We start from the raw sequence: 109,148 nt of genomic DNA, 5'->3' as shown, positions 1-109,148 counted from the left end.
GCCGCCCGCGCCCAGCGGTACTTCGCGCCGAGCACGGCCACCGGCTTCTCGGTCGTGTACGGGTACGCCACGACCCCGCGCTCGTAGAGGTACTGGCAGGCCTCCTCGACCTCGACGTCACCCGCGAGCGAGGCCACCACGGGCTTCTCGATGCCGCGTTCACGGAATTCGGCCACCACGCGCGCGGTGAGCTCCGCGAAGACCATCGGGGGAGTGACGATGGTGTGCCAGTAGCCGAGGACGAGCGCGTGGATGCGCGGGTCCTCGAGACCGAGGCGGATCGTCGCCTCGTAGGTCGACGGCGGTTCGCCTCCGGTGATGTCGACCGGGTTGCCCGCGGCCCCGAAGGGCGGGATGAACTTCCGGAAGGCCTCGTCCAGGTCCGGCGGGATCTCCATCAGGGACAGCCCGTTGTCGGTCACCGCGTCGGACAGCAGTACGCCGCTGCCGCCCGCCCCGGTGATGATCACGACGTTGTCGCCCTGAGGGGCGGGAAGCACCGGCAACGCGCGCGCGTACTCGAGCATTTCGTTCAGCCCGGGCGCCCGGATGACACCGGCCTGCCGGAGGATGTCGTCGTACACGGCGTCGTCGCCCGCGAGCGCCCCGGTGTGCGAGCCGGCGGCCTTCGCGCCCGCCGCCGTACGACCGGCCTTCAGCACCACAACAGGCTTCTTCGGTACGGTCGCCCGCGCCGCCTCCACGAAGGCGCGCCCGTCCTTGAGGTCCTCCAGGTGCATCGCGATGCACTCGGTGTGCGGGTCCTCGCCGAACCAGGTCAGCAGGTCGTCCTCGTCCAGGTCCGACTTGTTGCCGAGGCCGACGATCGCCGACACGCCCGTCTTGGTCGTCCGCGCGAAGCCCAGGATGGCCATCCCGATGCCGCCGGACTGCGAGGTCAGCGCCACCCCGCCCTTGACGTCGTACGGCGTGCAGAACGTGGCGCACAGGTCCTGCCACGTCGAGTAGTAGCCGTAGATGTTCGGTCCGAGGAGGCGGATGCCGTGCCACTCGGCGATCGCGACGATCTCCGCCTGGAGTTCGTGCTCGCCGGTCTCCGCGAAACCGGAGGGGATCAGCACGGCGTTGGGGATGTTCTTGCGTCCCACCTCCTCCAGGGCCGAGGCCACGAACTTGGCGGGGATCGCAAAGACCGCCACATCCACCTCACCGGGAACGTCGGTGACACTCTTGTACGCCTTGCGGCCCAGAATGTCATCGGCCTTGGGGTTCACCGGATGGATCTCTCCGGCGAAGCCGCCGTCGATGAGGTTGCGCATGACCGAATTGCCGATCTTGCCCGGCTCGTTGGAGGCGCCGATCACGGCGACGGAGGAGGGCTGCATCAGACGGCGCATCGAGGTGAGGATCTCCTCGCGCGTGTACGTGCGGCGCCGCGGCTGCTGCTTCTCCGCGAGGATCACGCGGATGTCGGCGGCGACCGCACCCTCCGGGGTCGCGATCACCGGGTTGAGGTCGACCTCCGCGATCTCCGGGAAGTCCGCCACGAGTTGGGACACCCGCCGGATCTGCTCGGCGATCGCCCACCGGTCCACGGCTGCGGCACCGCGCACCCCGTGCAGGATCTCCGCCGACCGGATCGAGTCCAGCATGGACAGCGCCTCGTCGGCGCTCACGGGCGCCAGCCGGAACGTGACGTCCTTGAGGACCTCGACGAGAACCCCGCCGAGCCCGAAGGCGACCACCTTCCCGAAGGTCGGGTCGGTCACCGCGCCGACGATGACCTCCTGCCCCTTCGGGAGCAGCTCCTGGACCTGCACGCCCTCGATACGCGCGGACGCGTCGTACGCGCGCGCGTTCTCGATGATTTTGTGGAACGCCGCGCGTACGTCCGTGGCACCCTCGACGCCGACGATCACCCCACCGGCGTCGGTCTTGTGCAGGATGTCCGGCGAGACGATCTTCATCACCACGGGCCCGCCGAAGCGCGCCGCGTACGAGACGGCCTCGTCGACGTCGGTCGCCAACTCCTCACCCGGTACGGCGATCCCGTACGCGTCGGCGATCACCTTGCCCTCGGGCGCGGTCAGCGCGGTCCGCCCCTCGGCCCGCACAGCGTCGAGGAGCGACCGCACCCTCAGCACCCGGTCTTCGGCCATCACGTCAGATCACTCCGTTCGACTTGAGCAGGCGCAGCTCCTCGTCGCCGAGGCCGAGCTCGCCGATGTAGACCTCTTCGTTGTGCTCGCCGAGCAGCGGTGAACTGGTCACCTCGACGGGGGAGTCGGAGAGCTTCAGCGGGCTGCCGACCGTCGTGAACTCGCCGCGCTCGGGGTGCGGGACGGTGACGACCATCTCGTTGGCGACCAGCGAGTCGTCCTCGATGATCTCCTTGGTGGACAGGATCGGCCCGCACGGGATGTTGTGGGCGTTCAGCCGCTCCAGGACCTCCCACTTGGGCAGTGTCGAGGACCACTCCTCGATCAGCTGGAACATCTTGTTGAGCTTGGGCAGCCGTGCCTGCGGCGTCGCCCACTCGGGGTCTTCGGCCAGCTCCGGCCGGCCGATGAGCTCGCTGAGCGGCTTCCAGCCGACGGGCTGCACGATGACGTACACGTAGTCGTTCGGGCCGCCCGGCGCGCACTTGACCGCCCAGCCGGGCTGACCGCCGCCGGACGCGTTTCCGGACCTGGGAACTTCGGTGCCGAAGTCCTCGTTCGGATATTCAGCGAGCGGGCCGTGGGCCAGTCGCTGCTGATCGCGCAGCTTCACCCGGCAGAGGTTGAGCACAGCGTGCTGCATGGCCACGTTCACCCGCTGACCGCGCCCGGTGTGCTCGCGCTGGAACAGCGCCGCGAGTATCCCCGCCACGGCGTGGACGCCCGTGCCCGAGTCCCCGATCTGGGCTCCCGTCGCCAGCGGCGGCCCGTCCTCGAAACCGGTGGTCGACATCGACCCGCCCATGGCCTGCGCGACGACCTCGTACGCCTTGAAGTTGGTGTACGGGCCCTCGCCGAACCCCTTGATGGAGGCATAGACGATCCGCGGATTGATCTCCTGGATGCGGTCCCAGGTGAAGCCCATGCGGTCGACCGCGCCCGGGCCGAAGTTCTCGACCATGACGTCGGAGCGCCGGATCAGCTCGGTGAGGATCTCCTTGCCGCGCTCGGTCTTGGTGTTCAGGGTGATGCTCCGCTTGTTGCAGTTGAGCATCGTGAAGTAGAGGGAGTCGACGTCCGGGAGGTCACGCAACTGCCCCCGGGTGATGTCGCCGGTCGGCGCCTCCAGCTTGACGACGTCCGCGCCGAGCCAGGCCAGCAGCTGGGTCGCGGAGGGCCCGGACTGGACGTGGGTCATGTCGAGGACGCGGATGCCCGCGAGCGCCTTGGCCGGCTGCGAGGTCGAGATGGTCTCGGTGGTCACCAGGTCACCTCACTTGTACATGGTCTGGTTCATGGTTCCGGGGGCGTACGCGTCCGGGTCTACCCAGACGTTGATGAGCGACGGCTTGCCCGACTCACGGGCGCGGCGCAGGGCGGGGCCGATGTCGGCGGGGTCGCGGACCTCCTCGCCGTAACCGCCCAGCATCTGCGCGAACTTGTCGTAGTGGACGTCGCCGAGGGTGTTGCCGATCCGCTCGCGCTCCAGGCCGTACTTCTGGGCCTGGCCGTAACGGATCTGGTTCATGGAGGAGTTGTTGCCGACGATGCCGACGAAGGGGAGGTCGTAGCGGACAAGGGTCTCGAAGTCCCAGCCGGTGAGGGAGAAGGCGCCGTCGCCGAAGAGGGCCACCACTTCCTTGTCTGGCCGCGCCTGCTTGGCCGCGAGCACGAACGGGACGCCGACGCCGAGGGTGCCGAGCGGGCCCGGGTCCATCCAGTGCCCGGGCGACTTGGGCTGGACGACCTGCCCGGAGAAGGTGACGATGTCGCCGCCGTCGCCGATGTAGATCGAGTCCTCGGTCAGGAAGTCGTTGATCTCGCTGACCAGGCGGTACGGGTGGATCGGTGAGGCGTCCGACTTCAGGCTCGGCAGCCGCTTCTCGATGGCGGTCTGCTCGGCCGCACGCAGCTCGTCGAGCCACTCCTTGCGCTTCGCCGCGCCGCCGTTGATGCGCCCGGAGGCCGCCTCGGTGACCGACTTCAACACCAAGCCCGCGTCACCGACGATCCCGAGGTCGATGTCGCGGTTCTTGCCCACCGTCCGGTAGTCGAGGTCGATCTGCACGACGGTCGCGTCCGGGGACAGCCGCTTGCCGTAGCCCATGCGGAAGTCGAAGGGCGTGCCGACGATGACGATGACGTCGGCGTTGGAGAAGGCGTACCGGCGCGACAGCTGGAAGTGGTGCGGATCGCCGGGCGGGAGGGTGCCGCGGCCGGCGCCGTTCATGTACGCCGGGATGTTGAGGGTCCGTACGAGCTCGATGGCCGCCTCGGTGCCACGGGTCGTCCACACCTGGCTGCCGAGCAGGATGGCCGGCTTCTCGGCGTGCACCAGCAGGTCGGCGAGCTTCTCGACGGCCTCGGGGTCGCCGGCGGAGCGGGTCGAGGCGCGGTAGGCGCCCTGCTTCGGCACGCGTGCCTTGCCGACCGGGACCTTGGCGTCGAGGACGTCGCGCGGGATCTCCAGGAAGGAGGGCCCGGGCGCGCCGTGGTAGCACTCGCGGAACGCCATGGACACCATGTCCGCCGCGCGGGCCGTGTCCGGCACGGCCGCCGCGAACTTGGTGATCGGCGTCATCATGTCGACGTGCGGCAGGTCCTGCAGGGACCCCATCTTGTGCTGGGTGAGGGCCCCCTGGCCGCCGATGAGCAGCATCGGGGACTCCGCGCGGAAGGCGTTGGCGACACCGGTGACGGCGTCGGTCGTGCCCGGACCTGCGGTGACGACCGCGCAGCCGGGCTTGCCGGTGAGGCGGGCGTAACCGTCGGCGGCGTGGGCGGCGACCTGTTCGTGGCGTACGTCGACGACCTCGATGCCCTCGTCGACGCAGCCGTCGTAGATGTCGATGATGTGGCCGCCGCACAACGTGTAGATGCGGTCGACCCCTTCGGCCTTCAGAGCCTTGGCGACGAGGTGACCGCCGGAAATCACGTCCTGGGTGTCGTCGGGCATGGCGAAGTCCTGTCCCTTCGTAGGGGGTTGGAACGCTCTCGCGGTACATTGCATACAGTCGACGAATACTGTATGAAGCTTGTTATCCCGCATCCGGTGGGTGGTGTCCAGGGGGCGTGCGGCACTTTTCAGTCATCGGAGTTCGGCCTCGCGATGACTTCGCAGACAGGAGCCGAGATGGACCTGTACGAACACCAGGCAAGGGAACTCTTCGAGGAACACGGCATCTTGGTGCCGAGGGCCGAGGTCACCGACTCGCCCAAGGAGGCCCGCGAGATCGCCCGCAGGCTCGGCGGCCGCGTCGTCGTCAAGGCGCAGGTGAAGACCGGCGGGCGCGGCAAGGCGGGCGGCGTGAAACTCGCCGCGGACCCGGCCGCCGCGGAGCTCACCGCACGCCAGATCCTCGGCATGGACATCAAGGGCCACACGGTCGGCAAGGTGATGCTGGCCCAACCCGTGGACATCGAGACCGAGTTCTACGTCTCCTATGTACTGGACCGCGCGGCGGGCACCTTCCTCGCGATCGCCTCCGCCGAGGGCGGCATGGAGATCGAGGAGGTCGCCGCCACCCGCCCCGAGGCCGTGGCCCGCATCCACATCGACCCGGCCGAGGGCGTCACCTCGGCGAAGGCGGGCGAGATCGCCGAAGCAGCAGGGCTTCCGCCGCAGACCGTCGACGTCCTGGTACGGCTGTGGGAGGTGCTCGTCCGCGAGGACGCACTGCTCGTCGAGGTGAACCCGCTCGTACGCACCAAGCAGGGGCAGATCCTCGCGCTCGACGGCAAGGTCACGCTCGACGACAACGCACGCTTCCGGCAGGCCCGTTGGGGAGCGGAGGGCATCGAGCACGACGACGCGCTGGAGGCGGCGGCCGCGGCCAAGGGCCTCAACTACGTGAAGCTGGACGGCGAGGTCGGCATCATCGGCAACGGCGCGGGGCTCGTCATGTCGACGCTCGACGTGGTCGCCGGCTGCGGTGCACGTCCTGCCGACTTCCTCGACATCGGCGGCGGAGCCTCGGCCCAGATCATGGCCGACGGGCTGTCCGTCATCCTCTCCGACCCGGCGGTGAAGTCGGTGTTCGTCAACGTTTTCGGCGGGATCACCGCCTGTGATGCGGTCGCCGACGGCATCGTGCAGGCGCTGGATTCCGTGCAGTTGACGAAGCCGCTGGTCGTCCGCCTCGACGGCAACAACGCCGCCCGCGGCCGAGCCGTCCTCGACGGCCGCGCCCACCCCCTGGTCCAGCAGGCCACCACCATGGACGGCGCCGCCCGCCGTGCCGCCCAACTCGCCACCGCCGGCTGAAGGAGCCCCACATGGCCATCTACCTCACCAAGGAGAGCAAGGTCCTCGTCCAGGGCATGACCGGCGGCGAGGGCATGAAGCACACCCGGCGCATGCTCGCAGCCGGCACGAACGTCGTCGGCGGCGTCAACCCGCGCAAGGCCGGCCGCACCGTCGACTTCGACGACCGCGCCGTGCCCGTCTTCGGTTCCGTCGCCGAGGGCATCCACGCGACCGGCGCCGACGTCACCGTCGTGTTCGTCCCGCCCGCCTTCGCAAAAGCAGCCGTCATCGAGGCCGCCGACGCCGGCATCGGCCTCGCGGTCGTCATCACCGAGGGCATCCCGGTCCACGACTCCGTCGCCTTCCACGCGTACGCGAAGGAGAAGGGCACCCGGATCGTCGGCCCCAACTGCCCGGGCCTGATCACCCCCGGCCAGTCCAACGCGGGCATCATCCCGTCCGACATCACCAAGCCCGGCCGCATCGGCCTGGTGTCCAAGTCGGGCACGCTCACCTACCAACTCATGTACGAGCTCCGCGACATCGGCTTCTCGACCTGTGTGGGCATCGGCGGCGACCCCGTCGTCGGCACCACGCACATCGACTGCCTCGCCGCCTTCCAGGACGACCCCGACACCGAACTGATCGTCCTCATCGGGGAGATCGGCGGTGACGCGGAGGAGCGCGCGGCTGCGTACATCCGCGAGCACGTCACCAAGCCCGTCGTCGGCTACATCGCCGGTTTTACCGCACCCGAGGGCAAGACGATGGGGCACGCGGGCGCGATCGTGTCCGGCTCCTCCGGCACCGCGCAGGCGAAGAAGGAGGCCCTGGAGGCGGTCGGGGTGAGTGTGGGAAGCACACCGACCGAGACGGCGAAACTTGTGCTCGCCCGTCTCGAAGCCGCGCCCGCCGTCACTCATAGTTGACGTGAGCCATGCAATCCCCGCCCCCGACTGTGCACCGAGAGCGGAGCAACTCGATGGCAACCACCCTCACCTCGGAGAACACCCCTACCCTCACCCTCAAATCAGGCACGTCCTGGGCTGACGCCTGGCAGCGGTGCCTCGCCGTCGCCCCGGAGGCCTTCCGGGACGACCGCGTCCTCAACCTCTGGAACTCCGCCTGGCAGGCCGACGGCCGGGCCCTGCCCGCCACCAGCCCCGTCGACGGCAGTCCCATCGCCGGCCCGCCCCGCCTGGACCGCGCCACCGCGCACCAGGCCGTCCGCGCCTCGCTCGACCAGCACCGCGCCTGGCGGTACGTCCCGCTCGAGGAGCGCCGCGCCCGCGTCGCCGCCACCCTCGACGCCCTCACCGAACACCGCGAACTCCTCGCCCTGTTGCTCGTGTGGGAGATCGGCAAGCCCTGGCGGCTCGCGCAGGCCGACGTCGACCGGGCCATCGACGGCGTGCGCTGGTACGTCGACGGCATCGACCCGATGCTCGCCGGCCGGGTCCCGCTGGACGGCCCGGTGTCCAACATCGCGAGCTGGAACTATCCGATGAGCGTGCTCGTTCACGCGATGCTGGTCCAGGCACTGGCAGGCAACGCGGTGATCGCCAAGACCCCGACCGACGGCGGCCTCGCATGTCTGACCCTGGCCTGTGCGCTCGCCGCCCGCGAGGGGATTCCCGCCACCCTCGTCAGCGGCAGCGGAGGCGAGCTGTCGGAGGCGCTGGTGCGGGCGCCCGAGATCGGCTGCGTCTCCTTCGTCGGCGGCCGCGACACCGGCGCCGCGGTGGCCACGGCCGTCGCCGACCTCGGCAAGCGCCATGTACTCGAACAGGAGGGACTCAACACCTGGGGCATCTGGAACCACTCGGACTGGGACGCGCTCACGGCGGTGATCCCCAAGCTCTTCGACTACGGCAAGCAGCGCTGCACGGCGTACCCGCGCTTCGTCGTCCAACGGCAGCTGTTCGACGAATTCCTGGCGGCGTACCTCCCGGCGGTGCGCACGCTCAGGGTCGGCCACCCGCTCGCCGTCGAGCACCCCGACGACCCCTTCCCGCAGCTCGACTTCGGGCCGGTCATCAACGCGGCCAAGGCCAAGGAGCTGCGCGACCAGGTCGCCGAGGCCATCGACCGCGGCGCCGTACCGCTGCACCGCAGCAGCGAGAGCGACGCCCGCTTCCTGCCCGGCCAGGACACCTCGGCCTATGTCCAACCGGTCACGCTCCTCAACCCGCCCCCGTCCTCCCCGCTGCACCACGCGGAGCCGTTCGGCCCGGTCGACACCATCGTCCTGGTCGACACCGAGGCGGAGCTGCTGGCCGCGATGAACGCCTCCAACGGCGCGCTGGTGGCCACCCTGTCCACGGACGACCGGGCCACCTTCGACCGGCTGGCCCCGCAGATCCGCGCGTTCAAGGTCGGGCACGGCAAGCCGCGCTCCCGCGGCGACCGCGACGAACTGTTCGGCGGCTTCGGGGCGTCCTGGCGCGGCGCGTTCGTCGGCGGCGAGCTGCTCGTGCACGCCGTGACGCAGGGTCCGGCGGCGGAGCGGTTGCCCGGGAACTTCCCGGACTATCACCTCATGCCGTGACCGGACGGCCGGGTGGCGTCCCCTGTGCCCACGTCCCTCGTGGCTACGTCCCGCGGGCGCCACCCGGCGATCACCTCGTCCACCAACCACCGCACCACCCCCTGCGGATAGGGGCGCGGCAGACTCAGTACGACATGGTTCACCCCGGCGTCGACCAGCGCGGCCACCGTCGCCCGCGTCGCCGCCGGGTCGTCGTAGGACACCAGGACCTGCACGGAACGCGTGATCTCGGCCGGGTCGCGCCCGAGTTCGGCGCAGTGCGCGTCCAGCACCCGGGCGCGCTCGGCGACGAACTCCACGCTGTTGTGCGGGGGACCGGGGACGTTCCAGATGTCGGCGTGCCCGGCGACCAGTCGCAGCAGCCGCGACCCCCAGCCGCCGATCAGCAGCGGGGGCCCGGGGCGCTGCACGGGCTTGGGCTCGTTCCGGGTGCCCGTGAGCCGGTAGTAGTGGCCCTCGAAGTCGAAGACCTCCTCCGTCCACATCCGCTTCAGGATCTCGACGGTCTCCGCCAGCCGCGCCACACCCTCGGCCGGCGGGACGAGCGTCAGCCCGTACGCCTCGTACTCCGCGATCGCCGGATTCGCGCCGGGGATCCCGCCCGCGCCCGGCGGCTGATGCGTCCCCCCGACTCCGAGCCCCATCACCAGCCGCCCGCCCGAGACCACGTCCACCGTGGTGGCCATCTTGCCCAGCAGCGCGGGGGGACGGATCCGGTTGCTGGTCACGAGCAGACCGAGCCGCATCCGCTCGGTCTGCGCGGCGAGCGCGGAGAGCAGGGTCCAGCCCTCGTGTATCTGCCCGTCCTTGGGGCCCGCGACCGGCAGCAGGTGATCCCACAGCCAGGCGTCGTCGATCTCCGGCACGGCGTCTGCCTCCCGCCATACGCGGCGGATGTCCTCGTAAGGCACATGCATGGGGGTGGTCTTGATGCCGAAGCGCACAGTCGTCATGTTCGTCATACTGAATCATCAGCGATACTGACGATCAGTCCGCATTACAGTCGGGGCATGGTGACAGACGACGAGAGACCCACCCCCCTCGAATCCCGGCTCGGCTACCTCCTCAAGCACGCGCAGGCCAGGCTGGCCCGCGCGTCCGCCGAGGCGCTGGCGCCGTACGGTGTGGACGGTCATGAGCTGGCCGTGCTGGCGGTGCTCTTCGGCGGCGAGTCGTTGTCGCAGGTCGAGGCGGCCGGGCGGCTCGGGGTCGATCGCACCACGATGGTGTCGCTCGTCGACGGTCTGGAGGACCAGGGCCTGGTCGAGCGCCGGCGCAGCCCGCAGGACCGGCGCAAGAACATCGTCGAACTGACGCCCGCCGGGAAGGAGTGCCTGCGGCAGGGCGAGAAGGCGCGGCGGGCCGCCGAGCGCCGTTTCCTCGCCCGGCTGGACGAGGAAACGGCGGCCACATTCGTGCGCGCCCTTCAGATGCTGTTGACGGACGAGCGGGTCACGGAGTGACCGTGTAGGTCTGCACGTCGAAGGTCCGCCCGAGCGAGTCGGTCGGTGCGACCGTGACGGACGTTCCGTCGACGGTCACCTTCAGGAAGTGATAGACCTGCGCGTCGTCCGTCGGCACGGCGGCGGCACCGCAGGCCGAGCCGCGGTCACGGCTGTAGGACCAGCCGATGCCGTACGCGTCGGTGGCCGAGCAACCGTCCTCGCCGACGGAGTGGACGGTCGCACCCCCGCCCCCGGTGACGTACGAGGCGATGCGGCCGGGTCCCGCGCTATTGCGCTGGTAGAGGTGCGAATGACCGTTGAACACGAGGTCCACGCCACCGTTCACCAGAGTCTGCTCGACGTTCGCGAGGAAGGTGTCACTCGGCTCGCTCGCGCTGTCGGAGCGCAGCGGGAAGTGGAAGAAGGCGAACTTGGGCACGCCGGAATGCGATGCGAGGTCGGCCTTCAGCCACTCGTACTCGGCGGATCCGTCCTGCCAGTGGGCGTGTGCGTCCTGCTCGTAGATCGCGCAGTGGGAGCCGCACGAACCACCCGTGGCGTCACCGGTGTTGGAGTTTCCCCACGCCGTGTCGAGCAGGTAGAAGCGGACGCCGCCGGTGGTGAAGGCGTAGTAACTCGTCGGGTAGGTGATGGCGTTCGAGCCCAGATACGCCGGATAGTCGACCGGCCCCCACACTCCGGCGGACGCCGCCGCCAGCGCCGACTGCCTCCATACCTGCAGATAGGTGTTCGTCATGCTGTGGTTGCCGACGGTGCCGATGAGCGGGATGCTCATGCCCGGCTGCGTCCAGTACGACGGCCCGAACCACGAACTCACGTCCGCGCCGTTCTGGTTGAGGTCGCCGTACTGGGTCTGCGAGGTCCCAGGATGTGTGTTGTCGCCCGTCTGCAGGACGAACCGCGCACCGCTCGTCGCGATCCGGCTCATCACGTTGGCCTGGTTGACGTTCACCGTGCCGTCGTTGACCCCGGCGTTCGTGGTCTCGCCGGTGTCGCCGAGGACGGCGAAGGTGAACGGCGCCGTGGAGCCGGCGGATTCGGGCGTGGTGAAGCTCGGCGTCGGCAGTGTGCCGAGCAGGTCGGTGCCTGATGCCGTGTAGACGCGGTAGCAGTAGGCCGTGCTCGCGCTCAGCCCTGTCAAGGTCACCGAGTTGGCGTACTCGCGGGTCGAGCCAACAGTGATCGGACTGCCCAGCGTCGCCGAAGTCGCGGTGTTCGCCGAGCAGTTGCCGACGGGGCCGTAGCGGACCGAGCCGCGGCTCTGAGTCGTGGTCGCCCAGCTCACCTGGACGGAGGCCGTCGTGGCGTCCGAGAGATAGGGGGCGCGTGTCAACTGGGCGTCCGCACCCGGCAGATCGGCGTGCGCCGTCGGCGCGAACGACAGCGCCGTGCCCGCCCCCAGGACGAGGGCGAACACGGCGCTGCGGGCGTTGCGGAAAGTGAGTCTGCCGTGCTGCGAGGAGAGTCTGCCGTGCGGGGAGGACAGTCTCGAGGTCATGTTCTTCCTTCCTTTCTCATCCTGATCCCGCGCAGCTTGGCCAGGGCCGTGACGGCGCCCACCAGCAGCACTGCACTGCCGGTGATCCGCAGCAGGCCCGGCCAGTAGCCGAGCGGGTCATGACGGGCGGCTCCGGAGGAGGGCGCCGACGGCGAGGCCGAGCCGGGAACGCCGCGCAACCTCCGCAGAACGTCCAGGGCTTGCGTGCCGTGCCGGACGGACGGCTCCACATGTGAGTTCTCGCTGAACTCGTTCCAGCTGATCAGCCCGAGCACGTCCGGGCCCGAGGCCATGGCGGCGGCGTACTCGGTGCGCAGCGTCCGGCCGCCGTCCCGCGGCACCGACTTGGTGCCGCCCACGAGTCGCGCGTCGAAGCCGGGCGCGAAGGGCGCCATCCAGTAGCCGTGCGCCCGGTGCGCGGTGTCGGCCATCTCGCGCAGCTTGCTCTCGTGCCGGTCATTGGTCCCCGGGTTGACCGACGACCAGTAGTAGGCGTCACCGTCGGTGACGTGCGCCAGCCTGCGGATGCCCGCCGGGTTCTTCTCGGTGCCGAGCACCAGCATCCGCCTGCGCACCGGCCCGGTGATGCGTCCGATGTCGGCGGTCGAGTACTCCCAGGTGCCGCTGAACACCGTCAGCGGCCTGCCGCCGAGCCGGAAGAAGGCCGGGTCACGCGCGTAACGGGCATACAGCAGACGGAAGTCGGCAGCCACCCGGCCCGTCGCAAGGGGACGACGATGGAAGTCGAGCCCCTGGTAGATGACCGCCACCTTGAAGTCCCGCGTCCGCGCGATGTCCAGCAGCAGCCGCAGCCGGCGGTCGTTGACGGCCGAGGACTTCCAGCTCACCACGAAGCCGTCGACGCCCGCCGACCGCGCCCAGTCGACATGCGTACGGATCACGGAGGCGTCGTCGCTCGAATAGCGGCCGAGACGCGGGTAGTCGGTCTTCGCCCGCTGCCACGACGAGGGCTCGAACCACTGGTAGTAGTACGCCAGCAACGGCACCCGGCGTCCCTCGGCCGGGCTCGCGGACGCCGGGAACAGACCCGCCAGGGCCAGCGCCAGCGCGACCAGCAGCCCCGCTCTTCTCACCCGTGCTCACCACCCCGCCGCCGGCGCATCCGCCGCCCGATCACCAGCAGTCCGGCCGCCAGCACGCCCACGGAACCCGCCGCCAGCGCCAGATCGGCCCGGCTGACCACCCGGACCCGTATGCTCTGCGCCCGCGACAGCCGGACCTGCTGCACGGCCCGCAGCCCGCGGCCGCCGGTCACCTCCACCCGGTACTGTCCGTGCGGCAGATCCCGCAGCGTCGCCGCCCCGTCCGCATCGAGCGGCACCTCGCGCACCGAACCGTCCGGCAGCGTCACCCGCACCGCCTGCCCGGCGGCCGACCCGAACACCGCGTCCCGGGCCGACACCGTCAGATCGTGGAACGGTGTGGTGAACACGATGTCCTGGTCCGACGCCGGCTCGAACCGCTGCCGTCCGGCGTCCGCCGTGTTCGTGCCGTACGCGTCGGCCGACAGCAGCGCGTACCCGACCCGCCGTGACGCCAGCACGCTCTTGCGGTAGACCGGCAACAGCCCGTCCAGCCACACCGGCCGGCCCACCGGCACCCGCTGGGTGCGCCCGGTGTCGCTGCGCACGGTCACATAGGGCACCCGCTCACGCGGTACGGCGCGACGGTCCTGGTCGACGCAGCGCACCGTCACCCGGAAGCGGGCCGTGAACGCCGCCGTGACCGTGTAGTCCCGGCGCAGTGGAAGGCCCTGCACCGTACGCCGGAACGCCTGGTCGGGATCGCGCTGCCCCGCCCACCGGGCGAAGGTGAACTTGCGTCCCTTCAGAGCCAGTTCATGGTCGACGACGGTCAGCGTGTGCCCCGCGAAGTCATGCGCGCCGATGAAGCGGGCCGTCCCGTCGGCCCCCGTGACGGCCGTCCGTCCGTCGAACGCGAAGGCCACACCGGCCAGTTGCGGAGTGGTCCGCACGGTGACGGTGATCGTCGTGACGGCCGCCGCCGGCCTCGGCGCCAGCCCCGCGAGCACCAACCCGGCCAACGTCAACCACCTCATGAGATACGCCATCTTGGTCGCACCGCCCCCCACAGCAGCCCCGCCACCAGCAGTGACGCCCCTCCGTACACCGCGTACACGGGCGCAGGCGACGGACGTCGCGCCACCGGAAGCGGCGGCTCCCGTACGCCCACGGGAATCAGCTCGGCCCGCCGGGGCGGCGCCGAGAAGTCGAAGGCACCGGCGAGGCTGCGCGCCTGTGCCACCCGGCCGCCCAGTGGTCGCAGCCCCCAGTTGTCCGTCACGAACCGCAGGGCACTGGCCGCCTCGAACGGCTCGTGCCGCACCGTCCCCCGTGCCACGTACGGGCTGACCAGCAACGCCGGCACCCGCAGTCCCCGTCCGGCCGGCGGCTTCACATGGTCGTACCAGCCCCCGGAACCGTCGTACGACCACAACAGTGCGGACGACGACCAGTACTGACTGACCATCAACTGGGAGGTGAGCTCCCGCACCAGTCGTTGTCCGGCCGGTATGGAACGAGCGGACCGCTCGCCCGAGCCCGACGACGCGACGAACGCCACCGAGGGCAACGTGCCTTGGTCCAGATCCCGGTAGTACTGGCCAAGATCGACGATGTGGGAGTTCAGCGTGCGGTCGTCGACGAAGCGCGGGATGTCGAGGAGCGGGACGCGCACGGTCTGGGTGGCCGGCGTGCCGGAAGAGCGGTAGGTCTGCTTCGGGTCGTAGTTCTGGACGTAGAACTTCCAGCTCACGCCCGCCTCTTGAAGCCGGTCGAAGACGGTGGGCCCGCTCAGGTCCGGCGTGCCCGTAACCCAGTGCGCGCGGTTCGGGCGTGTTCCGTCGAGCGAGGAGGCGAAGAAGTGGTCGAGGAGCTCGTAGCGGTCGGCGGCGTTCCAGTAGAAGGGCAGGTCGCGGCGGTCGTAATGGCCCATCGCCATGCGCCCGTCCCGGCCCTGCCGCTCGAAGGCCGACACGAAGGCGTCCATCCGTCCGCCGTCGTACTGCTGCCGCACCAGGCGTGGCCCGGCACCGGGAGACAGGGGAGGCAAGCCGTGCAGCGGATACGGCGCCACCAGGCCCGCATCGGGATGCGTCGGGTCGAGCGGCTGGCGCATGCCCTCCGTCAGCCCGTCGGCTCCCGGGTAGGTGCCGAAGTAGTGGTCAAAGGTGCGGTCGCCCTGCATGAGATAGACGAAGTGCTCAATGGGCGTACGGGGGTGAGGAGTTGACGCTGTCGCCGTCCCGCTGCCGGTCAGCAGCAGGATGAGCGTCACCAGCAGCACCCTCATGACACCCTCACCCGGTAGATCACGACCACCTTCACCCCGCTCCCGTTGCGCGCCGTGAACACCGCCGTCCCGTGGTAACTCCGCACCAATCGCTTCAACTTGACGGTGAAGAACGGCGTACGCCGAGCCGTGTACGCGTCCCACACCAGGTATTGGAAGTCGCCGTCCCTGAGCGCCCGGTCCGGATTGGGGACCGCTCGGTAGCTGGGGTTGCGGCGCGCAGGGTCGGGTGAGACGGACAGGGCGGAGACCGGACAGAGCCCGTAGTACTGCACGACGTTGGCCATCGACGGGCCGATGGCCAGCAACCGCGAGCCCTCCGGAGCGTGCTCGCGCACCCACAGCCCCGCCTCCCTTCCGCCGGGCAGCCCGCCGGTCCCGGCCAGGAACCGGGTGCTCGTCTGCGGCTGGACACGCAGCCAGGACGGCACCGCGAGCGAGGCCACGACCAGCCAGATCGCCGCGGCCGCCGCGAGGCGCCGCGGGCGTCCCCAGCGCGAGAACGAGGTGAGTGTCCGCCCGGCCAGCACCGCGAACACCGGTGCCACGGGCAGCAGATACTGGAATCCCTTGACCGGCCACACCGTGAAGAACAGCGCGGGCACCACGACCCAGCACACCAGCAGCCGCTCCCGCCACGTGTTCTCCCGCCGCAGCCACACCAGCCCCGCGACGGCCGCCACGACCACCAACGGGCCCACGGCCCACGGGACTTCGCGACCGTAGAAGAAATAGGGGTGGTTGGCGCGCCGGAACATCTGCCACAGCAGATAGTTCCCGCCCGCCCGCGCGTGCCCCGCCAGCAGCTGCGACAGCGGATGGGCCACCGCCACCACCCCGATCACACCTAGCGCCGGCAGCAGGTGCCGCCAGCGGGTGCGTACGGCCGGGGTCAGGGCGAAGAACGCGTACAGCGACCCCAGGAAGACGATCGACGTCTCCTTCGCCAGCACCGTGAACCCGAGCATGCCCCCGGCCGCCAACAGCCAGCGCGGGGACGGCGATTCGGCGTACCGCACCACGCAGTACAGCGCCCCCGTCGCGCACAGCGTCATCGGCGCGTCCAGCAGCACCTGGCGGCTGACCACGACGTGGTACGGCATCACGGCCAGCAGCAGCGCTGCGACGAGCGCGGCCCGCCGCCCGTACAGCCGCCGCCCCAGCCCGTACGTCACCGCCACCGTCGCCACCCCGAGCAGCGCCGGCACCGCACGCGCCGAGAAGTCGCTGTCGTGGACGCGCAGTGCGAGCGACACCAGCGACTGGAACAGCACCGGATGTGCCCTGAACACCGGGAACAGCGAGCCGAGTTGCCGGTCACCGGCGAGCGAGGCCGCCGTCCCGGTGTACACGGCCTCGTCGCTGTTGAAGCCGGTCGCGGTCAGGTGCCACAGCCGCAGGAAGCCCGCGAGAAGCAGGACGGCCGCCGGAGGCGCGGCAGCCCGCACCCCGGCGCCGGAGGGGGCCGGCGCCGGGGCGGTGCGGGATGCCCGCTGGGTGACGGTCATACGGCCGGACTGCGCCTGGGCTGAAGCCCCCACCGGGGCCAGGCCTCGGCAGCACTCACCGTCGCCTGCCGCTCCTCGCCGGCCAGCAGCCGGGGTATCTCGTCGGCCCACCCGAAGCAGTCCGAGGCGAGCACCCTGGTATGCACACCGGACAGGAACCCGGCGAGGATCTCCCGTTCCCGGGCCCGCAGTTCGGCGTGGTCCAGACCGTCGATGCGCAGCGCGGGTGCTAGATAGCGGTACGGCGGAAAGCCGTACGCGTCCTCGGTGTTGACCAGCATCCGCTCCAGCGCCACGTCGCCGTCGAGGTCGTACAGGTCGGGCGCACCGCGCTCGATGACGAACAGGTCGCGCACCTCGGTGCTGGACCCCAGCCGGCAGGGCACCAGCCGGTCGACGCTGTACTTCGGCGGCGGCACCAGGATCTGGGTGATCGCGTTGATGCCCATGATGGGCAGGTTGAAGCGGGACAGCATCAGGGCGATGGACCGCCCGCCCTTGGAGTGCAGCCGCGACTGGAGGTTCAGCCGCCGCCACTCCCTGCGCGTCAGGTCCTCGGCCTGCACGGCACGCAACGTGTGCGCGCTGATGGTGAGCGGTTTGGGGAAGCACACGGCCCGCCCGGTCGCGTCCACGACGGTCATGTCGTCGGACAGGAACCGCCCGCCGTGCTCGCGCAGCAGTCGCAGCACGGTCGCGGTCTTGCCGGTGTCGGTCAGCGCCGACAGCATCACCCCGCGCCCGTCGAGCTCCACGCACGCGGAGTGCAGCAGCATCCGCCCGCGCGAGATCAGCACGAAGCGCAGCAGCGCCTCGACGACGTTCGTGTACACGACGTGCGGTGAGCGGGCGAGCAGCGGACCGACCTCGACCGTGATCGGCGGGCCCAGCCGCACCCGGAAGTTCGCCCCGAACCGGCCCAGATGCTCCTCATAGCGCAGCGCCGCCGTGTCGCTGTGGTCCTCGGTCAGCGCGGCCCGCCCGCGCGGCCTGCGTCGGCCGACGTCGCCGACGCGCACTGCGATGTCGACTTCGCCGTCCGGTACCCACTGCGCGCGGAAGAACTCCAGCTCCGGCAGCCGGATCTGGGAGCCGATGGTGACGGTGCCGGCGACGTCGTACCGGTAAGGAAGGTAGACGGACCGCTTCCTGCTCACGGGAGCCGCGGGGGCGTCCGTGTCGACGAGCATCTTCACGGGGTCGCGCCGGCGCACCTTCTTCTCGCCGCCGCTGTAGATCATGCGGTCGCTGACGAGGAACCGCAGGAGGAAGAGCAGCACCAGAGTGAGCGCGTTGGCCGTCAGCACACCTGCACCGGCCAGGACGAGCCACTGCAGCAGCGGGAGACGGGCGATCAGGAGCAGGTTGTTCATCGCGAAGAAGCGGCCGGCCCGCCCGTACCAGGTGCCCTTGCGCTGCCCGTGCCGGTAGACCGCGGCATCGGTGAGGAGGAAGTTCCAGGCGGTGGAGAACTGGGTGGCGAGCGCCGCCCCGACCAGGTGGTGCATCCCGAGCACGTCGAAGAACAGCCACAGCGCGGCCGTGTTGACCGCGACACCGGACAGCCCGACCAGCCCGAAGGCGACCATCCGCATCAACTGCCGCTGTCCGCCCGCCACTCCGCGCCGCAGCCGCGCGACATGCCGTACGAAGGCCAGACCCTCCCGGACGGAAGCCTTGGACCGGCCGGCCTCGCGGGGCGCGAAGGAGTACGCCACCTCCGCGACCCGAGCGGTTGGATGCCGGACCAGGATCTCCAGCAGAATCTTGAAGCCGACCGGCCGCAGCCGCTCGGTGTCGATCGCGTCACGGCGGAACGCGAACAGCCCGCTGAGCGGATCGCTCACCGTGGCGAGCCGGCGCGGAAAGGCCGCCTTGACCAGGCGGGTCGCGGACGACGAGGTCGCCTGCCGTCCGGCGCCCGCGAGTCCCTCGGACTGCCCGGCGCCGGCGTACCGGGTACCGACGGCGATGTCGACGCCCTCCCGCATCGCGGTCCTGGCCAGCAGCGCGGCCGCCTGCGGCGGATGCTGCAGATCCGCGTCCATGACCAGCACCCAGGTGCCGCGCGCGGCCCGGATCCCGGCCACGACGGCTCCCGACAGGCCGCCCGCACGCAGGCCGGGCGGCCTGTGCAGGGCGAGGACCGGCACGGGGCACCCCGGCGCGATCGCCGCGATCTCCTCGACGGTCCCGTCGTCGCTGTCGTCCACGAAGAGGATCTCGGCCCCGAGCGGGGCGAGGGCCGGTCCGAGCCGGGCCATCAGCAGAGGAACGCTCTCCTGTTCGTCACGGGTGGGTACGAGGACCGTCAGCCGGGGCGCGGCAGCGTCGCCGCCGCCTCCGCCTCCGAGTTCCCGGACACTCGTCGGCACCCTGTCGTGGGCAGCCGAAAGGGAATCGATCGCGTGCGCCATGGAGCCCCCTGAACGCGTGCCGTCGGCCGGGCGGCGCGACGGACACCGACGACCGCCCGTGGACACGGGCGGAAGGAAACGAACGGTGACCCTCGCGGGCGTACGGTCTCGACGCGACGCGGGGAGGTGCAGGACGTGCCGAAGGTGCGCGGCGTAAAGCCAGGACGCACCGGGCTCCACGGTCAGGAGCGGATGCCAGAGGCTAGCAGCGGGCTCGGGACATTCGCCTGGAATTCAGCCTGTATCCGACGGTAATTAGCGTGTTGTTTACTTGACTTGGTCGCAGTACGGCTCAGATGTTCACTGCCGCCCCATCTGTGATGGTCAAACGTAGTCAGATGTGCGCCTTGATTACGCGTGGGTGAAAGTCACCGCATTCTTCCCAGACCCTCTGCTGAACCTGTGATTCCGCGACAAGCATGGCCTCCATGTCTCACGACGGACCCCCCGGCTCTGCTGCCCGAGAGGACCGGGACCACACCGCGACCCTGAGGGAAGCGATGCGTGCGGTCCTTGACCTGATCGACGACGTGGAGGCGCTGAGAACCGAGAACCGCCAGCTCAGGGAGGCCTTGGAAGGGCGTGCCCTGATCGAGCGGGCCAAGGGCATGCTCATGGCCCGCAGCGGCTGCGACGAGGCCACGGCCTTCGAGATGCTCGTGGACCTCTCACGCAAGCAGCAGCGCAAGGTGCGGGCGGTGGCCGCGGACTTCGCGGACAGTACAGGGGTCCAGCCGCTCACGTGATGCACCGCAGGCCGGCGTCCGGCGGGTGGGCGTATTCGTGCGATCGCCTTCGGTGACGCGTCGTGCTGCCCGGCCCGGGCCCCTCCGAACAGGTGCCTCCACGGCCCGGATATGCAGGTGAAGGGCACTCCGAAACCTTGGTATTGTTGTCCATGTCGCCGCGGGGAACACTCCCGGCCAGGCGGCAGACACCTGGTCCGGGTGGCGGAATGGCAGACGCGCTAGCTTGAGGTGCTAGTGCCCTTTATCGGGCGTGGGGGTTCAAGTCCCCCCTCGGACACCAGCAGGACCCCTGTTCATCAGGGGTCTTTCGCGTTTCAGGGGTGGATCTCGGAGCGCGTGCGGCCGGGCGGTTTCGTGCGGGAGACCCGGTGGCGGGCGCGTCAGGCGGTACGTCGGCGTCGGCCGCCGTAGAAGGTGGCCGCGGCCATGACCAGCGTGAGGCCCGCCGTGATTCCCACAGTGAGCTCGGTGGTGTTCTGCTGGTCCGGGCTGTCGGGCAGCCGCGGGTCCAGCAGGCCCAGCGGGTCCTTGCGGATCTCGACGTGGTCGCCGGTCTCGGCCTGGCCGAAGCAGTTCTCCTGCTGGGAGACCTCGTACGTGCGGTGGGCGCCGCCGACCTCCCGGACCGTGCAGTACATGTCCGGGCCGCGCCGATTGTGCCGGTCGGTCACCTGCGTCACCACGGCGTCGACCGGTTCACCCACCGTCTTCATGTAGACCTCGTACGCCGCCGGGCCCGCGAACAGCATCAGTGCGAAGCCGGCCGCCGAGGCCAGGGTGGCGGCTCCGGCGCGGTGCCAGAAGCCGCCGATCAGGCAGGCGCTGACCGCGACCGCGGCCATCATGAGGATCACGCCGACCCACGTCAGCCACTGGCCGAGCACGGCACCCACGATCACCGAGCCGGGCAACAGCACGGCCCATACGAGGGAGTTGAGCGCCTGCCCGGCGCTCGATCGCTGCGGACGCGGCTGATGTGCCGGCCCGCCGACGGTTCGGCCGGGCGCCGCGCTCGTGCCGTGTCCGCTCATGCTCCCATTGCCCCGTCATCCAGCCGTCCATGATCGACACCACCGTATCCGGTCCTCGAACGGGACCGGACGGGGCGGTAGTTGCCCGGGCGGCGCTCAGGCCATCTGCGGCTGCAGGAAGCGGGACAGCAGGTCGTCCAGAGTCACCATGCCGGTCAGCCGGCCGGTCTCGTCGCGGACGACGGCCAGCGAGGCGCGGCACCGCCGCAGCAGGTCGATCGCCTCGGAGACCGTGGTGTCCTCGCGCCCTTCGGGCACCGGGCGGGCCAGGTCGCGGCCGCTGGTGGTGCGACCCTGGGCACGGGCGACCGGGCCCGGGCGGCCCTGCGGCCTCCGCCTCACGGGCGAGGGCGAGGCGGTCGGCGGAGACGTACGCGAACTTCTGGGCGACGAAGTAGCCGGTGCCCGCGGTCAGCACGAGCACGGCGAGCAGGCCCAGCAGTGCGCTCGCGGCACTTACAGGCGCGTCGATCGGGAGAGGGCACCCCGCCGCGTGCCGCACTCAGGAACGTCCTGACGAGGTGGTCGAGGACAGGAACGGGCTGCTCCTGCTCGGTCGGTGTCAGGACAACGCCCGTGATCCGATCCGAGTTCCCTGCTCACGAAGCTCGCGTGGCTCGCGGGCCGGTTCGGGCGCGACGGGCCGGAACGCCCACCCCATTGTCGGCTCCACGACGAAGCGGAAGATCCGGCGGACGGGCGGTGTGCACAGCACCGTCACGATCGCGGCCGCGGCAAGCGTGACGGTGATCTCACCGAGCGGTTCATGGATCCAGCCGGGGGAGTACCAGCCCCAGTACTTGGATCCCTGGGCGACGAAGCCGTGCAGCAGATAGCCGTACAGAGTGCCCGTGCCGAGCGCCGTGAACCACATCCGGCGGCCCGGCACCCAGGCGAGGAAGCAGGCGACCAGGACCATCGAGCAGCCGAAGCCGGCCAGCGTCATCACGGGCCCGTACCAGGCGGGCGCGCCCAGTTCCTCGGCGCTGTCCCGGTGGAAGAACCAGGCGCCGGTCATCCGCGGCACCGCCCAGTACGAGGCGGCGAGCGCGCAGACGGACACGGGCAGGGCCAGCAGCCGCACCTTCCAGCGGCGCACCAGGCTGAAGTGCTCCGGCCGCAGGCACAGGCCGAGCACGAAGTACGGCAGGAACTGCAGGACACGCTGCAGGTCGAGGTCGTTGCCGATGGACGGGGCCACGGTGGCCAGCATCGCGAGGACGAGCGCGACCGGCAGCGGCCACCGCACGTGCTTCCACAGCGGGGTCGTCAGCCGCCAGACGAACAGGGCGATCAGGAACCACGTCAGGTACAGCGGGTCCAGGACCGTGATCGGCCGGTCCGGAACCCCGTCGGTCCAGCGGGTGAAGAGGGTGTACGCCGTCTCGAAGACGACGTACGGGACGACGACGCCGGTGACCAGGCGCCTGATCTTCTGCGGACTCGCGTCGAAACCGCGGGAGAAGTAGCCGGAGACGACGATGAACGCCGGCATGTGGAAGGCGTAGACGAAGTTGTAGAGCGCGGTGACGGTCCGGCTGCCGTCCCGCAGTGGTTCCCACGCATGACCCATCGCCACCAGCACGATCGCCAGGTACTTCGCGTTGTCGAAGTAGGCGTCGCGCGCTCTCGCCCGCCCTGCCCGCCCATCACGTGGGGAACCCGCACCTTCCGGTGCGGGTTTGTCTTCGGTGCCTTTCGATGCCGGTCTTGCTGGAGTGACGGCTGTGGTCTGGGGGTGGGACATTCCACGCGCCTCACCAGTTCCGGGCGAGGTAAACCATCGGGGTGGACCCCGATGGGGTGATCAGTGGGTCAGAGGTCGAACTCGTGGGGCGGCAGGTCCAGGGTGAAGCACGCCTCTCGTACGACGGCCTGTTCCGTCTTGTCGAAGTCGCCGTCGGCGCCGCCGATGACGATGCCGATCTGGATGACGGCACGCGCCTCGGCCGGCTTCTTCTTCGCCTTGGCGATCTCCTGCAACACGGTGACCTTGCCGAAGGCGAAGTCCGTGGTCAGCTTGTTCAGGTTCTCCTCGAAGCGGCGGCGCAGGTCGTCGGCGGGGAAGTTCTGCAGCACCTCGTTGGTGGCGATCAGCTGGGCGACGCGCTGCCGCTCGGACGGGTCGATGGTGCCGTCGGCGGCTGCGACCAGGGCGCACATGGCCATGCTGGCGTCGCGGAAGGCGCCGCTCTTGAGGTCGTTCTTCTTCGCCACGAGCTGGGTCTGCATCGTCGACGCGGATTCCTTGATGCGGTCCCACAGGGCCATGTGAACTCCAGACGTTCGGGGCGAGGGCTCGGCCCGCCCGGGTGGCGGCGCGATGCCTCATCGGTATCCACAGCAACCTGGAAACTCATGGCCCGGGGGATAAGTTCCGGACGTTCCGAGGAAGTTCACCGAGCCGACCTGCGGAGAAGCACCAAGGTGACCGGCGGAGAAAAATCCGGTGCCCCGTCCCCTCCGGATTCCCTACACTCGCCACGCATCGTGCGTCGCCGTGACGCGCGGGACGAGTGACGAGGGGAGACCGGCCGTGCAGTACCGCACCGCTGTCGTCGTTCCCCGAGCCCAGTACGAGGTGATCCTCGTGTCCTCGTCCGCCCGGTGCCCGCTGCGCGGCCGGCACCGGATGCCCGCGACGAGCATCTGAGCAAGCCAACACCTGTCGTACGCCCGTCTGTTGACGTGTCGTCAGGCCGTGTCCCTCATGCATGTCCTCGCCGGGAATCGCGCTGCCCCGTTCCGATCGTCGGAGAACCAGAAAGGCCAACGGGCCGTGCGCACCAACCTCAACACCCTCGCCGTCGTCCGCAACCTCGGCATCCTCGCCCACGTCGACGCCGGCAAGACCACCGTCACCGAGCGGATCCTGTACGCCACCGGCACCATCCACCGGCGCGGCGAGGTCCACGACGGCACCACCATCACCGACTTCGACCTGCAGGAACGCGACCGCGGTATCACCATCTTCGCCGCGGCCGTGAGCTGCGCCTGGGACGGTCACCGCATCAACCTCATCGACACCCCGGGGCATGTGGACTTCGCCGACGAGGTGGAGCGCTCTCTCCGGGTGCTCGACGGCGCGGTCGCGGTGTTCGACGCCGTCGCCGGCGTGGAGCCGCAGAGCGAGTCGGTGTGGCGGCAGGCCGACCGGCACGGCGTGCCGAGGATCGCGTTCGTCAACAAGCTGGACCGCGCGGGCGCCGACCTCGACACCGCCGTCGCCTCGATCCGGAAGCGGCTGCATCCGGCACCGCTGGTGGTGCAGCTGCCGATCGGTACCGAGGGCGGCTTCAGCGGCGTCGTCGACCTCGTCCGCATGCGCGCGCTGGTCTGGGCCGACGGCGCCGACACGGCCGTGGCAGGACCGGTGCCGGAGGAGCTGCGACAGGAGGCCGAGCGGCGTCGGCGGATGCTGGAGGAGGCGGTGGCCGAACTGCACACGGGGGCGCTGGAGGAGTTCTGCATGCAGGCGACCCTCTCGCCGCAGACCCTTGCCGCTGCCCTGCGCGACCTGACCCGCAGCGGCGACGGCGTCGTCGTGCTCTGCGGCTCGGCCTACCGCAACCGAGGCATCGAGCCGCTGCTCGACGCCGTCGTGTCCTACCTGCCCTCGCCGCTCGACGTGCTCGCCGTACGAGGTACGCACGACGGTACGGAGCAGGAGCGGGCGGCCGACCCGGCGGCACCGTTCGCTGCGCTGGCGTTCAAGGTGAACGCCACGCAGACCGGGCGGTTGACGTACCTGCGGGTGTATTCGGGAACGGTCGAGAAGGGAGACGCCGTGTGGGACACGGGCGCGCGCCGCACCGAACGCATCGGGCGGATCCTGCGGGTGCAGGCCGACCGGCACGCCCAGGTGGACCGGGCGGTCGCCGGGGACATCGTCGCCGTGGGCGGGCTGAAGTCCGCCCGCGCCGGTACGACGTTGTGCGCCCCCGACGCCCCGCTCGTGCTGGAACCGCCCGGCGTCGCCGAACCGGTGGTCTCCGTCGCGGTCGAGGCACGCAGGTCGACCGACGCCGACAAGCTCGCCTCCGCGCTCGCGCGGCTCGTCGAGGAGGACCCCTCGCTGGTCGTACGGACGGATCCGGAGACCGGCCAGACGGTGCTGTCCGGCATGGGCGAACTGCATCTCGAGGTCGCGGCGGAGAAGCTCCGGCTCGGCCACGGGCTGGAGGTCACCGTCGGTCGGCCGAGGGTGAGTTACCGCGAGACGGTCGGGCGCGGGGTGTCCGGGCTGGTCTTCCGGCACGTCAAACAGGACGGCGGGGCAGGGCAGTTCGCCCATGTCGTCCTTGATGTCGAGCCGCTGGAGGAGGGTTTCGAGTTCCGTTCGGCCGTCGTCGGCGGGCGGGTGCCGCAGGAGTACGTGCGCGCGGTCGAGGCCGGCTGCCGGGACGCGCTCGCCGAGGGCCCGCTCGTCGGTCACCCGGTGACCGGGCTGCGCGTCACCCTCACCGACGGTTCGACCCATGTGAAGGACTCCTCGGACACGGCCTTCCGCACGGCGGGCAGGCTGGGCCTGAGGGAAGCCCTGCGCGTCTGCGCGATGGTCCTCCTGGAACCGGTCGTCGAGGTCACGGTCACCGTGCCCGAGGACGCGGTCGGCGGGGTGCTCGGCGACCTCGCCGCGCGCCGCGGCCGGGTCTCGGGCTCGACCGCGCGCGGCGGCTCGGCGGTCCTGACGGCCACCGTGCCGCTGGCCGAACTCTTCGGCTACGCAACCCGGTTGCGCAGCCGGACGCAGGGCCGCGGCACGTTCACCGCCCGGCCCACCGGCTACGCACCGGCTCCGGCTGTGACGTCGGTCCGGTGACCGAAACGGCGGCCCCTCCCGTACGCGGGCGGGGCCGCCCCCGGTTCACGGATACGACACAACTGTGGACGGCACCGTCGAGGTCCCCGACGTCGGTGCACCGGTCTCGTTGATGACGTGTTCGTACTGGCCGTTGCCGCCGAGGGAGACGACCAGCAGGTCATGGAAGCGCACCCCTGGCCGGTTCGGCGCGGCGAAGCCGTTGTGCTGCACGATCGTCGGGTCGACGTTGTAGTAGCAGTAACTGCCCAGGCCCCAGCCCTCGTGCGCGGTCACGTTGTCGCCGACCTTGTAGGCGGCGTAGCCCTTCACCGGGCCGTTCTGGATCGCCGCCTGGTTCGGGGCGTCGTACGCCTTCTCGTTCTGGAAGAAGATCGTGCGGCCCCGCTGCCCGTACCACTGGACGTCGTACTTGTTGAAGTGCTCCACGAACAGGCCGGTGCACAGCACGTCGTCGCCGTTCACGACCACCCCGTAGTCGGCGCGGTTGGTGTCCCAGCCGACGCCGGTGCCGTGGTCGGCGCGCCAGACCCAGGTGTGGTCGACGATGGTGTGGCGGCTGTTGATGACCATGCCGGTGGTGGCTTTGCCGGCGCCCGCGCCGCCGATGCGGACGAACACGTCCTGGACGGTGGTGGGGTTGGCTGAGTGGTCCCGGGAGGCACCTCGGGGCCCGACCTCCAGCAGGGTGGGGGAGTTGACAGGCCCCGCGTCGATGAGGAGGCCCGCCAGCCGTACGCCGTCGACGTCGGCCACGCGCAGGGCGGTAACTCCGTTGTCCGGTACGAGAGTTGCGTAGCCCAGGCCCAGGACGACGGTGCCCGCGCGGTCCACCTGGATGGGCCGGTCGAGGTGGTAGATGCCGGGCGTCAGCAGCAGGTGAAGTCCCTGCGCGAGCGCCTGGTTGAGGGTCGCCGCAGTGACGCCCGGCTTGGCGACGTAGAACCGCGACAGGGGGAGCGAGGTACCGCGCGGGGTGCCGTTGCCCCAGGTGACGCCGCGGGCGTTCGTCCGCTTCGTCGGCAGGAAGACGCGCAGCTCGGAGGCGCCGTCGAGGTACAGGAAGGGCTTCTCGCGGGAGACCGGTGTCGTGTCGAGCGTGGTGTACGGCGGGTTCGGGAAGCTCTGCGCCGGGGCACCCTCGACGCCCGAGAACACCATGTTCCAGACGCCGTTGAGCCAGCTGCCGATCGCGCTGTCGCGGGTGTACCACTGCTGCTGGGAGTACGGGCCGACCTGGCCGTCGATGCGGCTGTCGGCGATATAGCCGCCGCTGGCCCAACCGTAGCCGGTGGGCGAGAGGTTGAGGCCGCCGCGCACGTGCATACGGCGGAAGGGGGCCGCCTGCGCGACCGCCCAGCGGTTGGTGCCGTTCGCCGGGACCAGGGCCAGGTTCTCCGCCGAACGCCAGAAGTTCTGCGTTGCGTTGCCGTTGAACCAGCCCGCGTCGACCGTGACGTCCCCGTTGATGGTCGTGTCGTCGGGGGAGAGGCCCAGGCCCGCGATGGAGGTGTAGAAGCCTAGTTGGGCGTTCAGGCCGTTGTAGGTGCCCGGCTTGAAGAGCAACGCGTAGCGGCCGGTGCCGAATTGGGCCGACTCCTGCTGTCTGAACACCTCGTCCAGTCTGGCCTGGATGCCGGGCGTGGACGGGTCGAAGACGAGGACGTTCGGGCCGAGGTCGCCGCCACCGGGGAGCGGGCGCTGCTTCTCGGGCGTTCTGGGTGCGGCGGACGCGCGGGCGGACAGGCCGAGCACCGCGGGGGCGGAGGCGGCAGCGGCGCCCAGCACGGTTCTGCGGCCCATGGCGGGTCTGACGCTGTTGCTGGCAGGCAGGGACATAGGGGCGGCTCTCCTGTTCAGGAAGTGAACGAGGTGGGGTTTGGGAGCGCTCTCTCGCCGGTGAATGCTTCAACTGCCCGAACGAGTGCGTCAAGAGGTGCGACCGGAGTTCTCCAAGCGGTGCCGCACCCCTTGACGGGCCCATCTCTTGAGGTTTAACTCACGTCCTAAATTAAGCCATGAGTGCAATCCCTGAAGGGACACCGGGAGCCATGCGCAGCATCCGAGCCGCGGCCGTAGGCGCCGTCACCGTGTCACTCGCCCTTGCCGCCTCGGCCTGTGGAGGCGGTTCGTCCAGCGGAGGCGGGTCGAACGACTCGCCCAAGACCCTCACCTACTGGGCCTCCAACCAGGGCGCGAGCATCGCCGTCGACAAGAAGGTCCTGCAGCCCGAGCTCGACAAGTTCGAGAAGCAGACGGGGATCAAGGTGAAGCTGGAGGTGGTCCCCTGGTCGGATCTGCTCAACCGGATCCTCACCGCGACCACCTCGGGCCAGGGCCCCGACGTCCTGAACATCGGCAACACCTGGAGCGCCTCGCTGCAGGCCACCGGCGCGCTGCTGCCCTGGGACGCCAAGAACTTCGCCAAGATCGACGGCAAGGAGCGCTTCGTCGACTCGGCGCTGGGTTCGACGGGCGCCGAGGGCAAGGACCCGGCCGCCGTACCGCTGTACTCGATGGCCTACGCCCTCTACTACAACAAGGAGATCTTCGCCGACGCCGGCATCACCAAGCCCCCGGCCACCTGGGACGAGTTGATCGCCGACGGCAAGAAGATCAAGGCGAAGGGCAAGTCGCCGCTGGGCGCCGAGGGTTCGAACCTGTCGGAGAACATCCACCACGTCTTCGTCTTCGCCAAGCAGCACGGCGCCGACTTCTTCACCCCGGACGGCAAGGCCGACTTCACGAGCGACGGCGTGGTCACCGCGGTCAAGCAGTACGTCGACCTGATGGCCAAGGACAAGGTCATCCCGACCGGGGACGCCGAGTACGCGCAGAACCAGTCCGTCAGCGATTTCGCCAAGGGCAAGCAGGCGATGTTGCTGTGGCAGTCGGCGTCCGCCAACCTCAAGTCACAGGGCATGAGCGAGAGTTCGTACGGCATCGCGCCGGTGCCCGTGCAGTCCGGCACCCCGGGCACCGGCACCCAGATCAACTCGATGGTCGCCGGCATCAACCTCGCCGTCTTCAAGAACACCGACAACCTCGACGGCGCCACGAAGTTCGTGAAGTTCATGACCAGCGATGCCGAGCAGAAGATCCTCAACACGGCGTACAGCTCGATCCCGCCGGTCAAGGCCGCGCAGGGTGAGGCCGCCTTCAACTCCCCCTCGAACTCCGTCCTCAAGGACACCCTCGCCAAGAGCGCCGCCGCGCTGCCGCAGGTCGCCGACGAGTCGCAGTTCGAGACGGCGGTCGGTACGGCGGTCAAGGACCTGTTCGCCGACGTGGCGGCCGGGCGCGCGGTCACCACCGAGTCGGTGAAGGCGAAGCTCGAGAAGGCCCAGCAGCAGATGCCGGCGAAGTGAGCCCGATGACGACCACCGCCCTCAAGGAGCCTTCGGTGCGGGGGAGTTCGTCCGGGGCGGCGGCGCGCGAACCGCGTCGCCGCCGCCCGGGCCGGATCCGCCGTATCGGACTCCCGTACCTGCTCCTCCTGCCCGCCCTCCTCCTCGAACTCCTCGTCCACCTGGTGCCGATGGTCATCGGCATCGTGATGAGCTTCAAGGAGCTCACGCAGTTCTACATCCGCGACTGGGGCACCGCGCCCTGGTCCGGCCTCGGCAACTACAAGGTGTCGGTGGACTTCGACGCGCCCGTCGGCGAGGCCCTGCTGCACTCCTTCTTCGTCACCGTCGGCTTCACGCTGCTCTCGGTCGGCCTGTGCTGGCTGATCGGCACGACAGCGGCGATCTACATGCAGGACACGTTCGCCGGCCGCGGTCTGCTGCGGGCGCTGTTCCTGGTGCCGTACGCACTGCCGGTCTACGCGGCCGTCATCACCTGGGTGTTCATGTTCCAGCACGACAACGGCCTGGTGAACCACGTCCTGCACGACCAGCTCCACCTCACCGACAAGCCGTCGTTCTGGCTGATCGGCGACAACAGCTTCTACGCGCTGCTGGTCGTATCGGTGTGGAAGGGCTGGCCGTTCGCCTTCCTCATCGTGATGGCCGGGCTGCAGAACATCCCGCGCGAGCTGTACGAGGCGGCGGCGCTGGACGGCGCAGGGATGTGGCAGCAGATCCGCCGCATCACCCTGCCGTCACTGCGTCCCGTCAACCAAGTCCTGGTCCTGGTGCTGTTCTTGTGGACCTTCAACGATTTCAACACGCCCTACGTCCTGTTCGGCAAGGCCGCGCCCGAGGCCGCGGACCTCATCTCGGTGCACATCTACCAGGCGTCCTTCGTGACGTGGAACTTCGGCACCGGCTCCGCGATGTCCGTGCTCCTGCTGCTGTTCCTGCTGGTGGTGACGGGCGTGTATCTGGTGCTCACCTCAAGGGGATCACGCGGACGGAGGGCTGCCGATGCCTGAGTCACCGATGGCACCGCCGAGTTCGTTCCTCTGGTCCCGGCGGGTCTTCCTCACTTTGCTCACCGGCTTCGTCCTCGTACCGGTGTACGTCATGGTCTCCAGCTCGCTGAAACCGCTGGCCGACGTGACGGGCAAGTTCCGCTGGCTGCCCAGTGGTTTGACGATCCGCCCGTACATCGACATCTGGTCGACGGTCCCACTCGCCCGCTACTTCGTGAACTCGCTGATCGTGGCGGGTGCGGCGACCGTCTGCTCGGTGGTGATCGCGGTGTTCGCGGCGTACGCCGTCAGCCGCTACAACTTCCGCGGCAAGCGGGTCTTCACGGTCACCGTCCTGTCCACGCAGATGTTTCCCGGCATCCTCTTCCTCCTCCCCCTCTTCCTCATCTACGTCAACATCGGCAACGCCACGGGTATCGCCCTGTTCGGCTCGCGCGGCGGCCTGATCCTGACGTATCTCACCTTCTCGCTGCCGTTCTCGATCTGGATGCTGATCGGCTACTTCGACTCGGTGCCGCGCGATCTGGACGAGGCGGCACTGGTGGACGGCTGCGGACCGCTCGGGGCCCTCTTCCGTGTCGTCGTCCCGGCGGCGATCCCCGGCATCGTCGCGGTCGCCGTCTACGCCTTCATGACCGCCTGGGGCGAGGTGCTCTTCGCGTCCGTCATGACCAACGACACCACCCGCACCCTGGCCGTCGGCCTCCAGGGCTACTCCACGCTCAACGACGTGTACTGGAACCAGATCATGGCCGCCTCGCTGGTCGTCAGCGTGCCCGTGGTGGCCGGTTTCCTGCTGCTGCAGCGCTATCTGGTCGCCGGACTGACGGCGGGAGCCGTCAAGTGACCCGTCCAGTGAACCGTAGGGCAACCAACTCCGCTCATTCCGAAGGGACTTACGTGTCCGACCGCATCGACCTCGCCGCCTTCCCGCACGACTTCCTGTGGGGCACGGCCACATCGGCGTACCAGATCGAGGGAGCCGTCGCGGAGGACGGCCGCACGCCGTCGATCTGGGACACCTTCTCGCACACTCCCGGCAAGGTGGCGGGCGACGACCACGGTGACGTGGCCTGCGACCACTACCACCGCTGGCGCGAGGACATCGGCCTGATGCGCCGACTGGGCACGAACGCCTACCGGTTGTCGATCGCCTGGCCGCGGGTGATGCCGGGCGGGGACGGGCCGGTGAACCCCAAGGGCCTGGCCTTCTACGACGAGTTGATCGACGGCCTGCTGGAGGCGGGCATCGCACCGTCGGTCACCCTCTACCACTGGGACCTGCCGCAGGTCCTGCAAGACCGCGGCGGGTGGCCGGAGCGGGACACGGCCCTTGCCTGCGCCGAGTACGCCTCGACGGTCGCCGCACGCCTCGGCGACCGCGTCACCCACTGGTCCACGCTCAACGAGCCCCTGTGCTCGGCCTGGATCGGCCACCTGGAAGGCAGGATGGCCCCCGGCCTGACGGACCTGACGGCCGCCGTCCGTGCCTCGTACCACCTGTTGCTGGGGCACGGCCTGGCCGCGCAAGCGATCCGCGCCGAAGCCCCCGCCGCCCAGGTCGGCATCGTCACCAACCTCTCCACGGTGCATCCGGCCACGGACCACGAGGAGGACGTACGGGCCGCCCACCGCATGGACGGCCACGTCAACCGCTGGTGGCTGGACCCGCTGCACGGCCGCGGCTTCCCGGCCGACATGCGGGAGGTGTACGGCGTCGAACTCCCCGAGCAGGAAGGTGACTTGGCGACGATCGCCGCCCCGCTCGACTGGCTCGGCCTGAACTACTACATGCCGGCCACCGTCGCCGACGACCCCACCGGCCCCGCGCCCCGGGTCCGCTCCGTGCGCCGCCCCGACGTCCAGCGCACCGGCATGGACTGGGAGGTCGACCCGAGCGGCATCGAGACCCTGCTGCTCCGCCTCACCGAGGAGTACGGCGCGCGGCGTCTGTACGTGACGGAGAACGGCTCGTCCTACCCGGACGTCGTACGCCCGGACGGCACGGTGAACGACCCGGAACGCCAGGACTACCTGGAACGCCACCTAGCCGCCTGCGCCTCGGCCGCCCGCAAGGGCGCCCCGCTGGCTGGCTACTTCGCCTGGTCGCTCCTGGACAACTTCGAGTGGGCGTACGGCTACGACAAGCGGTTCGGGCTGGTGCACGTGGACTATGGGACGCAGGTGCGGACCGTCAAGGGGAGTGGGTATCGGTACGCGGAGATCGTCCGCGCCCACCGCGGCCAGGCAAGCCGGGCCGCCTGAGTCCGGCCCGGACGCCCGGTGGGGCGAGCGGGAGCTCGCCCCACCGGCTCGCTTCCGCTGGTGGCAAATATGAGGTCGACTTCGCCTGTCTGTTGGACGACGTGCCATCCAGGGAGCGCCTCGCTGCGCTGACGGACGGGTACATCCCTGCTTTCGCGCCGATAGGGTCGCCGCCATGAAGATCGAGATGGAGATCGCCCGGGAAGCGGACCAGGAACTCGTCGACGCCTTCGGCCGGCTGCTGCCGCAGCTGTCGCGGTCCGCGAAGCCGCTCCACGCCGACGCGGTCGGCCGCATCCTGGCCTGCGACGCCAACACGGTGCTGGTCGCGCGGGCCGACCGCGAGATCGTCGGCACCCTGACCCTGGCGATGTTCCCACTGCCGTCCGGACTGCGGGCCCGCATCGAGGACGTGGTCGTGGACGGCGCGGCACGCGGTCACGGGATCGCCGGCCTGCTGATGGAGGAGGCCCTGCGCATCGCCCGGGAGGCCGGAGCACGGACCGTCGACCTCACGTCCCGACCGGACCGGGAGGCGGCGAACCGGCTGTACGAGCGGTTGGGTTTCCAGTCGAGGGAGTCGAGGGTGTACCGGTTTCCGCTCGACGGGTGACCGGTGTTCCGGACGCCAAGGTGTCCCCGCAGTACGAGTGCCCGTGCCTTCTGGACGCCCCCGTCTTCCGCTGCATGACCGTCCGCTCAGGACACCCCGTCCCCCGCCGCAGACATGACCTCCGCTCAGGAAGCCACCGCTTCCCGCTCCGCCGCCAGTTCCAGCATCTCCTCGACCTCCTCGTCCCGGACCCGTGACGTCCGGCGCAGCCACAGGACGTCTCGGCCGAAGGACCAGGTCAGGGAGGTCAGGGCCACCACGACGACGGCGAAGGACGCCAGGTGGGGGAGGTAGCCCGAGGCTGCCAGGAGGAGGCAGATGCCCTGCATCGCGGCCACCGTCTTGCGGGCCATGCTGGGCGGGAGCGAGGCGTTCAGCCAGGGGTAGACGCGGGCCGCCGCCACGAAGGCGTAGCGCATGGCGCCGATCAGCAGGACCCAGGGGCCGAACTCCATGGAGACGTACACGCTGAGCACCAGGATCAGGAACGCGTCGACCTCCATGTCGAAGCGCGCGCCCAGCGGGGTGGACGTGCCGGTCGCCCGGGCCACCTTGCCGTCCACGCCGTCCAGGATCAGGGCCACGGCCGTCAGGCCGACGAAGACGGTGACCGGGGGTGAGCTCTCGAAGGAGTCCGCGACCAGGGCCGTCACACCGCCCACCAGCGTCGCCCGGCCGAGGGTCACCCGGTTGGCCGGGCCGAAGGAGCGCGGCCGGGTGCGGTGCAGTGCCCGCGAGAGCACCGCCCACGTGGCGACGGCAAAGGCGAGGCCGGTCAGCCAGCCCGCCGGCCCCAAGCCGATCGCCGTGCCGAGCAGGGCCAGCAACAGGATCTGAACGCCCGCTCCCACAGCGGTCTCCTGCTGGACCAGCCTTGCTTCGTAAGTGTTGTTCAGGGCCACCGCACACCCTCCGGCCGTATGACAGAGTCGATCAACGCCGCGCACTGTGCGCAGCCTGTGCACACCTCGGTACGTGAACAACTTCCAGATGGTTCAGGAGGAGGCCAGATGAACCACATCGCACGCGCGTTCTGGCTCAGTCGTCCGGGTCTGGGCGAGATCCGGGACGCCCAGCTGCCGGAACCCGCCGAGGGCGAGGTGCTGGTGCGCTCGCTCTTCTCCGGAGTGAGCCGGGGCACCGAGACGCTCGTCTTCCGGGGCGGGGTGCCCGAGAGCCAGCACGCGGCCATGCGGGCGCCCTACCAGGAGGGCGAGTTCCCCGCACCCGTGAAGTACGGCTACCTCAATGTGGGGGTGGTGGAGGAGGGGCCCGAGGAGCTGGTGGGGCGGACGGTTTTCTGTCTGTATCCGCATCAGACGCGGTACGTCGTCCCCGCCTCCGCCGTCACGGTCGTACCGGACACCATCCCCGCCGAGCGCGCCATTCTCGCCGGTACCGTCGAGACCGCCGTCAACGCCCTGTGGGACGCCGCGCCGCTGGTCGGCGACCGGATCGCCGTGGTCGGCGGCGGCATGGTCGGCTGCTCCGTGGCCGCTCTGCTGGCCCGCTTTCCGGGCGTACGTATCCAGTTGGTGGACGCCGATCCCGGCCGGGCCAAGGTTGCCCAGGCCCTCGGCGTCGACTTCGCGCTGCCCGAGGACGCCCTCGGCGAGCGCGACCTCGTCGTGCACGCGAGCGCCACCGAGCAGGGCCTCGCCCGGTCCCTGGAACTGCTCACCGCCGAGGGCACCGTCCTCGAACTGAGCTGGTACGGCGACCGGAAGGTCAGCCTCCCGCTCGGCGAGGCCTTCCACTCCCGGCGGCTGGTGATCCGCAGCAGCCAGGTCGGCACCGTCTCCCCGGCGCGCCGCTCCAGCCGTACGTACGCCGACCGGCTCGCCCTCGCCCTCGACCTGCTCGCCGACCCGGCCCTCGACGCCCTCGTCACCGGCGAGTGCGCCTTCGACGAACTGCCGGACGTCATGCCGCGCCTGGCTTCGGGGGAGATTCCGGCGCTGTGTCACCGGGTGCGGTACGCGGACACAGACTGACGGAGTCGTTCAATTGGGGACGACTTTCGGGAGGGCAAGGCCGCCTGACCTGAGAAAAGAGTGAGACTCGGTTGAACGCGGGAAACCGCAGAGCCGTATTACAAGGGCATCCCCCGGCGGCCAACGGCCGGGGGACCAGACGCGCCGCACCTGGAGGGTCGTCCGTTGTTCAGTGTCACCGTCCGCGATCACATCATGATCGCCCACAGCTTCCGCGGCGAGGTCTTCGGACCCGCGCAGCGCCTGCACGGAGCGACGTTCCTGGTGGACGCCACCTTCCGGCGCGAGCAGCTGGACGACGACAACATCGTCGTCGACATCGGACTGGCCACCCAGGAACTCGGCGCGGTCGTCAGCGAGCTGAACTACAGAAATCTCGACAGCGAGCCCGACTTCGCCGGAATCAACACCTCCACGGAGTTCCTGGCCAAGGTCATCGCCGACCGGCTCGCCGAGCGGATCGAGAAGGGCGCCATGGGCGAGGGCGCCAAGGGCATCGCGGGGATCTCCGTGACCCTGCACGAGTCGCACGTCGCCTGGGCGAGTTACGAGCGTGCCCTGTGACCGACGTGACCTTGGAGAAGGTGAACCAGCAGCTGGGGAAGGTGGAGCGGTCGGCGCTCGGCTATGTGCCGGTGCAGCACTCCGCCCTGAAGAACGCCGAGATCATTCCCATGTCCCTGCGCTCCGTGCACTTCGTCATGCCGGGCGGTGTCGACGACCCGGCCGCGCCGAGCGGCGGCAACGCCTATGACCGGCGCGTGAGTCTGGATCTGCCCGGCTTCGGCTGGCAGGTCCACAAGCACGCCGTGGCCGGCGAGTGGCCCCGGCCGGGAGTCGCCGCCCGTGCCGAACTCGCCCGTACGCTGCGGGAGTTCCCGGACGGGACGGTCGTCCTGCTGGACGGGATCGTCGCCTGCGGCGTCCCCGAGATCGTCGTACCGGAGACGGAGCGGCTGAACCTCGCCGTTCTCGTGCACCTCCCGCTCGGCGACGAGACGGGCCTCGAGCCCGCCGTGGCCGCCGAGTTGGACGCCAAGGAGCGCGACGTGCTGCGGGCCGTGCCCGCGGTCGTCGCCACCAGCGACTGGGCGGTACGACGCCTCGTCGCGCACCACGGTCTCGCGCCCGAGCGGGTCCATGTCGCCGCCCCCGGCGCCGACATCGCGCCCCTCGCCTCAGGCACCGACGGTGTCTCCCGGCTGCTGTGCGTTGCCGCGGTGACCCCGCGCAAGGGCCAGCACCGGCTGGTGCAGGCGCTGGCCGCGGCGGCCGACCTGCCGTGGAGCTGCGTGTGCGTCGGCGGCCTCAATCAGGACCCCGAGTACGTCGCCCATCTGCGGCTGCTGATCGCGGAGCACGGCCTCGAGGACCGCATCCACCTCGCGGGCCCCCAGGCCGGCGCCGCACTCGACGCCAGCTACAACACCGCCGACCTGATGGTCCTCACCTCGTACGCGGAGACGTACGGCATGGCGGTCACGGAGGCCCTGGCGCGCGGGATCCCGGTGCTCGCGACCGATGTCGGCGGGCTGCCCGAGGCGGTCGGACGCGCCCCCGACGGCGGTGTCCCCGGCATCCTCGTCCCGCCGGAGGACCCCGCCGCGCTCGCCGCCGAACTGCGCGGCTGGTTCGGCGAGGCCGACGTACGACGCCGGCTCAAGTCAGCCGCCCGGGGCCGACGGGCCGCCCTGGACGGCTGGGCGACCACGGCCCGAAGCCTCGCCGGAGTACTGGGCCGGCTGCCGAGCGAACCCAGGAGGGCGGCATGAACAGGACGGCACAGATCGACGGGAAGATCCCGGCGCAGCCCGGGCCGAGGGACGAGTCCGAGGCGATGGACTCCGTGATCCCCGGCGCCGGCCCCGCCTCCCGCCCCGGCGAGCGCGCCACCGTACGGCTGCGGGAGGACGGGCCGGAGGAGCCGCCACGTTACGCCCCCGAGTGGCTGGAGCTGCGCGAGCCCGCCGACGCGGCGGCGCGGGCGCACGACCTGCTGGACCCGCTGCGGATCCGGCTGGCCAACCTGCCGGGCAAGGCCGGCCTGGTCATCCACGACCTGGGCTGCGGCACCGGCTCGATGGGCCGCTGGCTGGCCCCCCGCCTGGACGGCCCCCAGCACTGGATCCTGCACGACCGCGACCCCTACCTGCTGCACTTCGCAGCCGTGGCCTCCCCGCGCTCCGCCGCCGACGGCAGCCGGGTCACCGTCGAGACGCGGCGCGGCGACGTCGCCCGGCTCACCCCGGACGCCCTCGCCGGCGCCTCGCTGGTCACGGCCTCCGCGCTGCTCGACGTGCTCACCCGCGAGGAGATCGACACCCTCGCCGCCGCCTGCACCGGAGCCGGCTGCCCGGCGCTGCTGACGCTCTCGGTGGCCGGACGCGTCGAGCTCACCCCGTCCGACCCGATGGACGCGGAGATCGCCGAGGCGTTCAACGAGCACCAGCGTCGCGGCGGCCTCCTCGGCCCGGACGCGATCACGGTCGCCTGCGAGGCCTTCTCCGAGCGGGGCGCGACCGTACGGGTCAACCCGAGCGCCTGGCGGCTCGGCCCCGGCGAGGCCGCACTGACGGCCCAGTGGCTGCGCGGCTGGGTCGGCGCGGCCGTCGAACAGCGCCCCGAGCTGAAGCAGCGTGCAGAACGGTATCTGCAGGACCGCCTGGCCGCCTGCGAGGCCGGCGAGCTGCACGTCGTGATCCACCACAGCGACCTGCTGGCGCTGTCCCGGCCGACGGGCGGGGCGTCATGAGCGTGGAGACGGTGGAAGCACACGTGGCACTGCGCGAGCCACGCGGCGGGTTGCTCGGCGGCACGGTGTCCGTGGCGCCGGCGGGTACGGCTGTCCGGGCGAGGGTCGGCGTCGCCGCCGTCCCGCCCGCCGGACCGGCCGTCTCCAAGGACCGTATCGGCGTGATCGTCCCCTCCTCCCGGACCGGGGACACGGCCGGCCGGTCGTGGTGGCGCGGTCTCCTGAGCATCCTCAACTCCCGTGCCGTACGCACCCACTTCGGCACGGTCGCCGGAGTCGTCATCCTCGGCGCGCTGCTGTGGAAGCTCGGCACCGGCGTACTTCTCGACGGGCTGCGGCGGATCGACGCGACGACCCTGCTGGTGGCTCTCGTGATCGGGGTCGCCACCACGGTGCTCAGCGCCTGGCGCTGGGCCCTGGTGGCCCGCGGGCTGAAGATCCGGCTGCCGCTGGGCGCCGCCGTCGCCGACTACTACCGGGCGCTGTTCCTCAACGCCGCCCTGCCCGGCGGCGTCCTCGGCGATGTGCACCGGGCCGTACGGCACGGGCAGAGCGCCGGTGACATGGGCCGCGGGGTGCGCTCGGTCGTGCTCGAACGGGTCGCCGGGCAGATCGCGTTGACCGTCGTGGGCGCGGCCGTGCTGCTGACCATGCCGTCTCCGGTGCTGAGCGAGGTCCGGCACTTCGCCCCGCTGGTCGCGCTCGCCGCGGTCGGCGCGCTCGCCGTCCTCGTCGCGCTGCGGATGAACCGGGCGGCGCCGTCCCGTCGCGGGCAGGCCCTGCGCGCGACGCTCGCCGAGGCCCGCGAGGGGCTCTTCTCGCGCCGCAACTGGCCGGGAGTCACCCTCTCGTCCCTGCTCATCCTCGCCGGTCACATCGGGATGTTCGTGCTCGCCGCCCGGGTCGCGGGCTCGGGCGCGTCCGTCGCCGTACTGGTACCGCTGTCGGTGCTGGCGCTGGTCGCCATGGGGCTGCCGCTGAACGTCGGCGGCTTCGGACCCCGGGAGGGCGTCGCCGCCTGGGCGTTCGCGGCGGCCGGACTGGGGGCGGACAGCGGGGTGGCCGTCGCCGTCGTGTACGGCGTGCTCAGCTTCGTGGCCGCCCTGCCGGGCGCCGTGGTCCTGGTCGCCCGCTGGTACACCGGTCTGCGCGCCGGTTCCGGGACGGCCGAAGCAGCCCCGGAACCGGGCGGCGACTATGCGCGTCCGTCAGTTGAGGTGAGCAGCGAGAAATATGCTCCGAAGGAATCCGCCAGGCTCGCGAGCAGTTCCTTCCCCTTTTCCGCGGAGCCCAGCGAAGGGCGTCCGATGACGCCCGAATCGGTATAGCCGGACATACCGAGGGTGAGCAGATGACGCCGGTCGTCCGCGACGAAATCGGAGGTCTCATAACCGGGCCGGAGCAATTCGGGGTGAGCGTGCAGAAGGATGGAGGTCTCGATTTCTCCCGCGTGCATGTCGGTCAGCAGCGAGGTGGCCACCCCCGCCCGCCGCAGCGCCTCCTCCCAGTCCTCCGCGGCCGGGAACAGCGCCATTCGCTCGCCGCGGGCGGAGGATTCCTGAACGACGTTGCCCAGTACGTAGTTTCCGCCGTGTCCGTTGACCACCACCAGGGCGTCGACGCCGGAGCGGCGGAGCGAGGCCGCGATGTCCGACACCACCGCATGAAGGGTCACCGAGGAGATGCTGACGGTACCGGCCCAGGCCGCGTGCTCGTGCGAGCAGGAGATCGTCACCGGCGGAAGGAGATGCACCGGGTACGCAGCGGCGATCTCCCGGGCCACGGCACAGGCGACGAGCGTGTCGGTCGCCAGCGGAAGGAACGGACCGTGCTGTTCGAAGCTCCCCACCGGAAGGACGGCGACCTGCGTTGAGACACCCGCCGCCCTGGTCCGTACCTCTTCCGTAGTGTCCGCCGGCACCAGCCCGCCTGCCGCCGTACGCGCGCCCGAACCACTCATTTCTTCACGGCCTTTCGTCTCTGCTTAGGAACCAGATCATGACAGAAAAAATTGGTGTACTCGGCAAGAAGTCCCCGCAGCGCACGGGTGTGGAACAGATCGTGAATGCCCCGCTGCCCACGGTGTACGGGCAATTCCGGGCAGTGGGCTATATGGATCACGACCGCGGGGATGAACAAGTGGCCCTGGTCCACGGCGAGATCGGCACGGACGATGTCCTGACCCGGCTGCATTCCGAGTGCCTGACCGGTGACGCGTTCGGCTCCCAGCACTGCGAGTGCGGCGACCAGCTCGCCTCCGCGCTGAAGGCCGTCGTCGCCGAAGGCAGCGGCATAGTCGTCTACTTGAGGGGCCACGAGGGGCGCGGCATCGGTCTGCTCGCCAAGCTGCGGGCGATGGCGCTGCAGGCGGAGGGCCTGGACACCGTGGAGGCGAACCTCGCGCTCGGGCTGCCGGTGGACGCCCGCGACTACGGTGTCGCCGCCAAGATCCTCCAGGACCTGGGCGTGAACTCGGTGCGGCTGATGTCCAACAACCCGCGCAAGCGTGAGGCGCTCGTACGGCACGGCATCCAAGTCGCCGAGACCGTACCGCTGTTGATCCCGCCGTGCGAGAGCAACATCACCTACCTGCGCACCAAGCGGGAGCGCCTCGACCATGTCCTGCCGCACCTGGACGCGGTGGCGCACCTGTCCTGAGCACGGGAGGGGCCGGGGCTGGCCGTCGGCGAGGTGATCCGCGACCCGTGCCCGGGCCGCGTACCCTTCGTGGACGTCAGCCCCATGAACGTCGGCCGTTTCGCGGCCGGCGCCCGCGCCCGGAGGCCCACCTCGTATGACAGAGCTCCACCTGTGGCTGCGCCACGAGGTCCGCAGCACCGAACGCCGCACGCCGATCGTGCCGTCCGACGCCCGGCGGCTCGTCGACAGCGGGGTCACGCTGACCGTGGAGGAGTCCCCACAGCGGATCTTCCCGATCGAGGAGTACGAGGCGGCAGGCTGCGGCGTCGCGCCCGCGGGCTCCTGGGTGTCGGCCCCCGAGGATGCCGTCGTCCTCGGCTTGAAGGAACTCCCGGACGGGCCGGGCGAACTGACGCACCGGCACATTTTCTTCGGGCACGCCTACAAGCAGCAGCCGGGAGCGGAGACCCTGCTGCGGCGCTTCGCGGCCGGGGGAGGGGCGCTGCTCGACCTGGAGTACCTGGTCGACGACCACGGCCGTCGGCTCGCCGCGTTCGGGTTCTGGGCCGGCTACCTGGGCGCCGCCCTCGCCGTGCTCCAGCAGCGCGGCAGGCTCCTCGCGCCCCTCACGCCCACGTCGAAGGAGGAGCTGGACGTCACGCTCCAACCGGCCGCCGGTGATGCCGAGTTCACGGCCCTGGTGATCGGCGCCCTGGGCCGCAGCGGCCGCGGAGCACGCGTCGCCTTCCACACCGCGGGGATCGAGCCCACCTGCTGGGATCTCGCCGAGACCCGCGACCTGGACCGCCCGGCCCTGCTCGCCCACGACGTGATGGTCAACGCCGTCCTCGCCACCACCCCGGTCCCGCCCTTCGTCCGCGAGGAGGACCTCGACGACCCCGCCCGTCGTCTGCGCACCCTGTGCGACGTCACCTGCGACGTCGGCTCGCCCCTCAACGTCCTGCCGGTCTACGACCGCACGACCGACTGGACGGACCCGGCGCGCCGACTGCGCAAGGAACCCCCGCTCGACCTCATCGCCATCGACAACCTGCCGTCCCTGCTGCCGGCCGAGTCCAGCACCGACTTCTCGTCGGCGCTCGTGCTCCAGCTGCTGGAGTTCGGTGTCGGCGGCCCGTGGGGGCGCTGTCTCGACCGGTTCCACCAGGCCTGCCGTGAACTCGGCATCGAAGGCGGGGAGTTCCGCAATGTCTGACCGGGTTCCGGCGAGCGGCACCGTCCACTGGGTCGGCGCCGGACTGTCCACCGGCAGCGGTCTGGCCCGGCTCTGCGAGACCGCCGAGAGCGTAAGGCTGTGGCACCGCACCGAGGAGCGTGCCGCCGACACCCTCGCCCGGCTGGACCTTGCCGGACGCGCCGAGCCCCGCGCCTACACGCTCCCCGCGCTCAGCGCGGAACTGGCGCCCGGGGACGTCGTCGTGTCGATGCTGCCCGCGCCCGACCACGCCGGGATCCTGGCCGCCTGTGTCACGGCCGGCGCCCACTTCGCCTGCTCCAGCTATGTCTCGGACGCCGTACTCGAGCAGGTGCCCCAGGCCACGAAGGCCGGCCTGGTCGTCCTCACGGAGGCCGGGCTCGACCCCGGCATCGACCACCTCTTCGCCCACAGCCTCGTCGCCCGCGCCCGGGAGGCCCTCGGCGACGGCACGGCGGCCTCGTACACCTTCACCTCGTACTGCGGCGGCATCCCCGCGGTCCCGAACGACTTCAGGTACCGCTTCAGCTGGGCACCGGCCGGCGTCCTCAACGCCCTGCGCTCGCCCGCCCGTTACATCGAGGACGGCGCCGAGACCACCGCGGAGCGGCCCTGGGAGGTCACCCGGCCGCACGTCCTGGACGGCGAGACCTTCGAGGTCTACCCGAACCGCGACAGCGTCCCCTTCGTCGAGCAGTACGGGCTGCCGGCGGCCTGGCAGGCACGGTCCTTCGTGCGCGGCACCCTGCGGCTGGAGGGCTGGCTGCAGGCGTGGGACACCGTGTTCGAGGAGCTCAAGGGCGGCGACGACGCCCGGATCGCCGCCCTGGCACAGGAGTTGGCGGCCCGCTATCCGACCACGGACGCCGACCGCGACCGTGTCGTCCTCGCCGTGTCCCTGGACGTGCGCGGTGAGGAGGGGCAGAGCTGGTCGGGGAGTTACCTCCTCGACCTGGTGGGCGACGCGGAGGAGAGCGCGATGGCCCGCCTCGTCTCCCGCCCGCTCGCCCTCGGTGTCCGGCACATCCTGGACGGCTCCCTGTCGGCGGGCCTGAACCGGGCCGCCGAGACGGCGGCCCGCTCCGAGGAATGGCTGGGCGAACTGACCGAACAGGGCGTGGACTTCACCCTGACCGTCGCCCCCTAGGGCTCGTCCGGCGGATCGGGTCGGCCTCGGGAGACAGCTCTTCTTGGCCGCCCCGAGCGGGGTCATGGGGGTCCCCCCGCTCGGGCGAAGCCGAGAGTGGGGGAGAGTGACGACGACGCCGCTGGGGGTCCCCCCACGCCTTTGAGGCAGTGGGGGAGGGCGTGCCAGGGCCCGCGACGTCGGCATGATCCGCCGGACAGGCCCTGGCCCTCAGTCCGTGATCGCCTCCTGGACCAGCCGTCTGAGGTCCGGGAACAGCTTGAAGGTCTGCGGCCGCACCTGCGTCATGAACTGGACGGTCAGGTCGCGCCCGGGATCCACCCAGAAGGTCGTCGTCGCCACCCCGCTCCAGCCGTACGTGCCGAGGCCGGACGGGGCCAGGGTGCGCTCCGGGTCGACGACCACCGAGACGCCGAGGCCGAAGCCGACACCGTCGTTGCCGGGCTGGTCATGCGCCGGGCGGCTGCCGAAGGCCCGCAGGTCCACGCCGCCCGGAAGGTGGTTGCTGGTCATCAGGTCCACCGTCTCGGGGGCGAGCAGGCGCACCCCGTCGAGCTCGCCGCGACGGCGCAGCAGCTCCATGAAGCGGTGCACGTCGTGCGCGGAGGCCACCATGCCGCCGCTGCCGGACAGGAAGCGGGGCCGGCCCCGCAGCGGCAGCCCGGGGACCGGCTCGATGCTGCCGTCGTCCTTCTCGCCGTACAACTCCGAGAGCCTGGGCGCCTGTTCGTCCGTGATGCAGAAGCCCGCGTCGGTCATGCCGAGCGGGCCGAGGATCCGCTCGGCGAAGAACGTGTCGAGCGGCTGCCCGGACACGACCTCGATCACCCGGCCGAGCACATTGGTGGCCACCGAGTAGTTCCACTGCGTGCCCGGCTCGAACTGCAGCGGCAGGCTCGCGTACACGTCGACCGTCTCGGCCAGGTTCGAACCCGGCAGCACCGCCGACTCCAGACCGGCCTCGCGGTACAGGGCGTCGACCGGATGGGAGTGGTAGAAGGCGAAGGTCAGGCCCGCGGTGTGGGTCAACAGGTGCCGGACCAGGAGGGGTTGGGAGACCGGGCGGGTCCTGATCTCCGCGCCGGAGCCGCTCTCGTACACCTGCTGATCGGCGAAGGCCGGCAGGTGGGCGGCGACCGGGTCGTCCAGCGCCAGCCGGCCCTCCTCCACCAGCATCAGCGCGGCGACCGAGGTGACGGGCTTGGTCATGGAGTAGATCCGCCACAGGGTGTCGGCCTCGACGGGCTGCCCGGCCGCGACGTCCCGCATGCCGTGCGTGGTGAGGTGGGCGACGCGTCCGCCGCGGGCCACGGCCACCAGGAAGCCCGGCAGGCGTCCCTCGTCGACGTAGTGGGCGTAGTGCTGGTCGAGGCGGTCCAGCGCCTTCACGTCCAGCCCGGCCTCGCCCGGGTCGACCTCTTGTCGCAGCTGTGCCATCGCTCTCCTCCGAATGCGCTCGTCGAGGTGCGGTCCGGCAAATACCCCGCCGGACCGGCCTCAGACCTCATCGTCGCTCAGGAACCCGGTCGAGGTCCCCCGCTCGACCAGGATTGATCGTCGCGGCGGAACGTTTCGGCAGTGCGCTGCCCGCCACCGCCCCGACCGCGGCCACGGCGGCGAGGACGAGCAGCGGCAGCCCGTGCCCGTGCCCCAGCCCCAGAAGCGTGGTCGCGGCGGCCACGCCCAGCACCGGCCCGACGTTCAGCGCGGTCTGCTGCAGCCCGCCCGCCACACCCGCCGACTCCACGGCGGCCTGCCGTACGACGACATGCGTCGCCGCCACCATCACCGTGCCGAAACCAGCGCCGAGCAGCGCGAATCCGGTGCACAGCACGAGCGTGCCCGAGGCCCGGGCGAGCAGCAGGATCCCGGCGGCGAGGACGGCCATCGCCGTCACGGTCGTACGGCGGGCCCCGGCCCGGCGCAGCAACAGCGCACACACCGGCGCGGCGGTGATCATCAGTGCGGCCAGCGGCAGGCTGAGCAGGGCCATGCGCAGCGGGTCGAGGCCGAGCGTGTCCTGCAGCAGGAAGGTGGCGACGAACAGGGTGCCGTGCAGGGCCGCCGACGCGGCCACCAGCAAGCCGAGCGCCGAGCCCATGGCCGCCGAGCCGACGACGTCCGGCGGCACGAGCGGGCTCGCGGCGCGTCGTTCGTGCCGTACGAAGGCAGTGCCTGCGACGGCGACCACCGCCAGGCCGGCCGTGCTCGCCGCCGTCCACCCGCTGTCGGGCAGCGCCACGAGGGTGTGGACCAGGCAGGCCAGGGTCACCGCGAGGAGGAGCGCGCCGGGCAGGTCCAGGCGGGCGGGGGAGGGCTGCCGGGGGACGTCGCGCACGGTGAGGGCGAGCATGCCGAGGACGAGCGCCGGTACGACGTTGAGGAAGAAGACGGCCCGCCAGCCCGGCCCGGACACCAGCGCCCCGCCCAGCACCGGCCCGGCCGCGGCCGCCACCCCGATCGCACTCGTCCGCACGGCGATCGGCATCCGCAGCCGGTCCGGCGGGAACGCGGCCCGCAGCATCCCGAGCGTGGCCGGCTGCAACAGCGCTCCGAACACGCCCTGCACGATCCGCAGTCCGATCACCCAGCCGATGCCGGGCGCGAGCCCGATGCCCGCCGACGCGGTTCCGAAGCCCAACATGCCGACGCCGAAGACCCGTTGATGCCCGTACCGATCGCCGAGCCGCCCGGAGAACACCAACAGGCCCGCCACCGCGATGAGATAGCCGGTGCTGGTCCACTGCACCTGAGCGAAGGAGGCGCCCAGGTCCCGTTGCAGGGTGGGCTGCGCGACGGTGAGGACCGTGCCGTCCAGCGCGACGATCACAGCCCCGACCACGCTGCTCGCCAGCGTCAGGGCGCGGTGGCGGCTCATGCGCCGCTGCCCAGGTGCGCGTCGAGGGCCGACCGCAGCAGGGGTACGAAGTCGTCGGCGTCCGTGGCGAGTTGGAGACTGCCCCAGCCCCACAGCTGAGCGACGCCGTGCAGGTTCGCCCACAGCGCACCCGCGACGAGCCGGGCGTCCGCGTCGGGGCGGACCCGGCCGACCAGCTCCACCAGGCGGCCGAACAGCGGAAGGCTGGTGTCCCGCAGCCCCAAGTGACCGCTTTCCAGCAGGTCGTGACGGAACATCAGCTCGTACATTCCGCGGTTGGTGAGGGCGAAGTCGAGGTAGACGCGCGCCAGAGCTTCCAGCTGTTCTCGCGGGTCCGCCGTCCCGTCCCCGTCCCCGGCTGCCGCTGTCGCGCCTGCGGCCAGGTCGGTGAAGCCGCGCCGGGCGATGGCGGACAGCAGCTCCAGGTGGGTGGGGAAGTAGCGGCGGGGCGCCCCGTGCGAGACGCCCGCCCGGCGTGCGATCTCCCGCAGGGTCAGTGCCTGGACCCCTTCCCGGGCGACCAGCTCCACGCCGACCTCGACCAGCCGGTCCCGCAGACCGCTCTCCGACGCATCCATGGGCGACGTATCCATAGACACTGTCTACCAGGCTCGCGTAGACAGTGTCTACTCGAACCGACGGAGTACCGCGGCACGCGGGAATGCCGAGATCGCCCCGACGAGTTGAACCGGATATGACCCAGGACACACTGCTCGAACTGCTCTCCGACCACCGCAGCGGGGTGCTGGTCACCCTCAAGCGCGACGGCCGCCCCCAGCTGTCGAACGTCAGCCACCACTACTACCCGGACGAAGGCATCGTCCGGATCTCCGTCACGGACGACCGGGCCAAGACCCGCAACCTCCGCCGCGACCCCCGCGCCTCCTACCACGTGTCCACCCCCGACCGCCGCGCGTACACGGTCGTCGAGGGCACCGCCGAGCTCACGCCCGTCGCGAAGGACCCGCACGACGACACGGTCGAGGAACTGATCCGCCTCTACCGCGACGTCCTGGGCGAACACCCCGACTGGGACGACTACCGCGCCGCGATGGTCCGCGACGGGCGCCTGGTGGTGCGACTGAAGGTGGACCGGGCGTACGGGATCCCCAAGGGGGCCAACCGGGGGTGAATCACTGATTGACGCACTGTCACCTCCCTGTCGAGCGGTGCACCGCCACTCAAGTGATCGAGTTGCCTTGCCCGGGGAATCTTGAAGAATTACTGAGAGAGGCATCTCCCGCCGGATGCCGAATTCGGGCGAGGAACTCCTTCACGAGGGAGTGCCGTCATGGCAGACGATCAGCAGGCGGGCCAGGTCAATGGGCTGGGTCTCGCGGAGATGGTTGCCGCACTGCGCAGTGAGCTGGAGGACGCACAGCACCGTGCCGAGCGAGAAAAGCTGCGGTTCGGTATCGCCGGCGTCGAAGTGGAAGCCACCGTCCAGATCACCAAAAGCGCTGCGGGCAAGGCAGGTGTGCAGTTCTGGGTGGTTCAGGCGGGTGGTGAGCTCGCGCGCGGCAACGCCACGACTCAGCGGATAAAACTGAACCTCACCGTGCCCCCGTCCACGCTCATCGCCGACGAGGGAGACGGCGCGACATGACCGGGCTGGATGCCGAGCGCCTGGTGTCGCTTTCCGTCGACGGAAAGCGGGGCACGGGATATCTGCTGGCGCCGGACATCGTTCTCACCGCCGGTCACTGTGTCGGTTCGAAGGGCTCCGATGTCGCGGTGCGTAAATACTCCCGTTGCGGAAGGAGTTACGAACTCTCGGACCAGAAACGCGTCTTCCGGGTCGAGGTCAGGGGAAACGCGGATCTCGACTTCGCGCTGCTGAAATCCATCGAGGACGACCCGTTCCGTACGGGGCTGGATGTTCGTCGTGACGAAGTGCGCCCGGGGCGCCTCGTCGGTGAGGAGGCCGTTCCCGCACAGGCGCTGGGCTTCCCGAGGTCGGCGGTGAAGCAGGACGGCTCGAGACGGTGGGTGAACGTGGAGGACGTCCGGGGATCCGTCCTTCCGCTCACCGGTTCGCGGCGCGAGGCGAGACGGCTGAACTTCCAGATCCGCACGGGAACTTCGCCCATCGTCCAGGGCTCGTCGCTGTGGAGCGGTATGTCGGGTGCGGCGCTGTTCAGCGGGGAACACCTGGTGGGTGTGATCACCGAGGACCGCGCCACGATCGAGGGGCGGCTGATGGCGCTGCCGGTCGACGCGATCTGCGGCGAGGACGGCGTCGTAGAGGCGGATGATCTCCTGTTGAGGAGCGCCGGGGAGCGGGCCCCCGCGCGACTTTCCCTGGACCCCGTATGGGCGGGCGGTGAAATCCTGACGCCGGCGTACAGCCCGCTGCCCCCGCGCGAACAGTGGTCCGAGGGGGACCTGCTCGAGTCCCGCCACGGCGTCGTGCCCTTCCGGGGGCGCACCGAGCCGCTGGACGCGCTCGCCGACTGGTGCGAACGCGGTGACGGGCAGCGCCTTCGACTGCTCACCGGCGGTGGCACCGTGGGAAAGTCGCGGCTCGCCCGCGAGCTGTGCCGCACCATGTCCGCCAGGGGCTGGGTCGCCGGGGTCGTCGACCCGCTGCAGGTGGAGTTCAGCGGTGTCTGCGCCTTGAAGGAGAGACGCCTGCTGATCGTCGACGACGCCGATGCCCATGCCGGTCAGCTGGACGTCCTCCTCACCGAGGCGACCTGCCATCATCCCCATCACCCGTTGCGTGTCCTGGCCGTCGCCCAGAGCGGCGGACCGTGGTGGCAGGCGATCAGACGGCGGTACGAGGCATGGGTCGACGAGGACGATCCCCCGCCGCTTCCGCCACTGGACGAGTCCGACCGCGAAGACGTCTACCGTGCGGCCTTCGACGCCTTCAGAACCTGGTACGAACAGGGCGACGAGGCCGCCCCTGCGGCAGAGCAAAGTGACGACACGACGAGTGACGACACGACCAGCACCGAGGCCGGGGCGGACGAAGCGCCGCCTGCCGAACCGAGCCCGCCCGGCCTCGAAGGGCCCGACTTCGGCAGCTACTTGCTCATACTGATCCAGGCGCTGGTGGACGCACGCGCCGGCTTCGGCAAGATGCCCTCCACCGCGGCCGGCCCGCCTTCGCGGTCACGCGCCAACGCGTTGCTGGACTACGCCATCGACGTGGAACGGCAGAGGTGGCAGGCGTCCGCGATGAGGCAGAAGCTTCCGCACGACCCGGTTCTGCTGGAGCGGATCGTCGCCGTCTGCAGCCTGGCCGTGGCCCAGGGAGAGACGGACGGGGAACGGGAGACCGAGGCGGCGCGTAGGCTCCGGCTCGTTCCCGACCTCGCGGACGAACCGGAGTGGCTCACACGCGCCTTCGCCCGCTGGCAGCACGCGGAGTTCACCGGTGACGGCTACCTGCGGTCGCTGGAACCGCTCAGGCTCGCCGAGCGGCTCAGTGCCCAAGTGATCGTGACGTTCCCGGAGTTGGCCGCGAACCTGCTCGACGTGAACGGTGGCGGACCGGGGATACCGAAGGCCCCGACAGCCCAGGCCCGCCAGATACTCAACGTGCTCCACGTCCTGCAGCTGACCGCGGGCTCCCAGGCCTCCCGGTTCACCGACACGAACGCGGCCGCACACGGCATCGACGAGCCCCTCGTGAACGGCATGGGCGAGCCGTCGGCCCAACAGCAGGCCCGCGCCGCGCTGACGCAGGCACTGCGGGACCACGCCGTTGCGGTGGTCAGGCTCGTCAAGCAGGTCGCCGTCACCGAGCAGGACCGGTTCGCGAGCGCCATCGGTACATCGCTGGCCGCCGCCCTCAACTCCACACTGCGCAAGGAGTCGGCGCAGGAGGTCGCCGCCCAGGTCCTCCGCGAGTTCGACGTGTCCTGCCCCGACGCACTGCTGGAACTGGCCACGGCCGTCGCGGAACACGCGGTGCAGTACCACCGGCGCACCCACGGGCCGCCCACCCGGGAGAACCGCAGGGAACTGGCTCAGGCACTGCAACGCTGGTCGCTGTACCTGGCCAGCTCGGGACTGCGTATCCGGGCGCACGAGGCTGCCGGGCAGGCGGTCGACACGTACCACGCGCTGCAGCAGCTCAGCCCGTCCGACGAGCACGAGTTCTGCCTCGCCGATGCTCTCAAGGACCTGGCGGACCGGCTCGTCGACGTCGGGCGGTTCGAGGACGCCGACAACTGCGCCGGCGACGCCATCCGGCGTCTTGAGGCGCTGTACCGGCGCGACCCCACCCGCAGGCACGCCTTCGGTCTGGTGAAGGCCCTGTGCACCCAGGCCACGGCGGCCCACCGCATCGGCCGCCAGCGCGAGGCGCTGCAGGCGGCGAAAGAGGCATGTGACCTGATCGAGCAGTTGCCGCCGGCCGGCGAGGGCGACGAGCACGAGCCGGACGAGATCCAGAGCATGAAGGCGTTCGCACTGCGCGGCCTGGCCTGGCAACTCGGCGCGAGCGGCCACGCCGATCAGGCGGTGGCGAAGGCCACCGAGAGCGTCGAGGTCTACGAGGCTCTGCGCCGACGGTGTCCCGGCCTCTGGAGGCGGGACATCGCCGAGGCCCTGTCCGTGCTGGGCGTCCAGCACGGTGCCCAGGGGGACTGGGACGCGTGCATCGTCCGGCACGGCGAGGCCGTGGACGGTCACTACAACGCCCTGGAACGGGAGTATCGCGAAGCCGTACGGCCGCAACACGCCCTCGCGCTGGGTCGGTTGGCGGACGCCTACCTGGGCAGAGCGCGCTCCCGGCCCGCGCAGGGGCAGCACGAGGACCTGCAACGGGCGCTGCGTCACGCCGAGGAGGCGCTGGAACAGTACGAGAGGATGCGCAAGGAGGACAGATGGGCCAATCGCGTCCATGAGGCGTGGACGTGCTGCCTGGAGGCAGAAGTCCTGCTCGCGCTGGGCACCGTGGACCGGCCGCGCTCCGCTTCGGCCGCCGTGCGACAGAGCTCCGCGCGGGCCGAGGCCGCTGCCCGGCGGGCGCTGTCGCTGTACGACGAGATCGACGCGCGCGCCTGGAAACTCAGGTACGCCCGAGCCCACGCCCAAGCGGTCCTCGCCACCTCGTACCGGGGCCGGGGCCGCCCCCGGGGCAAGGTCCTGCGCGCGCACGAACAGGTCAGGCACGCGTTCGCCCGGCTCGACGCCGAGGAGCCGGGGCGGGCCGAGGACGAGCTGCACAGGATCGAGGAGACGATCGAGGGCCTCAAGCAGACGGGCCCGCCCGTGAAGCCCCGTGCGCAGGCTGCGGTGAACCGGTCGGGCAAGCGGCGTAGGCAGCATCAGCCCAAGCCCCGCCTGCGGAGCCGTCAGGCTGCGCATGTGCACCGGAGGCACCGGTAGCACGGACGCCTCCGCACGCCCGGGACCTGGGCTTTCTCCGGGGGCACGGGGACCGGCCGGTATCCGCTGTGTACGCGCGCGGGCGCACCGGGCTCCACATCCCAAAGCCGTGCGCCGGCACGGCAGGCAGAGATCCACAACAGCGCGACCACGGTGTCGCATGCCGTGGCCCGGCACCTGAAGGACGGTGATCCGACATGGGAGCGACCGACAGGTCCCGTGAGGAGCGGGAGCGCCAGATCGCGGCGGCGGCCGCGCGATACGAAGAGACCAGTGACGAACGGCAGGTGGTCGAGCGCAAGCAGGACGCCGGGGTCACCTTCCCGGATTCGCCGGAGGCACTCGCGGCGCGCGCGGCCCGCCTGCTCGACCGGCAGGCGGTGCCCGCCGCGCTGGCGGTGGAGGCCATCCGGGCGGAGCCGCTGGCCGCGCCCGCAGCGTACGAGCGCATCCTCGGCGTGTCCAAGGATCTGCAGGCATGGAGCTTCCTGCCGCGAGGCGCCCGGGCGGCCCGGACCGTCGCCCGGATCTCGGTGCGGGAGAACGGCCGCGAGCTGCCACTCGGCACCGGCTTCCTCGTGTCGCCGAGCCTGCTGATGACCAACCACCATGTCCTCACCGACGCGGAGGCGGCCCGGCAGTGCTTCCTGGAGTTCGACGCCCAGGTCACCGTCGACAACGCACCGCAGACGCCGACGCGACTGGAACTCGACCCCGACGGGTTCTTCGTGGCGGACGAGCGCCTCGACTTCGCCCTGGTACAGGTCGCCCCGGGCCCGGAACGGCGGCCCCCGGGGGAGACGTTCGGCTGGAACCGGCTCAGCGCCCAGCCGGGAAAGCTGGTGATCGGCGAGCCGGTCAACGTCATCGGCCACCCGATGGGACGCCTCAAGGAGATCGCCGTACGCGACAACATGCTTCAGGTACGCCTCGACGACTTCCTGCACTACCTGACCGACACCGAGCCCGGCAACTCGGGATCCCCGGTCTTCAACGACCAGTGGGAGGTCGTCGCGCTCCACCACAGCGGCGTGCCCAGGAAGGACGACCAGGGTCGCGTCCTGCGCCGGGACGGACAGATCTGGCGTCCCGGTGACGGCGACGACGCCATCGACTGGGTGGCCAACGAGGGCGTACGCATCAGCTCCATCCTGAAACACCTCGCCGCGCTGCCCCTCGCCACCCGGCAGCGGGCGCTGCTGGCCGAGATGGGCCCGGAGTCCGGGCTGCGCGCCGTCGAGGCCGCTGCTGCCGGCCCTGCCGCGGGTCCCGTCCCCGTCCTCGCCGCGTCGCGTCCGGCCACCGAACGGGCCACGGCACACGCCGGACTGCGCGCCCGGGACGGCGCGTTCGGCGGCGACCGGCATCTGGTCTTCCTGCACGGCCGCTCCCAGGAAGGCAAGGACCCCGAGAAGCTGCGCCGGGAATGGGCGGCCGGACTCAATCAGGGACTCGTCCGCGCCGGCCTCGCTCCGGTCGACCCGGCGAACATCTGGTTCCCCTACTACGGCGACCGGCTGGCACAGGCCCTGACCGCACACGAGGCGGTCCCGCGCATGGCCGAGGCGCCGACCGCCACGGTGGCGGAGGTGGTCGCGCCCGTCTCACCGGGTGCCCGCTCGGTGTACGAGGAGATGATCAACGAGGCGGCCGGCAAGTGGGACGTGCCGCAGGAGAGGCAGCTGGCCACCGAGCGGTTCGGCTGGGGCGACGTGGTCGGTGCCCTGCAGCGGCAGCTGAGCTGGCTCGCCGCCCGGAGCGACCTGGACGAGTGGGCCATCGCCCTGATCTTCCGTGACGTGGCCGCTTACCTCGACAACCGGGCCGTTCGGGACGAGATCCTGGACTGCGTGCTCGAAACCGTCCCGGACCAGGGAGAACTGGTCCTCGTCAGCCACAGCCTCGGCACGGTCGTGGGCATGGATCTCATCACGAAACTGTCCCCGGGGGTGGGCCTCGTGCACCTGACCACCGCGGGAAGCCCGCTCGGCATGGACAGCGTGTACAGCAGGCTGCTCGTCGGCGGGCCGAAGCGTCCGGACAAGGTGGCCGACTGGCTCAACGCATGGTGCCCGACCGACGCGGTGGCCATCGGATGCCCGCTCGGCGACGACTGGGCGGACGGAGTGGCTGACCTCGCCGTCGTCAATGCCCGTGATCGGGCGCACAGCATCGTCGAGTACCTCTCCCACGCCGAGGTCGCCCGGTCGATCGGCGGCCACCTCCTCGGCTGAGCGCCCTCTCGGCGATGGGCACCCGGACACCGCACGGTCCGCGCGCTCCGGCCGCCCCTGAATCCGGCCGGAGCGCGCGGAGTCCCCCATGGTTACCGCAGAGCGCGCAGGGCCTCAACAGCGCCTTTCGCGCTGGGGTTCACAGCCGGACTTGCGGGAAAAGATGCGCACCACTCATGTCCTTCTGCGTAAGACGGGAGAGCCATGGGGTTGCCGCGCCGCAGCGCTGTTCTTTTCTGCTTGTTTCGGCCGATGTTCTTGCTGAAAACGTCAACTGTCAACGGAGGAGGGGTGGTTGGCGGAGTCCTAGGACCGTGGGTGCAGGGCGGACGACCGATGGTCCGGCGATCACGGGCCACCTACGCTGCGGGAGAAGACCCCGCAGCTCAGGAAGAGGTCACGATGCCCGTGAACGGCCGTAGCCACATCCGCCTCGCCCGCCCGTCCAGGGACCTCGCCGCCGCCGAGCGGTTCTGGGCGCAGGGGCTCGGCCTGAGCGTGGTGTGGCGGACCGAGGGCGGCTCCGAACCCGGTGAGCACGACCTCCTCATGCTCGGCTGGCCGGACGCCGGCTGGCACCTCGAACTCGTCCACGAGCCCGTCCGCCCGGTCGAGCCCCGGCCCACCGAGGAGGACCTGCTCGTCGTCTACGTCGACGGACCGGTACCGGAGGACTTGGTCGCCCGCCTGGAGGAGCACGGCGGCAAGCGGGTGCCGTCGCCCAACCCCTACTGGAACCGCTGGGGCGTCACGGTGGAGGACCCGGACGGGTACCGGCTGGTGCTGTGCGAGCGGGGCTGGTCCAACTCCTGACACCGTTCCGGCGGCGGTCCGACCGTCAGTGGCGCGCAGTACGGTCCCGTCATGGCAGCCACCTTCGATCCCACCCTCGACTGCGCGGACGCGCCGCTGCTCGCCGCGTTCTGGAAGACCGCGCTGGGCCATGTCGACGAGCCGCCGCCCGTTCCCTTCGCCACGCGTGAGGAGTGGCTCGCACAGTTCGACCTGCCCGACGACGACTCGGCGGACGACGGCGCCTGGCTCTGCGATCCCGACGGTGTCGGCCCCCGGCTGTCGATCCTGCAGGTCCCCGAACCGAAGACCGCCGAGAACCGGCTCCACATCGACGTCCGGGTGCCGGGGCACGGCGGCCCCGGCGAGCGGTGGGCAGGCATCCGTGCGGAGTCCGAGCGTCTGGTGAAGGCGGGCGGGAGCGTTCTGGACGAGTTCGACGGCCACCACATCGTGATGGCCGACCCGGAGGGCAACGAGGTCTGCGTGGCCGCGGCCTCCGCCTGACGCACCGCGTGCCGCCCTTGCCGTGGACCCGGCCGGGAACCTAGCCTCCGCCCGTGATCAATGGTGCACATGTCGTGATCTACAGCCGCGACGCCGAGGCGGACCGCGCCTTCCTGCGCGACGTCCTCGGCTGGACGCACGTCGACGCCGGCCACGGCTGGCTCATCTTCAAGGCGCCGCCCACGGAGGTCGCCTTCCATCCGACCGAGGGCGAGCCGTCGCACGAACTGATGCTGATGTGCGACGACCTCGACGAGACCATCGCCGAACTCGCCGGAAAGGGCGTGGAGTTCACCGGCGAAGTGCAGGAGGCACGCTGGGGCCGGGTGGCCGCCTTCCGGCTCCCGGGCGGCGGCGAGGTCGGCCTCTACGAGCCGCGCCATCCGACAGCGCACAGCTGACGTACGCCCGCAACACACACGAACCCCCGGGCCCCGGAGCCTGTGGCGTCCGGAACCCGGGGGTGCTCGGGGCGGCGGGTCGTCAGGCCGTGACCGTCTCCGGCTGTGACGCTTCCTGCGCGATGCGCTCGCCCAGGTGCTCCGTCGGGACCTTGTGGGTCTCGCGGGCCGACAGAGCGGCGATCACCGGCGGGACGCACAGGGCCGCGGTGAACAGGGCCACCGAGGACCAGTCGTTGCCGTCCGGGCCCGCGATCTGCGCGGCGAAGGTGACCGCGAAGCCGGCCACGGCGAAGCCGATCTGGGTGCCGATCGCCATGCCGGACAGCCGGACGCGGGTGGAGAACATCTCGCCGTAGAAGGAGGGCCACACGCCGTTCGCGGCGCTGTAGACGACACCGAAGGTGACGATGCCCAGGAACAGGATCAGCGGGTAGTTGCCGGTGGAGATCGCCCAGAGGTACAGGAACATGGTGATCGCGCTGCCGACGGCACCGATCAGGAACACGGGCCGGCGGCCGATGCGGTCCGAGAGCGAGGCCCACAGCGGGATCGCGGCGAGTGCCACGAGGTTGGCGAGCGCGCCCACCCACAGCATCGAGGAACGGGACATGCCGACCGAGTCGCTGGTGGCGTAGGCGAGGGCCCAGACCGTGAAGATCGTGGAGACCGAGGCGATCAGCGCGCCCCCGATCACCCGCAGCACGTCCACCCAGTGCTCGCGCAGCAAGATCGCGAGCGGCAGCTTCGCCACGCCCTCGGTGGCCGCCTGCTTCGCGAAGGCCGGCGTCTCCTCCAGCTTGCGGCGGATGACATAGCCGACGACGGCGACCGCGACGCTCGCCCAGAACGGGACCCGCCAGCCCCACGAAAGCAGCTGGTCCTCGGGCAGCGCGGCGACCGGGATGAAGACCAGGGTGGCGATGAGCTGGCCGCCCTGGGTGCCGCTGAGCGTGAAGCTGGTGAAGAAGCCGCGCCGGTTCGGTGGCGCGTGTTCCAGGGTCATCGAGTTGGCGCTGGCCTGCTCGCCGGCCGCCGAGATGCCCTGCAGGACACGGCAGGCGACCAGCAGGACCGGGGCGAGGGTGCCGACCTGGTGGCGGGTGGGCAGACAGCCGATCAGGAAGGTCGACAGGCCCATCAGGATCAGCGTGAAGACCATGATCTTCTTACGGCCGACACGGTCGCCGAAGTGGCCGAGGAAGAGCGCGCCGACCGGGCGGGCCGCGTACGCGACACCGAAAGTGGCCAGCGACAGCAGGGTCGCGGTGGCCGGGTCGGACTCGTCGAAGAAGACCTTCGGGAAGATCAGCGCGGCCGCGCTGCCGTAGATGAAGAAGTCGTAGTACTCCAGGGCGCTGCCGATCCAGGCGGCAGTTGCCGCCTTTTTCGGCTGCCCGACGGCTTCGGCGGGGACGGACGACACGGCGTTGCTCCTTCGAGGGAACTCCAGCGTAGGCGGAGTGAGCGGAGAGGGGAGATGCCGGGACCCTGGGGTGGCGGGACGGCCGTGCCGGGTGCTACCCGGCTAATTAACGCACTGGATAGTTAGTAGCGGTTGTCCAGGGATGTTGCGCTCACGTTTCCCGGGTGTCAAGGGGTGGTGCCGAAGGATCTTGCCGCGCTTCGATCCGTGATCAGTCGTCGGTGCGGTCCGCCGTCAGGTACGCGATCACCATGTCGCCGAGCATGTTCCGGTAGTGCTCGCGCTGGGCCGGGTCGACCAGGTCGCGACCGAACAGGGCGCCGAAGGTGTGCCGGTTCGCGACCCGGAAGAAGCAGAAGGAACTGATCATCGCGTGCAGGTCGACGGCGTCGACGTCGGCCGTGAACAGCCCGGACTCGCGTCCGGACTTGAGGATCCGGCGGATGACGTCCAGGGCCGGCGAACCCATCTTGCCGAGCTTCTCCGAGGCCACGATGTGCTCGGCCTCGTGGATGTTCTCGATGCTGACCAGGCGGATGAAGTCCGGGTGCTGCTCGTGGTGGTCGAAGGTGACCTCGGCCAGCCGCCGGATGGCCGCGACCGGGTCCAGATGGTCGACGTCCAGCTCCTGCTCGGCCTCGCGGATCACGCCGTAGGCCCGCTCCAGGACGGCCGTGAACAGCTGCTCCTTGCCGCCGAAGTAGTAGTAGATCATCCGCTTCGTGGTGCGGGTGCGGGCGGCGATCTCGTCCACCCGGGCCCCGGCGAAGCCCGCCCGGGCGAACTCGTGGGTCGCGACGTCGAGGATCTCGGCCTTGGTGCGGACGGCGTCACGAATGCGTCCGTTGGGGCGTGCCGGTTCGTCGACGCTGGTCATCGGGTTCCTTACGGCGTAGGGCCAGTGCCGCAGATTGTAGAAGCCCGCGCCCGGCGGGGTCTTCCCACGTTCCGTCTCCGCCTGCTATGACTAACGTACTAGTTCGTACATTAGTGAGCCGCTCAGGAGGGCCCGTGGCCAAGGACTCGTATCTCGTCGGACTGATCGGTTCCGGCATCGGCCCGTCGCTCAGCCCGGCTCTGCACGAGCGGGAGGCGGACCGGCAGGGTCTGCGCTACCTGTACCGGCTCATCGACATCGACACGCTCGGCGTCCCGCCGGAGGCCGTGGGCGATCTGGTGCGGGCCGCGCGGGATCTGGGCTTCGACGGGCTGAACATCACGCACCCCTGCAAGCAGCTGGTCATCGAGCACCTGGACGCGCTCGCCCCGCAGGCCGAGGCGCTCGGCGCGGTCAACACCGTCGTCTTCGAGGACGGCCGGGCGGTCGGGCACAACACGGACGTCACCGGGTTCGCCGCGTCGTTCGCGCGCGGGCTGCCGGACGTGCCGCTGGAGCGGGTGGTGCAGCTGGGGGCGGGCGGGGCGGGGGCGGCGGTCGCGCATGCCACGCTCACCCTCGGGGCCGAGCGGGTCACCGTCGTTGACGCGCTGGCCGATCGGGCGGCGGATCTGGCGGCCTCGCTGAACCGGCACTTCGGTGCGGGGCGGGCGGCTGCCGCCGGCCCGGACCGCCTGGCCGAGCTGCTTGCCGGCGCCGACGGCATCGTGCATGCCACGCCGACCGGCATGGCCGCCCACCCCGGCCTGCCCTTCCCCGCCGAGCTCCTGCACCCCGGCCTGTGGGTCGCCGAGGTCGTCTACCGCCCGCTGGAGACCGAGCTGCTGACCACGGCTCGCGCGCTGGGCTGCGCCACCCTCGACGGCGGCGGCATGGCCGTCTTCCAGGCAGTGGACGCGTTCCGCCTGTTCACCGGGCGGGAACCCGACGCGGCGCGGATGCTCGCCGACATCGCCGAGTTGGCCGGTGCCGTAGCGGCCCAGAAGTAGTCCCGGGCATCTCGGAAGAAGAGGTACCGACGTGCGTACGTCCATTGCCACTGTTTCGCTGAGCGGATCCCTCACCGAGAAGCTGACGGCCGCCTCGCGGGCCGGGTTCGACGGTGTTGAGATCTTTGAGAACGATCTGCTTGCCAGTCCCCTCACTCCGGAGGAGATCCGCGCTCGCTGTGTCGACCTGGGGCTCACCATCGACCTCTACCAGCCGATGCGGGACATCGAGGCTGTGCCGGGGGAGGAGTTCGGGCGCAACTTGCGCCGCGCTCGGCACAAGTTCGAGCTCATGGGGCGGCTCGGGGTCGACACGGTTCTCGTCTGTTCCAGTGTCTCGCCGCTCGCCATTGACGACGACGCCCTTGCCGCCCAGCAGCTCGGCCGACTCGCCGACCTCGCCCAGGACTTCGGCATCCGCGTCGCCTATGAGGCGCTCGCCTGGGGGCGACACGTCAGTACGTACGACCATGCCTGGCACATCGTGGAGACCGCCGGTCATCCGGCGCTCGGCACCTGCCTGGACAGCTTCCACATTCTCTCCCGCGGGTCCGATCCCAAGGGCATCGAGGACATCCCCGGCGAGAAGATCTTCTTCCTTCAGCTCGCGGACGCCCCGCTGCTCGCGATGGACGTCCTGCAGTGGAGCCGGCACTACCGCTGTTTCCCGGGGCAGGGCGGGTTCGACGTCGCCGGGCTGGTGCGGCATGTGCTGCGTACCGGATACGCCGGACCGCTCTCCCTCGAGGTCTTCAACGACGTCTTCCGGCAGGCCGAGGCAGGTCCCACCGCCGTGGACGCCCACCGCTCCCTCCTGGTCCTCCAGGAACAGGTCGGTCTGGCCGAGCTGCCCGCGCCCGTCGTCCCCACGGGCGTCGCCTTCGCCGAGCTGGTCACGCCCGACGCCGAGCCGGTGTCCGCGGTCCTGGCCGCGCTGGGGTTCGCCCGCACCGCGCGGCACCGCAGCAAGCCGGTGGATCTGTGGCAGCAGGGCGAGGCGCGCGTCCTGGTCAACACCGGGCCGGCCGCCCGCCGTGACGGCACCGGGCTCGCCGCGATCGGTCTGGAGTCCCCGGACCCGGCCGGCGCCGCCCGCCGCGCCGAGGCCCTGCTCGCGCCGGTGCTGCCGCGCCGCCGCGCACCGGAGGACGCACCGCTGGACGCGGTGGCCGCCCCCGACGGCACGGAACTGTTCTTCTGCGCCACGGACCGGCCCGAACTGCCCGACTGGCGCGGCGACTTCGAGGACACCGGGCACGGCGAGGGGGTCGCGGCCGTGACCCGGATCGACCATCTCGCCCTCGTCCAGCCCTGGCACCACTTCGACGAGGCCACCCTCTTCCACCGCAGCGTGCTCGGCCTGAGCGCGCAGGAGAGCGTGGACGTCGCCGACCCGTACGGCCTGATGCGCAGCCGTGCCGTGACCAACGCCGAAGGCGACGTCCGTATCGCCCTGTCGGTCGGCGCGGCGCCCGCCGACGACACGGTCCACGCCCAGCACATCGCCCTGGCGACGGAGGACGTGGTGGCCGCGGCCCGGCGTTTCCGGGCTGCGGGCGGGCTGCTGCTGGCGATGCCCGCGAACTACTACGACGACCTGGCCGCCCGGTTCGAGTTCGCCGAGGGGGAGTTGGAGACGTATCGCGAGCTCGGGATTCTCTACGACCGGGATGCGTACGGGGAGTTCCGGCACTGCTACACACGGACCATCGGCCGCGTCTTCTTCGAACTCGTCCAGCGGGACGGGGAGTACAGGGGCTACGGCGCCCAGAACGCCCCCGTCCGTCTGGCGGCCCAGCACGCCGTGCGGCGGCTCACTGGCGGCTGACGGTTCTGGTCACGCCGGTGACGACCGTCGAGGCCAGGATCCAGCCGGTGATGATCAGGGCGTAGGAGAGGTACTGGTACCAGCCGTCCGGGGAGAAGGCCCCCTCCTGTCCGAAGGAGATCACCGGCAGGAGCAGGTCGAGGGTGAAGAAGACCGGGTCGAAGTGCGGGGCCTCGGACGCCTTGAGCGGGCGCGGGTGGTGCAGACCGTACGCGACCGAGCCGATCACCAGCAGCGACAGCAGCCAGACGGCGGCGCGCAGCGGGCGGAAGCCGTAGCCGACGGTGGCGTCCTGGACGTAGCCCCACAGGCGGCCGTACCAGGCGCGGGTGGAGCGGAGGCGGCGCTGCTTGGCGAGTTGGACCATGCGGGCCGCGTAGTCGTCGCCGATACGGCGGTAGGCCGCGGTCAACTGCTCGTAGGCGTGGGGTTCGTAGGCGAGGTCGCGCTCCAGCATGGGCAGGCGGCGCTCGGCGGGCTCGTGCGGGGTGAGAGTGGTGTAGGTGAGGTCGCTGAGCAGGACCTTGGCCGGCACCATCTCCGGGTCCAGGTACAGGACTTCGATGTGTGCGCGGCGCAGATTGAGAATGCCCTCCATGCCGCCCTTGAGCAGCCAGAGTTCCCCGATGGTGCAGCTGCTCACGCGCAACGCCGTTCCGTCGGGGTTCGACAGCTGCACCCGGGTCAGGTCGAAGCGGCCCGGGACGCGGGAGCCGCGGAAGTCGACACGTCCGCGGGCCCGCACGAATCGCATCCGCAGGTCCGAGCCCGTGTCGAAGGTCAGGGCACTCACGGCCGTGTCCCCGGGACTGTGGAACTCCGCCCCTTCCAGGTTCACCGCGCCGGTGACCGCCGCCCCGTCGAGCCGCACCTGACCGTGTGCCCGCATCTCCGGTGCCCACAGGTCGTCCCCGATCTCGGCATGGTTCAGCTGGAGCACCGGCTCCGCGTCGTCCTCCGTCGAGAACTGCGCGCGTTCCATGAACAGCGCCCCGGAGATCTGCGCTCCGCCCAGCCGTACCGGCCCCGTGATCCGGCAGTCAGTGAGCCGCAGCACGCCCTCCAGCCGTACGGTGGCCGCCGTGAGGCCGGGCAGCACCGAGTTGCTCAGATTGAGCTGGCGGAACCGGGCGCCGTACAGCATCGGCACCTCGTCGAAGTGGCAGTGGCTCAGCCGCACGGCGTGCTCGCACGTGCCGTACCGCACATCGAGCACTCCGGTGATCCGCGCCCCGTTCAGCTTGAGCGCGGCTATCTCCCCCACTTCCTGGGGCCCGTTGAGCAGAAGGGCGCGCAACACGGCTGCTCGAACGGTCCGTTCGGGCCCCCAGTGCGCGCCCTCCGCCGTGTCCTCGTCGGCCTCCTCCTGGAAGTCGACCGCGGTCCCCGTCGCGAACGCCCGCCATACTCGCTGTTCGGCCGGCGTCAGATCGTTGATCTCCACACTGCGGGACTCTAATCCCACAGCTCCGCATGCCGCCGATGCCTGTCGGTCAACCCGTTCACGAAGAAGCGCTCGTAGTACTCCCGTTCCACGTGATGGGCCTGCAGCCAGATGCCCGGCACGTGGATCGCGTCCGTGTGCGCAGGGAACCGGCGGTGCGTGCGGATGATGTACTCGCAGATGTCGCGGGCGCAGTCGATCACCCGCTCCTCGTACTCGCTGGCCTCCGCGAGATAGCGCTGCCCGTAGTCCTCCTTGTAGATACGGGTGAAGACGTCCTTGTCGGTGTAGATCCCGCCGGTGCCGAACTTCGAGCGGATCACCGAATCCACCGCGTCCGCCATCGACTTGTGGGCCGGGGGACACGCGGCGGCGATGAGCGGCTCGCCCTCCCTGGACGTCAGCCCCACCGGGTGCGAACGCAGGTTCGCGTACTTCGGCAGCGGGACGTGCCAGCGCCATACGTCCGCCAGCCGCCAGCGCGGGGTGACGAAGGTGAAGCCGAGCATTCTGCCGTACGTTCGGGAGAACTTCGGGTCGCCGAGGGCTATTTGGGGGTTGATCGATGCATGGATCCAGGCGCCGAGCCCCATCGCCTCCGCCGTCAGCATCAGGTTCTGGAGGAGCAGGTCGGCCTCGATCTGCGTACGCATGGGGCCGAGAGCACCGAGCGGGAGCTTCAGGTCGGCGTTCAGGAAGCCGTTCTCGACCCACTTCTTCACCCCGGCCGGGCGGTAGAAGTTGCGGTCGTCCACGAGGGTCGGGCGGGCCCCGTCCGGTTGCGTCAGCAGGTACATCAGCGCGTTGATGTACTGGTGGGAGAGGTCCACCACCGGGAAGAACACCGTCGTCCCGGCGAGGTTGGACAGGAAGCGGTTCGAGTCCAGGTACGCCGGGAAGTCCCGCCTGTTCTGCGGTACGTCGAGCCGGTGGTCCAGGACCTTCACCTTGGACTGCGCCGCCCGCGCCGCCAACGTCTCGGCGTCGAACGGCTCTTGAGGGGCGGGCGGCAGCTTGCGCAGGTAGTACGTGCCCGTGTCGTTGATCATGAAGAAGTGGGTGCCCTGCGCGTTGTCCGGGCTGCCCGCGGTCCGGCCCGCCATGGTCAGGTTCGGCTTGGCCATGATGGGTTTGCCGTCGCGCGGGTCCTCGAAGGGCCGGTCCGGCATGGTGAGGCCGGTACAGCCGGTGATCGCGATCAGCACCGCCTCCTCCAGCTCCGACAGCGGCTGCTGGGTGTGCGTGGAGCGGTAGCTCATCGACCCCGCCGGCACCGAGGCGCCGCGGCTGACGCGGTGCGTGCGCCGGTGCCAGACCGTGTCAAGCAGGGGCCGGCCGAGGAGGTCGGCCAGCCCCGGGTGGCCGTCAACTGTCGTCATTCACGGCCCCGTTCATGCTCGCCGTCCAGGTCACCGTCGCTCGTCGGCCGCACCGTCCGCCACGGCGCGAACGCACTCGCCCCGCGCGGCAGCAGCGCCGCCAGCTCCGGGCAGTGCCGCAGGATCACGGAGTTCATACCGCCCCGCTCCACCCAGTCGATGCCGAGCGGTGTGTACACCTCGGGCCGGTAGTCGACGTTGAGGAAGCGGTCGGACTGCAGCCGCCTGCTCGCCATCAGGATGAAGATGCGGAACGCCGTGTCGCTGAAGCCGAAGCCGGTCGGCGGGTTCTCCCCGAACAGGCCCACCACCGTGTCGATCTCGTCGACCGAGCGGTACACGTCCTTGAGCCGGGCCAGCGTCTCGGCGTTCTCCGTGAGCTCCTCGAAGGAGCGGATACGCGGCTTGTGCAGGCCCTCGCGGAAGTCGTTGTAGCGCGGAACGCCCCGCCGACGGGTCCGTACGAGGTCCACCACCGACAGGTCGATGATCTCCCCGTCCCGCTCGAACTGCTGCAGCGCACGAGGGTAGTTGTGCAGGGTGATCGCACCCGGGTGGGCGATGCCGAACGAGTACAGGGTGTTCGCCAGGCCCGTCTTGCGGATCTGCGACTCGGCGGCGCCACCCTGGATGTCCAGGAAGCCCACCGTCTCCAGCCGCTGCCCGAAGTGGTGCTCGCGCAGCTCGAAGTCGTCCGGGACCAGCGGGTGCATACGGTAGACGGTGACGAAGTCCTCCGTCAGCGAGTACGGCGCCGCGTGGTGGTCCGGCAAGGTCTTCGGGATGCCCGTCAGCGAGTGCGCCTCGAACAGCCACAGGCCCAGCTGGTTGAGCCAATTCTGCGGCGGGCCCTGCCAGTTGGTCTTCAGCGCGATGTCGATCGCCTGCGTCGCGAGGATCGCCGGCGTCCACTCCACCGTGTGGATCTTCGCGATCAGCGCGGAGACCACGAGCCGGGCCGTCTGGTAGATCCGCTCCTCGCTCATCGACGGGTATTCGGCGCGCAGCGCGGCGCACACCGCGTTGTGCTCGCGGGCGAAGAGTGTGTGCACGGCGCTCAGGCCCATCCACCAGCTCTCGTTGAAGCCGGTGAGCGGGATGTGACCGTTGCTGCCGCTGGGCAAGTGGCCGTCCTCCAGGCGCAGTTCGGCACGCCCGTCGGCCTCGCGCAGGAAGCGGGCGGTCTGCTCGTCCTCGCCGTACACCTCGGATCCGTCCCACCAGTGGGAGGCGTTGTTGCCGAACAGGATCGGCGGGCGGCCGGGGACCTCGATGCCCTCGTTCTCCGCGAACCGCATGACGTTCTCGCCGGGCCCGCCGGGCGTGTTGTGCCAGGGCCCGCTGCCGGGCGGCAGCGGCACCTCGACGCTGCGTTCGCCGGGCTTGTAGCGGCGGTGGTTGACCCAGTCGTGCACCTGGAACTGGATCCAGGCCGCGGCGAGGATGTTGAGGGAGGACGCGGGCACGAAGCTCTCGCGGTACAGCAGTTGGCGGCTGACCGCGACCGGGTTCGGGGTGTCGAAGAGGTCGGGCCGGTAGTCCGGCTTCAGGTTGCGTCCGAAGGCCGCGCCGACCGCGCCCATCCTCGGTTCCGACAGATCGTTGTACGTCCCGTCGTAGGACCGCTCGCCGCGCAGCCGCTCGGGAATGGGGGCCGGCACCCGCTGGGCCTTCGGCGGTGCCTCGCGCGGCTCGGTGTCGATCAGGTTGAGGCGGCGCAGCACCTTGCGCAGGAACACCAGGTTCAAAAGGCTCAGCTGCAACGGCAGCCGGTGCCAGGGGACATACCGGTTGAGCAGCGCGAACGCGGCCTCCATGGGGCGGCCGATGATCCGGTTGCGCAAGGGCTCCTCGGTGACGAACTTCAACCCCAGCCGGTGCGCGCTCGCCGCCTGATAGGCGGCCTTGCGGGCCCGGTTGATGTTGCCGAGCGGGCGGAACTCGTCCGTGGTGTACCAGGGGTTGAAGGAGAGGTCCTCGATCCGGCGGGCGGTCGCGCGGGCCTCCGCGGTGTTCAGGTCCTGGCTGGGGATGGTGAGCCGGGCCACCGCGATCGCGGGCGCGACGGCGTCCCTCCACTCCACCGAGGCGTCCTCGACCGGTGTGCGCTGCTCGTCCACGAACCGCTGTACGCACAGGTCGTAGCTGACGTCCTGCTGCGCCAGCCGGTGCGTGAACTCGCGGTGCAGCAGGTCGGGGTCGCGGCGGTCCGGCGCGGGCGCCGGCGGGCTGCCGGGCGCGGGCCGGAACAGGAACCGCACCGGTCCCGCCTCTCCCCACAGGATCGCCCCACGGCTCCAGAAGGTCTCGCCGGCCAGGGAGTTGACTGTGTGCCGGGTGGCCGCCCGCACATTGCGGCGCATCCGGTTCGCGGTGCCGAGGCCGACGGCCAGCGGCAGCTTCACGAAGAGCCCGAACGCCTTCTGCACCGGACTCCGTGCTCCCGCCATCGCCTTCGCGAAGGCCACGAACTCCCGCGCGTTGCGGGCGTGCGAGACGGGGTAACTCGTTGCCAGCAGGTCGTGGCTCTCCTCGTCCGACACCTGCACACGTACGGCCGCCCCGCGCAGGTCGGGAGAGCCGTCGCCCTGCCGGATGCCGCTCGCGTTCGACAGCCGTACCGTCGCCGGATACTCGGCGCCCGGCTGGGCGAACCCCACCCTGAGCGCCGCCGGCAGATCGTCGTGGAAGCGCAGCCGCGCGTTGCCCACGGCCACCGGCGCCTTGGCATGGAAGGTCCGGGCGACCCCGCCGCCCCCCGCCCGCCGGTTCCTGACCTGCACCTTCATCAACTCGGCGGCAAGCTGCGCAAACACCAGCCGCTCCGCTTCGGGACTGCCGCCTTCGTACCGCTCGTACCGCGGTTCTTGCTGCCCGCTCTCGGCCATCGGTCGTTTCCTTACGTACGGATACGTACGGGACAGAGCCCTGCACGCTACCGGCGCGAAACTGCACTCACAGCGATGGTTCGCGCCGATGTGCGCCACCTTGCGCCCCATGCGAACAATTGCACGCCGAGCGGCATTTGCGCACGTCAGCCGGGCGTGTGAGGGGGCCGTAACGTGCGGTGCCCGCACCGGGGGCGTCACCGCTTCCCAGCAACCCCATCCGCCGCCCCCGCCGTGGCCGGGGAACGACTCCTTCTCGGTTGACGGCTCAAGGCCCCGGTGGTGTGCTCACCACCCGCAGACGACCGGGGGAGGTCCCACATGCGGGACACATACGTCAAAGGGCCCAGCTACACCGCGCTGCGCCCCTGCAAACCCGAGACCGATCCGAGCAGCTTCCCGGTCTACCCCGACCTGGTGGAGCGGCTCGTCGAGGACAAGCACCAGCCCGACGTGGACGGAGTCGTCCCGCACGTCCTCGCGACCTGCGCGGCCTACTCGTACGCCGGATTCGAGCAGCACAGCGACGTGCAGACCCTCTCCATGATCATGACCCGGCTCGGCCTGGAGGAGAACGACTGCCGGGCCTTCGAGCAGCGCGTGGACGCCATGTACATCGCCTCCGCCGCCTATCTCGTCCAGGACAAGGACCGCAGGGTCGCGATCCTCTGCTACCGCGGCACCCAGCCCGAGGACATCATCAGCATCCTCACCGACGCCGACGTACGCCCGGAGATGCTCGCCGTCGAACTGGAGGGCCGGAAGTACGAGGTCCACGCCGGCTTCTACCGCAACGTCCGCGCCACCCGGCATCTGATCATCGAGGCACTGGACCGCGCCGTGCGCGGCGAGTCCCTGGACCCCGGCAGGCAGGGCACCCGCGGCGGCGGCCTGGAGGCCCTCTACATCACCGGGCACAGCCTCGGCGCCGCGATGGCCGCGCTCATGGCGATCACCCTCGTCCACGAGCCCCGCTACTGGCACATCGCCGACAGGCTCAAGGGCGTCTACACCTTCGGCCAGCCCATGGTCGGCGGCCCCGACCTGGCGAAGGCCTGCGAGGAGACACCCGGCCCGAACGACACCTACGTCCTGCGCGACCGCATGCTCCGCTACATCTTCGACCGCGACGTCGTCCCCGCCCTGCCGCCCCGCCCGGTCGGCCCCTACGCCCAGTTCGGCCGCGAGTTCCACTACCGCAGGCGGCACGGTCCCGTCGACGCCACCCTCACCTTCGCCGCCGACTCGGCGATCGAGGGCCTCACCCTGCCGAGCGATGTGCTGCGCACGGTCGTCGACGGGGACTGGGGCGGCCTCCTGGTCCGCGTCACCGAAGGCGTACGGCGATCCGTACGACCCCTGCTGCGCACCGGCACGCAGGGCTGGACGGAGGTCACCGAACCCGGCCTGCACTACCCCCAGATGGACAGCCTGGCCGGTCTCGCCGTCGTGGCCCCGCTGGCGTTCTTCGCGACCCGCCTGGCCCTGACCCGCACGATCCCGTTCAAGTACTCCTTCGACGACCACGGCCCGGGCCACTACGTCAACGCGCTTGCTCCACCTGGGGTGTTGAGCGAGTTCGGAGACGTGCTGTAGCCCGGGCCACGAGAGACCGTCGGTTACGGCCGGCTGTTCCACTCGGCGATCACCGGGCGGTCGTGCTCGGTCGACAGGCGGCTGAGCGTGCCCGTCGCCAGCTGGAAGAGCCGTCCGTCCGCGGGCGGCAGACCCAGCCGGCGGGCCGTCAGGACCCGTAGGAAATGGGCGTGCGCCACCAGGATCACGTCGCCGGACGGCAGAGCCGCGTCCACGCGGGACAGTACGCGGTCGGCGCGCAGGCCGGTCTGCTCGGGGGATTCGCCGGGGTGTCCGTCCGGGCCGGGCGGTACGCCGTCGGTCCACAGGTCCCAGTCGGGACGGGTGCGGTGGATCTCGACGGTGGTGATGCCCTCGTAGGCGCCGTAGTCCCACTCGTGCAGGTCGGGTTCGACGAACGTGCCCGTGATGCCCGCGAGTTCGGCGGTACGTATCGCGCGGCCAAGCGGGCTGGTCAGGGCGAGTGCGTAGGTCCGCTGCGAGAGGAGTGGAGCGAGGGACTTGGCCTGCTCCTCACCGTGCTGGGTGAGGGGCAGGTCGGTCCAGCTGGTGTGCTGTCCCGACACGCTCCACTCCGTCTCGCCGTGGCGGACCAGGAGAAGGTCCCCCACGGCGCGCCTACTTGGACTCGACGGCGTGCCCGCCGAACTGGTTGCGCAGCGCCGCGATCATCTTCATCTGCGGGGAGTCGTCCTGCCGGGACGCGAACCGCGCGAAGAGGGAGGCGGTGATCGTGGGCAGCGGGACCGCGTTGTCGACGGCCGCCTCGACGGTCCAGCGGCCCTCGCCGGAGTCCTGCGCGAAGCCCTTCAGCTTGTCCAGGTGCTCGTCCTCGTCGAGGGCGTTGACCGCCAGGTCGAGCAGCCAGGAGCGGATGACCGTGCCGTCCTGCCAGGACCGGAACACCTCGCGGACGCTGTCCACGGAGTCCACCTTCTCCAGTAGCTCCCAGCCCTCGGCGTAGGCCTGCATCATGGCGTACTCGATGCCGTTGTGGACCATCTTGGAGAAGTGCCCGGCGCCGACCTTGCCCGCGTGGACATAGCCGTACGGGCCCTCGGGCTTGAGCGCCTCGAAGATCGGCTGGAGGCGGTCGACATGCTCCTTGTCGCCGCCGACCATGAGCGCGTAGCCGTTCTGCAGGCCCCACACACCGCCGGAGACACCGGCGTCGACGAAGCCGATGCCCTTGGTGCCCAGCTCCGCGGCGTGCTTCTCGTCGTCCGTCCAGCGGGAGTTGCCGCCGTCGACGACGGTGTCGCCGGGGGAGAGGAGGCCGCCGAGCTCGTCGACGACGGACTGGGTGGCGGCGCCCGCCGGGACCATCACCCAGACCACGCGCGGCGCTTCGAGCTTGTCGACCAGTTCGGCGAGGCTCGCCGCGTCGGAGAGGTCGGGGTTGCGGTCGTAGCCGATGACGGTATGGCCGGCGCGGCGGATCCGCTCGCGCATGTTGCCGCCCATCTTGCCGAGACCGATGAGTCCGATCTGCATGTCAGTTCACATCCGATGCGTTCTTGAGCTCGCGGTACGCGGCCACGAGAGCGGTGGTGGAGGGGTCGAGGCCGGGGACGTCCGCGCCCTCGGTCAGGGCGGGTTCGACGCGCTTGGCGAGAACCTTGCCGAGCTCGACGCCCCACTGGTCGAAGGAGTCGATGTTCCAGACGGCGCCCTGTACGAACACCTTGTGCTCGTACAGCGCGATCAGCTGGCCCAGCACCGACGGGGTCAGCTCGCGGGCCAGGATGGTGGTGGTGGGGTGGTTGCCGAGGAACGTGCGGTGCGGCACCTGCGCCTCGGGGACGCCCTCCGCGCGCACCTCCTCGGCGGTCTTGCCGAAGGCCAGCGCCTGGCCCTGTGCGAACAGGTTGGCCATCAACAGGTCGTGCTGGCCCTTGAGTTCGTCGCTCAGCTCGGCCGCCGGACGGGCGAAGCCGATCAGGTCCGCGGGGATCAGCCGGGTGCCCTGGTGGATCAACTGGTAGTAGGCGTGCTGGCCGTTGGTGCCGGGCGTGCCCCACACCACCGGCCCGGTCTCCCACCCGACCAGATGGCCGTCGCGGTCCACGGACTTGCCGTTGGACTCCATGTCCAGCTGCTGCAGATACGCCGTGAACTTCGACAGGTAGTGGCTGTACGGCAGCACCGCATGGGACTCGGCGTGGAAGAAGTTGCCGTACCAGATGCCCAACAGGCCCAGGATCAGCGGGGCGTTGGCCTCGGCCGGTGCGTTCCTGAAGTGCTCGTCGACGATGCGGAAGCCGTCGAGCATCTCCCGGAAGCGGGCCGGGCCGATGGCGATCATCAGGGACAGGCCGATCGCCGAGTCGAAGGAGTAGCGGCCGCCGACCCAGTCCCAGAACTCGAACATGTTGTCCGGGTCGATGCCGAACTCGGCGACCTTGCCGCCGTTCGTCGACAGCGCCACGAAGTGCTTGGCGACCGCCTTCTCATCGCCGAGCCCACCGGGGCCGTGCAGCAGCCAGGAGCGGGCCGACGTGGCGTTGGTGATCGTCTCGATCGTGGTGAACGTCTTGGACGCGACGATGAACAGCGTCTCCGCCGGGTCCAGGTCCCGCACCGCCTCGTGGAGGTCGGCGCCGTCGACGTTGGAGACGAAGCGGAACGTCAACTCCCGTGCCGTGAAGGTGCGCAGGGCCTCGTACGCCATCGCCGGACCGAGATCCGAGCCGCCGATGCCGATGTTGACGACATTGCGGATGCGCTTGCCGGTGTGCCCGGTCCAGGCGCCGGAGCGGACCCGCTCGGCGAAGTCGCTCATCTTGTCCAGCACGGCGTGCACACCCGGGACGACGTTCTCGCCGTCGACCTCTGTCACCGCGTCCCGGGGCGCCCGCAGCGCGGTGTGCAGCACGGCCCGGTCCTCGGTGACGTTGATCCGCTCGCCGTCGAACATGGCGTCGCGCAGCCCGAACACGTCGGTGGCGGCGGCCAGTTCCTGCAACAGGGCGAGGGTCTCGTCGTTGATCAGGTGTTTGGAGTAGTCGATGCGCAGGTCACCCACGTGCACCACGTACCGCTCGGCGCGGGAGGGATCCACGGCGAACAGCTCACGCAGCCGCGGGCGCTGCAGCGCGTCCGCACGGTGGTCCTCCAGGGCGGCCCACTCGGGCCGGCGGGTGAGCCTGGGGGAGTCGGACGAAGAGTCAGACATGAGAGGCGGTCTCCTTGGTGGCCTCGCCCCGCAGGGCGACGGCGTACATCTCGTCCGCGTCGAGGCGGCGAAGCTCCTCGGCGATGAGTTCGGAGGTGGTGCGGACCTTGAGCGCGAGGGTGCGCGGGGGCTGGCCCGGCAGGGTCAGCGTGGCCAGCGGGCCCTCGGGGCGGTCGATGACGATCTCGCCGTTGTGGGTGCCCAGACGGACCGCGGTGACGACCGGGCCGGCGGTGACGACACGGTCGATCTTCACGTGCAGCCGTGCCTCCAGCCAGCGCGCGAGCAGCTCGGCGGCCGGGTTCTCGGCCTCGGCCTCCACGGCCCCCGAGACGATCCTCGTGCGGGCCTGGTCGAGGGCCGCGGCCAGCATCGAGCGCCACGGCGTCAGCCGGGTCCAGGCGAGGTCGGTGTCGCCGGGCGCGTAGGAGCGGGCCCGCTGCTCCAGCGCCTCGAGCGGGTTCTCGACCGCGTACAGGTCGGTGATCCTGCGCTGCGCGAGGGCACCGAGCGGGTCCTTGGCGGGCACCTCCGGGGCGTCCACCGGCCACCACACGACGACCGGCGCGTCCGGCAGCAGCAGCGGCAGCACGACCGAGTCGGCGTGGTCGGACACCTCGCCGTAGGTGCGCAGGATGACCGTCTCGCCGGTGCCTGCGTCGGCACCCACCCGGACCTCGGCGTCCAGCTTGGACGCCATCCGGTCGCGCGGGGTGCGGGCGTGCCGCTTGATGACGACCAGGGTGCGCGAGGGGTGCTCGTGCGAGGCCTCCTCGGCCGCCTTGATCGCGTCGTAGGCGTTCTCCTCGTCCGTGACGATCACCATCGTCAGGACCATGCCCACGGCGGGCGTCCCGATGGCGCGGCGGCCCTGCACCAGCGCCTTGTTGATCTTGCTTGCCGTGGTGTCGGTCAGGTCGATCTTCATGGCCTGCGCCAGCTCCGTCCGTCTCGTGCGAGCATCTCGTCGGCTTCCTCGGGTCCCCAGCTGCCCGAGGGGTACTGCGCCGGCTTGCCGTGCCGCGCCCAGTACTCCTCGATCGGGTCGAGGATCTTCCAGGACTCTTCCACTTCCTGGTGACGGGGGAACAGGTTGGCGTCGCCGAGCAGCACATCCAGGATGAGCCGCTCGTACGCCTCCGGGCTGGACTCCGTGAACGACTCGCCGTAGGCGAAGTCCATGGACACGTCCCGGATCTCCATCGAGGTGCCCGGCACCTTGGAGCCGAACCGGACGGTCATGCCCTCGTCCGGCTGGACGCGGATGACGATCGCGTTCTGGCCGAGCTCCTCGGTGGCGGTGGAGTCGAAGGGGGAGTGCGGCGCCCGCTTGAAGACGACCGCGATCTCGGTGACCCGGCGGCCCAGGCGCTTGCCGGTGCGCAGGTAGAAGGGGATGCCCGCCCAGCGGCGGTTGTCCACCTCGAGCTTGATGGCCGCGTAGGTGTCGGTCCTGGAGTTCGGGTCGATGCCCTCTTCCTGGAGGTAGCCGAGGACCTTCGCACCGCCCTGCCAGCCCTCGGCGTACTGCGCGAGAACCGTGTGCTCGCCCAGGTTCTCCGGCAGCCGCACCGACTTCAGGACCTTGAGCTTCTCGGTGAGCAGCGACTCGGCGTCGAAGGCGATGGGCTCCTCCATCGCGGTGAGCGCCATCAGCTGGAGCAGGTGGTTCTGGATGACGTCACGGGCGGCGCCGATGCCGTCGTAGTAGCCGGCCCGGCCGCCGATGCCGATGTCCTCGGCCATGGTGATCTGGATGTGGTCGACGTACGACCGGTTCCAGATGGGCTCGTACATCTGGTTGGCGAAGCGGAGCGCCAGGATGTTCTGGACGGTCTCCTTGCCGAGGTAGTGGTCGATGCGGAACACCTGGTCCGGCTCGAACACGTCGTGCACGAGCGCGTTCAGCTCGCGGGCCGTCCCGAGGTCGCGCCCGAAGGGCTTCTCGATGACCGCGCGTCGCCAGGAGCCCTCGGGTGCGTCCGCCAGGCCGTGCTTCTTGAGCTGCTGGACGACCTTCGGGAAGAACTTCGGCGGTACGGAGAGGTAGAAGGCGTAGTTGCCGCTCGTACCTCGGGCCTTGTCCAGGTCGTCGACGGTCCGGCGCAGCTGGTCGAAGGCCGTGTCGTCGTCGAAGTCGCCCGGGATGAACCGCATGCCCTCGGCGAGCTGCTGCCAGACCTCCTCGCGGAACTCGGTACGGGCGTGCTCACGCACCGAGTCGTGCACGACCTGTGCGAAGTCCTGGTCCTCCCAGTCCCGCCGGGCGAACCCGACGAGCGAGAAGCCCGGCGGCAGCATGCCGCGGTTGGCGAGGTCGTAGACGGCCGGCATCAGCTTCTTGCGGGACAGGTCGCCGGTGACGCCGAAGATGACGAGACCGGACGGGCCCGCGATGCGGGGGAGACGGCGGTCGCGCGCGTCGCGCAGGGGGTTGGTCCAGTCGAGAGCCGACCCGACCGTGACTTGCTCGGTCATTCCGTCTCAACTCCCTTGCTGTCCAGGGACTTCGTGACGGCGTTCAGCAGGTCCTGCCAGGCCACCTCGAACTTGGCGACGCCCTCGTCCTCGAGCTGCTTCACGACCTCGTCGTAGGAGATCCCGAGCGTCTCCACGGCGGCCAGGTCGGCGCGGGCCTGCGCGTAGCCGCCGGTCACCGTGTCGCCGGTGATCACGCCGTGGTCGGCGGTGGCGTTGAGGGTGGCCTCCGGCATGGTGTTGACGGTGCCGGGAGCGACCAGCTCGTCCACGTACAGGGTGTCCTTGTACGCCGGGTCCTTCACGCCGGTGGAGGCCCACAGGGGGCGCTGCTTGTTGGCCCGAGCGCCGGCGAGGGCGGTCCAGCGGGCCGAGGCGAAGACCTCCTCGTAGGCCTCGTACGCGAGTCGCGCGTTCGCCAGCGCTGCCCTGCCCTTGAGGGCGAGGGCCTCGTCCGTGCCGAGCACCGTCAGGCGCTTGTCGATCTCGGAGTCGACGCGGGAGACGAAGAAGGAGGCCACGGAGTGGATCGTGGAGAGGTCGAGGCCCTTCTTGACAGCCTTCTCCAGGCCCGCCAGGTAGGTGTCCATGACCTCGCGGTAGCGCTCCAGGGAGAAGATCAGCGTGACGTTGACGCTGATGCCGAGGCCGATGACCTCGGTGATCGCCGGGAGGCCCGCCTCGGTCGCCGGGATCTTGATCATGACGTTCGGGCGGTCGACCAGCCAGGCGAGCTGCTTGGCTTCCGCGATGGTCGCCCCGGTGTTGTGGGCGAGACGGGGGTCGACCTCGATGGAGACCCGGCCGTCGCGACCGTCGGTGGCGTCGTACACGGGCCGCAGGATGTCGGCGGCGGCGCGGACGTCGGCGGTGGTCATCATCCGTACGGCCTCGTCGACCGTGACACCGCGGACGGCCAGGTCGGCGAGCTGCTCCTCGTAGCCCTCGCCGGAGCCGATGGCGGCCTGGAAGATGGACGGGTTGGTGGTCACGCCCACCACGTTGCTGTTCTCGACGAGTTCGGCGAGGTTGCCGGACTCGATGCGCCGGCGCGACAGGTCGTCCAGCCAGATGGAGACGCCTTCGTCGGAGAGGCGCTTGAGCGTTTCCGCGGTCGCGGATGCTTCGGTCACTTGGATCATCTTCTTTCTGGCGATCGGATCAACCGCGGGCGGCAGCGAGGGATTCCCGCGCTGCGGCGGCGACGTTCTCGGGGGTGAAGCCGAACTCGGCGAACAGGGTCTTGGCGTCGGCGGAGGCGCCGAAGTGCTCGAGGGAGACGATGCGTCCTGCGTCACCTGTGAACCGGTACCACGTCAGACCGATCCCGGCCTCGACGGCGACCCGGGCTCGCACGGACGGCGGAAGGACCCGCTCGCGGTACTCGCGCGGCTGCTCCTCGAACCACTCCACGGACGGCATCGAAACCACGCGCGTGCCGATCCCCTCGGCCTCCAGCTGCTCGCGCGCGGCGACGGCAAGCTGGACCTCGGAGCCGGTGGCGATCAGGACGACGTCCGGGGTCTCCTTCGAGGACTCCTTCAGGACGTAACCGCCCTTCGCCGCATCGGGGTTGGGCGCGTAGGTCGGGACGCCCTGGCGGGTGAGCGCGAGGCCGTGGGGGGCCGGGTGGGTGGCGTGCCGCTTGAGGATCTCGGCCCAGGCGACGGCCGTCTCGTTGGCGTCGGCCGGGCGGACGATGTTCAGGCCCGGGACGGCGCGCAGCGAGGCCAGGTGCTCGACCGGCTGGTGGGTCGGCCCGTCCTCGCCGAGACCGATGGAGTCGTGCGTCCACACATAGGTGACGGGCAGCTGCATGAGGGCCGACATCCGCACCGCGTTGCGCATGTAGTCGGAGAACACCAGGAAGGTGCCGCCGTAGATGCGGGTGTTGCCGTGCAGCGCGATGCCGTTCATCTCCGCGGCCATCGAGAACTCGCGGATGCCGAAGTGGACCGTACGGCCGTACGGGTCGGCCTCGGGCAGCGGGTTGCCCTCGGGCAGGAACGACGACGTCTTGTCGATGGTGGTGTTGTTCGACCCGGCCAGGTCGGCGGAGCCGCCCCACAGCTCGGGGAGTACGGCACCGAGCGCCTGCAGCACCTTGCCGGAGGCGGCACGGGTGGCGACCGCCTTGCCCTCCTCGAAGACGGGGATCTCGGATTCCCAGCCCTCGGGCAGCCGGCCGGCCACGATCCGGTCGAAGAGCCGTGCCCGTGCCGGCTGGTCCCAGCGCCACTGTTCCAGGTGCTTGTCCCAGAGGGAGTGCGCCTCGGCGCCGCGGTCGAGGGCCTCGCGGGTGTGGGCGAGGACGTCGGCGTCGACCTGGAAGGACTGCTCGGGGTCGAAGCCCAGGATGCGCTTGGTGGCGGCGATCTCCTCGGCGCCGAGCGCGGAGCCGTGGGAGGCCTCGGTGTTCTGGGCGTTCGGGGCGGGCCAGGCGATGATCGTGCGCATGGCGACGATGGACGGCCGCTCGGTCTCGTCCTGCGCGGCCTTGAGTGCCGTGTACAGGGCGGGTACGTCGATGTCGCCGCCGAGCGCGGGCTCGACGCGCTGCACGTGCCAGCCGTAGGCCTCGTAGCGCTTCAGGACGTCCTCGGAGAACGCGGTCGCGGTGTCGCCCTCGATGGAGATGTGGTTGTCGTCGTAGAGGAAGACCAGGTTGCCGAGCTTCTGGTGGCCGGCGAGCGAAGAGGCCTCGGCGGAGACGCCCTCCTCCAGGTCGCCGTCGGAGACGATCGCCCAGATGGTGTGGTCGAAGGGGGACTCACCCGCGAGGGTCTCCGGGTCGAACAGGCCGCGCTCGTAGCGGGCGGCCATCGCCATGCCGACGGCGTTGGCGACGCCCTGGCCGAGCGGACCGGTGGTGGTCTCGACACCGGCGGTGTGCCCGTACTCGGGGTGGCCGGGGGTCTTGGAGCCGTGCGTCCGGAAGGCCTTCAGGTCATCCAGCTCGACCTCGTACCCGGCGAGGAACAGCTGGGTGTAGAGGGTCAGCGAGGTGTGCCCGGGGGAGAGAACGAAACGATCCCGGCCGGTCCACTCGGGGTCGGCTGGATCGTGACGCATCAACTTCTGAAAGATCGTGTACGCGGCAGGGGCCAGGCTCATCGCGGTGCCCGGGTGGCCGTTGCCGACCTTCTGTACCGCGTCCGCCGCCAGCAGACGGGCGGTGTCGACGGCACGCCGGTCGAGTTCGGTCCATTCGAAGCTGTCCGGTGTCTGCGTACTCATCTTCAAGAAGTCCTCGATCGAAGAGGGGATTCAGCTCTGGTGCGTTCAAACTTAAAAGTCTGACTTTTAAGAAGGAAGGTCGCCGTGTGTCAGCCTGTGGTGAAAGTGGGACACGGAGGGCTTCGACCGGGCGGCGTGAGAAGGACATGGCGGACAGAACCATCCAAGGTGGAGACGGTGACGGAGGGGTGGACGGCATTCGAACGTTCCCTTTCCCGGTTGAGCTGAGCGTGGGCGGAGTCGGCATGCACGTCGGCCCGATGGGGCTCGACCGCCCCTGGCACGCCGAGGGCGCGCCGCTGGAGCGCGTGCACCGCATCGACTTCCATGTCGTGATGTTCTTCGACGGCGCCCCCGTCCGCCACATGATCGACTTCGCCGAGTACGAGGCGGCGGCCGGCGACCTGCTGTGGATCCGCCCCGGACAGGTCCACCGTTTCTCGCGCACGAGCGAGTACCGCGGAACCGTCCTGACCATGCAGCCCGGCTTCCTGCCCCGCGCCACGGTGGAGGCCACCGGCCTCTACCGCTACGACCTGCCGCCGCTCCTCCACCCCGACGGGCCGCGGCTGACCGCCCTGCAGTCGGCGCTCGCCCAACTCCGACGCGAGTACGAGGACACCACGACCCTGCCGCTGAGCCTGCACACCGCGGTGCTGCGCCACTCCCTGACGGCGTTCCTGCTGCGCCTCGCCCACCTGGCCGCCAGCTCCGCGGAGGCGGCCCGCCGCCAGTCGGACACCACGTTCACCCTCTTCCGGGACGCCGTGGAGAAGGACTTCGCCACCAACCACAGCGTCAGCGCCTACGCGGACTCTCTCGGCTACTCCCGCCGCACCCTCGTGCGCGCGGTCCGCGCCGCCACCGGCGAGACCCCCAAGGGCTTCATCGACAAGCGGGTGGTCCTCGAGGCCAAGCGCCTCCTCGCCCACACGGACATACCGATCGGCCGCGTCGGCGCGGCAGTCGGCTTTCCGGACGCGGCGAACTTCTCCAAGTTCTTCCAGCAGCACACGGAGATGACGCCGGCGGCGTTCCGGGCGGAGCTGCGCTGACCGAACGGGCGGGCGCAGACGATGAGTTGGCGTCTGCTTGACCCGGGCTTTGCTGTGCGTTGCCTGTGCGTGGCGTGATCTTTGCCCGCCGGGTCCCACGGTTCTTCTGGCCTTCACTCAGTCCCGGCACAGGGCCTCTAGCGTTACGGCGCCTCCCCCCGCGCGTCCGTCACCTCTGTCCGGAGGACAGTCATGACCGCCGTCAAGGCACCGAAGCGCAACCGCCGTTCCCTCACCGCTCTCGCCGGGGCCGTCGCCCTCACCGCCACCTCGATCGGGCTGTGGGCCGTCACGGCCTCCACCGCTCAGGCCGCCGCTCTTCCGACCCCCGACCACGTGGTGGTCGTGGTGATGGAGAACCACGCCTACTCCCAGGTGATCGGCAGCTCCAGCGCCCCGTACATCAACAACACCCTCAAGGCGGGTGGCGCCAACCTCACCCAGTCCTACGGCCTCACCCACCCCAGCGAGCCGAACTACTACATGCTGTTCTCGGGCTCCAACCAGGGCCGCACCGACGACAGTTGTGTCAGCGTAGGGTCGATCTCCGCACCCAACCTGGCCTCCGAGCTGATCGCCGCCGGAAAGACCTGGAAGAGCTACAACGAGTCGCTGCCCAGCCAGGGTTCGACGACCTGCAGCAGCGGCAACTACGCGCAGAAGCACAACCCTTGGTTCGGCTTCTCCAACGTGCCGACCAACACCGCGATGACCTTCGCGCAGTTCCCGGCCGACTACACGACCCTGCCCAAGGTCTCCTTCGTCGTCCCGAACCTGTGCAGTGACATGCACGACTGCTCGGTCTCCACGGGCGACACCTGGATCAAGAACAACCTGGGCGCGTACGCCACCTGGGCCAAGACCCACAACAGCATCCTCGCCGTCACCTTCGACGAGGACAACAAGCAGTCCGGCAACCGCATCCCCACCGTCTTCTACGGGCAGCACGTCACTCCCGGGAGCTCCAGCTCCACCACCTACAACCACTACAACGTCCTGCGGACCGTGGAGGACCTCGCCGGTCTGAGCGCGCACGCGGGCAACGCCGCCTCGGCCTCCGACATCACCGGCATCTGGAACTGACGCCCGTGTATCTCGCGGACTCCCGCAGCACCAAGGCCGCCGTCGTCCCGGACTCCCGTCCGGGGCGGCGGCCGGCCGCCGTGCCCGGCACAGTGCTGGCCCTGGGTGCGGTCAGCCTCATCACGGACATCTCCTCGGAGATGATCACGGCCGTCCTGCCGCTCTACGTGGTCGCGGGCCTGGGCCTCTCGCCCCTCGGTTTCGGGTTCCTCGACGGCATCAACAACGGTGTCGGCGCCCTGGTCCGGCTGGCCGGCGGCCATCTCGCCGACGGGGGAGGCCGGCGGCACAAGGTCGTGGCGGGCCTCGGCTACGGCCTGTCGGCGGTGTGCAAGCCGTTCCTGCTGCTCGCCCACACCCTCCCCGTGCTCAGCGCCGTGCTCGCGGTCGACCGCACCGGCAAGGGCCTGCGCACGGCTCCCCGGGACGCGATGATCTCGCTGGCCACCGAACCCGACCACCGGGGACGGGCGTTCGGGGTGCACCGCGCCATGGACACCACCGGTGCGCTGCTCGGCCCGCTCGTCGCCTTCGCGGTACTGCGGGCCACCGTCGACGGCTACGACGCGGTCTTCGCGGTCAGCGGCTGCGTCGCCGCACTGGGCGTCCTGGTCCTGGTGCTCTTCGTGCCCCGGCACATCGTCGCCCCCGCCGATGCCGTACGACCGCCCGAGCCCACCCGGCCCGCGCTGCGGGACGCGATCGGGCTGCTGCACCGTCCCGAACTGCGCCGGCTCACGGTGTGCGCGGCCCTGCTCGGTCTGACCACCGTCAGCGACTCCTTCCTGTATCTGCTGCTGCAGCGCGAAGGCGACCTGCCCGCCCACCTGTTCCCACTGCTGCCGCTGGGCACCGCCGCCTCCTTCCTGCTGCTCGCCGTCCCGCTCGGCGCCCTCGCCGACCGCGTGAGCCGCCGCCGGCTCTTCCTGGGCGGCCACGGTGTCCTGCTGTTCGGCTACGGCCTGGTGCTCTCCCCGTGGCACGGGATCCCGGCCGTGGTCGCCGTCCTCGTGCTGCACGGCACCTTCTACGCGGCCACCGACGGCGTGCTCGCGGCCGCCACCGCGGGGGCTGTTCCGACACAACACCAGGGCGCCGGGCAGGCGTTGGTGGGCACCGGCCAGGCGCTGGCCCGGTTCGCCTGCTCGCTCGTCTTCGGCGCGGCCTGGAGCCTGTGGGGCGGGCGGAGCGCGCTCGCCGTCACCGCCGCCGCACTGGCCGTCAGCGCCGTCGTGGCCTCGTTCGTCCTCCGTACCGCCGACGAGGCGCCCGCAACCGTCGATGAGGTGCCCGTATGACCCGAACAACCCGCCTGGTGATCCTGCTGGTCGCCGTCGTCCTGCTCGGCGCGGTCGGCACCGGGTCGGTGCTGTACGCCGCCCACCGCTCGGGCATGAAGGACCAGCAGCAGGCGGACGGTCCGACCGTGCAGACCGGCACCGTCTCGCTCCGGCCGACCACCCAACGGCGGCTGCTGGTGCGCAACCTGGCCTGGGGCCCGCACCGCGACGAGATCGCCACCGTGCCCGCCGACGATCCGCAGGGCCCGCGCACCGTGTCGGGCGTGAAGTGCCTGCGCTTCCACGCGGCAGCCGGTACCGGCATCTGCCTGCAAGCGGTGCACGGCCCGCTGACGGACACCTACCGGGCGGTGGTGCTCGACGCGCACCTGCACAAGCGGCACAGCTTCCCGGCGGCCGGCATCCCCACGCGGGCGCGGGTCTCGCCCTCCGGCCACATGGTCGCCTGGACGGTCTTCGTCAGCGGAGACTCGTACGCGGGCACCAATTTCTCCACCCGCACAGCCATCGTCGACACCCGCACTTGGGCGATCGACGACAACCTGGAGACCTTCCGCGTCATCAAGGACGGCCGGTCCTACCACGCCGCGGACATCAACATCTGGGGCGTCACCTTCGCCGACGACAACCGCTTCTACGCCACGCTGGCGACCGGCGGCCGGACCTACCTCGTCCGGGGCGACGTCACCGCACGCACCCTCACCACCCTGCACAGCAACGTCGAATGCCCCTCCCTCTCTCCCGACGGCACCCGCATCGCGTACAAGAAGCGCGTCAAGGAAGCCTCACCCGACGCCCCTTGGCGGCTGTACGTCCTGAACCTGCGCACCATGAAGGAGACCGCGACCGCCGAGTCGCGCAACATCGACGACCAGGCCCTGTGGGCCGACGACTCCACCCTCGTCTACTCCCTCCCCGGCGACTACGGCTCGGACCTGTGGACCGTCCCCGCCGACGGCACCGGTACGGCCCGCCGCCTGATGACGTCCGCCCTCGCCCCCGCCTATCTGGGGTGACAGGCCGATGCCCCGCGAAGCCGCACCGGCGGCCTCGCGGGGCATCAGCAACACACCGCTCAGTGCCCGAAGTCGAACCAGTTCACGTTCACGAAGTCCGCCGACTGGCCGCTGCTGAAGGTCAGATACACGTCGTGCGTGCCCGTCACCGAACTGATGTTGGCCGGGACCGTCTGCCAGGTCTGCCAGCCGCCCGTGCTGGCGATGGAGAAGCTGCCGACGGGTGTGGCGGTGGCGCTGTCGAGGCGCACCTGGACCAGGCCGCTCACGCCGGAGGCGGCGCCGCTCGCCACCCGCGCGTAGAACTGGGTGGCCGCCGTGGAGCCGAAGTTGACGCCCTTGTAGAGGGCCCAGTCGCCGTTCGCGATGTAGCCGATGTCCGAGCCGCCGCCGGTGTCCGAGGTGGTCTCCGTGCTGATGCCGGACTGGCTGTCGTACGACTCGGCCTGGATGGCGCTGTAGGCGTCACGGTTGCCGGAGGGCGGGGTCGTGGTGCTCCCGCTCGCGGACAGGACCTGGACGTAGTCGACGGTCATGGGCACCCCGGACTGCGTGTCGCCGTCCAGGCCGCCGCCGAAGGCGTCCGGGAAGGCGCCCCCCATCGCCACGTTCAGGATCAGGAAGAAGCCGTGGTTGGTGGCGTTGGCCCAGGTCGTGGCGTCCACCTGACTGGCCGTCACGGTGTGGTAGTTGACGCCGTCGACGTAGAAGCGGATCGCCTCGGGGCTCACCGAGCGGTCCCACTCCATCGTGTAGGTGTGGAAGCCGGACTGGCAGGTCGTGCCCGGGCAGGCGGTCGAATTGCCGATGCCCGTCGTCTCGTTGCACGGCCCGCCCGGGTTCGTGCCGCAGTGCATCGTCGCCCAGACCTTGTTCAGGCCCTGGACGTTCTCCATGATGTCCAGCTCGCCGACGCTCGGCCAGTTCTGGTAGTTGCCGCGGTAGGGAGCGCCCAGCGCCCAGAACGCCGGCCAGTAGCCCTCGGCCGCGGTGCCGGTGACGTTGGGCATCTGGATCCGGGCCTCGACGCGCAGCTTGCCGCCGGCCGGCGGCTGGAAGTCGGTGCGCTGGGTCTCGATACGGCCCGACGTCCACTTGCCGGCCGAGTCGCGGATCGGGGTGATCTTCAGGTTGCCATTGCCGTCGAGCGCGACGTTGCTGGTGCTGTTCGTCATCGTCTCGACCTCGCCGGTGCCCCAGTTGGCGGGGCCGCCGGGGTACGAAGTCCCGGTGTCGTACTGCCAGTTGGAGGTGTTGACGCCGGTACCGGCGGAGCCGTTGAAGTCGTCGAGGAAGACCTGTGACCAGCCCGCCGGGGGAGTGGGCGCGGAGGCGTCGGCGGACTGGGTGGCGGCCGTGGCGAGCGCGGCCGCCAGTCCGATCGTGCTGAGCACGGCGATGAGTGAGCGTCGCCGTCTGGGTATGCCGGAGGTTGCACTCATGGGGGTGCCTCCCGGGTACGGGGTGATGGCTGCGGGTGCCTTTGAGAGCGCTCTCAAAGTGGGCCCAATGTGCTCCCGGTCACCCCGGCCGTCAAGACTTAAAGCAAGGAAAGTCCTTTCCTCGCAGGTGAGTTCACCCCATGAATGCGCTTCTGTGCGGTATGCGTCAGACCGCGCTGCCCGCCTTCCACTCCGCCCACGACAGGTTCCAGCCGTTCAGGCCGTTGGCCGGATCCACCGTCTTGTCGCCCGAGTTCTTGACGATGACGACGTCGCCGAGCATAGAGGAGTTGTAGAACTTGTAGCCCGCCACCGAGCTGTCGCTCGCGCCCTTGGCGTCGTGCAGGCCCACGCAGCCGTGGCTGGTGTTCTGGTGGCCGAACACCGAGGTGGACGCCCAGTAGTTGCCGTGCACGAAGGTGCCGGAGGTGGTCAGGCGCTGGGCGTGCGGCACGTCGGAGATGTCGTACTCGTCGCCGAGCCCGACCGTCGAGGACTCCATACGGGTCTGCTTGAACCGCTCGCTGATCACCATGATCCCGGACCAGGTGGTGTGCTGGGCGTTGCCGCCGCTGACGGGGTAGGTGGCGATGGTCCTGCCGTCCCGCTCGACCACCATTTCCTTGCTGGAGAGATCGACCGTACTGATCTGCGCGCGGCCGATGTGGAAGGTGACGTCCTTCTGCTGCACGCCGTAGACGCCGTCCGAGCCCTCGACGTCCTTCAAGTGCAGGCCGAGCGTGATCTTCGTGCCGGACGTCCAGTACGTCTGCGGACGGAAGTCGAGCCGGGTGTCGCTGAACCAGTGGCCGACGACCTCGACCGCGGGCTCGGCGGTCACCGTGATCGCCTTCTGGACGGCGGCCCGGTCCTTCACCGCGTGCGTGAAGTTGATCGAGACGGGCATGCCGACGCCGGACGTCGAGTTCGCCTCGGGCGTGAAGTAGCCGACGAAGGTCTCGCCGGGCGACTTGGTGGTGAAGGTCGCGGTCTGCGCCGAGGCGCCTTCCGGGGTGGCCGAGACCGTGTACTTCGTGCCCGAGTACGGGTTCTTCGCCGAAGTCCACTTGGTCTTCGCGTCGTTGAACGAACCGGCCAGCGTGGAGCCGTCGTTGCCGGTGACCTTCACCGATGCGAGGGTGCCGTCGGTCACGGTGACCTCGACGGGGCTGGAGAACCCGGCCTTCTTGGTGCCGTCGGCGGGCGTGACCGAGACGGTGGGCCTCTTCGCGGCGGCCTTCGCGGACGTGTCCGACTTCGTCGTCCCCTCCGAGGCGCCCGCCGAACTGCTGCATCCGGTCAGTGCGGCGGCGGCCGGTGCGATGCCGAGCACCGCCAGCAGCCCGCGCCGGGACCACCTCTCCGACTGCTGCTCGGACCGGTTCGATATGTGCGAGACGCCCACGGCAGGCCTTTCTGGGATGTCCACCTTTTCCGGGTGCATCCTGCGCCGCGTAGATTTGTTGATCCTTTGAATTTCCGGGCCGATTCCTGAGATTCCTGTGAGGAGTCGCCCTGAGAAGGCCCGAAACCACGGTTGTCTCAGCCCTTGGGATTGTGAACAGAGTATGAGCGGCCCGACCGGGGCTGAGTATCGGGTGAGGTACGTGCCACGTGTATGGCTTTCCCATCTTCCCGGTCGGAATAGTGGGGAAACGAGCAACGACCGACCACCGCCGGAGGTATACGTGACCGAAGTCCGCGAGCCGCACACCGTGGCCGTCGTCGGAGCGGGCGCGGCGGGCACGCTGACCGCCGTCCAGCTCTGCGAGACGGCGACGCGCCGCCGGACACCGCTCGAACTGGTCCTGATCGACCCGGCACCGGAGGCGGGCCGCGGCACCGCGTACGCCACACGCGACCCACGGCACCGCCTCAACGTGCCCGCGGGCGGGATGAGTTGCTACCCCGACGAGCCGGACCACTTCACCCGCTGGCTGTGCCGGCACGGCGAACCCGCCGTCACCGGCGCGGACTTCGCCACCCGCTACCGCTTCGGCGCCTACCTCGCCGACACCCTCGCGCAGGTCGTCGTCCGGGCCCAGGGGACGGTTCGCGTACGACGGCTGCGCACCCGCGCCGAGAGCTGCGCCGGCACGCCCGACGGCCGGGTGGACCTCCGCCTCGCCGACGGCGGGCACCTCACCGCCGACAGCGCGGTCCTGGCCACCGGCCCGGCGGCCCCCTCCGCGGCCTGGGCCCCGCCCGCCCTGCGCGCCTGCGCCCGCTTCGTCGCCGAACCCTGGACCACCGGCGCCCTGGACGGCCCGCTCTCCGACACCGCCGACGTCCTCCTCGTCGGCACGGGACTCACGGCCGTCGACCTCGCCCTGACCCTCGACCGCCCCGGCCGCACGCTGCACGCCCTGTCCCGCAGCGGCCTGCTGCCCCAGCCGCACGCGCTCATCCCGGCCGGCCCGATGAGCCCGCCGGACGATCTCGACGGCATCTCCCTGGGCCACCTGCGCCGCAGCGTCTACATCCACATCAGCCGCTCCGTGCGCACCCACGGCGACTGGCGGCCCGCCCTCGACAGCCTGCGCCCGCACACCGCGCGCCTGTGGCACAGCCTCACCCCCGAGGACCGCGCCGAATTCCTCGCCCGCGAGGGCACGTTGTGGAACACCCACCGCCACCGCATGGCGCCCGCGACCGCCGAGTGGGTCTCCCGGGCCCGCACGGCACGACGGCTCGGCGTGCACACGGGCACGGTGACGGACGCGGTGGAACACGACGGTTCGCTCGCGGTGACGCTCTCCAACGGCCGTATGCTGCACGTCGGTTGGGTGATCGACTGCACCGGGCCGGGCCGGCACCTCGACGACCCCCTGTGGCGTTCGCTGTTCGCGTCCGGCGCCGCGGTCGCCGGCCCGCTCGGCATGGGCGTGGCCACCCGCGACGGGCGGTTGCTGGACGCCGAAGGCCGTGTGGAGCGCCCGCTGTTCACGCTGGGCGCCCCGCGCCGCGGCGAGCTGTGGGAGACGACGGCCATCCCCGAGATCCGGGTCCAGGCCGCCGCCCTGGCAGGGCAGTTGCTCGCCCCGCCGACTCGCAGACAGCGCCCCTCCCGCCGTCCCGTCGACGGCCACGGCCTCGCGCTCACCACCCATGCCGAGGCGGCAGCGGCCTACCGCACCGGCCTGAACCGGGTCCTGAAGGTCCGCACGGGCGCCGAGGACGCCTTCGCCCGCGCGGTCGCCCTCGACCCCGGATTCGCCCTCGGCCATGCGGCCCTCGCCCTGCTCGGCCACGAGTGCGGTGCCGCCGTCGACGTGCCCCGGGCCCTGGCCGAGGCGCAGCGCAGCGCCCGGGAACGCGCCGACGAGCGGGAGCGCTCCTTCGTGGACATGGTCACCCGCCGGGTGCACGACGACGCGGGGGACGAGGCGCTCGTACGACATCTCGACGCGCACCCGGCCGACGCGCTGGCGCTCGCCGCGGCCGTGCCCACCATCGCCTTCTCCGGCGTCACCGACCTCGACGACGACCAGGCCCTGCGACTGGTCGAGCGGACGTCGCCCGCCTACGACGGGCACTGGTTCCACACCTCGCTGCTCGCCTTCCTCCGCCAGGAGCAGGGCCGGCTGCACGAGGCCGGCGAACTCGCGCACCGGGCCCTGGCGCTGGAGCCCTCCTCGGGGCATGCCGTGCACGCGCTCGCGCACGTCCACTACGAGTCCGGCGCGCACGAGGCGGGCCGCGACTGGCTGGACGGCTGGGTGTCCGGGCAGGGGCGCGGCGCGGTCCACCGGGCGCACTTCTCCTGGCACATCGCCCTGCACGAACTCGCCCTGGACGACCCGGCGGCGGTGCGCAGGCGCTGGTTCGCGCAGCTCGCGCCGGGCCGGGTGGTGACCGGGGTGCGGGCGCTGGTCGACTCGGGGTCGCTGCTGTGGCGGGCCCGGCTGAGCGACAGCTGGCGGGGCGAACTGCCCGCCGCGGACGTGCTGGACACGGTCGCGCGGGACGTCCTGGAGCGTCCGGCGACCGCCTTCACCGGCCTGCACGCAGCCGTCGCGCTCGCCGCCGCGGGGGACCTGCCGGCCCTGCACCGGCTGCGCGACCACGCCGCCGGGGCCGACGAGGTGCAGCGCGAGGTCATCGCCCCGCTCTGCGAGGCCTTCGCCGCACTCGTAGAGGAACGCTTCCACGAGGCGGCCCACGGCCTCGACGCACTGCTGCCGGTCCTGCGCCGGGTCGGCGGCAGCGCGGCCCAACGGGAGGTCGTCGAGGAGACGTTGCTGTACGCCCTGGTCGCGGCGGGCAGGTGCGACGCGGCACGGCGACTGCTGGACACCCGCCTGGACCGCAAGGAGGCCCCACGGGACCGCCGCATGCGGGCGGGCCTGCCGGCCTGAGCCGCACGACAGGGCTGGGCGCCACCGCCGGAGTGACGGCGGCGCCGAGCCCTGGGTGCCGCGGCTCGTCGGCTCAGCGGTTCGCCAACTCCCGCCGGACCGGGGCCTCTTCACGGAGCCCGAACCGGTCGTGCGCCCGTCGCAGCGGCTTCGGTGCCCACCACGCTCGTCGCCCCAGCAGCGTCATCGTCGCCGGAACCAGCAGCATTCGTACGACCGTTGCGTCGATCAGCACGGCCAGGGTGAGCCCGAGGCCGATCTGGAGGATCGGGGAGAACCCGCCCGTCATGAAGGCGCCGAAGACGACCGCGAGGAGCAGTGCGGCGCAGGTGACGACGCGACCCGAGCGGCGCAGGCCCTCGACCACGGCTTCCTGGTCGTCGCCCGTCAGCCGCCTCGCCTCCCGCATCCGGGCCAGGATGAACAGCTCGTAGTCCATGGCCAGTCCGAAGGCGATCGCGACGATCAGCGGCGGCGCGGTCAGGCTCAGGGCGCCCAGGCCCTCGGCGCCCAGCAGGCCCGCCAGGTGGCCGTCCTGGAAGACCCACACCACCACGCCGAGCGCGGCGCCCAGGCTGAGCAGCGTGGTCAGGATCGTGCGCAGCGGGATCAGCACCGAGCCCGTGAAAGCGAACAGGAGGACGAGGATGCCCGCGAGGACGGTCAGGGCGGCCCAGGGCGCCCGGTCGGAGAGCATCGCCCGGAAGTCGACCAGGCGGGCGGCCGGGCCGGTGACCTGGACCGGTTCGGTACCTCGGATGTCGCGTACCTGCTCGACCAGGTCGGTGGCCTCCGTGCCGTCCACCCGGCCCGAGGGCTGCAGCTGAACGACCGTGGTGCCGCCCGGCAGTTCACGGGAGCGGGCCGTGGGGGACAGGGCGCTGATCCGGTCGGCCGTCGCCGGATCGGTGCCCGGTTTGACGACGACCGTGACCGGGGAGACGCCGGCGCCCGGCGGGAAGTGCGCGTCGACCGTGTCGTACAACTGCCGTGCCTCGGTGCCGGCGGGCAGTTGCGTCGCGTCGCCGATCTCGATCTTCATGCCGGTGACGGGCAGGGCAAGGACGAGCAACGCCGGTACCACGATGGCGAGTACGGCGATGCGGCGGCGGGCGGCGAAGCGGGCGACGCGGGCGAAGAAGCGGCCCTCCTCGCCCTCCGGCCTGGTCTTCGCGGGGGCGATCCGCGCGCCGAACTTCGCGAGCAGCGCCGGCAGCAGCGTCAGCGCGGCGAGCATGTCGATGACCACGACCGCCGCCACGGCGAGGCCCATGCTGCGCAGGAACACGCTGGGGAAGACCAGCAGTCCGGTCAGGCTGACGGCCACCGTCAGCCCGGAGAACAGCACGGTCCGTCCGGCCGCGGCGACCGTCCGGTGCACGGCCTCGGTGACGTCCGTGGTGTTCCGGCGTTCCTCGCGGAAGCGCACCAGCATCAACAGGGCGTAGTCCACGGCCAGTCCGAGCCCCAGCATGGTGGTGACCTGGATCGCGTACACCGAGATGTCGGTGGCCTGGCTGAACCCGAACAGTGCCAGGAACGCGCCCGCGATCCCGCTGACCGCGATCACCAGTGGCAGCGCGGCCGCGCGCAGCCCGCCGAACACGACGAGCAGCAGGGCGAGTACGACGGGCAGGGAGATCAACTCGGCGTTCTTCACGTCCTCCTGGGCCCGTTCGCCGAGCTGCTTGCCCAGCAACGGGCCGCCGCTGACGTGGACTTCGGGCGCGTCGATCTGCTTGACGCGGTCCGCGGCCGCGTCCACCGCCTTTTCCTCGGCGTCGTCGTCGAGGCCGCCCTTGAGGGTGACCGGGACGATCAGCGCCCGTCCGTCCTCTGCGGTCAGGCCGCGCGTCGTGTACGGGTCCGGCACGGCGGCCACCCCGGCGATACGGCGCACGTCGGCCACCGCCTTCTCGACCTGGCCGCGCAGGCCGGGGTCGGAGACGGCGACGCCCTCCACGACGGCGGTGATCGACTCGCCCGTCGGGTCGACGCGGTCCAGATACTCGGCGGCGTGCTCAGACTCGGTGCCGGGGACCTCGGGCACGTTGTCGGAGAGCCGCCCGAAGACGCCTGTGCCCAGCCCGAAGCCGAGCAGCAGGAAGAGCACCCACAGAAGGATGACGGTCAGCGGGCGGCGGGTCGCCGTCCGGGCGAGTGAGGAGAGCACGGTGCCTCCCGGCGAGTCGTCGATTCTCAACGCCCTCAGGCTCGTGCCAGGGAGGGTGCCGCCGGATCGCCGGAAGGAGCGGTTTCCAGGCCTCGGTCGTGCGGGGGAGACGGCGGCTCGGCTCACTCCTGAGAGGGAGGCGGCGGGAATCCTCCCGGCCGATGCCGGGTTGACCGAGCAGGAAGCCGTGATCATGGAGGAGCCCGTATGTCCGAAGAGCCCGCCGTCCGCGAACTCCGCCTCGTCGTCACGGCACCCGACTACGACGAGGCCCTGCGCTTCTACCGCGACGCCCTCGGCCTGCCCGAGCGCGCCGCGTTCTCCTCGCCCGACGGCCGCGTCACCATCCTGGAGGCGGGCCGCGCCACCCTGGAGCTGACCGACCCGAACCACGCCGCCTTCATCGACGAGGTCGAGGTGGGCCACCGCGTGGCCGGGCACATCCGGGTCGCCTTCCAGGTCGCCGACTCCACCGCCGCCACGGCCCGCCTCGCCGCCGCCGGGGCCGAGGTCCTCGCCGAGCCGACGCGCACCCCCTGGAACTCCCTGAACTCCCGTCTGGAGGCCCCGGGCGCCCTCCAGCTGACCCTCTTCGAGGAACTCGGCGAGTAGGTCGTGTCCGCAAAGTCCCGCCGGCTCCGCGACGCCTGGCACGCTCCCCCGCCGCCTCAAGGGCGCGGGAGGTGCCCCCACTCGCCGCACCGGCCGAAAGCCCAAGTACGTCCAGTACGAGGGCTTCCGCACGGCACGCCGAGAGCATGCACCAGACGCCGCGGAGCCCGCCCTTCGGGCGAACGACGGGACTTTGCGGACACGACCTAGGCCGTCCCCGGCGTCACGAGTCCCGTCTCGTACGCGCAGATCACCGCCTGCACCCGGTCCCTCAGGCCCAGCTTGCTCAGCACGTTGCTGACATGCGTCTTGACGGTGTGCTCGCTCACGAACAGCGTCGTGGCGATCTCGGCGTTCGACAGCCCGCGGGCCAGCATCCGCAGGGTCTCCACCTCGCGGGCGGTCAGCGCGTCCAGCCGCTCGGGGGTCACCTCGGTGGCGGCCTCCTCCCGGCGGCGCTTCACGATGTCCGCGACCAGCCGCCGGGTCACCGTCGGCGCGAGCAGGGAGTCGCCGGCCGCGACCACCCGTACGGCGTGCACGAGGTCGTCGCGGCGCACGTCCTTCAGCAGGAAGCCGCTCGCGCCCGCGTACAGCGCCTCGTAGACGTACTCGTCCAGGTCGAACGTCGTCAGCATGACGACCTTGCAGCAGGACTGCGCACACACCCGACGGGCCGCCTCCAGCCCGTCCATCACCGGCATCCGGATGTCGAGCAACAGCACGTCGGGCGCATGCTGTTGGACGGCGGCGACCGCCTGCGCGCCGTCCCCGGCCTCGGCGACCACCTCGATGTCCTGCTGCGCCTCGAGGATCATGCTGAAGCCGCTGCGGACCAGTTCCTGGTCGTCGGCGACGACCACCCGGATGCTCACCCCAGCGCCGCCTGCCGGTCCGACACCGCGGGCAGGCGTACGACGACACGGAAGCCGCCGTCCGGTCCGCGCCCGGCCTCCGCGCCGCCCCCGCAGGCGGCGGCCCGCTCCCTGATGCCGATCAGCCCGTGCCCGCCGCCCGGCGCCGCCGGACCCCGTCCGTCGTCGGTCACCGTCAGGGTCAATTGGTCCTCCGCCCAGTCGAGTTCGACGGTCGCGCAGGAAGCGTACGCATGCTTCACGGTGTTGGTCAGGGCCTCCTGCACCACGCGGTAGGCGGCGACCTCGGCGTCCGCGGGCAGGGGGCGCGGCTCGCCCGTCGTACGCAACTCCACCCGCAGACCGGTGGATTCGCCGACCTGGCGCACGAGGACGGGCAGCGCCGCCACCCCCGGCTGCGGTGAAGTCCCGTTGCGCTGCTCCTCCTTGAGGACGCCGAGGATCCGCCGCAACTGCGCCATGGCGTCCCGTCCGGCCGCCGCGATCGCGTCGAACGAGGCCTCCGCGCGCTCCGGATCACTGCGCACGACCACGGGGCCGGCCTCCGCCTGGACGACCATGAGGCTCACCGCGTGCGCCAGGATGTCGTGCATGTCCCGGGCGATCCTGGCACGTTCCTGGGTGATGGCCCGCGCCGTGTCCGCGGCGCGCTCCCGCTCCAGGCGCCGGGCCCGGTCCTCCAACTCCGCGGTGTAGGCGCGCTGGACGCGGGCGAGCCACCCGAGTGCGTAGGCGCAGGCGATGCAGAGCAGATGGAAGGCGTACTCGAAGGGCCTGGCGTGCTCCTTGTGCTGCATGGTGACGGAGACCCCGATCACCCACCCGACCAGCATCATGCGCCGCTGCCAGGGCAGGCCGCGGGCGGCCATGGTGTAGAGGACGACCAGCCCGCCGTACATCACGTCGGGCGGCGGCGCGTGGTAGACGGCCATGGCGGGCGTGGCCGCCGACACGGCGTATGCGGTCGCGAGCGGCGCCCGCCGCCGCCACACCAGCGGCACCGCCGTGGCTGCACCGAGCAGCCAGCCCTGCCAGGTGAGCCGGTCGTCGCCCTCGTCGGGGAAGAGCCACTGCAGCGAGACGGCGAACAGCACGAGCGCGGCGAGGGCGGTGTCGACGACGTACGGGTTCGCCGTGCGTAGGCGCGCGGCGACGTGCGTGAACCAGGGCGGCGGGGACATGGGCGGCTCCTGAAGGAGAGAACCGTTCCAGTATCACGAGCGTCCCGGGGAGGTGCCTCGCCGGTGAGAGGGATATCCGGTGCTAGTCAGCGGCGCACAGCGGTCCGGCTCCGCTTTGTCACCCTTTAACTATCAGTGCTTACCTACTCGTCCGTAACCTCGCGGCTCCCACTCACCGTGCAGAAGGGACTTTGTGATGGTGAAGAGGAGAGCCGCACTGCTCGGGGCCGGAGCACTCCTGGTCGGGCTGCCGGCCGTGCCGGCCGTGACCGCGGCGGCCGGGACGACGAGCGGGTCGTGCACCGACGCCGACGCAGCGATCTACCGGCCGCCGGCGACCGCGAGCGCCGCCCCGGGCGATGTCATCGCCTGCCGCCGCGTCGACTCGCTGCCCATGATCGGCACCGGCACCCCGGTCGACGCCTGGAAGGTGCAGTACGGATCCACCGACGGCCACGGCGGGAGGAACACCGTCGCCGGCACCGTGATCGTGCCCAAGGAGGCGTGGCAGGGCACGGGCGAGCGTCCGCTCGTCGCCTTCGTGCCCGGCACCCTCGGCATCGGACCGCAGTGCGCCTTCTCCAAGCAGCTGGCCGGCCAGTACCAGGACGCCTACGAGGGACCGAACATCGCCGCGCTGCTCAAGGCCGGCTTCGCCGTCGCGGCCACCGACGGCGCCGGTTACCTCGACGGCCAGGTCCACCCGTACGTCTCCGGCGCCGACGCAGGACACGCCGTCCTCGACATGGTGCGCGCCGCGGCCGGGCTGCCCGGCAGCGGACTCGGCTCCGACGCGCAGGTCGGGATCTGGGGCTACTCGGAGGGCGGTTCGGGGAGCCTGTGGGCCGCGCAGCTCGCCAAGTCGTACGCCCCCGAGGTGAACGTCGTGGGCGTCGCGTCCGGCGGTGTGCCGGGCGATCTGAAGCAGGTCGGCAACTCGCTCAACGGCGGGGCGTTCGCCGGGTTCCTGGTGGACGCGGTGATCGGACTGTCGGTCACCCACCCGGACATGCCGTTCGACGGACTCCTCAACGACACCGGCCGCAAGGCGGTCAAGGACGCCGAGTCGCTGTGCGCGGTCGGCACGGTCGCGCGCTTCGCGGGAGCCCACGTCGAGAACTACACCAAGGACAGGCTGACCCTCGACCAGCTCTACGCCCTGCGCGGCCCCGACGGCACCACCTGGGGCCAGATCGCCGACGGCAACAAACTCGGCGTCGGCGTGGGCAGCTCGGGATCCGGCGCCCGCTACGAGATCGGCTTCCCGGTCCTGCAGTACCGCGGCATCTTCGACGAGGTGATCCCCGCCGAGACCGGCCAGGGCACGCGCCGGGCCTACTGCGACGCGGGGATAGCGACCCAGTGGAAGTCGTACGCCGGCGACCATCTCCTCGGCGACCCGCAGTCCATCGGCGACTCGGTGGACTGGCTGACCGACCGGTTCGCGGACAAACCGATGCGCGGCAACTGCTGACCCCGCGCCTCGGCATCGGTTTTCTACTGGACCTTCGCCGGGCGCCACCCCAGGGCCCGAGAGATGCCGAGCGCCGCAAGCCGCACCGCGGGGACCAACACCGGTACCTGCGCGTCGGCTTGCGGCACCACCACCGACACCGCGGCGAGAACCGCCCCGCCCGGCCCGCGCACCGGGGCGGCCACCGACAGGGCGTCGTCGGTGACTTGACGGCTGCTCACGGCAACTCCCGTGCGCCGTACCTCCGCCAGCACCCTGCGCAGCCGTACCGGCTCGGTGATGGTGTACGGCGTGAACGACGCGAGCGGGCCCGCGCAGTACTCCTCCTGGACGTCCGAGTCGGAGTGCGCGAGCAGCGCCAGCCCGACCCCGGTGGCGTGCAGCGGCCAGCGCGCCCCGACCCGGATGTGCACGCCGACGGCGCTGCGACCGGAGATCCACTCGATGTAGACGACCTCCCCGCCGTCCCGCACCGCCAGCTGCACGTTCTCGTGGGTCGCCTCGTACAGGTCCTCCAGATACGGCAGCGCGAGCTGCCGCAGCGCGAGTCCGCGCGGCGCGAGTGCGGCGACCTCCCACAGCCGGAGCCCGACGTGATAGACGCCGGAGTCGTCCCGCTCCAGGGCGCCCCAGTCGGTCAGGGCGCCCACGAGCCGGTGCGCCGTGGTGAGGGTGAGTCCGGCCCGGCGGCTGATGTCCGTCAGGGACAGCGCCGGGTGCTCGTGGTCGAACGCGCCGAGCACGGCCAGCAGCCGGTCGGGCGCGGAGCGGACGGTCATCGCCGGGTGCCTCCCCACATCAGCCGAGCCCGTCCTCCGCGATCCGCAGCAGCAGGGCGTGCAGGGTCTCGCGCTCGGCCGCGTCCAACGGGCCGAGGAGTTCGTTCGTCACCCGCAGGCCCGCCTCGTCGGTGTCGCGCAGGAAGGCGCGGCCGTCCTCGCTCAGCACGACGATGCGGCTGCGGCGGTCGTCGGGGGAGGGGCGGCGCTCCGCGAAGCCCAGCTTCTCCAGGTCGTCGACCAGGCCGACGATCGCGCTCGGGTCGTAGCCGAGCCGGGTGCTCAGCTCGCGCTGCAGGGCGCCGTCGGAGGTGGCGAGGAAGCGCAGCACCGCATAGTGGCGCAACCGCAGCCCCGACTCCTGCAGGAACGTGTTGAACAGCTGCCCGGAGCGCAGGCCCAGGCGGTACAGGAGATAGCCCGTGTCGGCGTGCAGCCCGCGCATCCAAGGCTCGTCCGCGTCGATCCGGGCTGCGTTCGTGGCGTGCTGGCGGGTGATGGCGGGCTCCCTGGTCTCGGTCCCGGAGGGCGACGTGCTTCGTGCAGATTCCAGCATGTCGCACCCGTAGGTCATCAACAACTATTGACGTCAACAATTATTGCTCTTAGCTTCGATCTCGAAGCCGCACCACCCGCATCAGCTCGTGAAGGGACCCACCCGTGCCCAGCATCGATCTCTCCGGCAAGGTCGCCGTCGTCACCGGCAGCGGCCGGGGCCTCGGCCTCGCCTACGCGCACGCCCTGGCCGCCCACGGCGCGTCCGTGGTCGTCAACGACGTCGACGAGGCCGTGGCCGAGGCGGCCGTGAAGTCCATCACCGAGGCGGGCGGCACGGCCGTCGCCGAGGTCGTCCCGGTCGGCACGACCGAGGCCGCGGACCGGCTGGTCAACAGGGCCGTCGAGGAGTTCGGGCGGCTGGACGTCCTGGTCACCAACGCCGGCATCCTGCGCGACAAGGTGCTGTGGAAGATGACCGACGACGACTTCGACGCGGTGATCACCACCCACCTCAAGGGCACCTTCACCTGCGCCCGCGCCGCCGCGGTCCGCATGCGTGAGCAGGGCGAGGGCGGCACCCTGATCCTGGTCGGCTCCCCGGCCGGTCAGCGCGGCAACTTCGGGCAGACGAACTACGCCGCCGCCAAGGCCGGCATCGCCGCGTTCGCCCGCACCTGGTCGATGGAGCTGGGCCGCGCGAACATCACGGTCAACGCGATCGTGCCGGTCGCCGCGACCGCGATGACCGAGACGATCCCCGCCTTCGCGCCGTACGTCGAGGCCCTGAAGAACGGGCAGCCCTTCCCCGGCTTCCTGCGCAAGGGCGAGGGCTTCGGCACCCCCGAGGACTGCGCGGCCATCGTCCCGTTCCTCGCCTCCGAGGCCGCCCGCGGCATCACCGGCCAGGCCATCGGCATCGGCGGCGACAAGGTGGCACTCTGGTCGCATCCGCAGGAGATCAAGACGGCGTACGCGGACGGCGGCTGGACCCCCGACAGCCTGGCCGACGTCTGGTCCACCTCGGTCGGCGCCGAGCTGCAGAGCGTCGGCATCCCCGCCCCGAAGTTCCCGGAGGCCTGACCATGACGACGAACCTCAACGTCGAGGAACTCGTCGCGATCGACGTCCACACCCACGCGGAGGTGTCCTCCAAGGGCCACTCCTCCCTGGACGACGACCTGCACGACGCCTCCTCCGCCTACTTCAAGGTCGAGGGCAAGCGGAAACCGACCCTGGAGGAGACGGCCGCCTACTACCGCGAGCGGAAGATGGCCGCCGTGATCTTCACGGTGGACGCCGAGTCCGCGACCGGCACCGCGCCCGTCCCGAACGAGGAGGTCGCCGAGGCCGCGGCCGCCAACTCCGACGTCCTGATCCCCTTCGCCTCCATCGACCCCTTCCGCGGTAAGGCCGGCGTCAAGCAGGCCCGCCGCCTGGTCGAGGAGTACGGGGTGCGGGGCTTCAAGTTCCACCCCAGCATCCAGGGCTTCTTCCCCAACGACCGCTCGGTGGCGTACGACCTCTACGAGGTGATCGAGGAGACGGGCACCATCGCCCTCTTCCACACGGGCCAGACGGGCATCGGCGCCGGCGTCCCGGGCGGTGGCGGGATCCGGCTGAAGTACTCGAACCCCCTCCACGTGGACGACGTGGCGGCCGACTTCCCGCACCTGAAGATCATCCTGGCGCACCCGTCCTTCCCCTGGCAGGACGAGGCCCTCGCCGTCGCCACGCACAAGCCGGGCGTGCACATCGACCTGTCCGGCTGGTCGCCGAAGTACTTCCCGCCGCAGCTCGTGCAGTACGCGAACACGCTGCTCAAGGACAAGGTCCTCTTCGGCTCCGACTTCCCCGTCCTCACCCCCGACCGCTGGCTCGCCGACTTCGAGAAGCTGTCGATCAAGGACGAGGTCAAGCCGAAGATCCTCAAGGAGAACGCCGCCCGCCTGCTCGGGCTGACCAAGCCATAAGGGGCCGTAGATGCGCAATGAGGGACTTGGGTCGTGGCCCGCACGCCGGGCCCGCAAGACCCCGCACCGCACCGCCCTGATCCACGGCGGCACCCCGCTCACGTACGCGCAGCTGTACGACCGCACCACCCGCCTCGCCCACGCCCTGCGCGCCCGGGGCGTAAGGCGCGGCGACCGCATCGCCTACCTCGGTCCGAACCACCCCTCCTACCTGGAGACCCTGTTCGCCGCGGGCACGCTCGGCGCGGTCTTCGTACCGCTCAACACCCGCCTCGCGGGCCCGGAGATCGCCTTCCAGCTCGCCGACTCGGGCGCGAAGGCACTCGTCTACGGCCCCTCGCACGCGGGTCTGGTCGCCGGTCTGCCGGGCAACACCGATGTCCGTGCGTACGTCGAAGTGGGCGCCGACTACGAGGAGGCGGTGGCCTCCGCGGCGGCCGACCCCATCGACGAGCCGGTCGTCCCCGACGACACCTGCATCATCATGTACACCTCGGGGACGACCGGCCGCCCCAAGGGCGCGATGCTCACGCACGGCAACCTCACCTGGAACGCGATCAACGTCCTGGTCGACACCGACCTGATCGCCGACGAACGCGCCCTGGTCTCGGCCCCGTTGTTCCACACGGCGGGCCTGAACATGCTGACGCTGCCCGTGCTGCTGAAGGGCGGTACGTGTGTCCTGGTCGAGGCCTTCGAGCCGAACGCGACCTTCGACCTGATCGAGCAGCACCGGATCACCTTCATGTTCGGTGTCCCGACCATGTTCGAGCAGGTGGTCCGGCACCCGCGCTGGCCGGACGCGGACCTGTCGTCGCTACGGATCCTGACCTGCGGCGGCTCCCCCGTCTCGACACCGCTCATCGCCGCCTACCAGGAGCGCGGACTCACCTTCCTCCAGGGCTACGGCATGACGGAGGCGTCCCCCGGCACGCTGTTCCTGGACGCGGAACACGCGGTCAGCAAGGCGGGTTCGGCGGGCGTGCCGCACTTCTTCAGCGATGTTCGCGTCGTACGGCCGGACTTCGCGCCGGTCGACGTCGACGAGACCGGCGAGGTCGTGGTCCGCGGACCGCACGTCATGCCCGGCTACTGGGGGCTGCCCGAGGAGACGGCCGCCTCCTTCGCCAACGGCTGGTTCCGCAGCGGGGACGCGGCCCGCGTCGACGAGGACGGATACGTCCACATCGTCGACCGCATCAAGGACATGATCATCTCCGGGGGCGAGAACATCTACCCCGCCGAGATCGAGGACCTGATCCTCTCCCTCCCGGACATCGTCGAGTGCGCGGTCATCGGCGTACCGGACGAAAAGTGGGGCGAGGTGCCGCGTGCGGTCGTCGTCCCCCGCGAGGGCGCCTCCCTCGACCCCGACGAGGTGCTGGCCTCGCTGGCCGGACGCCTCGCCAAGTACAAGATCCCGAAGTCGGTGGTGCTCGCGGACGAACTCCCGCGCACCGCCTCCGGGAAGCTCCTCAAGTCCCGTGTGCGCAAGCGCTACGGGAACTGACCAACTCCCTTAAGGAACAGGCTACTTATGAGCGTCACCGTCAACGGCCTCGACGAACTGAAGAAGCTCGCGGGCAGCGACCTGGGCACCAGCGAATGGATAGAGATCACCCAGGAGCGCATCAACACCTTCGCCGACGCCACCGGCGACCACCAGTGGATCCACGTGGACCCGGAGAAGGCCGCCGAGGGCCCCTTCGGCGCCCCGATCGCCCACGGCTACCTCACCCTCTCCCTGTTCATCCCGCTGTTCACCGAGCTGCTGGACGTCCAGGGCGTCACCACGAAGGTCAACTACGGCCTGAACAAGGTCCGTTTCCCCTCCCCGGTGAAGGTCGGCTCGAAGATCCGCCTGGTCGGCAGGCTGGCGGACGTGGAGGACGTGCCGGGCGGCGTGCAGATCACCGTCGACGGCACGATCGAGATCGAGGGCGGTGCCAAGCCGGCCGCCGTACTGCAGAGCCTGTCCCGCTTCTACGCCTGATCGGCGCGGACCGGCAGCACGTCGAGAAGGCGTTTCGCGGCGTCCTGCGCGAGCGGCGCGAGCCGGTCGTGCACCGTCCGGAACGTCTTCTCGGCCTGCTCGGCCGGCCAGTCGTCCGGCAGGTGCTTCACCGGCAGCCGCGGGTCGCGGCGGATGACCCGTAGCCACTCCATCTGCAGGCGCAGCCGCAGCGCGAGCGCCTCGTCCGGGTCCGGCAGCTGCGACTCCCACGGCTGCCAGCGCCGTAGGAACTCCTTGTAGCCCGCGGCGAGTTCGGTCAGCTCCCAGGTCTCCTCGATCATCGCGCCGATGTCCATGCCGGCGTCGGCGCGTGCGCGGAAGACCTTCACATGGGCGGCGAGGCCGAGCTCGGACACCAGCTCCGAGACGTCGACCTCGCCCGGCGCGATCCACAGGCCGCCGAACAGCGGGCCGAAACCGCTCCAGGTGAGCTTGGAACGCAGGTCGTGGCGCTGGCGCTGCCAGGACTCCGGGAGGGAGAAGCCGAGCAGGGTCCAGGTGCCGTCCCAGTTCCGGTTGACGGCGCCGGTGTGCCAGATGCGGTGCTCGCCGTCGCGCAGCACCGCCGTCGAGTGCTCGGTCAGGCCGAAGTACATCTTGCGGCCCTCGCGCTGCCGGCGCAGCAGCCCGCGGTTGACCATGCGGGTCAGCGTCGAGCGGGTCGCCTGCTCGCCCACCCCGAGGCGCTCGAAGACGTCGATCACGCTGCCCGAGTACACGCAGACGTCCCGCCCGAGCACCTGGTCGCCCAGGAACGTCAGCAGCAGGGACTGGGGCCGCAATGACTCTTCACCGGTCATGCGGCCCACCGTACGTCCGATCAGTCCGTGACTTGCCGGTACGCGTACACGGTCGTCGCCAGCGCGCATGCGCCCGGCGGGATGACCTCCGCCCGCAGGGTGCCGCTGTTGACGTCGTAGTCGACTCCCTCCGCCTCGAAGGTGCCGTCCGTGCACAGACTGCGCTGTGGCAGTCCGAACAGGGCCTTCACCGAGCCGGTGACCGGCTGCCCGTCCAGCCTGTGCGGAAGGTCGACCTGGAGCAGCGGTCGGCTGAACGGGAACAGCTGACCCGAGGCGTCGTCCGAGGCACACACCAGCCGGGTGTCCGTCACGAAGTCGCAGCCCTGGATGTTGCGCACCGGCTTGTCCAGGGTGATCTGCCAGGCCTCCTTGAGATCACCGCCCTTGGGCGGGGTGGACGGGTTGAGGAGCGGGGCGGGAAAGACCTGGAGTCTGTTCTGGTCGCCCCACTCGCCCGACACCAGCCACTGCGCGTCGGGCGAGACGGTCGCGAAGGAGTTGTTGACCTTCTCGCCCGGATTGAGCCGGTGGACGTAGTCGTAGCGCTTCCCGGCCGGTGTGGTGACCGCGAACATCTTCGACGTGGCCGTGTCGGCGCCCTGGTAGGCGTCGAAGGTGTAGCCACGCGCGATGTCCGGGTCACCGACGTGGTTCCAGCCCTTGATTCTCAGGTCCAGCGGGATGTCGGCGAGGCCGCGGTGGAGGAGCGAGCCGTTCGCACGGCTCGCCAGCCCCTGTCCGCCGCCCAGCGTGTCCGTGTACGACGTACCGGTCTGCACCCAGTGCGGTTCGCCGGACGCGAAGGCGCTGGAAGCGCCGAGGGTCAGAGCACCGAATAACGAGGCCAGAAGGACGAGATGACGCTTCATCAGGCACCTGCCACGTCGACGAATACGGGGTTCGAATAGAACCACGTATCCGCCCACGGGTCACCGTTTCCGGGCTCGTGCGGAATCGGCCCGTTCGGGTCGATCGAGGCGCCCAGATAGCCCGTGCCATGACGCTTGCCGTCGCTGCCGCGGAGCCGGACGTAGAAGGACTCGTCCCCGGCGGTCAGCGGGATGCGCAGGGTGTACGTCCCCTTCCGGCCGGACACGTCCTTCGTCTGTACGACCCTGGTGTCCGGCGCCTTCCACGTGTCGCGGTCGGTGACCGGACCGCGCACCGCGCCCCGGATCACGTCGACGTGCGCCAACTCGGGGAGGATTCCCTGCGGGTTGGCCCGGGAAGCGGTCGTGACGGTGACGTGGAGCGTGATCTTCTCGCCCTTGCGGACGCGCAGTCGGCCGCCCAGCGTGACACCCCGGCCGGCGTCGCAGTCCCGCTTCAGCCGGACGTCGAGCCCGTCGAGCAGATGCCCGTGGTCGAGCCAGACCCGGCCCGCGCGCAGGCCCGCCATCACCGCGCGGTAGCCGTAGCGGGTCACGCCGACGTGGGTGCGGCTGAACTCGCCGGGCCAGAAGTCGCTGCCGGGCTGCGGGGTGTCGGTGTTCACCGGGTCGGGCAGCTTGCCGGTGTTGTCGAAGTTCTGCCCGGCCGGCCAGTCGCCGTTCTTCCAGGTGTCGAAGACCGTGCGGTGGTTGTCGGAGTTGGTGGTGATCGTGAACAGCCGGCCCTCGGCGAGCATCGAGTCCCACAGCCCGCCGACGGTCGCGGTCGCCCAGTCGAAGCCGCCGTAGGTGAGGTACGCGTCGGCCGGGTAGCCCGCGTACGACTGGGCGGACGGCTTGTTCTCGTACTCGCCGCGGATGGAGGTGGAGCTGCGCCAGCCGGGGATCGCCGCGCCCTGCGCGCCGGGTGCGCCCTCCATGCCGATCATGATCTCGGGGGCCGCGTCCCGCCAGTTGCGCATCTCGTGCGGGGAGTCGATGCCGAGGCGCAGCGGGTGGTTGGCGAGGACGAGGACGTCGTCGACGTAGCCCGAACGGCGCTGCTCGGCCAGCCACTTGATCGCCTTGACGGCGTGGGCCTCGTTACGGGCGGTGTCCGTGCCCGTCGCCGAGCCGTCGGTGTAGCCGAGCAGTTTGCCGTCGTAGGCGAGCTCGAACCGGGTCAGCAGGTCGGTCTCGCCCGGTCCCGGCGCGGCGAAGATCGTGCAGTGCTCGGCGGCCGGGATGTACCACTCCAGGCCCTGGAAGATCAGCTGGCGCGGGTTCTCGGCGCGGGCCTTGAGGATCTCCTTGTGCTCCAGCGCGGCGCCGTAGTGGGCGTGCCCGAAGTTGGAGTGCTCGTTGAACACCATCCAGTCCAGGCCGTACTTGGCGGCGGCCTGCGCCTGCTGGCTGAACGTGTACTTGGCGTCGTGGCTGTAGACGGAGTGCACGTGGTGGTCGCCGACGAGATAGGCGAGGCGCGGGTCGTCACCGCCGAAGCCCCGGTCCGGGGTGGCGGCGAGCGCGGGCGTGGCCGCCGACCCGAGGGCGAAGGCGGCGCCGAACAGGCCCGCCCGACGCATCAGTTGGCGTCTCGACACGCCCTGCGCGTCGAGGGCGGCGGGGGAGACGGACGGATCGGCCCAGGCGGGCAGCTGCTGCTCGGTCATGATCTTTAAAGGTCCTCTTCGAGGGCGTCAGTGGTTCATGAAGGAGGTGACGGGCAGCGCCCGCGAGACGATCCGGACGTCGCCGAGGCGGCCGTGCAGGATCTGGTCGATCTTGCCCGCGTACTCGTAGCCGCCGAGCAGCCACGGCAGCCCCACCGAGGCGAGCCCGATCGCGGCGGCCTTGGGATTGCGGACGACGGGGCAGCCCTCGACGTACAGCGTGGTGTGCGTGCCGTCGTTGACGACCGCCAGGTGCCACCAGGTCTCCAGCGGGGTCTCCTGGCCCCAGTTGGTGGCGATGCCCTCCTGGTTGAGCGGGCGCACCGCCCACTGCGGCTCGCGGTCGTTGGACAGCGACAGGGTGGCGAGCGGCTCGTCGGGGTCGTCGGCGGTCTTGCCCGCCGCGCCGCCCGTGCCGGTGCGGCTGACAATGCCGGACCAGGCGTTGTGGTCGGGGTCCCAGTCGGCGGGGAGGCGGTAGAACGCCTCGATGGTGTAACCGCTCCTGAACGTCGCCGAGTTGAGCGGCGCCCCGTCGACCGTCTTCAGGTACGCGCCCTTCAGCGGCGACTTGTAGCCCTGGAACTCCAGGCTGCCGTGGCCGGGTTGGTCGGGGTGGTGGTCGGACGACCAGTTCAGGGCGCCGCCGCCCACCGTGACCAGGGTGAGGTCGTTGCCGCGCCCGGACAGGTCACGGACGGTGCCGCCGACCGCAGTACCGGCGCCCTCGTGGTTGTCGAAGCGCCAGTAGGCGACCGTGCCGGGGATGACGACCTTGGACGCCGGGCGGGCCGGACGCGCGGGGACCGGGGCGAAGCCGGCGAAACGCTGCTCGAAGTCGATCTCCACCGAGAAGCGGTCCGCGTCGCCGCTGAGTTCGATCTCCTGCCGCTCCAGTTCGTTGATGCCCTTGGCGGCCCGGCCGAGGATCCACGGGGAGATCGTCTCCACGTCGATGACGCCCCGGTCCAGGTCGAAGCGGTAGAGGCGGATCATCGCCGCACCGCCGAAGTAGCGGTTCTGGTAGTTGGTGAGATGCAGGTGCACCTCGTTTCCGGCCGCGTTCTTGCGGGTCGCGCGGCCCGCGGGCCAGTAGTGGCCGTTCAGGGTGAGGAAGATCTGGTCGTGGTCCTCGACCAGCTGGTCCCACAGCTGCCCGCCGTAGGTCGACAACTGGTCGTCCCCGAGGACCAGTTCGTGCGTGGTGAGGATGACGGGCGTCTTCGGGTGCTGTGCGAGGACGTCCTTCGCCCAGGCGTACCCCTTCGCCGACAGCCGCCAGTCCAGCGCCAGCACCAGCCACTCGCGGCCGGCCGCCTTGAAGAGGTGGTAGGTGTTGTAGCCGTCCGAAGAGGCGCCGCCGAAGGTCGACTTGCCCTTGAACCGCTGGGGGCCGAAGGCGTCGAGGTACGGCGTCGAGCCGCGTTGGTCGTCCGTCGACGACTTCACGTCGTGGTTGCCGGCCAGGACGCTGTAGCCCACGCCCTTGCGATCCAGCAGCCCGAACGCCTCGCTGATCGCGGCGAATTCGTCCTCGGCACCGTTCTGCGTGAGGTCGCCCAGGTGGGACAGGAAGACGATGTTCTCGTCCTTGCCGTGCTCCAGCAGATAGCGCAGGGACGCCTCGACCGGCGCCTTGTCGATGCTCGGCCCGTCGAAGAGGTACTGGGTGTCGGGCATCACCGCGAGCGTGAAGCGACGGCTCTCGGAGTCGGGCCGCCAGCCGCTCCTCTCGGCCGCTTCGGCTACGGCCGGCAGTGCCACCCCGGCCGCGGCGGCGGTCGTGGCGGCGGCGCCGAGCAGCGCCGTCGCACGCAGGAAACTGCGTCTTCCGGCACCGGCCTGCGCGGCCTCGCCCTGGTTGTGGTCATGCGAAGTGCACACGTGTGCTCCGTGAGATGTGACATGTCACATGTGACATACGACAGGAAGGCGGGGGGTTCTACAGAACGCGCAGGGTCCAGCTCCAGCGATGGACACCCGGTGCGATCCGGTACTCGGGAAAGGTGTCGGGCCCGCACGACGCCGTGCCCAGACCTCGGTGCGCCGCGTCGATGTGCACCACGCACCCGGAGCGCGGCACCAGCTCGTCGTGGTGCGAGACGGCCGTCAGATCCTCCGCACGATGACGGGTGACCGAGACCTGGCGCGGTTCGTCCAGCGCGACCGCGAGACCGGTGGCGTCCGGCGCCGACAGAGTGAAGTGCCGTACGCCGTGCCGGCCGCCGCTCTCCTGCGGACGCAGGTAGGGGGTGAACAACTCGTCGACGGGCAGGGCGTGATGCCCGACCGGTGCGCCCGCGCTGCGGTCGGGGTACGACTCCCAGGGGCCCTGACCGAACCACTCCAGCAGGTCCAGCCCGGCGTCCGTCTCGAAGAGCGTGCCGACCCGCGCCACGTCGTCGAACTCGTCGGGCAGCTCGGCCTCTTCGTCGATCAGGATGCCGCCCTCGACCGGCGTGAACACCTGGCGGTGGCGTACGACGCCGACCGTGCCGGCGTATTCGGCGTCGACGGTCACCCGGGTTCCGTCCTGCCGTACCGACACGGCCTTGCGGACCAGCGAGTCGAGTCCCCAGGTGCGCCAGCGCACGGCCATGCCGCCGAGTTCGTCGTTGTCGGTGGGCGCCCGCCACAGGGACAGCGTGGGGGCGGCGGTCAGCAGGGGGTGGACCAGGAGGCCCTCGTCGTCGAGCTCCACTGCACCGTCCGCCGGGACGTCCCAGGACACGGACGGCCCGCGCAGCCGGACCTGCGGTGCGCACACCTCGGTGCCGCGCGGCGCCCACGACTGGTCCTCGGCCGTCGTCACCCGCAGCGTCAGCCAGGCCTCGCCGCCGTCGCGCGGCACCTCGAGGGGCAGCGGCACGGCCGCCGTCTCGCCGGGCCGCAGATCGGGCAGTTCGGCGGGCGCGGTCAGCGTGCGGCCGTCGGCCAGCGACAGCTGCCACTCGCCGGCCAGCCAGTTCAGGCCCCGGAAGTGCTGGTGGTTGCCGAGCACGATGCCCTCGTGCCTGAAGCACTCGATGCGCACCGGCGCCGCGATCTCCCGGTGCTCGTACAGCGCCGGCTTCGGGGTGCGGTCGGGGAAGACCACCCCGTCGGCGATGAACGCGCCGTCGTGGATGGTCTCGCCGAAGTCGCCGCCGTACGCCCAGCGGTGGCCGGGCACGGCGACACCGTTGTCATACAGCCCGGCGCCCGCGCGCCCGACCGGTCTTCCGTCGCTCACGCGTTGCAGAATTCCGTGGTCCCAGAACTCCCAGATGAACCCGCCCTGAAGACCTGGCGTGGACTCGATGGCCGCCCAATGGTCGGCGAGCGTGCCGTTGCTGTTGCCCATCGCGTGCGAGTACTCGCACTGGATCAGGGGCCTGGTCTGCTCGCCCGACAGGGCGTGCGCGACGCAGTCCTCCAGCGGCGCGTACATGGGGCAGGCGATGTCGGAGACGTCGTCGGTCGCCGCCCAGTCGAGCTTCGCGGCACCCTCGTACTGGATCGGCCGCGTCGGGTCGTGCCGCCGCACCCAGCCCGCCGCCGCGTCGTGGTTGGCGCCGTAGTCCGACTCGTTGCCCAGCGACCAGATGATGATCGACGGGTGGTTCTTGTCGCGCAGGACCATGCGCGAGACGCGGTCCACGAAGGCGTTGAGATAGCGCGGGTCGTCGGCGATCTCGTGCGCGTGGTCGTGCGACTCGATGTCCGCCTCGTCGACGACGTAGAGGCCGAGCTCGTCCGCGAGGTCGTACAGCGTCGGGTCGCCCGGGTAGTGGGAGGTGCGGATCGCGTTGAAGCCGAAGCGCTTGAGCAGGACCAGGTCCGCGCGCATGTCGTCGTACGACACCGTGCGGCCGGTCAGCGGGTGGAAGTCGTGCCGGTTGACGCCGCGGATGAACACCCGCTCGCCGTTGACCAGCAGATCGCGGCCGACGATCGCGACGTCGCGGAAGCCGACGCGGTGCCGCGAGGTGTCGGCGAGGGTTCCGTCGGGACGGTGCAGGCGCACGGTCAGGTCGTACAGCTCGGGCGTCTCGGCGTTCCAGGTGCGCACCTCGGGGACGGCGGCGTGGATGCGGGCCTCGCCGAGGAAGTCGGAGACACGGTCGTCCTCGGCGTTGGCCCGGTCGAACTCCCGGTCCTGCGTGAGGAGTTGCCCCTCCAGTTCGCCGCTGACGTACCAGCCGTCGGGCAGCGCACCGCGCGCGTCCCGCACCTGGCAGTCGATGCGCAGCTCCCCGTCCTGCCGCGCCCGCACGGTCACGTCGGCGAGGTGCAGGGCATCGGTCGCGTACAGCAGTACCGACCGTGTGATGCCGCCGTGCCACCACTGGTCCTGGTCCTCGATGTGCGAGGCGTCCGACCACTTCACGACGGTCAGGCGTACGACCGACCGCTCGCCGGGACGCACCACGTCCGTGAGGTCGAACTCGGCGGCCAGATGGGAGTCCTTGGAGATGCCGACGGGTCGCCCGTCCACGTGCACGAGGAGCACGCTCTCGGCGGCCCCGACCTGCAGCACGATCCGGCGTCCGGCCCAGTCGGCGGGGACGTCCACCTCGCGCTCGTAGACGCCCGTCGGATTGGCGTCGGGGGAGCCGGGCGGGAACTCGGGGAACGGCATGCGGACGTTGGTGTACTGCGGCAGGTCGTCCGTGCCCTGCAGCGTCCAGACGCCGGGGACGTGCGTCGACGACCACGCACCGCCGACCGGCGCGTCCGGAGCAGGCAGCAACTGGAAACGCCAGTCGCCGTCCAGGGAGAGGGCTCCGGAGCGCCGGTCGACGGCGTTCATGGGCAGGCGCCCCAAGGAAGTCAGTTCGGGGGCCGCCCAGGGGCGCAGGGCGAGGAGTGCGTCGGTCATGACCCTTCCGAAGTCGCTGGTGGTGTGGGGGAGCCGGAGCCGATGAGGACGCGGCCCGCAAGGCCCCAGGCGGGGTCGACGGTGATGCCGAGACGGTCCAGGACGGTGGGGGCGATGTCGACGAGGCGGGGCGTGTCCAGCAGGGTGCCGCCGGGGACGCCGGGCCCGGCGAGGACGACGAAGACCTCTCGCTCCGCCCGCGAGTCGCCTCCGTGGCCGCCGGTGTCGAGATGCCCGTGGTCCGTGGTGACCAGCACGGTCCACCGCTCGTCCGCACGGGCGGGGTTCGAGCGCCGGGAGTCGATCGCCTCCAGCAGCCGCCCGAGATGGGCGTCCTGGGTGAGGAGGGCGTCGTCGTAGGCCGGACTGAGGGGGCCCGTGGCGTGGCCGGCCTCGTCGGTGGCGCCGAAGTACACGAAGACGACGTCCGGGTCGTGCTTCGTGAGCCAGCGCAGGGCGGTGCGGGCGACGCTGCGGTCCGCGGTCCGGTAGCCGCGGAACTCGCCGTTGTAGCGCACCCGCCGGCCGATGGCACGGCCGAGGGTGCCGCGCCGGACCAGTTCCGGCCAGGACACCGCGGCAGCGGTGCGCAGACCGGGGCGCGTGCCGGCGGCGCGGCTGAGGAAGTCGGGGTAGCGGGCGTAGTCGGCGCCGGCGAAGTCGTTGCCGGTCACCCCGTGCCGGTCGGGCCAGACCCCGGTCAGGATGCTCGACCAGCCGGGGCCGGAGTCGGTGTAGGCCATGCTGGTCGACGGCCCGTTCCCGGTCTGGCCGTCGACCTCGCCGTAGGGCAGCAGGCTGGTGCCGAAGGCGCCCGCGGCCATCAGGCCGTGCAGCACGGGTGCGGTGGACGGTGAACGGGTCAGCCGGTCGAAGCGCAACCCGTCCATGCCCACCACGAGCACCTTGCCGCGTCCGGGCTGCTCCTCGCCGATGTAGTACGTCACCGCCCACCCCTCTTTCGCGACTTCGCTTCAGCTGCCCTGCACCGCTCCTTCGGTGGCACCCGCGATGAACCCGCGGGCGAAGATGCTGAACACGATGACCAGTGGAAGCGCCGCCATCAGTACACCGGCCATGACCATGCTGTAGTCGGTGGTGTGGCCGACGTTGAGCTGGGCGAGCTCCACCTGGAGCGTCACATGGCCGGGGTCGGTCAGCACCACCAGCGGCCAGATGTAGTCGTTCCAGCAGTTGACGAAGGCGTAGATGGCGAGGAACGACAGCGCGGGCCTGATCATCGGCAGTGCGATGTTCCAGTACTGACGGAAGAACCCGGCGCCGTCGATGCGCGCGGCGTCGAGGAGTTCGTCGGGGACGCCGTTCTGTATGTACTGGTGCAGCCAGAAGATGCCGAAGGCGTTGGCCAGGGAGGGCAGCGCCAGGGCTTTGAGCATGCCGACCCAGCCGATCTTCGACATGAGGATGAACTGCGGCAGGATCGCCAGCTGCAGCGGCAGCATCATGAACAGCAGCAGCGTGCCGAAGAGCAGCTTGCGCCCGGGGAAGTCGAACTTGGCGAAGGTGAAGGCGGCCAGGGAGTCGACGAACAGCACCAGGACGGTGGTGACGGTCGCGACCATCACCGTGTTGAGCATCGACCCGAAGAAGTCGATGGTGTTCAGCACATGCCGGATGTTCTCCAGCAGATGGGAGCCGAAGGTGAACTTCGGCGGGCTCTTGTAGATGTCCTGGGTGGTGTTGGTCGCCATGACGATCGTCCACGCAAAGGGGAAGACCGAGATCAGGACGGCCACGACCAGGATGATGTGCGCCGTCAGGCCCCTGGGGCGGCGCAGCCGCCTGCTGCCCGTGGCCGGCCGCGCGGTGTCCGCTGCCGTCATGCCTTCCTCCCTCGTGTGGTGATGCGCCAGTTGACGGCGACGAGGACGATGATCAGTACGAAGAAGGCCCACACGATGGCCGCGCCGTAGCCGTAGTCGTTGTTGAGGAAGGCCGACTGGTAGAAGTACAGCAATGTGGTCAGACCCGCCTGGCCGGGGCCGCCGAGGTTCGCGTTGGCGGCGTTGCTGCCGAACAGGATCTGGGGCTCGCTGAAGCTCTGCAGACCGTTGATGGTCGAGATGATGACGGTGAACAGGATGATCGGCCGCATGATCGGGATCGTGATCTGGAAGAACGTGCGGACGGGTCCCGCGCCGTCCATCTTCGCCGCCTCGTAGATCGAGTTCGGGATCGCCTGCAGCCCGGCCAGATAGATGATCATGTTGTAGCCGGTCCACTGCCAGGTCATCAGCAGCGCGATGACCAGTTTGATCAGCCACGGGTTGCTCAGCCACGGAACCGGCGAGATGCCGACCATGCCCAGGATCGCGTTGACCAGACCGAAGTTGTTGCTGAACACCGCGCCGAAGAAGATCGCCACGGCGACGATGGAGGTGACGTTCGGGACGTAGAGGGCGATGCGGTAGAAGCCCTTGAAGCGGCGTACCGAGTGCAGCAGCGTCGCCAGCATCAGGGCGCCGAACAGGGTGGGCACGGTGGACAGCACCCAGATCACCAGGGTGTTGCGGATCGACAGCCAGAAGACCGGGTCGTCCCACAGGAACCTGAACTGCTGCAGGCCCACGAACTGCATGGTGCCCATGCCGTCCCAGCGCTGGAAGGCCAGATACAGCGAGTAGAAGACGGGGAAGAACGAGAACGCGGCGAAGATCAGGTAGAACGGCGAGATCGCGAGGTACTGCCGCCAGTACGACAGCAACCCGCGCCGCTTGGGCCGAACGGCGCCCGCGGGCGTGGCGCGCCGCGGACGGAACCGGGCCGGGCCCGGCCCGCCCCCGGGGGGGGGGGCCCGGGGGGGGGCGGGGTGGCGGGGGGTTGTAAACACACATAAAACCCCAAACCCCGGGGC

85 protein-coding genes, 1 tRNA gene and 3 pseudogenes are annotated in these 109,148 nt (G+C 70.6%); 42 read left to right on the top strand and 47 right to left on the bottom strand.

Going from position 1 to position 109,148, the window contains the following annotated elements; all coding sequences use genetic code 11:
• The 3 genes from ABZ880_RS35385 to ABZ880_RS35375 all read right to left on the bottom strand — a co-directional run.
• Positions 1–2,120 (bottom strand): acetate--CoA ligase family protein (locus tag ABZ880_RS35385; RefSeq protein WP_361271569.1); only part of this gene is annotated, 2,120 nt, incomplete at its 3' end.
• A 4-nt stretch (positions 2,121–2,124) separates the two neighbouring features.
• Positions 2,125–3,384: a formyl-CoA transferase gene (gene frc, locus ABZ880_RS35380; protein ID WP_361271566.1), complete on the bottom strand. Its 1,260-nt coding sequence runs from the start codon at positions 3,382–3,384 to the stop codon at positions 2,125–2,127.
• 9 nt (positions 3,385–3,393) lie between these two features.
• Entirely contained in the window at positions 3,394–5,076 is a 1,683-nt protein-coding gene (locus tag ABZ880_RS35375) for a thiamine pyrophosphate-binding protein (RefSeq protein WP_361271563.1), read from the bottom strand.
• 177 nt (positions 5,077–5,253) lie between these two features.
• Here ABZ880_RS35375 and sucC point away from each other — a divergent pair, with 177 nt between their 5' ends.
• The 3 genes from sucC to ABZ880_RS35360 are packed head-to-tail and all read left to right on the top strand — an operon-like array spanning position 5,254 to position 8,914.
• On the top strand, positions 5,254–6,384 hold the full coding sequence (sucC, locus tag ABZ880_RS35370; RefSeq protein WP_361271560.1) for an ADP-forming succinate--CoA ligase subunit beta: 1,131 nt from the start codon (positions 5,254–5,256) through the stop codon (positions 6,382–6,384).
• Between the two features lie 11 nt (positions 6,385–6,395).
• Positions 6,396–7,295, top strand: coding sequence for a succinate--CoA ligase subunit alpha (sucD, locus tag ABZ880_RS35365; protein WP_361271557.1), 900 nt, complete (start codon positions 6,396–6,398; stop codon positions 7,293–7,295).
• 53 nt (positions 7,296–7,348) lie between these two features.
• Entirely contained in the window at positions 7,349–8,914 is a 1,566-nt protein-coding gene (locus ABZ880_RS35360) for an aldehyde dehydrogenase family protein (protein ID WP_361271554.1), read from the top strand.
• Here the strand turns inward: ABZ880_RS35360 and ABZ880_RS35355 are convergent.
• A complete protein-coding gene (locus ABZ880_RS35355) occupies positions 8,899–9,876 on the bottom strand; it encodes an LLM class flavin-dependent oxidoreductase (RefSeq protein WP_361271552.1) in 978 nt (325 codons plus the stop codon). The genes ABZ880_RS35360 and ABZ880_RS35355 overlap by 16 nt on opposite strands.
• Before the next feature lie 48 nt (positions 9,877–9,924).
• Between ABZ880_RS35355 and ABZ880_RS35350 the strand changes: the two genes are divergently transcribed.
• Complete coding sequence (locus tag ABZ880_RS35350; protein ID WP_361271549.1) at positions 9,925–10,377, top strand: MarR family transcriptional regulator; 453 nt, start codon at positions 9,925–9,927, stop codon at positions 10,375–10,377.
• Here the strand turns inward: ABZ880_RS35350 and ABZ880_RS35345 are convergent.
• Genes ABZ880_RS35345 through ABZ880_RS35320 form a run of 6 tightly spaced genes read right to left on the bottom strand, consistent with a single transcriptional unit; the run spans position 10,367 to position 19,136 of the window.
• Positions 10,367–11,878, bottom strand: a complete 1,512-nt coding sequence (locus tag ABZ880_RS35345) for a metallophosphoesterase family protein (protein ID WP_361271547.1) — start codon at positions 11,876–11,878, stop codon at positions 10,367–10,369. The genes ABZ880_RS35350 and ABZ880_RS35345 overlap by 11 nt on opposite strands.
• A complete protein-coding gene (locus ABZ880_RS35340; protein ID WP_361271544.1) occupies positions 11,875–12,972 on the bottom strand; it encodes an endo-1,3-alpha-glucanase family glycosylhydrolase in 1,098 nt (365 codons plus the stop codon). Before ABZ880_RS35340 ends, ABZ880_RS35345 begins: the two co-directional genes overlap by 4 nt.
• Positions 12,969–13,958: a hypothetical protein gene (locus ABZ880_RS35335; protein WP_361271542.1), complete on the bottom strand. Its 990-nt coding sequence runs from the start codon at positions 13,956–13,958 to the stop codon at positions 12,969–12,971. The genes ABZ880_RS35340 and ABZ880_RS35335 overlap by 4 nt, the downstream gene beginning before the upstream one ends.
• Positions 13,955–15,211 (bottom strand): alkaline phosphatase family protein, encoded by a 1,257-nt coding sequence (locus tag ABZ880_RS35330; RefSeq protein WP_361271539.1) that lies wholly within the window; start codon positions 15,209–15,211, stop codon positions 13,955–13,957. The genes ABZ880_RS35335 and ABZ880_RS35330 overlap by 4 nt, the downstream gene beginning before the upstream one ends.
• Positions 15,208–16,719: a glycosyltransferase family 39 protein gene (locus ABZ880_RS35325; protein ID WP_361271536.1), complete on the bottom strand. Its 1,512-nt coding sequence runs from the start codon at positions 16,717–16,719 to the stop codon at positions 15,208–15,210. The genes ABZ880_RS35330 and ABZ880_RS35325 overlap by 4 nt, the downstream gene beginning before the upstream one ends.
• The gene (locus ABZ880_RS35320; protein WP_361271533.1) at positions 16,716–19,136 is read right to left on the bottom strand and encodes a glycosyltransferase; all 2,421 of its coding nucleotides are present in this window, start codon (positions 19,134–19,136) and stop codon (positions 16,716–16,718) included. The genes ABZ880_RS35325 and ABZ880_RS35320 overlap by 4 nt, the downstream gene beginning before the upstream one ends.
• 500 nt (positions 19,137–19,636) lie before the next feature.
• On the opposite strand from ABZ880_RS35320, the gene ABZ880_RS35315 reads away from it, so the two are divergent.
• Together ABZ880_RS35315 and ABZ880_RS35310 are read left to right on the top strand one after the other, a co-directional pair.
• A complete protein-coding gene (locus tag ABZ880_RS35315) occupies positions 19,637–19,882 on the top strand; it encodes an ANTAR domain-containing protein (protein WP_361271531.1) in 246 nt (81 codons plus the stop codon).
• Positions 19,883–20,077: 195 nt separating this feature from the next.
• Positions 20,078–20,165, top strand: a tRNA-Leu gene (locus tag ABZ880_RS35310).
• Between the two features lie 100 nt (positions 20,166–20,265).
• On the opposite strand, the gene ABZ880_RS35305 is transcribed toward ABZ880_RS35310, so the two are convergent.
• From ABZ880_RS35305 to ABZ880_RS35290, 4 genes and pseudogenes are all read right to left on the bottom strand, one after another.
• Positions 20,266–20,916 (bottom strand): hypothetical protein, encoded by a 651-nt coding sequence (locus ABZ880_RS35305; RefSeq protein ID WP_361271528.1) that lies wholly within the window; start codon positions 20,914–20,916, stop codon positions 20,266–20,268.
• A 96-nt stretch (positions 20,917–21,012) separates the two neighbouring features.
• Positions 21,013–21,225 (bottom strand): annotated as a pseudogene (locus tag ABZ880_RS35300) (CBS domain-containing protein); the annotation flags it as partial.
• 253 nt (positions 21,226–21,478) lie between these two features.
• Complete coding sequence (locus ABZ880_RS35295) at positions 21,479–22,663, bottom strand: acyltransferase family protein (RefSeq protein WP_361271526.1); 1,185 nt, start codon at positions 22,661–22,663, stop codon at positions 21,479–21,481.
• A 68-nt stretch (positions 22,664–22,731) separates the two neighbouring features.
• Positions 22,732–23,187 (bottom strand): TerB family tellurite resistance protein, encoded by a 456-nt coding sequence (locus ABZ880_RS35290; protein WP_361271523.1) that lies wholly within the window; start codon positions 23,185–23,187, stop codon positions 22,732–22,734.
• 508 nt (positions 23,188–23,695) lie between these two features.
• On the opposite strand from ABZ880_RS35290, the gene fusA reads away from it, so the two are divergent.
• Positions 23,696–25,738 carry an elongation factor G gene (gene fusA, locus ABZ880_RS35285; protein ID WP_361271521.1) on the top strand — a complete coding sequence of 681 codons (2,043 nt, stop codon included), beginning with the start codon at positions 23,696–23,698 and terminating at the stop codon, positions 25,736–25,738.
• Positions 25,739–25,783: 45 nt separating this feature from the next.
• On the opposite strand, the gene ABZ880_RS35280 is transcribed toward fusA, so the two are convergent.
• Positions 25,784–27,577 (bottom strand): coagulation factor 5/8 type domain-containing protein, encoded by a 1,794-nt coding sequence (locus ABZ880_RS35280; RefSeq protein WP_361271519.1) that lies wholly within the window; start codon positions 27,575–27,577, stop codon positions 25,784–25,786.
• Between the two features lie 212 nt (positions 27,578–27,789).
• On the opposite strand from ABZ880_RS35280, the gene ABZ880_RS35275 reads away from it, so the two are divergent.
• The 5 genes from ABZ880_RS35275 to ABZ880_RS35255 all read left to right on the top strand — a co-directional run bounded on the left by ABZ880_RS35275 (position 27,790) and on the right by ABZ880_RS35255 (position 32,994).
• Positions 27,790–29,106, top strand: coding sequence for a sugar ABC transporter substrate-binding protein (locus ABZ880_RS35275; protein WP_361271517.1), 1,317 nt, complete (start codon positions 27,790–27,792; stop codon positions 29,104–29,106).
• 5 nt (positions 29,107–29,111) lie between these two features.
• Positions 29,112–30,116, top strand: a complete 1,005-nt coding sequence (locus ABZ880_RS35270; RefSeq protein ID WP_361271514.1) for a sugar ABC transporter permease — start codon at positions 29,112–29,114, stop codon at positions 30,114–30,116.
• 7 nt (positions 30,117–30,123) lie between these two features.
• A complete protein-coding gene (locus ABZ880_RS35265; protein WP_361271737.1) occupies positions 30,124–30,963 on the top strand; it encodes a carbohydrate ABC transporter permease in 840 nt (279 codons plus the stop codon).
• Between the two features lie 53 nt (positions 30,964–31,016).
• On the top strand, positions 31,017–32,381 hold the full coding sequence (locus ABZ880_RS35260; protein WP_361271512.1) for a GH1 family beta-glucosidase: 1,365 nt from the start codon (positions 31,017–31,019) through the stop codon (positions 32,379–32,381).
• A gap of 175 nt (positions 32,382–32,556) precedes the next feature.
• Complete coding sequence (locus ABZ880_RS35255; RefSeq protein ID WP_361271508.1) at positions 32,557–32,994, top strand: GNAT family N-acetyltransferase; 438 nt, start codon at positions 32,557–32,559, stop codon at positions 32,992–32,994.
• A gap of 125 nt (positions 32,995–33,119) precedes the next feature.
• Here ABZ880_RS35255 and ABZ880_RS35250 read toward each other — a convergent pair whose 3' ends face one another.
• Positions 33,120–33,896: a CDP-alcohol phosphatidyltransferase family protein gene (locus ABZ880_RS35250; RefSeq protein WP_361271505.1), complete on the bottom strand. Its 777-nt coding sequence runs from the start codon at positions 33,894–33,896 to the stop codon at positions 33,120–33,122.
• Positions 33,897–34,004: 108 nt separating this feature from the next.
• Here ABZ880_RS35250 and ABZ880_RS35245 point away from each other — a divergent pair, with 108 nt between their 5' ends.
• From ABZ880_RS35245 to ABZ880_RS35225, 5 genes and pseudogenes are all read left to right on the top strand, one after another.
• A complete protein-coding gene (locus tag ABZ880_RS35245) occupies positions 34,005–34,988 on the top strand; it encodes a zinc-binding alcohol dehydrogenase (RefSeq protein ID WP_361271502.1) in 984 nt (327 codons plus the stop codon).
• Between the two features lie 165 nt (positions 34,989–35,153).
• Positions 35,154–35,552 (top strand): 6-carboxytetrahydropterin synthase, encoded by a 399-nt coding sequence (locus tag ABZ880_RS35240; RefSeq protein ID WP_361271499.1) that lies wholly within the window; start codon positions 35,154–35,156, stop codon positions 35,550–35,552.
• Between the two features lie 5 nt (positions 35,553–35,557).
• Complete coding sequence (locus ABZ880_RS35235) at positions 35,558–36,760, top strand: glycosyltransferase family 4 protein (protein WP_361271735.1); 1,203 nt, start codon at positions 35,558–35,560, stop codon at positions 36,758–36,760.
• A complete protein-coding gene (locus ABZ880_RS35230; RefSeq protein ID WP_361271497.1) occupies positions 36,757–37,740 on the top strand; it encodes a class I SAM-dependent methyltransferase in 984 nt (327 codons plus the stop codon). Before ABZ880_RS35235 ends, ABZ880_RS35230 begins: the two co-directional genes overlap by 4 nt.
• Positions 37,737–38,792, top strand: a pseudogene (locus ABZ880_RS35225) (lysylphosphatidylglycerol synthase transmembrane domain-containing protein); the annotation flags it as partial. The gene ABZ880_RS35230 and the pseudogene ABZ880_RS35225, both read left to right, overlap by 4 nt.
• 143 nt (positions 38,793–38,935) lie before the next feature.
• On the opposite strand, the gene ABZ880_RS35220 reads toward ABZ880_RS35225, so the two are convergent.
• Complete coding sequence (locus ABZ880_RS35220; protein ID WP_361271494.1) at positions 38,936–39,700, bottom strand: creatininase family protein; 765 nt, start codon at positions 39,698–39,700, stop codon at positions 38,936–38,938.
• 38 nt (positions 39,701–39,738) lie between these two features.
• Here ABZ880_RS35220 and ribA point away from each other — a divergent pair, with 38 nt between their 5' ends.
• The 4 genes and pseudogenes from ribA (at position 39,739) to ABZ880_RS35200 (ending at position 42,743) form a co-directional block, all read left to right on the top strand.
• A complete protein-coding gene (ribA, locus tag ABZ880_RS35215) occupies positions 39,739–40,398 on the top strand; it encodes a GTP cyclohydrolase II (protein ID WP_361271492.1) in 660 nt (219 codons plus the stop codon).
• 6 nt (positions 40,399–40,404) lie between these two features.
• Positions 40,405–40,538: pseudogene (locus ABZ880_RS35210) on the top strand (sarcosine oxidase subunit beta); the annotation flags it as partial.
• Positions 40,535–41,596, top strand: a complete 1,062-nt coding sequence (locus ABZ880_RS35205) for a saccharopine dehydrogenase (RefSeq protein WP_361271489.1) — start codon at positions 40,535–40,537, stop codon at positions 41,594–41,596. The pseudogene ABZ880_RS35210 and the gene ABZ880_RS35205, both read left to right, overlap by 4 nt.
• Positions 41,589–42,743 carry a saccharopine dehydrogenase family protein gene (locus tag ABZ880_RS35200; RefSeq protein ID WP_361271487.1) on the top strand — a complete coding sequence of 385 codons (1,155 nt, stop codon included), beginning with the start codon at positions 41,589–41,591 and terminating at the stop codon, positions 42,741–42,743. Before ABZ880_RS35205 ends, ABZ880_RS35200 begins: the two co-directional genes overlap by 8 nt.
• 210 nt (positions 42,744–42,953) lie before the next feature.
• Here the strand turns inward: ABZ880_RS35200 and ABZ880_RS35195 are convergent, their stop codons facing one another.
• The 3 genes from ABZ880_RS35195 to ABZ880_RS35185 form a co-directional block, all read right to left on the bottom strand.
• Entirely contained in the window at positions 42,954–44,180 is a 1,227-nt protein-coding gene (locus tag ABZ880_RS35195) for a serine hydrolase domain-containing protein (RefSeq protein WP_361271484.1), read from the bottom strand.
• Positions 44,181–44,247: 67 nt separating this feature from the next.
• Positions 44,248–45,621 (bottom strand): MFS transporter, encoded by a 1,374-nt coding sequence (locus ABZ880_RS35190; RefSeq protein WP_361271481.1) that lies wholly within the window; start codon positions 45,619–45,621, stop codon positions 44,248–44,250.
• A complete protein-coding gene (locus tag ABZ880_RS35185) occupies positions 45,618–46,199 on the bottom strand; it encodes a TetR/AcrR family transcriptional regulator (RefSeq protein ID WP_361271478.1) in 582 nt (193 codons plus the stop codon). The genes ABZ880_RS35190 and ABZ880_RS35185 overlap by 4 nt, the downstream gene beginning before the upstream one ends.
• A 116-nt stretch (positions 46,200–46,315) precedes the next feature.
• Between ABZ880_RS35185 and ABZ880_RS35180 the strand changes: the two genes are divergently transcribed.
• The 7 genes from ABZ880_RS35180 to ABZ880_RS35150 all read left to right on the top strand — a co-directional run bounded on the left by ABZ880_RS35180 (position 46,316) and on the right by ABZ880_RS35150 (position 54,898).
• A complete protein-coding gene (locus tag ABZ880_RS35180; protein ID WP_361271476.1) occupies positions 46,316–46,753 on the top strand; it encodes a PPOX class F420-dependent oxidoreductase in 438 nt (145 codons plus the stop codon).
• Positions 46,754–46,912: 159 nt separating this feature from the next.
• Positions 46,913–47,227 carry a trypco2 family protein gene (locus tag ABZ880_RS35175; RefSeq protein WP_361271473.1) on the top strand — a complete coding sequence of 105 codons (315 nt, stop codon included), beginning with the start codon at positions 46,913–46,915 and terminating at the stop codon, positions 47,225–47,227.
• Complete coding sequence (locus ABZ880_RS35170) at positions 47,224–50,964, top strand: serine protease (protein ID WP_361271470.1); 3,741 nt, start codon at positions 47,224–47,226, stop codon at positions 50,962–50,964. The genes ABZ880_RS35175 and ABZ880_RS35170 overlap by 4 nt, the downstream gene beginning before the upstream one ends.
• Before the next feature lie 197 nt (positions 50,965–51,161).
• Complete coding sequence (locus ABZ880_RS35165; protein ID WP_361271468.1) at positions 51,162–53,198, top strand: serine protease; 2,037 nt, start codon at positions 51,162–51,164, stop codon at positions 53,196–53,198.
• Positions 53,199–53,600: 402 nt separating this feature from the next.
• Entirely contained in the window at positions 53,601–54,011 is a 411-nt protein-coding gene (locus tag ABZ880_RS35160; RefSeq protein WP_361271465.1) for a VOC family protein, read from the top strand.
• Positions 54,012–54,062: 51 nt separating this feature from the next.
• Positions 54,063–54,497, top strand: coding sequence for a VOC family protein (locus tag ABZ880_RS35155; RefSeq protein WP_361271462.1), 435 nt, complete (start codon positions 54,063–54,065; stop codon positions 54,495–54,497).
• Between the two features lie 53 nt (positions 54,498–54,550).
• Complete coding sequence (locus tag ABZ880_RS35150) at positions 54,551–54,898, top strand: VOC family protein (RefSeq protein ID WP_361271459.1); 348 nt, start codon at positions 54,551–54,553, stop codon at positions 54,896–54,898.
• A gap of 82 nt (positions 54,899–54,980) precedes the next feature.
• On the opposite strand, the gene ABZ880_RS35145 is transcribed toward ABZ880_RS35150, so the two are convergent.
• Positions 54,981–56,324, bottom strand: coding sequence for an MFS transporter (locus tag ABZ880_RS35145; protein WP_361271457.1), 1,344 nt, complete (start codon positions 56,322–56,324; stop codon positions 54,981–54,983).
• Between the two features lie 211 nt (positions 56,325–56,535).
• On the bottom strand, positions 56,536–57,201 hold the full coding sequence (locus tag ABZ880_RS35140; RefSeq protein WP_361271454.1) for a TetR/AcrR family transcriptional regulator: 666 nt from the start codon (positions 57,199–57,201) through the stop codon (positions 56,536–56,538).
• Between the two features lie 134 nt (positions 57,202–57,335).
• Between ABZ880_RS35140 and ABZ880_RS35135 the strand changes: the two genes are divergently transcribed.
• Together ABZ880_RS35135 and ABZ880_RS35130 are read left to right on the top strand one after the other, a co-directional pair.
• Entirely contained in the window at positions 57,336–58,211 is an 876-nt protein-coding gene (locus ABZ880_RS35135; RefSeq protein WP_361271451.1) for a shikimate dehydrogenase, read from the top strand.
• Between the two features lie 31 nt (positions 58,212–58,242).
• Positions 58,243–60,039 (top strand): TIM barrel protein, encoded by a 1,797-nt coding sequence (locus tag ABZ880_RS35130; protein WP_361271449.1) that lies wholly within the window; start codon positions 58,243–58,245, stop codon positions 60,037–60,039.
• On the opposite strand, the gene ABZ880_RS35125 is transcribed toward ABZ880_RS35130, so the two are convergent.
• Genes ABZ880_RS35125 through ABZ880_RS35115 form a run of 3 tightly spaced genes read right to left on the bottom strand, consistent with a single transcriptional unit; the run spans position 60,026 to position 65,750 of the window.
• On the bottom strand, positions 60,026–61,483 hold the full coding sequence (locus ABZ880_RS35125; protein ID WP_361271446.1) for a membrane-associated oxidoreductase: 1,458 nt from the start codon (positions 61,481–61,483) through the stop codon (positions 60,026–60,028). The two genes, ABZ880_RS35130 and ABZ880_RS35125, sit on opposite strands and share 14 nt — an antisense overlap.
• An 11-nt stretch (positions 61,484–61,494) precedes the next feature.
• Positions 61,495–62,862 carry a hypothetical protein gene (locus ABZ880_RS35120; RefSeq protein ID WP_361271443.1) on the bottom strand — a complete coding sequence of 456 codons (1,368 nt, stop codon included), beginning with the start codon at positions 62,860–62,862 and terminating at the stop codon, positions 61,495–61,497.
• Positions 62,859–65,750: a peroxidase family protein gene (locus ABZ880_RS35115; protein ID WP_361271441.1), complete on the bottom strand. Its 2,892-nt coding sequence runs from the start codon at positions 65,748–65,750 to the stop codon at positions 62,859–62,861. Before ABZ880_RS35115 ends, ABZ880_RS35120 begins: the two co-directional genes overlap by 4 nt.
• A 321-nt stretch (positions 65,751–66,071) precedes the next feature.
• Here ABZ880_RS35115 and ABZ880_RS35110 point away from each other — a divergent pair, with 321 nt between their 5' ends.
• A complete protein-coding gene (locus tag ABZ880_RS35110) occupies positions 66,072–67,346 on the top strand; it encodes a lipase family protein (RefSeq protein WP_361271439.1) in 1,275 nt (424 codons plus the stop codon).
• 23 nt (positions 67,347–67,369) lie between these two features.
• On the opposite strand, the gene ABZ880_RS35105 is transcribed toward ABZ880_RS35110, so the two are convergent.
• From ABZ880_RS35105 to tkt, 7 genes are read right to left on the bottom strand one after another with little or no spacing between them, the layout of a single operon-like run.
• On the bottom strand, positions 67,370–67,957 hold the full coding sequence (locus ABZ880_RS35105; protein WP_361271437.1) for a histidine phosphatase family protein: 588 nt from the start codon (positions 67,955–67,957) through the stop codon (positions 67,370–67,372).
• Positions 67,958–67,964: 7 nt separating this feature from the next.
• On the bottom strand, positions 67,965–68,840 hold the full coding sequence (gnd, locus tag ABZ880_RS35100) for a phosphogluconate dehydrogenase (NAD(+)-dependent, decarboxylating) (RefSeq protein WP_361271433.1): 876 nt from the start codon (positions 68,838–68,840) through the stop codon (positions 67,965–67,967).
• A gap of 1 nt (position 68,841) precedes the next feature.
• On the bottom strand, positions 68,842–70,521 hold the full coding sequence (gene pgi, locus ABZ880_RS35095) for a glucose-6-phosphate isomerase (RefSeq protein WP_361271430.1): 1,680 nt from the start codon (positions 70,519–70,521) through the stop codon (positions 68,842–68,844).
• Positions 70,514–71,449: a glucose-6-phosphate dehydrogenase assembly protein OpcA gene (opcA, locus tag ABZ880_RS35090; RefSeq protein WP_361271427.1), complete on the bottom strand. Its 936-nt coding sequence runs from the start codon at positions 71,447–71,449 to the stop codon at positions 70,514–70,516. The genes pgi and opcA overlap by 8 nt, the downstream gene beginning before the upstream one ends.
• Positions 71,446–72,999, bottom strand: a complete 1,554-nt coding sequence (zwf, locus tag ABZ880_RS35085; protein ID WP_361271425.1) for a glucose-6-phosphate dehydrogenase — start codon at positions 72,997–72,999, stop codon at positions 71,446–71,448. The genes opcA and zwf overlap by 4 nt, the downstream gene beginning before the upstream one ends.
• Positions 72,996–74,141 (bottom strand): transaldolase, encoded by a 1,146-nt coding sequence (gene tal, locus ABZ880_RS35080; protein WP_361271422.1) that lies wholly within the window; start codon positions 74,139–74,141, stop codon positions 72,996–72,998. Before tal ends, zwf begins: the two co-directional genes overlap by 4 nt.
• Before the next feature lie 19 nt (positions 74,142–74,160).
• Complete coding sequence (tkt, locus tag ABZ880_RS35075) at positions 74,161–76,236, bottom strand: transketolase (RefSeq protein ID WP_361271419.1); 2,076 nt, start codon at positions 76,234–76,236, stop codon at positions 74,161–74,163.
• Between the two features lie 146 nt (positions 76,237–76,382).
• Between tkt and ABZ880_RS35070 the strand changes: the two genes are divergently transcribed.
• The 4 genes from ABZ880_RS35070 to ABZ880_RS35055 all read left to right on the top strand — a co-directional run bounded on the left by ABZ880_RS35070 (position 76,383) and on the right by ABZ880_RS35055 (position 80,691).
• The gene (locus tag ABZ880_RS35070) at positions 76,383–77,291 is read left to right on the top strand and encodes an AraC family transcriptional regulator (protein WP_361271417.1); all 909 of its coding nucleotides are present in this window, start codon (positions 76,383–76,385) and stop codon (positions 77,289–77,291) included.
• Between the two features lie 192 nt (positions 77,292–77,483).
• Positions 77,484–78,374: an alkaline phosphatase family protein gene (locus tag ABZ880_RS35065; RefSeq protein WP_361271414.1), complete on the top strand. Its 891-nt coding sequence runs from the start codon at positions 77,484–77,486 to the stop codon at positions 78,372–78,374.
• 5 nt (positions 78,375–78,379) lie between these two features.
• Positions 78,380–79,672, top strand: coding sequence for an MFS transporter (locus ABZ880_RS35060; protein WP_361271412.1), 1,293 nt, complete (start codon positions 78,380–78,382; stop codon positions 79,670–79,672).
• A complete protein-coding gene (locus ABZ880_RS35055) occupies positions 79,669–80,691 on the top strand; it encodes a TolB-like translocation protein (RefSeq protein WP_361271409.1) in 1,023 nt (340 codons plus the stop codon). The genes ABZ880_RS35060 and ABZ880_RS35055 overlap by 4 nt, the downstream gene beginning before the upstream one ends.
• A gap of 59 nt (positions 80,692–80,750) precedes the next feature.
• Here ABZ880_RS35055 and ABZ880_RS35050 read toward each other — a convergent pair whose 3' ends face one another.
• A complete protein-coding gene (locus tag ABZ880_RS35050; RefSeq protein ID WP_361271406.1) occupies positions 80,751–82,133 on the bottom strand; it encodes a glycoside hydrolase family 16 protein in 1,383 nt (460 codons plus the stop codon).
• A 166-nt stretch (positions 82,134–82,299) separates the two neighbouring features.
• Positions 82,300–83,538 carry an Ig-like domain-containing protein gene (locus ABZ880_RS35045; RefSeq protein WP_361271732.1) on the bottom strand — a complete coding sequence of 413 codons (1,239 nt, stop codon included), beginning with the start codon at positions 83,536–83,538 and terminating at the stop codon, positions 82,300–82,302.
• Positions 83,539–83,821: 283 nt separating this feature from the next.
• Here ABZ880_RS35045 and ABZ880_RS35040 point away from each other — a divergent pair, with 283 nt between their 5' ends.
• Complete coding sequence (locus ABZ880_RS35040; RefSeq protein ID WP_361271403.1) at positions 83,822–86,491, top strand: FAD/NAD(P)-binding protein; 2,670 nt, start codon at positions 83,822–83,824, stop codon at positions 86,489–86,491.
• A 73-nt stretch (positions 86,492–86,564) separates the two neighbouring features.
• Here ABZ880_RS35040 and ABZ880_RS35035 read toward each other — a convergent pair whose 3' ends face one another.
• Entirely contained in the window at positions 86,565–88,664 is a 2,100-nt protein-coding gene (locus ABZ880_RS35035) for an MMPL family transporter (RefSeq protein ID WP_361271729.1), read from the bottom strand.
• Between the two features lie 207 nt (positions 88,665–88,871).
• Here ABZ880_RS35035 and ABZ880_RS35030 point away from each other — a divergent pair, with 207 nt between their 5' ends.
• Positions 88,872–89,276: a VOC family protein gene (locus ABZ880_RS35030; RefSeq protein ID WP_361271401.1), complete on the top strand. Its 405-nt coding sequence runs from the start codon at positions 88,872–88,874 to the stop codon at positions 89,274–89,276.
• A 206-nt stretch (positions 89,277–89,482) separates the two neighbouring features.
• Here the strand turns inward: ABZ880_RS35030 and ABZ880_RS35025 are convergent, their stop codons facing one another.
• Positions 89,483–90,151: a response regulator transcription factor gene (locus tag ABZ880_RS35025; protein ID WP_361271398.1), complete on the bottom strand. Its 669-nt coding sequence runs from the start codon at positions 90,149–90,151 to the stop codon at positions 89,483–89,485.
• Positions 90,148–91,332 (bottom strand): histidine kinase, encoded by a 1,185-nt coding sequence (locus ABZ880_RS35020; protein WP_361271395.1) that lies wholly within the window; start codon positions 91,330–91,332, stop codon positions 90,148–90,150. Before ABZ880_RS35020 ends, ABZ880_RS35025 begins: the two co-directional genes overlap by 4 nt.
• A gap of 196 nt (positions 91,333–91,528) precedes the next feature.
• On the opposite strand from ABZ880_RS35020, the gene ABZ880_RS35015 reads away from it, so the two are divergent.
• Positions 91,529–92,806: a lipase family protein gene (locus tag ABZ880_RS35015; RefSeq protein ID WP_361271392.1), complete on the top strand. Its 1,278-nt coding sequence runs from the start codon at positions 91,529–91,531 to the stop codon at positions 92,804–92,806.
• A gap of 23 nt (positions 92,807–92,829) precedes the next feature.
• On the opposite strand, the gene ABZ880_RS35010 is transcribed toward ABZ880_RS35015, so the two are convergent.
• Both ABZ880_RS35010 and ABZ880_RS35005 read right to left on the bottom strand, forming a co-directional pair.
• Positions 92,830–93,585: an IclR family transcriptional regulator gene (locus ABZ880_RS35010; RefSeq protein ID WP_361271389.1), complete on the bottom strand. Its 756-nt coding sequence runs from the start codon at positions 93,583–93,585 to the stop codon at positions 92,830–92,832.
• A gap of 19 nt (positions 93,586–93,604) precedes the next feature.
• Positions 93,605–94,141, bottom strand: a complete 537-nt coding sequence (locus ABZ880_RS35005) for a MarR family transcriptional regulator (RefSeq protein ID WP_361271386.1) — start codon at positions 94,139–94,141, stop codon at positions 93,605–93,607.
• Between the two features lie 104 nt (positions 94,142–94,245).
• Here ABZ880_RS35005 and ABZ880_RS35000 point away from each other — a divergent pair, with 104 nt between their 5' ends.
• Genes ABZ880_RS35000 through ABZ880_RS34985 form a run of 4 tightly spaced genes read left to right on the top strand, consistent with a single transcriptional unit; the run spans position 94,246 to position 98,046 of the window.
• Entirely contained in the window at positions 94,246–95,163 is a 918-nt protein-coding gene (locus ABZ880_RS35000; RefSeq protein WP_361271382.1) for an SDR family oxidoreductase, read from the top strand.
• Positions 95,164–95,165: 2 nt separating this feature from the next.
• Entirely contained in the window at positions 95,166–96,053 is an 888-nt protein-coding gene (locus tag ABZ880_RS34995; RefSeq protein ID WP_361271379.1) for an amidohydrolase family protein, read from the top strand.
• A 10-nt stretch (positions 96,054–96,063) separates the two neighbouring features.
• Positions 96,064–97,563, top strand: coding sequence for an o-succinylbenzoate--CoA ligase (menE, locus tag ABZ880_RS34990; RefSeq protein ID WP_361271376.1), 1,500 nt, complete (start codon positions 96,064–96,066; stop codon positions 97,561–97,563).
• A gap of 27 nt (positions 97,564–97,590) precedes the next feature.
• Complete coding sequence (locus tag ABZ880_RS34985) at positions 97,591–98,046, top strand: MaoC family dehydratase (RefSeq protein WP_361271373.1); 456 nt, start codon at positions 97,591–97,593, stop codon at positions 98,044–98,046.
• Here the strand turns inward: ABZ880_RS34985 and ABZ880_RS34980 are convergent.
• From ABZ880_RS34980 to ABZ880_RS34945, 8 genes are read right to left on the bottom strand one after another with little or no spacing between them, the layout of a single operon-like run.
• Complete coding sequence (locus ABZ880_RS34980; protein ID WP_361271371.1) at positions 98,037–98,867, bottom strand: PaaX family transcriptional regulator C-terminal domain-containing protein; 831 nt, start codon at positions 98,865–98,867, stop codon at positions 98,037–98,039. The genes ABZ880_RS34985 and ABZ880_RS34980 overlap by 10 nt on opposite strands.
• Positions 98,868–98,887: 20 nt before the next feature.
• Positions 98,888–99,739: a hypothetical protein gene (locus tag ABZ880_RS34975; protein WP_361271368.1), complete on the bottom strand. Its 852-nt coding sequence runs from the start codon at positions 99,737–99,739 to the stop codon at positions 98,888–98,890.
• Entirely contained in the window at positions 99,739–101,412 is a 1,674-nt protein-coding gene (locus ABZ880_RS34970; protein ID WP_361271365.1) for a PHP domain-containing protein, read from the bottom strand. The genes ABZ880_RS34975 and ABZ880_RS34970 overlap by 1 nt, the downstream gene beginning before the upstream one ends.
• 27 nt (positions 101,413–101,439) lie before the next feature.
• Complete coding sequence (locus ABZ880_RS34965) at positions 101,440–103,296, bottom strand: LamG-like jellyroll fold domain-containing protein (protein WP_361271362.1); 1,857 nt, start codon at positions 103,294–103,296, stop codon at positions 101,440–101,442.
• A 58-nt stretch (positions 103,297–103,354) separates the two neighbouring features.
• Complete coding sequence (locus ABZ880_RS34960; protein WP_361271359.1) at positions 103,355–106,273, bottom strand: glycoside hydrolase family 2 TIM barrel-domain containing protein; 2,919 nt, start codon at positions 106,271–106,273, stop codon at positions 103,355–103,357.
• The gene (locus ABZ880_RS34955; RefSeq protein ID WP_361271356.1) at positions 106,270–107,220 is read right to left on the bottom strand and encodes an alkaline phosphatase family protein; all 951 of its coding nucleotides are present in this window, start codon (positions 107,218–107,220) and stop codon (positions 106,270–106,272) included. The genes ABZ880_RS34960 and ABZ880_RS34955 overlap by 4 nt, the downstream gene beginning before the upstream one ends.
• A gap of 27 nt (positions 107,221–107,247) precedes the next feature.
• On the bottom strand, positions 107,248–108,117 hold the full coding sequence (locus ABZ880_RS34950) for a carbohydrate ABC transporter permease (protein ID WP_361271353.1): 870 nt from the start codon (positions 108,115–108,117) through the stop codon (positions 107,248–107,250).
• Entirely contained in the window at positions 108,114–108,998 is an 885-nt protein-coding gene (locus ABZ880_RS34945) for a sugar ABC transporter permease (protein WP_361271350.1), read from the bottom strand. The genes ABZ880_RS34950 and ABZ880_RS34945 overlap by 4 nt, the downstream gene beginning before the upstream one ends.
• Positions 108,999–109,148 lie beyond the last annotated feature (150 nt).

The organism is Streptomyces sp. NPDC047043 (assembly GCF_040644055.1).
In the GTDB taxonomy this organism is placed as follows: domain Bacteria; phylum Actinomycetota; class Actinomycetes; order Streptomycetales; family Streptomycetaceae; genus Streptomyces.
This window is presented reverse-complemented; position numbering and strand designations above follow the sequence as displayed.

Excerpts from the sequence above, each read along its gene's own strand:
- ABZ880_RS35375 (WP_361271563.1), bottom strand. The coding sequence starts at position 5,076 with ATGCCCGACGACACCCAGGACGTGATTTCCGGCGGTCACCTCGTCGCC.
- sucC (WP_361271560.1), top strand. The coding sequence starts at position 5,254 with ATGGACCTGTACGAACACCAGGCAAGGGAACTCTTCGAGGAACACGGC.
- sucD (WP_361271557.1), top strand. The coding sequence starts at position 6,396 with ATGGCCATCTACCTCACCAAGGAGAGCAAGGTCCTCGTCCAGGGCATG.
- ABZ880_RS35360 (WP_361271554.1), top strand. The coding sequence starts at position 7,349 with ATGGCAACCACCCTCACCTCGGAGAACACCCCTACCCTCACCCTCAAA.
- ABZ880_RS35355 (WP_361271552.1), bottom strand. The coding sequence starts at position 9,876 with ATGACGAACATGACGACTGTGCGCTTCGGCATCAAGACCACCCCCATG.
- ABZ880_RS35350 (WP_361271549.1), top strand. The coding sequence starts at position 9,925 with ATGGTGACAGACGACGAGAGACCCACCCCCCTCGAATCCCGGCTCGGC.
- ABZ880_RS35345 (WP_361271547.1), bottom strand. The coding sequence starts at position 11,878 with ATGACCTCGAGACTGTCCTCCCCGCACGGCAGACTCTCCTCGCAGCAC.
- ABZ880_RS35335 (WP_361271542.1), bottom strand. The coding sequence starts at position 13,958 with ATGAGGTGGTTGACGTTGGCCGGGTTGGTGCTCGCGGGGCTGGCGCCG.
- ABZ880_RS35330 (WP_361271539.1), bottom strand. The coding sequence starts at position 15,211 with ATGAGGGTGCTGCTGGTGACGCTCATCCTGCTGCTGACCGGCAGCGGG.
- ABZ880_RS35325 (WP_361271536.1), bottom strand. The coding sequence starts at position 16,719 with ATGACCGTCACCCAGCGGGCATCCCGCACCGCCCCGGCGCCGGCCCCC.
- ABZ880_RS35320 (WP_361271533.1), bottom strand. The coding sequence starts at position 19,136 with ATGGCGCACGCGATCGATTCCCTTTCGGCTGCCCACGACAGGGTGCCG.
- ABZ880_RS35315 (WP_361271531.1), top strand. The coding sequence starts at position 19,637 with ATGCGTGCGGTCCTTGACCTGATCGACGACGTGGAGGCGCTGAGAACC.
- ABZ880_RS35305 (WP_361271528.1), bottom strand. The coding sequence starts at position 20,916 with ATGAGCGGACACGGCACGAGCGCGGCGCCCGGCCGAACCGTCGGCGGG.
- ABZ880_RS35295 (WP_361271526.1), bottom strand. The coding sequence starts at position 22,663 with ATGTCCCACCCCCAGACCACAGCCGTCACTCCAGCAAGACCGGCATCG.
- ABZ880_RS35290 (WP_361271523.1), bottom strand. The coding sequence starts at position 23,187 with ATGGCCCTGTGGGACCGCATCAAGGAATCCGCGTCGACGATGCAGACC.
- ABZ880_RS35280 (WP_361271519.1), bottom strand. The coding sequence starts at position 27,577 with ATGTCCCTGCCTGCCAGCAACAGCGTCAGACCCGCCATGGGCCGCAGA.
- ABZ880_RS35275 (WP_361271517.1), top strand. The coding sequence starts at position 27,790 with ATGCGCAGCATCCGAGCCGCGGCCGTAGGCGCCGTCACCGTGTCACTC.
- ABZ880_RS35270 (WP_361271514.1), top strand. The coding sequence starts at position 29,112 with ATGACGACCACCGCCCTCAAGGAGCCTTCGGTGCGGGGGAGTTCGTCC.
- ABZ880_RS35265 (WP_361271737.1), top strand. The coding sequence starts at position 30,124 with ATGGCACCGCCGAGTTCGTTCCTCTGGTCCCGGCGGGTCTTCCTCACT.
- ABZ880_RS35255 (WP_361271508.1), top strand. The coding sequence starts at position 32,557 with ATGAAGATCGAGATGGAGATCGCCCGGGAAGCGGACCAGGAACTCGTC.
- ABZ880_RS35245 (WP_361271502.1), top strand. The coding sequence starts at position 34,005 with ATGAACCACATCGCACGCGCGTTCTGGCTCAGTCGTCCGGGTCTGGGC.
- ABZ880_RS35230 (WP_361271497.1), top strand. The coding sequence starts at position 36,757 with ATGAACAGGACGGCACAGATCGACGGGAAGATCCCGGCGCAGCCCGGG.
- ABZ880_RS35220 (WP_361271494.1), bottom strand. The coding sequence starts at position 39,700 with ATGAGTGGTTCGGGCGCGCGTACGGCGGCAGGCGGGCTGGTGCCGGCG.
- ribA (WP_361271492.1), top strand. The coding sequence starts at position 39,739 with ATGACAGAAAAAATTGGTGTACTCGGCAAGAAGTCCCCGCAGCGCACG.
- ABZ880_RS35205 (WP_361271489.1), top strand. The coding sequence starts at position 40,535 with ATGACAGAGCTCCACCTGTGGCTGCGCCACGAGGTCCGCAGCACCGAA.
- ABZ880_RS35200 (WP_361271487.1), top strand. The coding sequence starts at position 41,589 with ATGTCTGACCGGGTTCCGGCGAGCGGCACCGTCCACTGGGTCGGCGCC.
- ABZ880_RS35195 (WP_361271484.1), bottom strand. The coding sequence starts at position 44,180 with ATGGCACAGCTGCGACAAGAGGTCGACCCGGGCGAGGCCGGGCTGGAC.
- ABZ880_RS35190 (WP_361271481.1), bottom strand. The coding sequence starts at position 45,621 with ATGAGCCGCCACCGCGCCCTGACGCTGGCGAGCAGCGTGGTCGGGGCT.
- ABZ880_RS35185 (WP_361271478.1), bottom strand. The coding sequence starts at position 46,199 with ATGGATGCGTCGGAGAGCGGTCTGCGGGACCGGCTGGTCGAGGTCGGC.
- ABZ880_RS35180 (WP_361271476.1), top strand. The coding sequence starts at position 46,316 with ATGACCCAGGACACACTGCTCGAACTGCTCTCCGACCACCGCAGCGGG.
- ABZ880_RS35175 (WP_361271473.1), top strand. The coding sequence starts at position 46,913 with ATGGCAGACGATCAGCAGGCGGGCCAGGTCAATGGGCTGGGTCTCGCG.
- ABZ880_RS35170 (WP_361271470.1), top strand. The coding sequence starts at position 47,224 with ATGACCGGGCTGGATGCCGAGCGCCTGGTGTCGCTTTCCGTCGACGGA.
- ABZ880_RS35165 (WP_361271468.1), top strand. The coding sequence starts at position 51,162 with ATGGGAGCGACCGACAGGTCCCGTGAGGAGCGGGAGCGCCAGATCGCG.
- ABZ880_RS35160 (WP_361271465.1), top strand. The coding sequence starts at position 53,601 with ATGCCCGTGAACGGCCGTAGCCACATCCGCCTCGCCCGCCCGTCCAGG.
- ABZ880_RS35155 (WP_361271462.1), top strand. The coding sequence starts at position 54,063 with ATGGCAGCCACCTTCGATCCCACCCTCGACTGCGCGGACGCGCCGCTG.
- ABZ880_RS35140 (WP_361271454.1), bottom strand. The coding sequence starts at position 57,201 with ATGACCAGCGTCGACGAACCGGCACGCCCCAACGGACGCATTCGTGAC.
- ABZ880_RS35120 (WP_361271443.1), bottom strand. The coding sequence starts at position 62,862 with ATGACGACAGTTGACGGCCACCCGGGGCTGGCCGACCTCCTCGGCCGG.
- ABZ880_RS35115 (WP_361271441.1), bottom strand. The coding sequence starts at position 65,750 with ATGGCCGAGAGCGGGCAGCAAGAACCGCGGTACGAGCGGTACGAAGGC.
- ABZ880_RS35110 (WP_361271439.1), top strand. The coding sequence starts at position 66,072 with ATGCGGGACACATACGTCAAAGGGCCCAGCTACACCGCGCTGCGCCCC.
- gnd (WP_361271433.1), bottom strand. The coding sequence starts at position 68,840 with ATGCAGATCGGACTCATCGGTCTCGGCAAGATGGGCGGCAACATGCGC.
- pgi (WP_361271430.1), bottom strand. The coding sequence starts at position 70,521 with ATGTCTGACTCTTCGTCCGACTCCCCCAGGCTCACCCGCCGGCCCGAG.
- opcA (WP_361271427.1), bottom strand. The coding sequence starts at position 71,449 with ATGAAGATCGACCTGACCGACACCACGGCAAGCAAGATCAACAAGGCG.
- zwf (WP_361271425.1), bottom strand. The coding sequence starts at position 72,999 with ATGACCGAGCAAGTCACGGTCGGGTCGGCTCTCGACTGGACCAACCCC.
- tal (WP_361271422.1), bottom strand. The coding sequence starts at position 74,141 with ATGATCCAAGTGACCGAAGCATCCGCGACCGCGGAAACGCTCAAGCGC.
- tkt (WP_361271419.1), bottom strand. The coding sequence starts at position 76,236 with ATGAGTACGCAGACACCGGACAGCTTCGAATGGACCGAACTCGACCGG.
- ABZ880_RS35070 (WP_361271417.1), top strand. The coding sequence starts at position 76,383 with ATGGCGGACAGAACCATCCAAGGTGGAGACGGTGACGGAGGGGTGGAC.
- ABZ880_RS35065 (WP_361271414.1), top strand. The coding sequence starts at position 77,484 with ATGACCGCCGTCAAGGCACCGAAGCGCAACCGCCGTTCCCTCACCGCT.
- ABZ880_RS35055 (WP_361271409.1), top strand. The coding sequence starts at position 79,669 with ATGACCCGAACAACCCGCCTGGTGATCCTGCTGGTCGCCGTCGTCCTG.
- ABZ880_RS35050 (WP_361271406.1), bottom strand. The coding sequence starts at position 82,133 with ATGAGTGCAACCTCCGGCATACCCAGACGGCGACGCTCACTCATCGCC.
- ABZ880_RS35030 (WP_361271401.1), top strand. The coding sequence starts at position 88,872 with ATGTCCGAAGAGCCCGCCGTCCGCGAACTCCGCCTCGTCGTCACGGCA.
- ABZ880_RS35020 (WP_361271395.1), bottom strand. The coding sequence starts at position 91,332 with ATGTCCCCGCCGCCCTGGTTCACGCACGTCGCCGCGCGCCTACGCACG.
- ABZ880_RS35015 (WP_361271392.1), top strand. The coding sequence starts at position 91,529 with ATGGTGAAGAGGAGAGCCGCACTGCTCGGGGCCGGAGCACTCCTGGTC.
- ABZ880_RS35010 (WP_361271389.1), bottom strand. The coding sequence starts at position 93,585 with ATGACCGTCCGCTCCGCGCCCGACCGGCTGCTGGCCGTGCTCGGCGCG.
- ABZ880_RS35005 (WP_361271386.1), bottom strand. The coding sequence starts at position 94,141 with ATGCTGGAATCTGCACGAAGCACGTCGCCCTCCGGGACCGAGACCAGG.
- ABZ880_RS34995 (WP_361271379.1), top strand. The coding sequence starts at position 95,166 with ATGACGACGAACCTCAACGTCGAGGAACTCGTCGCGATCGACGTCCAC.
- menE (WP_361271376.1), top strand. The coding sequence starts at position 96,064 with ATGCGCAATGAGGGACTTGGGTCGTGGCCCGCACGCCGGGCCCGCAAG.
- ABZ880_RS34985 (WP_361271373.1), top strand. The coding sequence starts at position 97,591 with ATGAGCGTCACCGTCAACGGCCTCGACGAACTGAAGAAGCTCGCGGGC.
- ABZ880_RS34980 (WP_361271371.1), bottom strand. The coding sequence starts at position 98,867 with ATGACCGGTGAAGAGTCATTGCGGCCCCAGTCCCTGCTGCTGACGTTC.
- ABZ880_RS34975 (WP_361271368.1), bottom strand. The coding sequence starts at position 99,739 with ATGAAGCGTCATCTCGTCCTTCTGGCCTCGTTATTCGGTGCTCTGACC.
- ABZ880_RS34970 (WP_361271365.1), bottom strand. The coding sequence starts at position 101,412 with ATGACCGAGCAGCAGCTGCCCGCCTGGGCCGATCCGTCCGTCTCCCCC.
- ABZ880_RS34960 (WP_361271359.1), bottom strand. The coding sequence starts at position 106,273 with ATGACCGACGCACTCCTCGCCCTGCGCCCCTGGGCGGCCCCCGAACTG.
- ABZ880_RS34950 (WP_361271353.1), bottom strand. The coding sequence starts at position 108,117 with ATGACGGCAGCGGACACCGCGCGGCCGGCCACGGGCAGCAGGCGGCTG.